This window comes from Litoreibacter sp. JB4-2 (assembly GCF_055693445.1).
Genome location: NZ_CM146334.1, coordinates 3600767 through 3713818, shown reverse-complemented (window position 1 = coordinate 3713818; position 113052 = coordinate 3600767). Strand labels below are relative to the sequence as shown.

The following is a 113052-nucleotide window of genomic DNA, read 5'->3' as shown; positions in this document are numbered from 1 at the left end:
GCCACCAACCCCGAGCGTGATGTATTGATGAAAAGCGCACGGTCTGACATTGCCGCCAAATCCGACGCCGTTATGATCCCATGCGTCCCAGGCTTCAGGCGCACATGCACACTAACGATGTCGGAACTCGCGAAAAATTCTTCTCGCGAGGCGGCAACGCGTTCACCGTCAGCCTCGGCGCGCGCGCGACCCTCCTCTGACGACCACCATTGGACCTGCATTCCCATCGCCTTGGCATAGTCCGCAACGGCCCGCGCGATCCGGCCATAACCGTAAAGCCCAAGCATGCGCCCCCGCAGCGTCCGTCCGACGCCTGATTGCCATGTGCCGCTCTTTAGGGAGGCAGCCTGTTCGGGAATGTTACGATAGCTCGCCAACATCAGGCCCAGCGTTAATTCTGCGGCAGCATAGGACGGCGATCCGGCGTGCATGTTTGAACAAAGCAGCACCTCATTGCGGGTGCAGGCTGCTACGTCGATATGCGGGTAGACGCTGCGTTGAGAGATGAGTTTCAAGTTGGGAAGCTGTTCCAGCAAAGGCGCTCCAATCTTGGTCCGCTCGCGAAACAGAACCAAGCAATCAGCCTCACGTAAGCGTGGCGCAAGCCTGACGGGGTCCGGCTCATGGTCAGTCCAGACAGTGACCTCATGCCCTTCTAGCTTGGCAAAACATGGCAAGCCACGCAGGGTGTCAAACCAGTCGTCGAGAATATGAACTTTCATGCGTCTTGTCCCCGCGATCCGGGCATGCCTACTGCCATGAACCAGCACACCCATCCTTAATTGTATACGGAGGTATACAATACAGCTGAAGCCGTCAATTCCCCTTCCAGATCCTTTGCGGAACGAAAACCTGACCGGCGGCCAGCAAGCGTGCCGTGCGTACGAGGCCAGCGGACTTGATGACCATCCCTGCCCCGGTCACCTCAAAATCCACCAACACGTCGATCTTTCCCGATGGGTGCTCCAGTACAAGCGCTGCCGGACCCTCGCCCGGTAAATCCGCCAATCCTTGCGCCACGCTCCCGGGCGTCAGAACACAAGAGGCCAAACATTGCGCGCCAGTTACGGCCATAGTCGGATGCGTGCTCCAAGGCATAAAGTAGCGCGCGGCAATCGTGCCACCGGCTTGCGCAGGCGCGACCAAGCCAAATTTGGGCGCAACCGATTTTGATACGTCACCCATTCCCATCAAAGCGCCTGCTTTAAGGCGGACCGCCTCCATCCGGGAAAAGAATGCGCTATTTGCGTCCAATTCCTCTGCACTTTCATAACCCGTCAAACCAAAGCTATCCGCACGGGCGATGACCATCGGCATGGCAACATCCATGCAAGTGACCGAAATACCGTCGATCTCATCAATCAAGTTGCCGGTCGGCAAAAAAGCCCCTGTAGCACCACCCACAGTTTCCATGAATTGTAAGGTGACTGGCGCAGCACTTCCGGGTACACCGTCGATCCGCGCCTCCCCGTCATAGCTGACCACGCCGCCCGGCGTTTGAACAAGCGCCGCAACTTTCGCACCGCTATTCACGGCGCGGATCGCAACGGGCGTTTCATCCATTTGCGCGTCAACAAGGCCCATCTCAATCGCCGCCGGACCGACACCAGACAAAATATTGCCGCAGGTCGGTTTGAAATCGACCAGCTGGTCTTCGACACTGACCTGCGCGAAGAAATAGTCGACATCCGCCCATGCATCAGTGGATTTGGACAGCATCGCCACTTTGGTCGTCACCGTCGCGCCGCCGCCGATCCCATCAATATTAAGCTTGTGGCCCGAGCCCACAATGGAGATCAAAACCTCCGCAAGTTTGTCCAGATCAGCGGGCAAATCACCACGGTTCATGTAGGGCCCGCGCGAGGTTCCCCCGCGCATGAACAGAAACGGGATCGCAGTTTGGCTCATGTCACACGCCTCGCTGTATGCGAAAACGGAGCTATACAATCAAAGCCGTTCGGATGGCCAATATGACTCAAACATTCGATCAAATAGAATTTCTGCTGTATCACGCCCATGAATATCCCGACCTGTCTTTACAGAAGACATTGGAAAACGCTTGAGGCTGAAAGGCAAGTCTTTCGGGCGGGCTAGCGCAGCTTTCTACAGCCACATGCATCAGCGGGCCGCCTTGGTTCGCTTGAGAGCCGGAGTTCCGCCGCACATTCGCAAAGCCACAGCCAAACAGCTGCTTGGCGCTGCCCAAATGGCAAAAGCATCACCAGATTGTAGCATTGCGCCAACATCGGGTTCACTTGAGGCTTGCGTTCAAACCCGCCATATAAGCCACAACGGGTTTGCTGACATGGTCGTGCCGTTCGGCCTCGTCAAAACCAAACGCTTTTCCTTTGGGAAACGGTACATATAGCACTTCACCCGGATCATGTCCTTTGCCGGATTTCCGTCGGTAAGGCGCACGCGGCGGCGGATGCCCGCATCTGCGGCTTCCATGATGCTGTCAGCAGCGAAGGGTGGCGGTAACGCATTAGGCGACTTCCATAACCCTGTGGCGCGCCTTTGGGTGCGTCACCTCGTCTGGCGCGCTTGTGGCCGCTCGCGCCTCCGGCCAATCGAGAAACAGGATCGCCGGATTTGTTATGTTTTCCTTTGCTAGACAATCACACAGATCGGCTCCCCGGCACGCCGCCACAACCTGATCATTGGCCTGTGCATTGGCAACGATGCGCACTTGAACTTGTTTGGCCAGCCCTTCTACGCGCAACGTCGCTTCGATCTCAGGCGCAGCTTTGATCCCCATATAAACCGCCACCCGCGCGCCAAGCCGCAGATGTGACAGCCAATCTGGCGCGGCCATTCCGTCGGCACCGGTGCCCGTGGTCATGACAATGCTTTGCGTCTGGCCCCTCTCGGTCAGAAAATCACCCATCGCCGCAGCCGCGCCGCTGGCAGCGGTAACGCCGGGCACAATTTCGTAGCTCAGCCCTGCCTCTTTCAGGGCCTCAACTTCCTCCGCACCACGCGCAAAAATGCCGGGATCGCCGCATTTCAAACGCACAACGCGCTTTCCCTGCCGAGCCGCGCTCACCAGAACGCTGTTGATCTTCTCCTGCGGCCAGCTGTGGCACCCCGGCGCTTTGCCGACAAACACACGTTCCGCGTCACGGCGCGCCAATTCCAGAATTTGCGGATCAACCAAGCGATCATAAAAAATGATGTCTGCCTCCTGCAACCGCTTTACGCCGCGCAAGGTGATCAGGTCACTGGACCCCGGCCCTGCCCCAACAAGCGCGACCGGCGCAGGTGCAGCCTCTTCAAATGTTCCGGTTTCAATCGCCGCTTTCAACTTCTGCGCCGCGTGCGCCTCCGCCCCTTTCGCGTGAAGCGCGCGCACGGGCCCTGCAAAGACCCAACGCCACAGATCGCGCCGGTCCCGTGGCCCAAGTCGAGCGGCCGCAAAGTCGCGCAACCGACCCGCCAATGAGGCCAGGTCGCCCAAACGTGGCTCCAACATCTCCTCGACCTTCGTCTTGATCTGGCGTCCCAGCACCGGCGCCGTACCCTCCGTCCCAATGGCCACAACAACCGGGTCGCGGTCGACAATCGACGGCGTGATTGCGTCGCACAGATCGGGCTGGTCCACAACGTTGACGACTGCGCCAGCCTCTTTGGCCAGCATATGCATTGCTGCATCCAGCCCCGGACAGCCCGTCGCAACAAACACCAATGCGGCGCCTTCAAACGAGATCGGAGAGATCGCGCCGCGGGTCCAAGCAATCTTGCCTTGCGCCTGCAATCCTTGAAGTTCTTCATCAAGCACAGGCGCTAAGACCTCGATCTGCGCTTCGGTTTTTAGGATCAAACGACATTTCTGCGCCGCCTGCTCGCCGCCGCCTGCAATCACAACGCGCCGTCCGGTCATAGTCAAAAACATGGGGAAGGTTTTCATCTGATCGCTCCTCGTCTCATTCGGCAGCCAGGGTTTGTGGCGGCATTACCAATAGACCTTTCAGTTCGGGCTTGCAGGACCCACAGCTTGTGCCCGCACCCGTACATGCGCCAAGCGCTTCAACCGTTCCCGCACCATCGGTAATCGCCTGCCGCAGCGTGTTGACCCCAACCGACATGCAGGCACAAACTATCGCGCCGGGTTCGAGTTGACCTGTGCCAGGGAACCCCGCCAAAGCGTCAAGGCCACCTGTTTCCGTACCGATCAAAGACACCGCATGCGACCGCGACAGCGCGACCGGGCTTGGGGCGGCAAAAAACAACGCTTCCAAAACGCCGTCCCGCGTTAAGGCGATGCGGGTCGTTCCAAGCTCCTGATCTTCAACGAAACACATCTCACCACAGGCGCAATTGGTAAGCCGCTTAACCAGATCAGGCCATTTCACGACATCACTTGCACCTGCCAACTCCGCCTGCCAACCCGTCTGGGTGCGCGCCACAGCGCTGTAATCCGCGACTGTTTCAATAGGCGCGGCTGAGGCCAAAAACCCATACCAACGCGCGTCAAATCGGGCCGCCTGAACATCGCCCGCTTTCAAAGCGGGTTGGCCTGACACAGGGTCCGTCCCGACATCCACAAGCCCGTTCACCCAAGACGCGCTGCTGCGCTGCCGGGTCCAATGCATGGGCGCAAACAGAGTGCCTCGCGCCACCTTCGGAGTGATCAGCGCGCGAAACAGCGCACGGGCACGGCCTGCGGAAAGCTCCACGATATCTGCCGCGTTGATCTGCAGCTGGGCCGCGTCACCAGGATGGATTTCGACGTAAGGCTCCGCCAAATGGCTACCCAAGCGCGGCGATTTGCCGGTCCGGGTCATCGTATGCCATTGGTCGCGCACCCGACCTGTGTTGAGCCGCAGTCCTTTCAAAGCATCAAGCACGGGAGCTTGGACCGGCAGCATTTTGGCTTTACCATCCGCATGAAAAAACTGGCCATCTGCAAAGAACCGCTGACCATTTTGCGGCCACTGGGTTGGAAGCAATTCGGCATAATCAACGTCGGCAAAAATACTCAAATCCAAGTCGCGACCGAATTCAGCCGCAGCCCCGGACAGTGCGACATATTCCGCAAACACCTCCGTCGGACCGGCAAAGTCAAACGCATCTGCCCAGCCCATCCGCGCCGCCACATCGCAAATAATCCGCCAATCGGGCCGCGCCTCGCCGGGGGCTGGCAAAAACGCCCGCTGCCGTGAAATGCGCCGCTCCGAATTGGTCACGGTTCCGTCTTTCTCGCCCCATCCCGTTGCTGGCAAAAGAACATCCGCCAGATCGCCGGTATCTGTGCGCGCGATTATGTCGGACACCGCGACAAAGGGCACCGCTCCGATCGCCTCGGCCACTTTGTCTGCATCCGGCAAAGACACTGCGGGGTTAGTCGACATCACCCAAAGCGCTTTGATCTTTCCTGCGGCACAGGCCTCAAACAGGTCGACCGCTTTGAGCCCCGGTGTCGTACAGATCGTCGGGCTGTCCCAGAAGTGTTGAACGGCGTCACGGTGGTGCTCGTTTTCAATATCAAGGTGATTTGCCAGCATATTGGCCAGCCCACCGACTTCACGCCCACCCATCGCATTAGGCTGCCCAGTAACGCTGAACGGCCCAGTTCCTGGCTTGCCAATCCGACCAGTTGCCAGATGGCAATTCAGGATGGCGTTCACTTTGTCAGTGCCAGACGTAGATTGGTTCACGCCCTGGCTATAGACCGTGACGACCTTCTCCGTCCCCGCCCAAAGCCGGAAAAATTCTTGCAGCTCAAGCACGCTCAGCCCAGCCTCTGTCGCGTCGGTGCCCCGCGCGGCTTGAACTGCGTCGCGGCAACCAGCGACATTGTCATGAACATAGGCAAGATCAAACGCATTGGTGTCAGCCAGATAGGTCAGCAACCCATTGAAAAGCGCTGTATCGCCGTCGGGCACAATCTGCAGATGGATGTCGGCCAGCTCTGAGGTAGCAGTGCGGCGCGGGTCAATATTAACGATGCGCATCTCCGGCCGTGCCTCTTTCGCAGCAACAATGCGCTGATGCAGCACCGGGTGGCACCAGGCCAGATTGGATCCGACCAGAACGATCAGGTCAGCCTCTTCCAAATCCTCATAGGTCCCCGGCACCGTGTCTGTGCCAAACGCACGCTTGTGCCCCGCGACCGAAGAGGCCATGCAAAGCCTAGAATTCGTGTCGATATTGGCCGAGCCGATGAAGCCCTTCATTAGCTTGTTGGCGACGTAGTAGTCTTCTGTCAGCAATTGGCCGGAGACGTAAAAGGCCACGCTATCCGGCCCATGCTCCCGGATCGCGTCCGTGAAACGGGTTGCCACCAGATCGAGCGCATCGTCCCAATCCGCGCGGCGACCGCCGATCTGCGGCGCGAGAAGACGACCATCGAGGTCGATGGTCTCGCCGAGCGCCGACCCCTTGGAACACAACCGTCCAAAATTTGCCGGATGGTCCGGGTCGCCTTTGATCGTCCCGTCAGCCGCGGCCAGAACACCGCATCCAACCCCGCAGTAAGGGCATGTGGTCCGCGTGCTCATGCGGCGCTGCGCGAAGACAGATAGGTCGCGTCGAGCAAAATCCGACCGCCTTCAACGCGGGCCGGATACGTCGCCACTTGCCCCTCATCGGGGCCTTGTACTAGCCCTGTCTCAAGCGAAATCACCCAGTTGTGCAACGGGCAAGTCACCGCCGCGCCATGCACAATGCCTTCCGACAAAGGCCCCTGCTTGTGCGGGCAGCTATTGTCCAAGGCGTACACCTCGTCAGCCGCCGTGCGGAACACCGCCACACAGCCCACGCGGGTTTTGACCACGCGCGCGCCACGCGCTGGGATGTCGTCCAAAGCGGCAATATCAATCCATTGGCTCATTCCGCTGCCTCCAAAGCCAAATTGGCAACCGGCTGGTAAGTTTCCGCCTTTTCCTCAGCGTGTTCAGCCCATGGGTCCTTCTGATAGATCGTCTGGCTTAGCTCGAACCGAGCGACCAAGGCTTTGCGGTTTTCAATGTCATCAACAACTTGCTCCTTGATCCAATCGAGCCCGACCTTGTCCATCCATTTGTAAATCCGGTCGAGGTATTTGGCGCCTTCCCGGTAAAGCTGGACAACGGCGATTGTCAGCTCCATCGCTTCCTGCTCACTTGGCACTTGCGCCAGCGGCTCGATCTCCTTCAGGTCCATCCCGGCGGCACCGCCAATCCCGATTTGAAACCCGCTATCGACGCAGACGATGCCCACATCCTTGCAGGTGGCTTCCGCGCAATTGCGCGGGCAACCGGAAACGCCCAGCTTAACTTTATGCGGAGTCCAAGACCCCCACAGCGCTTTCTCCAACCTGATCCCCAGACCGGTAGAGTCCTGGGTTCCAAACCGGCAATGATCCGTGCCGACGCAGGTTTTTACCGTGCGCAACCCCTTGGAATATGCATGGCCGGAGACCATGCCCGCCTCATTCAAATCCGCCCAGATTGCTGGCAGGTCCTCCCCCTTCACACCCAGCAGGTCGATCCGCTGCCCGCCGGTCACTTTCACCGTCGGAACATTGTATTTATCCGCCGCATCGGCAATCGCGCGCAGCTCACCCGCGTTGGTGATCCCGCCCCACATGCGCGGCACGACGCTAAACGTGCCGTCCTTCTGAATATTCGCGTGCTTGCGCTCATTGATGAATCTCGACTGCGGGTCATCCAGATAATCCAGAGGCCAATCCGCGATCAGATAGTAGTTCAAAGCAGGCCGGCATTTGGCGCAGCCATCCACCGTTTTCCAGGCCAGTTCCTGCCAGACGGCAGCCATAGATTTCAGTTCTTGTCCCTTTATCATCCGGCGCACGTCTTCGTGGGTCAGGTCGGTGCAACCGCACATGGGTTCGGCCCCCGGCAAAACAAACGCATCGCCCAACGTGCTGGCCAAGACCTGTTCGACCAACCCAGTGCAGGTCCCGCAAGACCCCGACGCCTTCGTGACCGCGCGCACCGCACCCAGATCAGTGGCCCCTCCATCAATCGCCTCGACGATCTCGCCTTTGCAAATGCCGTTGCAGCCACAAATCTCCGCCTCAGGCGGTAAGGCTGCAACGGCTGCTAACGGGTCCAGGGGGACCCTCCCTGATAGGCCGGCCCGAAGATCAGCGTCTCGCGCATCTCGGAAATGTCGGTCTTGTCGCGGATCATGCCGAAGAACCAGCCGCTATCGGCGGTGTCGCCATACATGACCGCACCGATCACTTTGTTGGCCTCGATCACCAGACGGCGGTAGACGCCACGGGCAGGGTCGCGAAAAACAATGTCCTCGCGCCCCTCCCCGTCCGCAAAGTCACCTGCACTGAAGAGGTCGCAGCCGGTGACTTTAAGCTTCGTCGACAATTCCTTTTGAACAAAGGCATCTTTTTCACCCAGTAGGGTTTTCGCAACAACCTTGGCCTGATCGTAAAGCGGCGCCACAAGGCCGAAAATCGCGCCGTTGTGCTCGACGCATTCACCCACGGCGAGGATGCTTTCATCGGACGTGATCATTTGGTCATCCACATGGATGCCTTTGCCAACGGCCAGCCCCGCCTCCTGCGCCAAGGCCACATTGGGACGGATGCCAACGGCCATGACCAGCAGGTCACACGGCAGCTCCGTCCCATCATCGAGCAGCAGCGCGCGGACCCTGCCGTCTTCGCCCAAAATCTCCTTGGAGTTGGCCTGGCACATCACTGTTATGCCCTTATCCACCAGCGCTTTACGCAGCAGATACCCCGCGGCCTCGTCCAATTGGCGTTCCATCAGATGGCCCATAATATGTACCACCGTAACGTCGACGCCCCGCGCGGCCATCCCGGCGGCAGCTTCTAGGCCCAACAGTCCACCACCAATCACGACGCACTTGGAGCCGTCACCAAGCCCCATCATCCGCTCCGTATCCTCAAGGTCGCGGTAGGCAATGACCCCTTCCAGATCATGCCCCGGCAGCGGGATCATGAACGGGTTGGAACCGGTGCCAAAGAGCAGCTTGTCGTAGCTCAGCTCATCGCCATTAGCCGCCGTCACAGTCTTGGCGGCACGGTCTACGCTTGCGATCTTCTCGCCGAACCGGCAGGTGACGCCATTTTCCTCGTACCAGGCGCTGTCGTGGATCACGATCTCCTCGTAACTCTTGTCGCCCGCCAAAACCGGCGACAGCATGATGCGGTCGTAATTGCCGCGTGGCTCGGCATTAAAGAGCGTCACCTCATAGTCGCAACCCGCTTTGAACAGCTGCTCCAACGCGCGACCCGTGGCCATTCCGGCCCCAATAACGATCAGTTTTTCTGTCATGATCTCACTCCGCCGCAATCGCTGTAGGTTTTGGCTTAGGTTTCGCCCCGTGCTCATATTCCTCAAGGAAATCAAGCACGTCCTGGCGGTACTTATAGTAGTCGGGATGCTCCAAAAGCGCCTTGCGCGTACGCGGGCGCGGCAGGTCGACATCGACGATTTTTCCGATGGTGGCTTGCGGCCCGTTCGTCATCATCACCACGCGGTCGGCCAGCAAAATTGCCTCATCCACATCATGCGTCACACAGATCGCAGTCACTTTCGTACGCGACCAAACCTCCATCAGCACTTCTTGCAGCTCCCACCGGGTCAGGCTGTCGAGCATGCCAAACGGTTCATCCAGAAGCAGCAGCTTGGGCGACAGCGCAAACGCCCGCGCAATACCCACTCGTTGCTTCATGCCGTTCGACAAATCAGCTGCTCCCTTGTCCATGCTGTCGGCAAGACCCACTCTCTCAAGGTAGTATTCGACGACATCCTGTCGTTCTGCTTGAGATGCGCGCGGGTAGACTTTATCCACCCCAATCGCGACGTTTTCCTTGGCCGAAAGCCAAGGGAACAGGTTCGGCGATTGGAACACCACCGCACGTTCCGGATCCGCGCCTTCGACGTGGCGCCCATCAAGCTTGATCGCGCCAGAAGAAATCTCGTTCAGCCCAGCCGCCATTGTTAGCACAGTCGACTTGCCGCAACCCGAATGCCCGATCAGCGAAATGAACTCGCCCTTGTTGATCTTGAGGTCGAAGTTCTCAACCACCGTCAACGGCCCCTTCGGCGTCGGATACACTTTGTCGAGCTGCGAAAAGTCCAAGAACCGGTTTTCAATCATCCCTTCCTGCGACTTGACAACCGCCGCGGGCACACCGTGGATTGGCGTCACGCTCGGCAAGATACGAGAACCCTCAACCTTCGCCTCAATCCCCACATCCATCAGGTATTTCGTGACGTCCGCGCGCAGCGTTTTGAATGTCTCGCTATTGTTCATCTCTATCCGGTCACGTGGCCGCGGAATTGAGACTTTGAACTCCTCACCCAGCGTACCATCAGGGTTCAACGCAATGATGCGGTCGGCCAGAATGATGGCCTCATCCACGTCATTGGTAATCAACACGCATGTCTTTTTGTCCGCCTCCCAAATCCGCTCAATCTCGTCGGCCAGATTGGCCCGCGTCAGTGCATCCAAAGCGCTCAAAGGTTCATCCAGCAGCAAGACCTCCGGGTCCATCGCTAGCGCGCGCGCAACATTGACCCGCTGGCGCATACCACCTGACAGCTCAGCCGGGCGTCGCGTGGTCGCATGACCCAAGCCCACCATCTTCACATAGTGATCGACCTTCTCGGCCCGCTCTGCCTTTGGCATCTTGGGAAACATCGTGTCGACGGCGAGGCCCACATTGCCGTTCACCGTCAGCCACGGCATTAGGGAATAACTCTGAAAGATCACACCGCGCTCTGGCCCCGGCCCGGTGATCGGCGCGCCCTTGAAGCTGACCGCCCCTTTGGTGGGACCCTCAAGCCCCGCCATCAGGTTGATCAACGTGGTCTTGCCGGTCCCCGAAAACCCGAGGAGCACAAGAAACTCGCCCTCCTCCACGCTCAGGTTGATATCTTTGAGGATATGCGCAGCCTCCGTGCCTTCACCGAAGGATTTGGAGACGCCTTTGAATTCAAGAACTGACATCTGAACCTACCGGTTGTTGGTGAAGGTGAACATGGATTGGATCGCGTACATCAGCCGGTCGAGCAGGAACCCGATGATGCCGATGGTAAAGACCGCAACCATGATCTTGGCCAGCGATTGGCTGGAACCATTCTGGAATTCGTCCCAGACAAATTTCCCAAGCCCCGGGTTCTGCGCCAGCATCTCAGCCGCGATCAGAACCATCCAGCCCACGCCCAGCGACAGGCGCAACCCGGTGAAAATCAGTGGCAGCGAGGACGGCAAAACCAGCTTGGTGATCTTGGTCCAGGTGTTCATCTTGAGCACCTTGGACACGCTCACCAGGTCCTTGTCGATTGAAGACACACCAAGCGCGGTGTTGATCAAAGTGGGCCAGAGCGAGCACAAAGTCACCGTAATGGCCGAATTCAAAAACGACTTCGCAAACCAGCCGTCAGACGCATAAGTGGCTGACACAATCATGGTCACAATCGGCAACCAGGCCAGCGGCGAGACGGGTTTGAAAATCTGAATGAGCGGGTTGATCGCAGCGTTGATCGTCGGGCTTAACCCCGCCCCAATCCCCAACGGGATCGCAATGATTGACGCTAGAAGAAACCCAAAGAAAACGGTCTTGATGGACGTCCAAATCTGATCGTAGTAAGTGGGCTTGCCGGTATAAATCCGCTGCTTAACCCGGTCCTCTTTGCCTTCCGCGATCAGCTTAGCGTTGCGTTCATCTTGGCGGACATAGAAGGCTGCTTCCTTTTCCTTCTCCCGTGCCGCATCGGCGTTGAGGTTCTTGGCCTGCTCCCAAACTTGGCTAGGGCCCGGTATCGCACCAAGCGATGTTTGAACAGTCGGTGCCAGCATCGACCAGGCACCCAGAAACAGGAAGATTGCAACAAGCGGCACACCCAAAAGCCGCCATATTTCAGAGACTTGCGCCTTGGGGTTGTCACCTGCAGCGGCTTTCAAGACGGGTGTCATCCAGGACAGACCCAACACTTGGAACCAGCCATCGGCCTTGTTGATGCGGGTGAAAAGGCGCTGCTTGCGGGCCTCTTTCTCAGCGCTGTCATCCAACACTTGCGGATCTATCGCGGTCATATCTGTGCTCCTGAAACGGGATGGTGGGTGGGGCGTCTTGGCCGCAGCCAAGAGCGTCGCCCCGCCAACAATTTTAGCCTTGGATGTCGTTGCCCACGACGATCTGGCCTTGCTTCAGGCCAATTGGCAGGCTCTCAAGATACGCGTTCGGCGTTTTGCCGTCATAGGCGATGCCGTCGATGATATCCTCAGCAGGCGTTGCCGCTTTGAAACCATCACTGTCCCAAGGGAAATCCGCTTCATTGGCCAAACCTTCATCAACCAGCAGGCGCGCGGCCTCCAGATAGATCGCAGGCTTATAAACCTCCGCTGCGGTGTCAAAATACCACTGATCCGGCTTGTCCTCAGCAATCTGGCCCCAGCGGCGCATCTGGGTCAGGTACCAGATCGCATCCGAATAGAACGGGTAAGTCGCGTTGTAGCGGAAGAACACGTTGAAATCGGGTGCCTCACGACGGTCGCCCTTCTCAAACTCGAAGAAGCCCGTCATCGAGTTCGCAATAACGTCGTAATCCGCGCCGACATATTCAGAACGGCTCAGGATCTCCACGGCTTCGGGGCGGTTGGCGTTGTCATTTTCATCCAACCAGATCGCCGCGCGGATCAGCGCTTTGGTCAAAGCCAGCGTGGTGTTTGGGTTTTCTTCAGCGAAGGCCGCCGTGATCCCGAACACTTTCTCCGGGTTGTTCTTCCACATGTCGTAATCAGTGATCACCGGCACGCCGATGCCTTTGAACACGGCCTGCTGGTTCCATGGCTCACCCACGGCGTAGCCAAAGATCGTGCCCGCTTCCATCGTGGCAGGCATCTGCGGCGGCGGCGTCACGGAGAGCAGAACATCTGCGCCAATCTGACCAGAAATATTCTCGGGGCTGTAATAGCCGGGCTCAAGTCCACCAGCGGCCAACCAATAGCGAATTTCATAGTTGTGCGTGGACACGGGGAACACCATGCCCATGTTAAACGGAATGCCCTGGTCGGTATAATCTTCAACAACCGGCTTCAGCGAGGCCGCCGAAATCGGGTGCTGCGGACGACCGTCGTCCATCATAGGGACATGCGGCTTCATTTCTTCCCAAATCTCGTTAGAGACGGTGATGCCGTTGCCGTTCAAATCCATCGAAAACGGTGTGATGATATGCGCCTCGGTGCCATATCCGATTGTTGCCGCCAAAGGCTGGCCTGCCAGCATATGCGCGCCGTCAAGCTGGCCGTCGATCACGCCATCCAGAAGCACTTTCCAATTGGCCTGCGCCTCAAGCGTTACGAACAGGCCTTCATCTTCAAAATACCCGTTCTCATAGGCCACGGCGAGCGGCGCCATGTCTGTCAGCTTGATAAAGCCAAATTTTAGCTCGTCTTTTTCAAGCTCCAACGATTGGGCACTCGCGACGCTCGCAAAAAGCGCGGCGCCTACCGACATTGTGCAAAACAATGGTTTCATTCAGGGTGGTCCTTTCCAATAAAAAAAGCCGCCATCCGGCACGCATCGGGAGGAGAACGTGCAGTCGGATGAGCGGCTTTGCTTTTGTCTCGAACCCCTACATCGGGGCTCTGGATGAAGCGCCATTGCTTCTTGCCCTTAGAATAGACGGGGGGTCAGGCAGGACAAGAAATCGACGGCCCCATCATCACAGATTCTTGCTGCAATGCAGCAATTGCTCAAAAAATAGTCAAAAAATCTCGCTAAAATCGAAAGTTTTGCCATCAAAAAAGGCATCCGCTTCGAGAATCATCTCACCACGGGTGGAGGACACGGCCGTCGGATGGGCTAGACTGCCTTCGACCTTCGCCGAGGCGCCAGGCATATCCGCATCCGTTTGGGCCAAAAACTTGCGATACAGGTCAGGGCGGAAGCATTGCGCCGCTTTTGCAACCACGTCGTCACGGTCCAACCTTTCCAACTTACTCAATTGCCCACCAATCCAAGCAGCTGAACTACGCCACGGAAAACTCGCGCCCGCTCCGCCAAACTGGATGAAGTTGGGCACATGCCAGGGCGTGGCCCCAAGCCGTGGCGTGATAAGCCCGCTCAACGCGGCTTCAATCGCCGCGTCCGGTAGGTTCAAATGCTCGGATCGCGCCAATATCTCGCAGGCCAGCGGGTGGTTCTTGGCCAAGCCCAACCATTCACAGGCCTCAAAAACAGCGCGCGTCAGCGCTTCCGCCTTGCTTTCATGCGCTTCAACCCAATCGCTGCGCATCCCCAAGACCTTTTCAGGTGCATGCGCCCAGATGCTGGCACCCGGCAAAATCAACTCAGCGGCACCCGAACCCACGGCAACGGTCCCCCAGGGCTCCCCCACCGCGAAAAGATCAATCTCACCGGCTTCCACCGCATCGGACATCACCGGCGGCGGGCAAGTGACAATCGTGAACAACCGCCTCTGCGACTCCGGCAGGCCAGCGATCAAATATTCAAACAGCAACCGGTGCATAGAATATGGAAAGGGGACGCCGACCCGAAGCGGCTGCGTGTTTTGAGCCAAATGCCCAAGCACGCGGCCCGGCGCCATTTCAAACCCGCCCCAATCCGCGCTTCCCATTTCATTTGCCAGAGCCGGCGAGACGCCAAACACAGTGCCATTGGCCGATATCACCAAAGGCGCAATCACATCTATCCGCGGACCACTCAGGCCCAAAGACATGGCAATCGGCATCGGCGACAGCATCTGGGCCGCATCCAGATGCCCCAAGGCCAACAAATCGCGCAGCGCCGCCCAGGATGGCTGGCGCAGCAGGTTCAGGCGGATGCCGTTCTGCTCCGCAAAACCCAGCTCATTGGCGATGATCAGTGGCGCGCTATCGACCAGCGGCACATATCCGCAATTCAAAGGCACCCCGCTCATGCCAGCAGGTCCGAGGCTGTCAACAGCGCTTGCGCCACGTCGATCACCTTGCGGTTTTGCGACATAGCCGTTTTGCGCATAAGCGCATAGGCCTCTTCCTCCGACAACCCGCGCGCGCGCATCACCATACCTTTTGCGCGATCAATCGTCTTGCGATCCTCGAGCGCTTTACGCGCGTGATCCAGCTCCCGGCGCATCTGACTGGTGACCTGAAACCTGGCAATCGCCGTTTTGAGCACCGATTTCACCCGCTCCGGCTCCGGCGCGCCGACAACATATGCGCTGAGACCGGCTGCCATGGCGGCGCGGGTCATTTCGTCATCGCTATGGTCCACAAACATCGCCACAGCGCGGTTGTCGGCCTCGGTGGCACGGCTGACCTGTTCAAGTGAATCGCGGCTTGGGTTCGCCAAATCAATCAGCACCAGATCGGGTTCCAGTGCAGCGATTTTGCGCGCCAACCCCATCTCATCGCCCAAGACGGTAACGTTTTTCCACCCTTCATCACGCAACGTATCCACGATCTGAAAGGCCAGCTCGCGATCCGCCTCAACGACGATAATTTTCAGGTCCTCAGTCACGGGTTTCGTGTGCGCCGAAACAGATGCGCAGTACGAGGCGAAACGGCCCGACTATGCCCTCACAGCCCAGCTGCTGTCTTAGTTGCTCAAAAATTACGCAGGTTTGTGCACAAGTTAGCGGTTTAGAGACAGACCAGTTAAACGGCGCCAGCTCCAATCGCGGCCAGCGCTGCGCGCGCCACGTCCAAATCTTGTTCCGGCGCGCCGGATCCTACGCCGATCCCCCCCACGCAGACCCCGTCCACAAAAATCGGCAATCCGCCCGTCAGCCGGGTCACGCTATTTTGCGTCGCTGCCGCAATCCCCGGGCCCACGGCTTCCGGGATCGCATCGCTGGGCGCGCGGATTGATGCAGCCGTGCAGGCCTTGCTAAGCGCGCTCTTCAAGCTCAGAAACTTCGCGCCTGTCATGCGTATTTCGCCCAACAACACGCCGCTCGCATCCACGATTGAGATACATTGCGGCTGCCCCATCTCTTCGGCTTTGGCCACGCCCGCTTGCAACATCGCCAGCACCGCCGCATGCGTCAAAATAACAGAAGTTTCAGTATACATGGCTTTCATCTCATCTCGCATTTTGTTATCGGTAACATAACAGGAAGCAAAGCAAAGGGGAAGCACATGTCCGGATCAGAAATTGGGGTTATTGGGCTTGGGACCATGGGCGCGATGTTGGCGCTCAATATTGCCGACAATGGCTTTAACGTCGCCGTCCACAACCGCACCGCCGCGCGCATCCCGGAGTTTTTGGAAAAGGCCGGACCGCTAGCGGATAAGATCAGCGGCCACGCAGAGCTGAGCGATTTCGTTCAAGGTCTCGCCAAGCCGCGCAACATCATTTTGATGGTACCAGCCGGGTCAGCTGTCGACGCGCAGATCGAACAACTACGCCCATTGCTTGATGACGACGACATGATCATCGACGCAGGCAATGCCAATTTCCACGAATCCCAACGCCGCGCCGACGAGGCCGCGAAGGCTGGTCACCCGTTCCTTGGCATCGGTGTCTCTGGCGGAGCAGAAGGCGCACGGTTTGGCCCCTCCATCATGGGCGGCGGCAAGAAAGAGGCTTGGGACCGGATCAGCCATATCCTTGAAGCGATCTCAGCCAAATATGACGGCCAACCCTGCGCCACTTACATGGGCGCCGGCGGGGCTGGGCATTTTGTCAAGACCGTCCACAATGGGATCGAGTATGCCGATATGCAGCTGATCGCCGAGGTCTACGGCATCATGCGCGACGGGATGGGCAAAGCGGCGGATGCATGCGGCACGGTTTTCGACACCTGGAACCAAGGCCCATTGCAAAGCTACCTGATCGAGATTTCGGGCAAGGTTGCGCACGCGACGGACCCCGATACCGGCAATGCGATGCTCGACATGATCCTCGACCGCGCGGGCCAAAAAGGCACCGGACGTTGGACGGCGATCGAGGCGCAAATGCTGGGTGCCCCCGTCCCTGTGATCGAGGCGGCCGTTGTAGCACGCAACATGTCCGCCGCGCGCGATCTGCGCTTAGAAGGCGCGGAGACCTTTGATTTGATTGACCCGAAAATTGCGCCAGACGCGCTCAGCCTTGACGATTTGGAAGGCGCTCTGATCGCTGGCAAAATCCTGTGCTACGCACAAGGATTCGAGCTGTTGAATAAGGCCAGCGCCGAATATGGCTGGGACCTGCCCATGCCCGCAATCGCCCAAGTCTGGCGCGAAGGCTGCATCATCCGCTCCGCCATGCTGAACGATATGAGCGAGGCCTTGTCAGATGCACCAGCGCGCAACCTTGCCCTTGCACCATATTTCGCAGATCTGCTGCGGGCCAATATTTCAAAATTGCGCAAGGTCGCAGTGGTGGCCTTGGGCGCCGGGCACGCCGTCCCTGCCCTTGCCGCCGCACTGACCTATTTCGATACGCTCACCAGCGCGCGCACCACGGCCAACATGCTTCAAGGACAGCGCGACTATTTCGGCGCGCACAGCTTTGAACGCATCGACAAGGACGGCGCGCATCACGGGCCATGGCTGGATCAGCACCTAAACGGGTGACACCCCGTTGACGTTGAGAAACACGGAATAAAGCGAGGTTGTTCCGGCTATAAACAGCCGGTTCAACTTCGGCCCGCCAAAACAGACATTGCCAACCAGTTCAGGAATGCGAACCTTGCCGATCAGCGTGCCATCGGCGTTCAGGCAATGCACCCCATCCCCGGCAGAGCTCCAGATACGACCGCCCCTATCCACCCGGAAGCCGTCAAACAGACCTTCAGTACAGGTCGCAAACACGTCCCCGCCCGACAGTGTGCCATCATCATTGACCATATGTTTGCGAATGTGTTTCGGCCCGCCGTCCGTGTGCGTCACGCCTGTATCGGCAATGTACAACATGCTTTCATCGGGTGAAAACGCCAGCCCGTTTGGCTTCACATAATCGTCGGCGGCAATCGTGATCTCACCAGACGGGTCAACGCGGTAAACGTGGCACGCGCCAATCTCGCTCTCAGCGCGCTCGCCCTCATAGTCCATCAAAATGCCGTAGCTTGGGTCCGTGAACCAGATCGAGCCGTCAGATTTAACCACAACGTCATTGGGGGAGTTCAGCCGCTTCCCCTCAAAATTATCGGCAATCACCGTGATGGAGCCATCATGCTCCGTGCGCGTCACACGGCGGCCAAGATGTTCGCATGACACCAACCGCCCCTGACGGTCGACCGTATGCCCGTTGGAATTGTTGGAAGGTTGTCGGAAGGTCGACACGCCGCCATCGGTGTCGTCATAGCGCAGAATGCGGTTGTTGGGGATGTCGGACCAAAGAAGGTACTGACCAGCCGCAAACCAAACGGGGCCTTCCGACCAGCGCGCGCCTGTCCAAAGCCGCTCGACCCGCGCATGGCCCACAAAGCAGGCCTCAAACTCAGGTTCAATGACCTCGAACCCGGTCCCCTCTATCACTCCGAACATGCGCGTCACCTCCTGTTTTGTCGCCACCCATTGCGTCTCCTGGGCGTCTGACCCCCAGCCGGGTTGTCCCATTTGGTTGCCGGGATGGGACATGTCATGACCCCAGATCGCCTGATACGTGTCTACCGCCATACCAGCGCGTTGCAAACGGATGAAAGCGGCAATCAGCACCGCCCACCAAACGATCAGCCACACCCACATCCAGACCGGGCCATTCGCCTTCCAAAGCCCCAACAAGATCGTCACGGCCGCTAGCGCCAAAGTGGTGTAGCCCAGCGTTTTATGAACCGTCTCGAACGCACGCCGATGCGGCGTCATGTCGTAATGCGCCCCACTCAACGACCCATCAACAGCGGGCGCGGTTGGCCCGCCCTTGCTGCCCCGGAACACGCCAAACAACACCTGCGCCACCATCAAGGCCAACACAATGTAGCCCAGCCAATTGTGAAGGCTCATGGCGGACAGATCACTCGGCAACACCAGGGCCAGCCCAGCAATCGACAGGCCAGTTACCACCGATTGCCCCATCCAATGGCTGCGCCACCAGACCTGACTGTCAAGCTCGCGCGGCCAATCCTGCCCCGGCATGATTTTGAAAAACCGGGCAATCAACACCGCTGTCGGCGCAAGAATACCCCATGCCAGCACCATGATCCGCGCATGCCAAGAGATGGCAAACCCCACCTCGTGCGCGCGCGTGGGATCAATGGGGGCCAGCAGCCAGTCCATCAGCCTTTGACCGCGCCTGCCGTCATGCCGGTGATGATCTGACGCGACGCCAGCAGCGTGAAGATGATAGGCGGAATTGCCAGCAGCATGCCGGTGGCCATGATCACGCCCCACTCGACATTGAATTCAGACATGTTGTTCACGATCAGGATCGGCACCGTTCTGGTGTCGCGATCCGACAGGGCTGAGGCCAACAGATATTCGTTCCACGCAATGCGGAAGGTGAAAATCGCAGCCGCTGCAAGACCCGGTTTAATCAACGGCAGCACCACTTTGAAAAAGACCTGAAATGGCCCTGCCCCATCAACACGCGCAGCTTCCTCAAGCGAACGTGGCACTTGCACGATGAAGCTTTGCAGAATCCAGATCACAAACGGCAGGTTCATCGCGACATAAATCAGGATGATGCCTGAATGTGTACCGGCCAGGCAAACGTCGCCTCTGCCGCCGAAAGCCTCGCGGATCGCGCCGCCAATCAGGCCGTCGCGGTCTAAGCAGAACTCATTGTTCCAAAGGCCGAAAACAGGAACCAACAGCACCGCGGGCGGCACCATGCGCACCATCAACGTCGATAGCGAAACGCTGTCACGCCCCATGAAGCGGAACCGCACCAGCGCGTAGGCGGCCATGCAGCCAAGGATCAACGTGATGACGGTCGACACCAGCGCAATGATCAGCGAGTTGATGAATGCCCCGCCGAACTTAAGCGCGCAGAAATCCATGTGGTCAGGTTCATACCACAGCACATCACACAGCGCCTTTTCGTAGTTCTGGATGGTCGGCATGAAGATCAGACCTGACGTGCCCGAAATGATGTCCACATCCAGCTTGAAGGAATTGAGGAACATCAAGATCACCGGGCCCACGGACATGAAGACCAGCAGCGCAATGACCGCTATGAAGGCTGGGCTCGCTTTTTTAGTTGCTTCAGACATCAGCTTTCCTCCTCGACCAGAGCGTTCAGTTTTGCGGCGCGCGCCTCTTGCCAGCGGTTGAAGGCGAACATGGCGACGGTCAGTAGCAGCAGCAGGATCAGCAAGTAGTTGGACATGGCGGCGGCAACGCCTAGCTCACGGAATTCCGTTGCAGTGCGCGAGATGCGCAAGGCCAGAATTTCGGTCGACAACCCGGGCCCGCCTTCAGTCATCACCAAGATCACTTCCAGCACCTTGAAGGCGTCGATCAAACGCAGCAGCGCTGTGACAATCAAAACCGGCATCATCAAAGGCAGTTTGATGTGGATGATCTGCTGCCATCCCGTCGCGCCATCAATGCGTGCGGCTTCCAGCGCGGAGCGGGGCAAAGATTGAAGCGCGGCAAGCGACAGGATGAAAATGAACGGCGTCCACTGCCAAATATCAGCGATGATCACAGAGATCAGCGCGTAGTCGCCTAGCCAGTCCACGCGCGGCAGACCCAGATCGGTCAGAAACCGGTTAAACGTGCCCACAGTCGGGTGATACATGTAACGCCACATCAGGCCCACAACGACCGGCGCAATCATCATCGGTAGAATGAACATGGTGCGCAGGATCGACATGCCGCGGATATCGCGGTCCAGAAGCAGCGCCAGCCCCACGCCCAAGGCCATCTCGATGGTCACCACGAAGAACGCAAAGCGAAGTGTCACGCCCAGGCTTTCATGGAAATTCGGATCACCCCAAAGGGTGATGTAATTCTTCAGGCCCACGAATTCTGCCTCGCCGATGGTTTGGCTCGGGTTCCAGTCGCGGAAGCTGCCCCAGATCATGTAGCCCAGCGGGTACATCAAAGCGATCAGCATGATGATCGCGGCAGGCGCAATGAACATGTAGGGGGTCAGCCGGTTCAACCGTTGCGCCGCACGGCGGCGGGCGGCCTGCTGGGCCGTACTGGATGGGAGTGCGGTCTCGCTCATGAGCTGCGCCCTTCGGTTGACAGATAGTTAGGAGTGTTCGGTCAGATGGTGGGGGCGCCGTCGTGGGCGCCCCCAAATGGCAGGGGAGGATTACTGCCAGGTGTAATAGCCGGCCTCTTCCATGACCACGCGGGTGCGCTCAGCCACGCCGTCCAACGCTTCCTGGATATCCAGATCCTCGGTCAGAACTTTGGACATTGTCGTGCCGATATCGGCGTTGATCTTACCCCAGACGGGGATGATCGGGCGCCAGTCAGGGTCAGCAAATTCCAACGCTTCGCCGAAGGTCGCCGAGAACGGATACTTCTCGTTCAGCTCAGCGTTTTGGTAGGTCGAGAACCGCGATGGGTTGCCGCCAGCAAGCGCCACCATCAGGTCGCCCTTCTTGGAGGTCAGCCACTGCATCAGCAGGAATGCTGCTTCTTTATTTTCCGCATTGGCAGGGATGCCGATGCCGAACCCACCGGTTTGGGAGCCGCGACGGACACCTTCCGGATGCATAGCGTAACCGACTTTACCAGCCACTTTCGAACGCTCTGGGTTCTCAAAGCCCGGCATAAAGGCAATCGAGTCCATGAACATCGCCGCATCGCCATTCGCAAAGGCGTTTGCGGCTTCCGCCGGACCAAAAGCCATTGCGCCTTCAGGACCGCAATCGACGATGGTTTTCAGCGCTTCTGCAGCTTGTTTACCGGCTGCGTTATTGATGATCGGGTTCCACTTGTCGTCAAAGACACGACCGCCCAGTGGGGCCAAGTGCAGCAAGAACGCATGGCTGGCTTGGTGGCCAGACGCCGCGCGCGATGCCATGCCGCCCATGCCGGGCTCGACCTCAGGGATTTTACAGGCAGCATCGAGCAGCTGGTCGTAGTTTTGCGGCGCAGGGATGCCGTGTTTCTCGAAGATGTCTTTGCGATAAGCCAGTACAGATGTCTCGGATCCAAACGGAATACCAAAAAGCGAACCCGTCGGGCCCGGCAGATACCCTTTTTGGCCGCCCGCAACGCCGATATTTTGCACATAGCCGTCAATCAGATCACCCGCGTCATAGGATGGATCGGACAATTTTGGGTTCATGAAATACTTGGCAAGGTTTTCCAGCTGGTCTGCAAAGACATAGTCAGCCTTGGAGAAAACAACGTAGGAAATCAGGTCATACTCGCCCTCATCCTGTGCCAGCTCCAACGTCTGACGCTCGCGCATTTTCAGGTATGGCAGCTGGTCAACTTCGACCTCGATGCCGGTCTCTTTGGTGAATTCCGGCAGAACCTGCATCACGGCGTTGTAATGCGGGTGGGCCGGGAAGTTCACGATTAGTGTCGTGCCAGCATAATCCGCATACGGCCCACCATGACCGTCGGCAAAAGCTGCCCCGGACATAAGCGCCACGGTCGTAAGACCAAAGGCCGTTTTCTTAAATGTATCGAACATATGTTCCTCCCTTTGAACGATTGATTTTAGTTAAAGTGCGACTTCGCTTTCGCGGTCGAATAGATGAATGCCATTGGGGTTGCTGGCGAATTTCAGGGTTTGGCCCAGCCCCACCGGGGTTTCTGAATTGACCTCAACCATCACGCGCGCGGGGCCGCAGTCACATAGCAGCACCGACTGCGCGCCGACATATTCAGAGACTTTCACGTCCAACGACAAAGACTGATCAGCCGGCGCGTCCGCGTTATAGCTCAGATCCGACGGGCGAATACCCAACGTCAAATCCCGGCTGGTATGAGACTTGGCACTCGCCGCCCGCTCCCCTTGCAGACGCAAGTCAAACCCCTGCCCGGCGATGAACACGTCACCCTGGCGTTCCTGAATTTCACCCTCAAGGAAGTTCATCGGCGGCATACCCATGAACCCCGCAACAAACTTGTTGGCCGGGCGCTTGAACAGTTCTTCGGGCGTGCCCTGTTGCTGGATGTAGCCACCGTGCATAACCACGATCCGGTCGGCGAGCGTCATCGCCTCGATCTGGTCGTGGGTGACATAGATCATGTTCTTCTCAACCCGCTGGCTCATCAATGCCAGCTCGGCCCGCATCTGGCCGCGCAGCTTGGCGTCCAGGTTCGACAGCGGCTCATCAAACAGAAAAATGCCGCTATCCTTGGCGAGCGCACGCGCCATTGCGACGCGTTGCCGTTGCCCGCCTGACAGCGCCCCTGGCTTACGGGCTAGAAACTCGGTCAGGCCCACCATGTCGGCGACTTCTTTAACCTTGGCATTAATCTCGGATTTCGGCCGCTTTGCCAAACGCAGCGCAAAGGAAATATTCTGCGCAACATTCATATGCGGGTAGAGCGCGTAATCCTGAAACACCATCGCGAGGTCGCGCTCTTTCGGCTCAAGGTGGCTAACGGGTTCGCCATCGATATAAATCTCACCGTCCGAGACGTCTTCAAGCCCTGCGATCATCCGCAAAGTTGTGGATTTGCCGCAGCCGGATGGGCCGACGAGCACAGTAAACTCATTCTCCGCCATCTCCAGCTCGATCCCATGCAGGACCTCTACATTGCCGTAGCGTTTGACCAAATTGGTGAGCTGGATGGTTGGCATAAGGGTCGTTCCATTTTTGTGTTACCGGTCACATTAACAATTGTGACCGGTAACACAAGTAAAAAGACGTTTTCTAACCTATTGAAAAATAGCGGTTTGCTATTTGGTGCTGTCTCGGAACGTTAATTCGGCACGAATATTGATGTGCTGGCGACTCGCTGCGTCCTGATCACTCAATAGCTGATCAATCAAACGCCCCGCCTCCCGTCCGATGATTCTGGGGTCGACGGAAACGGTTGAAATCGTCGGGGTCGAAAACCGTGACACCTCAAAATTGCCAAAGCCCGCAACGCCGATGTCCTCGGGCACTGATTTGCCAAACCGCGGCATCACAGACAGCACCCCAAAAGCCGGTGCATCGGACACGCAGAACACACAATCCGTGTCAGGAAATTCCGCAAAAAGGCGCTCCGCCGCATCCGCACCCGCTTCAATCGACAAGGGTGGTTTGCCGATTTTCAGAACGCGGTGGGTGGGCAGCCCGGCCTCAGCCATGGCGTCAATATACCCTTTGCGCCGCGCTGCGCCGCGCGTCCAATCATCATCCGCCTCGCCCAGAAACGTGATGTTGCGGTAGCCTTTGCCGATCAGCGCCCGCGTCATATCAGCGGCGGCTTCCCGGTTCGAAAACCCAATCATATGGCCAATCGGTTTGTCGGGCCGTTCCCAAAGTTCAATGACCGGAACATTCGCATCATCAAGCAGCTCAATCGTGCGCTCGGTATGCCCGTCATAGGACAAGACAATCGCCTCCGGCCTGCGTTTGAGCATGTCCTCAACAAGCTGCTCTTCTCGCTCTAGCGAGTAATCGGTATGGCCCAGCAATATCTGCTGGCCAAATTGCTCAAGTTCTTCGGTCAGAGCCTGAACAGTTTCCGCAAAATGGAGGTTGTTGAGCGACGGCACCAGAACCGCCACAAAGCCGGACCGCTTCGTCGTCAGGCTGCCAGCCATGTGATCGGGGACATAATTCATCTCCCGCACGACCTGCAAAATGCGCTTGCGCGTATCGCTGGAAATGGGGCTGTCTTTTTTAAGCGCTCGGCTCACAGTCATGCGTGACACACCCGCCGCACGGGCAACATCACGCATCGTAACGGGGGAGGGTTTGCTCGGTGGTCGCGACATATTTCCTAAGGTGTGCCCGGTAACATGCCGCGTCAAGCGCTTAATCTGATATGTCGGGCGCGGCCAATCAAAGCCGCGCCCAAACGGAATTTAGCGCTTCAGCGCACCAACGCCTGAGAAGCGGAACGCCTCTTTTTCCAGGCCGTCGATCTCATCCGCACTCATTTGGTCATGCGCAACCGTGATACGGCCAAGGAAGACCAACGGAAGCTCATCCGCGCGGCCTTCAAGATCGGCTTTGATCGCTTCAGCGGTCGCAGCGCCCACATCGTCGCCCATCCGCATTGGGGTCGCATCCAGCTCACCGCGACGGATCGCATCAAGCTCTAGACCCGTGCCGCCCCAGCCAGTTGAGAAAATCTCTTTCTCTTTGCCAAGCGACAGCTGCGCCTCAACCGAACCCATCGCCATAGCCGTGTTGGCATTGTGGATGATTTTGGCCTCAGGGTAGGATTGCAGGATCAAGGACGTGCCCTCAAAGCCGCCTTCTGTCTGGTACTCGCCGTAATGCTCATAAACGGTGGTCCAGTTGCCTTTCTCTTCAACGCAGGCTTTGAAATCGCCTGAGCGCTGATTGTCGGTAATCCCCGGAATCCCGCGATTCATTGCCATGGTGATGTCATTGCCAAGACGTCCCAGCATGTAGTCACACATGGTCAGCGCGCCAGCAGCCGACGAGAAATCGAACCAGGCATCAGGCTGGGTTTCGAGATACTTCAAGGGCGTGTGGAACGCCCAGACATATGTCGCAAACCCGTCATTGCTGGCCAGCTTGTCGATATTGTCGCCCTGAATGGCCAGCTCTGACGGGCCAAAGATTACGTAATCATACAGATCCGAATCTTGGGCTACTTGGTTGGCGTAGGTCGATTGCAGAGAATGCTCCACCTGACGCGACGCAAATTCGGTGGTCTCATAAGCGATGCCCAGCTGGTCCAGACGCTTGGTCAGTGCCAGATAGTTGCGCGCCCAGAAATCCGAGGTGTCCGCCGATGGGTAGATCAACGCGATTTGCACCGGGTTCTCCAACGTGCCGCTGAAAGGCACAGCGTCTGCGCCCACGACGGCCTGCAAGGCCTCCAATTTGCCGTCCGCGTTGACTTCGCCCGGCACCCAGTAATCGCGATCCGCAATGCCCGGCAATTCCTTCAGCGGTAGTGTTGCGTGGCCGTCAGCCAAAGCTGCGCCAACAAACGCTGTACTTGCCAGTATGGCAGTCGTTGCTAAAAGTCTCATTTAGGTTCCTCCCTTTGCAATGAGTGCGGAGCCTTTGGTCGGTGCCGGGGCTGCACCCCTGGCCCGACCGTCTCCGCGAAGTCGCTGGTTACCCGCTAGGATTTGGGTCACCAGCAAAGATCCCACCGATCGCCAGCAAAGCAATCAGCAGACCAATGAGCAGCGCCGAGAAGCGCAACATCTTCTGCCCGTCCGGGGTAGAGAGACCAGCAAGCCAGCCCCCTGACCCATCACGGTCTTTTTTCTGCATCCATGTATACAAAGCGACCGAGCTTACGATCACGACGCCGGAGGCGACGGATTGCCAGAAGAACTCGATCCGCAATGTGACCAACGCGTTGATCATCATCGACAGCAGCAACACACCCGCGAAAGACCCCAGCATCGAGGCCCGTCCGCCAAACAGTGACGTCCCGCCCACAACCACAGCCGCAATAACATGCAGGTTGAAGTAAGGCGCAGATGTCGCCTGGATCGCGTTCAGCTTGCCCGTCAGCATGACCCCCGCCAAAGCCGCCGCCGCACCGCAAAGCACATAGGCAAAAACCTTGTGACGCTTGACGCTGATCCCAGTCAGTTCCGCCGCTTCAGGGTTAGACCCGATGGCAATCGTGTAGCGACCGAAATAGCTGCGTGTCAGCAGCACATAGCCCATGATCATCGTTGCGATACCGATCAGCACCGGGATCGGTACGAAACCGGGAATCTGACCGCGACCAATATCTGTCAGCAAGTCAGGGAACCGCGCCAGCACCAACCCTTTGGCGATCACCAAGGCCAGCCCGCGATAGACCAGGTCCATCGCCAACGTACCGATTAGATCGGGCACGTTGAACCGCGTGATAATCAAGCCGTTGATCAGCCCCATCACCGCGCCCAGCATCACCGCAATTGGCACCGCGACATAGACGGAAAACCCGTATTGCTTGATCAAAAACGCCATGATGATAGCCGACAAGGCAGCAATTGAGCCAATCGACAGGTCAATCCCGCGCTGGGTGATGACAAACGTCATCGCCATGGCCATGGGCATGTACAAAGCCGCATCCAGCAGGATCAGGTTTAGGTTCGTCGCCCGGAAATAGCGCGCCGGTTCCGCCACGCCCATGAACAGCAAAATCGCCAGGATCATCACCATCGGGCCGATGATGGCCACATATGGCTCCAGCCTTTCGCTCATTGGTTTTGCGACAGTACTCATGCTGCTTCCTCCGCACCCACGATGAGGCCAAGGACCTCTTGCGTGCTGCTATCTGATGTTTTGACGACGCCCACACATTGGCCACGTCGTTGCACATGCACCCGGTCCGAAACTTCGAACACGTCATCGAGCGAGTGGCTGATCAAGATCACCGCAAGCCCCTGTGCTTTCAATGTTTGAATAAGTTTAAGCGTCCGCGCTGTTTCCTGCGGACCCAGTGCTGCGGTCGGCTCATCCATCACCAACACGCGCAGCCCTTCGCTATAAACTGCCCGCGCAATGGCCACGGCCTGACGCTGCCCGCCCGACAGGCTTTCAGTCGATGCATCCAGCGATCTCAGCTTCACGCCCAGGCGTTCCATCAAAACACGTTCCGTCTCGGCACGCATTTTCTTGTTGTCGAGAATGTCGAAGCCCAAGACCTTCTTGGTCAGCTCATTGCCCAGAAACATGTTGGCAGCCGGATCCAAATGGTCGGCGAGCGCCAAGGTTTGGTAAACGGCGTCGATGCCCGCATCAATCGCCTCCGCGTGGCTTGCGAACTCGATCTTTTCGCCGTCGAGATAAATCTGGCCTTCCGTGGGCTGGTAGACCCCGGTCAGCACCTTGATCAAAGTTGATTTGCCCGCGCCATTGTCGCCAACAATCGCCAGCACCTCGCCCGCATAGGCGGTCAGGTCGACATCTTGTAGGGCTGTCACGCCTCCAAAGCGTTTGCTGATGCCTGTCATTTGCACAAGTGGTGTTGTCATCTGTTCCTCCCCAAAAGGCACCGCGGCAGATAAGGCCGAAGCACCAAATGTAATTTATTCCTTAATGCGGTAGGCCTTGTGGCAGGCCGCACAGTCCTCAAGCAGAGGCTGGTATGCAGCTTTCAAACCGTCGAGATCGGTAGGCAACGCTTTGACAGCCAGTGCCGCACCGGCGCTAAAATCGGCGCGCTTGGCGTTGAAGTCTTCAAGGTTGCTCCAGATATCAGGATTGGCCCCTTTTGAGGTTGATCCTTCCGGGAACACGTCGCCCTCAAAGGCAAGTGCCGCCGCAAAGGTCATACGCAAAGCCAGCTCCGCGATCTTTGGATCGAAATCAGTCTGCCCTTTAAGCATCGGCACCAAAGTTGCCGCACCAACACGGACCTGATCCATGGCAGCCTTCCTTGTCTCAACCGGATCAGCAACCCCAGAGGACGTCGCGGCCAGCATCAGCCCACAAAAAACGATCGTGGTTCTCAGCATATCATGCTTCCTTTTTTGTTGGTGGGGGCACCCCTGCCTCATCCAGCAAGGGCACCCCGCTGGGAGAACTATTTGCCCCAGATATCCGCGTAAGCGTCGCGGTAAGGAATGTCGGGATCAAATGCGTTGCTGTCGCCAAGTTTCTCAAGACCTTCCGACGTGACCAGCGCGGGCGATGTGATGTAGCCCGAACAGGCCTCGCCCTGAATGGCGCGGTTCAGCTCATCAACCAGCTGCCAGCCTTGCAGGTTCAAAGGCTCCGCCACGGTGATCGCCTGATACCCGCTTGAACGGATACGCTGAAACGCAGCCTCCGACCCATCGCCAGCAGACCCGGCCTGCGGGCCTTTGTCAGGTGAAAGACCAGCGGCGGCCAGCGACGGCCCCATGAAATCGAAATACAGGTCGTTGATTGCCAAAGCATGGGTCCAGCTGTCACCGTATTTCTGCAACAGCGACGTGGTCAGCGGCCCCATCCGGGTGGATGTGTCAGCAATCGGGGTGTCGACATATTCCAGCACCTTGCCGCCAGCAGCCTCAACCGTCTCTTTCAGGCGGTCGGCCTTGTCGATGGCAATTTGGTAAGTGCTGTCGGTGAAGATCACGACGCCGATATCCTTGCCGCCATCATCAATCGCCCATTCGGCAGCAACCTCAGACACGGTCATTGCATCGGTGGACACATTCGCGAAAATGCCGCCCGGCGCGTCGCAGCCGATCTTCGGCCCGGAATGCCAGGCCACCATCGGAATGTCAGCTGCAACCACGCCTTCAAGCGCCGCCTGCTGTTCTACCGCGTCAAAGCCGTTGATGATGATACCATCAGCTTTCAAAGCCAAAGCCTGACCAATCGCCGCCGTGCGCCCCTGGATCGAGCCCGCGCCGTCCAATACGCGCACGTCCCAGCCGATTTTGGCAGCGGCTTCTTCAACACCGGTGGTGACACCTAGGATGCCGCCATTTTTCAGATCACCCGCCACCACAACGATGGATTTTCCATCTGCGGCCGAAGGCCCGCTGGTGGGGCCGTCCCAATCCGCCGCCATTGCAGGCAGCCCGGCCATCATGGTCGTGGCCATCAGGCCCGCGATAAATGTTCTCTTTTGCATAGTATCCTCCCTTTGCAATCTTCTAATTCAGCGCTTGTCTGCACCTTTTTTGCGCTGTGCGTATCCTGCGATGCCGATGGCAATCAGCAGGGTTACCCCGTTGAAAAGCGGCTCGACCCAGAAGGAGCCGCCAAATTGTTGAATGCCTGAAATGCCGACCGCCAGAATGGCCACACCGACCACGGTGCCCCAAACATTGACCCGGCCCGGTTTAATGGTGGTGGAGCCTAGGAATGCGCCAACAAGCGCAGGCAGCAAGAACTCCAGCCCAACCGACGCCTGGCCGATCCGTAGTTTTGAAGCCAGCAGAACCCCGGCCAAAGCCGTCATCGTGCCAGACGCCACGAAAGCGCCGATCACATATTTGCGCGTCGGAATACCATTGAGCTGCGCCGCTTTCTGGTTCGCGCCAATCGCGTAAAGGTAGCGGCCCATCGGCGTGTATTCGAGCACGATCCACATCACCACAGTGATCACCAGTAGGTAATACGCCGTGATCGGCAGCCCAAACACGAACGTCGTGTTCAGCGCATAAAACCCGTCCGGCAAAAGGCCAACCATTTGGCGCCCGCCCGTGTGCCACAGCGCAAGCGCATAAAGCACTGTGCCTGTGCCAAGCGTGGCGATGAAGCTGTCGATCTTGGCAACCTCGACCAGCAATCCGTTCAGGAACCCGGCAGCCGCGCCCAAAACCAACACCACTGCAACGGCCATTGGCCACGGCAGGTCCAGCATGGTCTGCAAGCTGATCGCCAAAATGTGCCAAAGCACGATGCCGTAGCCCACCGTCAGGTCAATGCGACCCGCCGCCATCGGGATCATCGCCCCCAAAGACAGCAGCGCAATGATTGCCTTGTCGGAGATGATGGAACGCAGGTTCAGCATCGTCGGGAACGTGTTCGGCAGCAGCACCGAGAACAGTCCGATCAGGAACACCGTCAAAATCACCAACCCATAGACAGGCAGGAAACGCATAACTTTCTTGCCCACGGTCAGGCCCTTAAGTTCGGCCTTTGTCGGCTCTAGTGCGCCGGATTCAAGCGACTGCATTTGCACCGCCCCCTTGTGTTTTGATATTCCCGGCAGAGGCCGATTGGATCAGGTTTTCAGTAGTCAGCCGCGTGCCGCTCAGCTCATCAACGATGGCGCCTTGGCTAAAGACGACGGCCCGGTGGCAAATAGTGGCGATCTCCTCAAAGTCTGTCGACATGATCAGGATCGCAACACCGTCGGCCAAAGCGCGGTTCAGCAACGCGTAGATCTCGGATTTCGCACCAACGTCGACGCCAGCGGTCGGGTCCTCGCAGATCAGCAGCTTGCGCTTGGTGGCCAGCCAACGGCCAATGACAACCTTTTGCTGATTGCCCCCTGACAAGGCCTCAATCGCAAGGCTCGGATCATTTGGCGACAGGCCCAGCTCCGCCCCGATGATGGCCGCTTGGTCGGCCTCGGTCTTCGGTGACAGCAGGCTAAACAGCTTCCGTCCAATCCCATCGGGGTTGAGAAACGTGTTCTCGCGGATCGACAGGCTCATCGCGACGGATTCCTCAGTTCGGTCTTTCGCGACCAAACCAACGCCCGAATGCAGCGCGCGTTGCGGCGAAGACAGATCAGGCGTTGCCCCGTTCAGAACGACCTCGCCGCTGAAAGACTGTAGCCCGAACAAAGCGCGCGAAATGGCTTCATGCCCGGCGCCGCGCAGCCCCACCAGCCCCAGCACCTCGTTCTTCTGCAAGTCCAGATCCAGAGATTGCATCCCGGCGACTTCAAACTTGCGCAGCGACAAAACCGGGGCGCCCGTCTCACCTGGCGCTTTCACAGTCTCGCGCGTTTTGCGCCCGACGATTTTCTGCACCAGCTCTTCCGGCGTTGTGTGGTCAATGCTGCGCACACCCACCATCGCGCCGTCGCGCAACACGGCAACCCGGTCGGCAATCTGAAAAATCTCATCCAGCCGGTGCGAAACGTAAATCATCCCCACGCCCTTTTCGCGCAGTGGGCGGATCGCGGCAAACAGACGTTCCACCTCGTCGGCAGGCAAAGACGCTGTCGGCTCATCCAAGACCAGAAATTCGCTATCCACAGCAAGCGCGCGGGCAATTGCCACAAGCGATTTTTCAGTGCGCGTCAAATCCTCAACCCGCGCCGTCGGGTCAAAATCGCAATCGACTTTCTTCAAAGCCTCAAGCGCAAAATGTTCAACCTCGCGCCATTTGATCATTCCGTTCTTGCGTGAAAATCCCAAGGCCAAGCCAATGTTCTCGGCAACCGTCATCCATTCGATCAGCCCAAGGTCCTGGTGGATGAACGCCACTTTCTGGCGCTCCCCGAAACCTGCCGGCCGATGCTGATACGGCTCGCCATCGATCAGGACGCGGCCCGCATCGGCGGTGTGAATTCCGCCAAGTACTTTGATGAGTGTCGACTTGCCTGCACCGTTCTCGCCCAGCAGCGCGACGATCTCGCCGCGGCCCACAGACAAGGACACATCTTTCAGCGCATACGTACCGCCAAAATGCTTGTCGATGCTGTCAAAGAACAAACCTGATTGCAGGTTTGGCATGGCAAATCCTCCCTTGCTACGCGGCCCAACCTCTCCATTGAGTTACCCGTAACGTTACGCTAGCATCCATTCAGAAACCGCATCCTGTCAAGGCTTAAGTTACCCGTAACGTAAAATGTCCAAAAACGCTGATAAATCTATAAAAAACAACAAGGTAAGCCTGTCTCAGGTGGCCCGCGCCGCAGGGGTTTCGAAAATGACTGCCAGCCGTGTTTTGCGCGATGAGGGCGGGTATTCGGAACAGACCCGCGCAAAAGTCATGGCGCAGGTCGACGCGCTTGGCTACTTACCGAATCGCTTGGCCACGGTTTTTGCCGGCGACCAGTCCTCAACTTTCATCGGAGTGTCCATTCCGGACCTCGGAAATGAGGTTTTCGCACAGGTCCTGGAGGGCATTGATCGCAAGCTTGGGACCTTCGGATACCAGTCCGTTTTGGGCCTCACGCAGCACACCTTGCAAGAGGAAGAGAACTGGATTCGCACCGTCCTTTCATGGCAGCCAGCGGGCCTCATTCTGACCGGGCGTTACCACACGCCACGCGCAACCGAGATGCTTCGAAATGCCGGAATTCCAATCGTTGAGATTTGGGATCTGAACTCCGGCCCGCTCGATATGAGCGTCGGGATCAACCACTTTGACAGCGGCTTCGACATGGGGCGCTACCTCGCCTCACTGGGCTATGAAACGGTCGGCTATGTCGGTACGTCGCATGACACCGCCAATGCCGCAACCGAGCGTTTGAACGGCTTTTGCAAGGCGGTTGAGGGCGCAGGCGGCGCCGTCGTCAAACAGCTTTGCCTGCATGACACGGCCACGTATTACCCGGGTTTTTACGGCACCGAACAGCTTCTCGCCGCCGCCGGTCAGGTCGAATGCATCTACTACCAAAACGACGCCATGGCCTTTGGTGGCCTACAATATTGCGCGGCAAAAGGCCTGTCAGTCCCTGATGATATCGGCATTGCGGGATGGGGCGATCTGCCGATTGCGTCCGTGATGAACCATCGCCTGACCTCTTGCCACGTGCCGCATTTGAAGCTGGGCCAAAAGGCGGCGGAAATGATGATGGCGCGCCTGACAGATGAACCCGCGCCGTCTTGCACCGATATCGGGTTCCGGCTCATCCCCGGCTCTACGGTGCGAAACGCCGGGACCTAGCTGGTCTCCCCCGGCATCAACTTGGACCCCACATCGATGCGGGCCGGCGTAAGCGCCTCGCCTTCAAAAATCTGATCCAGAACGCCGACGACCTGCTGGCCAATCGCGTCGGCTTGCACATTCACCGTGGTGATCCGAGGGTTGGAAATCTGGGCAACCTCAAAATTGCCGAACCCCGTTACTGCAATATCGCCCGGCACCGACAGCCCCATGCGCTGCACCGCGCTTAGGCAGCCAAAGGCAACAGGGTCCGACACGCAAACCAGCGCATCAAAGGCCAGAATATCGCGCCCCAGCGCCTCAATCGCGGCATTGCCGTGCCGCATCGACACGGGCGCGGGCCCCGCATCAATCATCGCAACCTCACGCAAGCCGTGCTGTCGCGCGGCATCTACAACGCCCGCTCGGCGCACCGCACCACGCATGTCAGCGCCCACGGATGCGCCCACAAAAGCCAATTTGCGCCGTCCCGTGGCCACCAAATGGTTCACGATATGCGCCATCGCATCTGCGTTTGAAAACCCCACGACATGACCCAACGGATCGCTCGGCAGGTCCCACATCTCAATCACCGGCAGCCCGCGACCCCGAATAAGGGCGCGCGTTTCATCGCTATGATGCCCGCCCGTCAGAACCAACGCCTCCGGATTGCGCGCCAGAAGTTGTCCAACCAGCTCTTCTTCCCGGTCCACGCGGTAATTGGTGCTGCCCAACAGGATTTGGATCCCCGCCGCCCCAAGACCGTTGCTCAATGCGCGAAATGTCTCTGCAAAATTGGCGTTGTTGACGGAGGGCAGCGTGACCGCCACAAACCCGCTTTTTTGTGTCCGAAACGCCTGCGCCGTGCTGTCATAGACATAGCCCAGCTCACTGGCCACTTTGCGAATATGCGCGCGCGTCTTGGTGTTGACCGTCTCGTCATCACGCAGGGCGCGGCTGACGGTCATAGGCGATTTGCCAACCGCCTTTGCCACATCTCGCATGGTGACGCGTTCGACCATCGCTTAGGCCAGAAACTCGTGGCGTTGGGTGACGTGGTGATGGATACGCCCGTCAAAAAATGCGTCCACGATTTCGCCCGTCACCTCTTTGGATTGAAACCGGAACGGGCTCTCCAAAGCGCTTTCCATCGCTGCTTCATCTGCGTAGCTAATCGCAAGGATCAGCGGGAATTCAGGTGCGCCCTCGTCGCGATCATCCGAAAACATCACCCGCACATCCGTGTTGCCCGGAAACTGCCGCCACAAGGGCACCAAACGTTCCAAAACAGCCGCGCGAAACGCATCTACCTGACCGGGTTTTACCGATCCTTCAAACAATGCAAACCGTGTAATCATGGGGCTATCTCCTCTTTCGCGCCATTGAAAAATTCCATCACCGCCGCCTGATCTTCGCCACCAAGACCCGCGGCCGTCAGCATGCGGTGAATTTCGGCGCACAGCCCGGTCATCGGCATCGACGTCCCCGTCTGACGCGCCAGATCATTCACGGCGTTCAGGTCCTTGACCATATTGTCGATCCGACCGGTGCGGCGGTAATCCTTCGTCGCAAAGCGCGGCAGGTATTCTTGCAAAAGCGCACTGTCAGCCCGCCCGCCTTTCAAAGCTTGCGGAATTTTTTCGGCATCAACACCGGCATCCAGCGCCAGTTGCGTGGCCTCTGCCACGGCCAAAAAGCCCAACCCACAAAGCACCTGATTGATCAGTTTGGTGGTCTGACCTGCCCCCGATGGGCCCATATGGGTGTAATTCGATGCCACATGTTTCAGCGCCAGATGCGCCCGTTCAACATCAGCCGCCTCGCCACCCGCCATCAAGGTCAGCTCGCCTATCAGCGCCTTGGGCGCACCGCCAGACAGCGGGCTGTCGACCCATGCAAGCCCGCGTTCCTTGGCCATATCTGCAAATTTGCGCGTCGCATCCGGCTCAATCGACGACATATCAATGATGATCGTGCCCGGCTTCGCGCCTTCGACAATCCCGTCTTTGCCAAACGCCGCAAGACCGACAATGCGCGACGCGTTGAGGCTGGTGATCACGAAATCGGCGTCTTGCGCGGCCTCCGCCGCCGTGCTCGCGGCGACACCGCCCTTCGCCACCAATTCCGCAACGCGTGCCTCGTCGAGGTCAAAAACGGCTAAGCTGTTCCCGGTTTCCAACAACCGCGTGCCAATGGCGCCACCCATGGCGCCTGCGCCGATCAGGGCAATCTTCTCGCTCATATCAAAGTCCTTTTGACGTATGTCTCCGACTGCGCCACCACGGCGTCAAACGGGACCGAAATGTCGATCTTTCCGCCCCATTCGTCGCGCTCCAATTGCTCCAGAGCGGCGAATTGGCTGTCCAAAAGCGCCGGCGGCATGAAGTGCCCGGCCCGTCGCGCAACGCGGCGCGCCAGCACATCCTTCGGTGCCGCCAGATGCATGAAATGCACAGGCTCGGGCACCTCGCCCCGTATCCAGTCGCGGTATTTCTTCTTCAACGCGGAGCAGCCAATCACAATTGGCCCGCTATGCTTGGCCAAGAGCCGGCCCACATCCGCAAGCCATGGCGCGCGGTCGTCATCATTTAACGCCTGACCGCTGGCCATTTTGTCGATATTGCACCGCGGGTGCAGGTCGTCCCCATCAACAAAATCCATGCCGCATGTGACCGACAGCGCCGTCCCGACCGACGACTTGCCGCAGCCCGACACGCCCATAAGCACATAGCACCGCATCTAAAGCGACGCCGTAATGCCGCCATCCACATAGAGCGTATGGCCATTCACAAAACTGGATGCAGGCGAAGACAGGAAGATCGCCGCTCCGACAAGTTCCTCCACATTGCCCCAACGGCCCGCAGGAGTCCGCTTTTCAAGCCATGTGGTAAATTCCGGATCCGCGACCAGCGCGGCATTCAAAGGCGTGTCGAAATACCCCGGCGCAATCGCGTTGCATTGCAAGCCATGCTTGGCCCAGTCGGTCGCCATCCCCTTGGTCAAGTTCCCAACCGCGCCCTTGGTCGCCGTGTAAGGCGCGATACCCGGGCGCGCCAAAGCGGTCTGAACGCTGGCGATGTTAATGATCTTGCCCGCGCCGCGCCCAATCATATGGCGCGCCACGGCTTGGCCGACATGAAAGACCGACGCGATATTGGTCTGCAACAGCCGCTCAAACGCGTCCGCCGGGAAATTCTCCAACTCAGTTCGGTGCTGCATGCCCGCGTTGTTGACCAGGATATCAATCGCGCCGCTCGCGCCTTCAAATCCGTCAACTGCAGCGCGCACCGCCTCATGATCGGTCGCATCAAATGCCAGGGCATGAACGGTTGCGCCCCGCCCCCGCAGCGTCTCGGCAGCCGCCTCCAGCTTAGTCGCATCACGCCCGTTCAAAACGATCTCTGCGCCAGCCTCAGCCAGCCCTTGCGCCAAAGCAAACCCAATCCCCTGCGAGGAGCCGGTGATAAGGGCGCGCCGCCCCGTCAAATCGAATAAGTTGGACATAAGTTCCTCCCAGATGTCTCGCAGGGCGTTGACGTCCCCGCTTTGTTACCGATAACATGATACCGATAACATCACCTGTCAACAAGAGAATCGCGATGCCCAAACCAATTGTTCTGCAAGTCGGCCCCTACCCGGACTGGGATCAGGAACCACTAGATGCCGCCTTCGACGTAAAACGGCTTTTTGAGGCGTCGAACCAGGCCGAATTCCTCGCTGAACACGGGCCAAACATCCGCGCGATCGCCACGCGCGGCGAACTGGGCGCGGACGCAACCATGCTCAAAGCCTGCCCCGCGGTCGAGCTCGTCTCTGTCTACGGCGTGGGCTATGACGCGGTTGACCTGAACACCTGCAAAGCCCGCAACATCCAAGTGACAAACACCCCCGATGTGTTGACCCAAGACGTCGCCGATCTGGGCGTGGCCATGATGCTCTGCCAATCTCGCGGCATGGTCGGCGCCGAAGCCTGGGTGCGCGACGGATCATGGGCCGCAAAAGGCCTCTACCCGCTCAAACGCCGCGTGTTTGGCCGCAAAGCAGGCATTCTGGGCCTCGGCCGCATCGGATTCGAAGTCGGCAAACGGCTCGCGGGCTTCGACATGGACATCGCCTATTGTGACACCGGCCCCAAGGATTACGCGCCCGACTGGACCTATTGCGACACGCCCGAAAAACTGGCTGAACATGCCGATTTCCTCTTCGTCACGCTCGCAGCCTCCGCCGAGACGCACCATATCGTCGGCAAAGACGTGATCGAGGCCGTGGGCCCCGACGGCATGATCATCAATATCTCCCGTGCCTCCAACATCGACGAGGACGCCCTGATCGAAGCGCTCAAAACCGGCAAAATCGGCGCCGCCGCCCTAGATGTGTTCGAGGAAGAGCCCAAGCTCGACCCCCGCTTTCTGGAACTGGACAATGTGCTGGTCCAACCCCACCATGCCTCCGGCACAATTGAGACGCGTCAGGCCATGGGCAAGCTGGTGCGCGACAACCTCACCGCTCATTTCGCAGGCGACGCCCTGCTGACCCCAGTTCTGTGAAAGGTCACACATGAAAGTCATCGTTGCTCATGCCGCCAAGGACCTAAGGGTCGAAACCCGCGACATGCCCACCCCCGGCCCCGGCCAGGTCTTGGTCAAAATGGCTGCTGGCGGAATATGCGGGTCCGATCTGCACTACTACAATCATGGCGGTTTCGGCCCGATTCAATTGAAAGAACCGATGATCCTCGGCCATGAGGTCGCAGGTCATATCGAGGCGCTCGGCGAGGGCGTCACGGGCTTGAAAACTGGCGCCTTGGTCGCCATCTCCCCCTCTCGCCCCTGCGGCACCTGCAAATATTGCCTTGAGGGGCGGCAAAACCACTGTCTGAATATGCGCTTTTACGGCTCTGCAATGCCCTTCCCGCACATTCAGGGCGCTTTCCGCGAATATATCGTGGCCGACGCCGCGCAATGCGCCGATGCAGGCGCGCTCACCGCGGGGGAGGCAGCGATGGCCGAACCCCTCGCCGTCGTGCTGCACGCCGCGCGTCAAGCGGGCGATTTGATGGGAAAACGCGTGTTGATAACGGGCTGCGGCCCCATCGGCCTTTTGGCTGTGCTCGTCGCCCGCGCAGCAGGCGCGGTCGAAATCGTGGCAACAGACATCTCAGATTTCACACTGACCAAGGCGCAACATGTCGGCGCGGATCGCGGCATCAACGTCGCGTCTGAAGCCGATGCTTTGGACAGCTACAGCGCCGATAAAGGCCATTTCGATGTGCTCTTTGAATGCTCCGGCGTGGCGCAGGCCTTGGCCGCCGCGATCCCCGCAATGCGCCCCGGTGCGACCGTCATGCAGTTGGGCCTTGGCGGTGACATGACCCTGCCGGTGCAGGCCATGACGGCGAAGGAGCTGGCCTTCAAAGGCTCTTTCCGCTTCCATTCGGAATTCTTCACAGCCGTTGAAATGATGCGCACCGGGCGGCTCGACGTGACGCCGCTGATCACCCACAAAATAGGCATCGATGACGCGAAAGACGCGTTTGAGCTGGCCTCCGACCGGTCGCAGGCCATCAAGGTGAATATCACGTTCTAGCCGGTCTCGCCCTGCGCTCTCAGATACCGCTCCGCCGTCTTGCCCGCATCGTCAATATGCGTCTCGACGGCGGCGCGCGCCGCGACCGGATCACGGCTAAGCACGGCGTCGTGGATGGCCCGCATATGCGCAATGCCGGGCTGGTCACGGTCCCGCGCGGCCAGTGTCAGCGCGCGCAATCGGCTGATCCGACCGTTTAGCCGCTGCACGACCTCCCAGGCCACATCATGCCCTGCTTCCAGAAAAATCAGGGCGTAAAACTGAGTTGTCGCCTGCAAAAGATCTCGCCCAGACCGTGTCATCCATGCAGGCCTCAAGCGCGCTCAATGCCGCGCTGAGCTTTGGTGCAAACCCATCATCTTGCCCAGCCGCAACCGCTGCCGCGGCGGACCCCTCAAGCTGCCTGCGAATGTCATAAATCTGGCGCGCCTGATCCCAGCTTAGCGTCGCCACAATCGGCCCCCGGTTGGGCAGAATCTCTACCAGTCCCTCGGCTTCTAGGTACCGGATCGTCTCCCGAATTACCGTGCGGCTGACCCCAAGCTGGTCGCACAGAGGCCGCTCCACCAGCCGCTCGCCCGGCGCGAAATGGCCGTCAATGATCGCCTCCCGCATCCGGTCCTGCACGATATCGCGCAGCGTTTGCGGTACTTTTTCAATCTTTTGCAGGCTGTTTTTCGCGGGCTCCATTGGGCAACGCGTATCAGGCGATACGGGCGATCTCAACAATTATTGACATATGGTATAATGGTATACCATAAATCTCTCAACATAATCTAACTCAGGTTGCCCACAATGCCCGCCGAAATCCGCAAGACTCTGCTCCATGTCGAAAACACGCTGATCGAAGGCGGCAAAGCGGCAGAAACCCCGCTGACCCTGATCGCCGCCATGGCTGTGATCAAGAACCCTTGGGCGGGTCGCGGATTTGTCGATGACCTCAGCCCCGAGATCCGCGCATGCGGTCCGCAACTGGGCGCATTACTGACCGAGATGATCCTCGATGCCGCTGGCGGCGGCGACAAAGTCGAAGGCTACGGAAAATCCGCCATCGTTGGGCTGAACGGCGAGGTCGAACACGCCTCCGCCCTCATCCACACGCTGCATTTCGGCAACCATTACCGCAACGCGGTCGGCGCAAAATCCTATCTGTCATTTTGCAACACGCGCGGCCCCGCCAACGCGCCCTTGATGATCCCGCTGATGGACAAGCATGACGGCGGACGGCGCTCGCATTATCTGACCATCCAAACAGCGGTGCCTGATGCGCCCAATAGCGACGAAATTTTGATCGCGCTGGGCGCATCCATCGGCGGGCGCCCGCATCACCGCATCGGCGACCGCTATCAAGACCTCAAGGAGCTGGGCCATGACGTTGACAACCCTGCCTCTGTCTAAGGGCGGCCCAACGCTCGCCTACCGCGCGCACGGCAAAGGCGCGCCCTTGGTGCTGCTGCATGGTGTCGGCATGCAATCCGCCGCCTGGCAACCGCAAATCGACGCGCTCTGCGCTCAGTACCGCGTGATCGCGCTCGATCTGCCCGGCCACGGTGACAGCAGCCCGCTGTCCCGCGACAGTCAGCTCCCCGATTTCGTCGCATGGACCCGCGCTGCGCTAGAGGCGCTTAACCTTGGCCCGGTCAACCTCGCAGGCCACTCAATGGGCGCGCTGATCGCCGGTGGCCTCGCCGCCACCCATCCCGAAATGGTGCACCGCGTGGCGCTGCTCAACGGTGTCTACAAACGCGACCCCGCCGCCCGTGCCGCCGTCATAGCCCGTGCCGCAGAAATCGCGGACGGTCGTTTCGATCTGGAAACGCCCCTCGCCCGCTGGTTCAGCGACGCGGCCCCCGATCGCGCTGCCACAACGCAGGTCGCGGCCTGGCTGCAAGATGTCAGCCCCGGCGGCTACGCGACCGCCTATGCCGCCTTCGCGTCGGGCGACGCCACCTATGCCGACCAGTTGTCAAACATCCGCTGCCCGTTTCTGGCGCTCACCGCCGATGGGGACGCAAATTCCACCCCCGCAATGTCGCAGGCCATGGCCGCACAAGTGCCCGGCGGCACAGCTGTCACGATCCAAGGCGCGCGCCACATGGTCAACCTGACCGATCCCGATGCGGTCAACGCGCATCTAATGGATTGGCTCAAACTCCCAATCACGGAGGCCGCCCTACCATGACCCCGCTGGACCCGCGCGCGCTGCGCACCGCCTTCGGCAGCTTCATGACCGGCGTCACTGTGGTCACAGCGACAGACCCGAAGGGCGCGCCGCTGGGTTTCACGGCCAACTCCTTCACATCGGTCTCGCTCGACCCGCCCTTGGTGCTGGTTTGCCTTGCCAAAACATCGCAGAACTACTGGCCGCTCATCTCCGCCAAGGGGTTCGCGGTCAATGTGCTCAGCGAGGCGCAGACCGAGATTTCCAACACTTTCGCACGCCCGGTCGATGACCGTTTCGCGCAGGTCACATGGCAGCCCGGCCCGCATGGTGCGCCCGTATTAGATGACGTCTCCGCGTGGTTTGACTGCGCCATGCACAAAACCGTGGAAGCGGGCGATCACGTGATTCTTTTCGGTGAGGTCAAAGCCTTCGACAGCACCACCATGCCGGGTCTCGGCTACGCACGCGGGGCTTATATCACACCCTCAACCACGGCGCAGGCTGTGTCGCAAAACACCGACCTCATCGTCTCCGCTTTGATAGAACGCGACGGGCATGTGCTTTTGTGCGACGACGGCAATGGCGGGCTGGCCCTGCCCGAACGCGCTGTCACAAAAACGGGGGCAACAGCCACTGTCCAGGGGTTGATCGCGGAACTCGGGGTGAACGCGGCGCCCGGTTTCATCTATTCGGTCTTTGAAGACACGCACAGGCAACGCCAGCACATCGCGTTCCTCTGCAAAGCGGAGGCAGGCAAGCCCAAGCAAGGCACCTTCGTCCCGCTCAGCGGATCCGCATTGGATGATGTCTCCGATCCGGCAATACTCACCATGCTCGAACGGTTCGCCGCTGAATCCCAAATCGGCACGTTCGGCATCTACTACGGCACCCAAAACAGCGGCGAAATCCGCTCGATGGTCTGAAAGGGGACAGCAGCATGCGTTTTTCACTATTCGTGCATATGGAGCGGACCTCCCCGGATCAGGACCAGTCGCAGCTCTATGACGACTTCGTAGCACTCGCCAAAATGGCTGACACGGGCGGCATGCACGCCGTCTGGACCGGGGAACATCACGGGATGGATTTCACCATCGCCCCCAACCCGTTCCTCAATCTGGTCGATCTGGCCCGCCAGACCAAGAACGTGCGCCTGGGCACTGGCACAATCGTCGCGCCCTTCTGGCACCCGATCAAGCTGGCGGGGGAAGCGGCGATGACCGACATGATCACCGGCGGGCGGCTTGATCTGGGCGTCGCACGCGGGGCGTATAATTACGAATATGAACGCATGCTGCCCGGCATGGATGCATGGGACGCGGGTCAGCGGATGCGCGAACTTGTTCCCGCCTTGCAAGGCCTTTGGGCAGGCGATTACGCGCAGGACGGCACCTATCATTCTTTCCCCGCCAGCACCTCTTCGCCCAAGCCCGTGCAGGCCGGTGGCCCGCCCATCTGGGTTGCTGCCCGCGACCCCAACAGCCACGAGTTTGCAGTCGCAAATGGCTGTCAGGTGCAGGTCACGCCACTCTGGCAGGGGGACGCGGAAATCACCAAGTTGATGGACACATTCAACGCAGCTTGCGCTAAATTTCCCGACGTGCCGCGCCCTGAGATCATGCTATTGAACCACACCTATATCGCGGCTGATGCCGACGACGCGCAAATCGCCGCCGAAGAAATTAACCGCTTCTACTGCTATTTCGGCGCTTGGTTCAAAAACGAACGCGATGTGTCCCAAGGCCTGATCGCCCCGCTCTCCGAAGAAGAAATCGCCGCGCATCCCTTCTATTCGCCAGAGGCCATGCTGCGTGACAACGTCATCGCAACCGCGGATGATGCGATCACCCGGATCAAAACCTATGAGGCGATGGGATATGATGAATATGCGTTCTGGATCGACAGCGGTATGAGCTTTGAGCGCAAGCAAGCCTCGCTATCCCGTTTCATCAAAGATGTCATGCCCGCCTTTGCCTGAAGGACCAGTAATGCAGCAATTTCAGCACTATATCGGCGGAAGCTTCCATGATGGCAGCGCCCAGTTCGAAAGCCGTGACCCGGCCACAGGTCAGGCGTGGGCCCTGATGCCGGAGGCGCGCGCATATGACGTCAACGCCGCCGTCGACGCAGCCGAGGCCGCGTTCAACTCCCCCGACTGGGCGCTTATGACGCCTTCGGCCCGCGCGAAATTGCTGCACCGATTGGCGGATTTGATCGCCGAGAACGCCCAAACGTTGGCACAGTTGGAAACCCGCGACACCGGCAAAATCATCCGCGAAACCTCTGCCCAGATCGCCTATGTCGCTGAATACTATCGTTACTACGCGGGCCTCGCCGACAAGATCGAAGGCGCGCATCTGCCCATCGACAAACCCGATATGGAGGTCTGGTTGCGCCGCGAACCCGTGGGCGTTGTCGTGGCTATTGTCCCCTGGAATTCGCAGCTGTTCCTCTCCGCCGTCAAGATCGGCCCGGCGCTTGCGGCAGGGTGCACAGTGGTCCTGAAAGCATCTGAAGAAGCGCCCGCGCCAATGCTCGAATTTGCGCGCATCTTCGATCAAGCGGGCTTCCCGCCCGGTGTTTTGAACGTCATCACAGGTTTCGGCCCTGACTGCGGCGCGGTGCTGACGAGCCATCCGAAAATTGCCCATGTGGCCTTCACCGGTGGCCCGGACACTGCGCGCCACATCGTGCGTAACTCCGCCGAAAACCTCGCCTCCACCTCGCTGGAACTGGGCGGAAAATCCCCCTTCATCGTGTTTGACGACGCCGATATCGACAGCGCCGTTAACGCGCAAATCTCCGGCATTTTTGCGGCTACCGGGCAAAGCTGCGTGGCGGGCTCCCGCCTCGTGATCTCCAACAAGATCAAGGACGAATTTCTCGCCCGCCTGATCGACAAAGCCGAAGCCGTCATCATTGGCGACCCGGCCGACATGGCGACGGAGGTCGGACCCCTGTGCACCCAAGCGCAAATCGACACCGCGCAAACCCTGATCAAAGCCTCACTCGACGCGGGCGCAAAACTGCTGACCGGCGGCACCGCCTTGGAACGCGACGGGCATTATTTCCCGCCGACAATACTCGATTGCAGCGCCGCGCCTGACGCGCCCTGCCTCACCCAAGAATTCTTTGGCCCCGTACTGTCGGTCACCGGTTTCGACACCGAAGCCGAGGCCGTCGAGATCGCCAATAGCACCGCCTACGGGCTTGCCTCCGGCGTCTTCACCCGCGATCTCACGCGCGCGCACCGCATGATTCGGGCCATTCGCGCGGGCATCGTTTGGGTCAACACCTACCGCGCCGTCAGCCCGATTGTGCCCTTTGGCGGGCACGGGCTGTCAGGCCATGGGCGCGAAGGCGGCCTTGCGGCTGCGCTCGACTATACAAAGGTCAAAGCCGTCTGGCTGCGCACCAGCGACGACCCGACCCCCGACCCGTTCGTGATGCGATAGCGGCGCTTTATTCCCTGCCATTTTACCTATAAAATGTCGGTCATATGCCAAAATCAGAAGGCGCATCATGACCGAAACCCCTGCCCCCAAACGCCGCATCGTCTCCTCCCGCCACCTCGCCGAGGGTGAAAACTGGGAAGCTTCCGAGGTCGAATACGGCATGATCATCGCCTATAACGCGTTTTCGCGCTGGATGACCCGCTGCATGTCAGCGGCAGGCAACACCGATCTGACGCCGCTCGAAATCCTGGTTCTGCACAACGCCAATCACCGTGGACGCGACAAGCGCCTGACCGATATCTGCTTCCTGCTGAATATCGAGGACACGCATACCGTCAACTATGCGCTGCGCAAGCTGTTGAAAACAGGGCTTATCTCTTCCGAAAAGCGTGGCAAGGAGGTGTTCTACCGTGCCTCCCCCGACGGCGAAGCGCTCTGCGAAGCCTACCGCGACATCCGCGAGCGCTGCTTTCTGGACGGTCTGTCCCATCTTGACATGTCAGGCGACGAAATGCGCGCCATGGCCGCCAGCCTGCGCGCGCTGTCGGGCCAATATGATCAGGCAAGCCGCGCGGCGACATCGCTCTAGCTTCACACATAAAACGTTGACAATTTGTCAGCGTTATACAAATAACAGGTGCACCAAGAGTCGAAGGAGAGCACCGTGGCAACCAGCGCAAACACCAAATGGCAATTCTGGGTCGACCGCGGCGGCACCTTCACCGACATCGTCGCGCGCAGCCCTGATGGCGCGCTGCACACCCATAAATTGCTTTCCGAAAACCCCGAAATCTACCCCGACGCTGCGGTCCATGGCATTAAGTCGCTGCTTGGCGTTCAGGGCGCAGACCCCGTTCCGAACGGTCAAATCGCCGCTGTCAAAATGGGCACCACCGTCGCCACCAACGCGCTTCTCGAACGCAAAGGCGAACGCACGCTCCTGATGATCACTAAGGGTTTCAAGGACTTACTGCGCATCGGCTATCAAAACCGCCCCAATCTGTTCGACCTGCATATCAAACTGCCCGAACTTCTCTATGATGAGGCGATTGAGGTCGAGGAACGCGTCGCCGCCGACGGCCAGATCATCACGCCGCTCAACGCGGATCAGGCCAAAGCCGCTTTGCAAACGGCCTATGACACCGGCTACCGCTCCGTCGCAATCGCGCTGATGCATGGCTACCGTTTCACCGATCATGAACGCACCCTTGGCCAGATCGCCACCGACATCGGGTTCGAGCAGGTCACGCTCAGCCATGCCGCCAGCCCGCTGATCAAGCTTGTCTCGCGCGGCGACACCGCCGTCGTTGACGCCTATCTGTCCCCGATCCTGCGCCGCTATGTCAGCCAGGTCGCGGACGCGCTGAACGCCGCAGACGGCGGCTGCGACAGCTTGATGTTCATGCAATCAAATGGCGGGCTCACCGATGCGCGGCTCTTTCAGGGCAAAGACGCGATCCTGTCCGGCCCGGCGGGCGGCGTTGTCGGCATGGTCCGCACCGCCGCCGAACATGGGTTCGACCAGCTCATCGGCTTCGACATGGGCGGCACGTCGACCGATGTGTGCCACTACGCCGGCCAATACGAGCGCTCGTTCGAGACAGAAGTCGCAGGCGTGCGCATGCGCGCGCCGATGATGTCGATCCACACGGTCGCGGCGGGCGGCGGGTCAATCCTGTCCTACCGCGATGGTCGCATGCAGGTCGGCCCCGAAAGCGCCGGGGCCAATCCCGGCCCTGCCGCCTACAGACGCGGCGGCCCGCTTACCGTGACCGACTGCAACGTGCTTTTGGGCAAGCTGCAGCCGTCGCAATTCCCGTCCGTTTTTGGCCCGAATGCCGATCAACCGCTCGACGCGCAGGTCGTGACGCAGAAATTCGAAGCCCTCGCCGCAGAAATCGGCACAGACAAATCCGTCGAAGATATTGCCGAAGGATTCCTGCGCATCGCCGTCGAAAACATGGCGAATGCAATCAAGAAAATCAGCGTCCAGCGCGGCTATGACGTGACCAAATATGCGATGAATTGCTTTGGCGGCGCGGGCGGGCAGCATGCTTGCCTCGTGGCGGACACTTTGGGGATGGAACGCATTTTCATCCACCCCTTTGCGGGTGTGCTGTCAGCGTTCGGGATGGGCATCGCCGATATCCGCGCGCTGCATGAGCATCAATTCGCAGCCCCCATTGATGCAATTGCGGACGCCGAAGCCGCCCTCGCGCCACTGATCCAAAAAGCCCGGGATGAGGTCGCAGCCCAAGGCATTGACCCCCGGAAAATCCAGATCGCGCAGACCGCACATATCCGCACCGACGGCGCCCATCAGACGCTTGAAGTCCCCTTCGGCACACCGACGGAGATGACCAAAGCGTTCGAGCAAGCCCACCAGCAACGTTTCGGTTTCGTGCCCACCTACGCGGGCCTCATTATTGATCTTCTGACGGTGGAGGCTATTGGCGCCACCGGCGAAAGCGTCAGCCAACCCACCCCACAACCCGTTGATAAAGCGCCTCAAACCGCCCGAATGTTTGCCCAAGGCAGCTGGCAGGACGTCCCCTTGATCGACCGCGCCACCCTTGCGCTGGGGGATAAAATCACCGGTCCTGCCATCCTGACTGAACCTACCGGGACCAACATCATTGAAGACGGCTGGCAGGCCGAATGCGTCTCCGGCGGCAATCTGGTTTTGACCCGCATCGTGCCCCTGGCGCGGCAAGAGGCTATCGGCACCACCGTCGATCCCGTCATGTTGGAGGTCTTTAACAACCTCTTCATGTCGATCGCCGAACAGATGGGCGCGACGCTCGCCAACACGGCCTATTCCGTCAATATCAAGGAGCGGCTGGATTTCTCCTGCGCGATTTTCGATGCCGCCGGTGATCTGGTCGCAAACGCACCGCATGTGCCGGTGCATCTGGGCTCCATGTCCGAAAGCGTGCGCACGATCCTGGCACAGAACGCAGGGCAGATCCGGCCCGGCGACGTGTTCATGATGAACAACCCCTATAATGGTGGCACGCATCTGCCCGATGTCACCGTCATCACGCCCGTTTTCAACGACGCAGGCACCGACATTCTCTACACCGTCGCCTCGCGCGGGCATCACGCCGATATCGGCGGCACGACCCCCGGCTCGGCCCCGCCCGACAGCCAGGAAATCGCGCAAGAAGGTGTGCTGATCGACAATTTTCTGCTGGTCAAACAAGGCGCGCTGCAAGATCAAGCCGCCCGCACGCTGCTGGCCTCTGGCCCCTACCCGTGCCGCAATATCGATCAGAACATGGCCGATCTCGCCGCCCAAATCGCGGCCAATGCGACCGGCGTGCAAGAGCTGACCAAGATCACCCGTCAGTTCGGCCTGAACACCATCCACGCCTATATGGGCCACGTCCAAGACAATGCCGAAGAAAGCGTGCGCCGCGTCCTCGACGTGCTGCACGACTGCGCCTTCACCTACCCGCTCGACAGCGGCGCGCAGATCAAAGTCGCGATCACGCTGGACAAAAAAGCGCGGGAGGCCACGCTCGATTTCACCGGCACCTCACCGCAGGATCCCTTCAACTACAACGCGCCGCTGTCGATCTGCCGTGCGGTGGTGCTCTATGTGTTCCGCACATTGGTCGGTACCAATATCCCCATGAACGAGGGCTGCATGAAGCCGCTCAAACTGATCGTCCCCGAAGGCTCCATGATCAACCCGCACGCCCCCGCCGCCGTCATTTCCGGCAACACGGAGGTCAGTCAGGCCATTGCCGACACGCTCTACGGCGCCCTTGGGGTGATCGCGGGCAGCCAGGGCACGATGAACAATTTCGTCTATGGCAACGACACGTTCCAGAACTATGAAACCATCTGCGGCGGCACCGGCGCGGGCGACGGGTTCAATGGCGCAAGCGCGGTCCACAGCCACATGACCAACACCCGCATGACCGACCCGGAAGTTCTGGAAACCCGTTTCCCCGTCCGAGTGGAGGAGTTCTCAATCCGCCGCGGTTCAGGCGGCGCAGGCGCTTTCCAAGGCGGCGACGGCATCACCCGCAAGCTCAGGTTCTTAGAGCCAATGACAGCCACCGTCCTGACCTCCCACCGGGAAGTCCCCCGCATGGCGCGGCAGGCGGGCATCCCGGAAAAACCGGTCACAACGCGGTTGAACGCGCGGATGGCACTGTCGAAAATCTCAAAGGCAATGACGCCACTCAGATGCAGGCGGGCGACATATTCGTCCTGCATTCCCCCGGTGGCGGCGGCTACGGAAAACCCTAGCCCGCCATCAACGCCAGCACCTCGTCGCGCTTCGGCATCGACGGGGCCGCGCCCGCCCGCGTCACCGACAAACCGGCCACGGCGCAGGCGTATCGCGCCGCGTCCTCGGGTCCCATGCCGTCCGCCAAACAGGCCGCAAACCCGCCGTTAAACGCGTCACCCGCGCCGGTGGTCTCAACAACTTTGCCCGCAGATACGGCGGGCACCAACCCGTGCCCGTCAAGAAAGGCCCCCTGCGCGCCCATGGTAATGATAGGCCGCCGCACGCCGAGCGCTTTCAACGCCGCGCAGGCCCGCGACGCGTCGGCCACGTCATGCACAGCAACGCCCGACAGCATCTCCGCTTCGGTCTCATTGGGCGTCACGTAATCGCACAAAGCCAACATCTCCCGCGGCAATTCCGCCGCAGGCGCAGGGTTCAAAATTGTCGTCACACCCGCCGCCCGCGCAATCTCCAATCCGCGAATGGCCGCCGCCATCGGCTGCTCAAGCTGAGTCATAAATACATCAGCATTTTCAATGGCTTCACGCGCGATATTCAAGTCATCTGGCGACAAATCTCCAGCCGCGCCGGGTGCTATGATGATCGCATTGTCCCCGCTCTGCTCATCGATGAAAATATGCGCGGCACCCGTGTAGCTGCCCGCATCTTTCACCACCTGTGCTTGGATTCCGTCACCCGCCCAAAGCGCCTCCGCCATCCCGGCGAACCCGTCATCGCCCAGCCGGGTGATCATGGTCACTTCCGCCCCCATCCGCGCTGCAGCGACCGCTTGGTTCGACCCTTTCCCGCCCGGGTTCATCGCAAAGGAATTGCCCAAAAGCGTCTCGCCCATCACAGGCATACGGTCCGCCCGAAACGCCAAATCGGCGACGAACACACCCAAAACCGCTATCTTGCCCATAGCTACGCTCCCTCCGGCTGCCAGCCTGCATAAAGTGGATGGGTTTGGGCCACCGGGCAAGCCTCCGGTACCCCGCCATTGCGCGCCGACGCATAGGCCGCCGTGATCAGTTCCAGCGACCGCCGGCCATCCGCCAATCGCACCGCATCATTGGCCTCACCGGCAATCGCCCGTGCCACCTGCTGCAAATACCCCGCGAACCCAGCAAACCCATCAGGTACACCCGCAATCACGCGATCAACCTCCGCCTGATCAACCGCGTCGCGGGCTTGAAACACCCAGTCCTGATCCATCGGTGCATAGGGTTTTGCCCCGCTCGTCGCGGTCAACTTCTCAAAAATCAACCGCATCCGCGTTGTGTCATCCGCCCCGCCCAAAGTGACAGAGCTGGTCGCAAGCGCGCCGTCGGCCATAACAAAGCTCAGCGCCGCGCAATCTTCCGTCTCGATCGGGTTCACGCGCGTCGCAAGCTGCGCGCCCACCTGCGCGACCTCCCCGAAAAACAGGCATAAAAGATCATGCGCGTGGATCGCGTGGCCGACAATCGCACCGCCGCATTCGCCTGCCCATGTCCCGCGCCACGGCACGGCGTAATACTCCGCACGCCGGGCCCAATGCGTTTCCAAGCTGGCCATATGTGGCGCACCAACCAACCCAGCTGCACGTAAGGCCTGAAACTGCGCCATGGCGCGTCCAAAACGGTATTGAAACACCGGAAACACCGTCCCGGTCGAACGCGCCTCCGCCGCCGCCAACAGATCCAAATCCGCCAATGACGTCGCCAAAGGCTTTTCACAAATCACATGTTTTCCCGCATCCAGTGCTTTCAGGCTCATCGGCACATGCAAATGCGGCGGAAGGCAGATATCAATCACATCAACCGACGGGTCGGCGATTACAGCATCCGCATCCGCGCTCACGGGGGTACTGCCTGCAATCTGCGCGGCGCGTTCAGTATCCAGATCGCAGATGACAGCCACGTCAAACAGATCCGGCAAGGCGCGGTAGCCTGCCAAATGCTCCGCCCCGATCCCGGCACCTAAAATCGCAACCCGGATCATGCCTCCGCCATGCGCTGCGCTTCGATGGCCAGCTCCATCACTTTGAACGCATGCGCCTGCGGCATCGCCGTCTCTGTTCGGTCACGAATATCAGCCGCCAGCCGCGCAAAGTAAGGCAGCCCCGCATCGGCGCAATCCATCCGTTCGCACCGGTCCCCAGTGACCAAAAACAGGTGATCCGTGCCAGCAGCGCCGCCGACATCGACATATTTGCGCAGCTCAATCGTCCCTTCGGTGCCCAGCAGCATCAAGCGCCCATCGCCCCAACTTGGCAGCGCATCCGGCGTGAACCAATCGACACGGATATAGCCCAAGCCCTGTTCGCTTTCCAACGCGATCTGGCCAAAATCCTGCAACTCAGGGCGCTGTGGGTTTCCAAAATTTCCAATATTGGACAATGTGATACGCGCCTCAGTTGATCCAGTGAAGTACAGAAACTGGTCAATCTGATGCGACGCAATATCCGTCAAAATCCCCCCGAACCTGTCGCGTTCAAAGAACCAATCAGGCCGCGTATTCAGGTTCAGCCGATGCGGCCCAATCCCGATCGTTTGGATCACACGCCCAATCGCACCCTCGGCCACCAGTTCTGCGGCACGTGTCACCGCAGGCACCTCAAACCGCTCGGAAAAATCAATGGACCAAATGCGCCCGGTCTCAGCCACGCAAGCTTTGATCGCGGACAGCTGCGCGGCGTCCGTGCAGCCCGGTTTATCGACCATCACATCCTTGCCCGCTTGCATCGCCCGGATCGCCAAATCGGCACGATCCGCCGGGATGGCCGAGATCAGGATCAGGTCCAGATCGCCCCCAATCACATCTTCGGCCTGCGCACATCGCGGCAGATCGGGGAACCGTTTCGTGAAGCCGTCCAGCGTCTCAGGCGTGCCCTCGGTCCACCAACAGACCAGGTCACAACCCAGCTTCTCCATCTCCGCAGCCATCCCGTAGATATGGCGATGATCAATGCCCAAAATGCCGATGCGAATGGGTTTAGACATGCGTCACCTCCACCAATTTCTGTTCCCGGGAAGAGCGTACAATCGCCTCAATCAGCGCATGCACGCGCAAGGCCTCCCGCCCCGTGACGCGCGGCGCACGACCCTCAGTCAGGCCGCGCGCAAAATCGTCAATGACCGCCATATGCCAGTCATGCGTGAACGCCATCGGGTCCGCGCCGCCGCCAGTCGCTGCCGCCTCGCCAAACTGCTCTTCGCGCCCGTCGCGCCATGTCACACGCACAACCCCTTCGCCCAACACGGCGCTCGCCTGTTCGCAATGCAAAGTGATCCGCTCTGACCCACCGGGGAAGCTGGCCGTGCTGGCCTGTAACGACCCCACCGCGCCGCTTTCAAATTCCAGCCCGGCAGAGACGAAATCCTCCGCCTCCATCCGATGTGTTTGAGAGGTCCGCGCAAAGGCCTGCACCGCCCGAACCGGCCCGGTATAGGTCAGCGCCAGATCCAGCGTATGGATCGCCTGATTGATCAAAACCCCGCCCCCGTCGCGCGCATAGGTCCCACGCCCGGGCACATCGTAATAAGCCTGATCGCGCCACCACGGCACCGTGATGTCCACCGTCTGGATTGCGCCAAACTGCGGCAACATCTGCGCCAAAGTCTCGGACGCCGCGCGCATTCGGTGCTGAAACACGATGCCCAACGGCACCCGCCCTTCGCAGGCCTCAACCACGCGCAAGGCTCCCGCCAGGTCCCGCTCCACCGGCTTTTCCATCAAGATCGGCTTGCCCGCCTGCGCCAGCATTTCAACGATCTCCAACCGCGCGTCGGGCGGCGTCAGCAGCAAGACGAAATCAACCTCCGGATCCGCCGCCACCTCGGCCACATCGCCGTAGGCCCGCACGCCCCAAGACTGTGCAAACACCGCCGCGCTGCGCCGCGCGCAAACGCCCGCAAGCGCCACCAACGCGCTGTCGCGGCAGGCCATGGCGTGGGTTTCGGCCACCATTCCCGTGCCAATCATTGCAACTTTCATGAACCTCTCCCTTGGGTGTCATCCTACCGCGCCAACCGCCAAGGAAAAGGCCGAATTGCACTGGCTTGGCGCGTTTTCGGCAACTAAGGTCTTCTTATGACACAGCTGCATCTTCCCGCCCGCGCCACCGAGATTTACGAGCCGATTCAATCCCTTCCGATCATCTCCCCGCACGGCCATTGCGACCCGTCTTGGTTCGCTCAGGACGCGGCCTTTGCCAATCCGGCAGCGCTTATCATCACGCCCGATCACTACGTATTTCGGATGCTGTATTCGCAGGGCGTGTCCCTGGCGGATCTGGGCGTGGGCCAGCCCGACGGGCAAACCGATCCGCGCCGCGTGTTCCAGCGCTTCGCCGATCACTGGCACTTGTTTCTGGGCACGCCGTCACGGCTCTGGATCACCCATATGCTGCGCGACGGCTTCGGCATCACGGACCCGCTGACGCCGCAAAACGCCCTGCATATCTACGATCAGATCGACGCCGCGCTGAAAACCCCGGCCTTCCGCCCCCGCGCCCTGTTCGAGCGTATGAACATCGCGCTGCTCGCCACCACCGATGCCGCCACCGATCCGCTCAAGCATCATGCGGCGATCAAATCCAGCGGCTGGGGTAGCCGGGTCATCCCCACCTTCCGCCCCGACGCGGTGCTCGATCCCGCCGATCCGCGCTTCGCGTCAGAGCTGCAAAACCTCGCACAAGCCAGCGACACGGACGTCACCACATTCGCGGGCTATCTGGACGCGCTGCGCAACCGCCGCGCCTTCTTCCGCAGCCTCGGCGCGACCGCGACAGATCACGCGATTGAACAGCTCACAACCGATCTATGCGCCCCCAGCTTCGCGGCGGAGCTGTACGACAAGGCGCAAAAAGGCGATCTCGACGAATATGATGCCGCCCTGTTCCATGGGCACATGCTGACCGAGATGGCCCAAATGTCCTGCGACGATGGCATGGTCATGCAGCTGCACGCAGGCAGCCGCCGCAACACCAACCCGGCTATCTTTGACACATATGGCCGCGATATGGGCGCCGATATCCCCGTCACGACCGATTGGGTGCGCGGGCTTGAAGGGCTACTCAACCGGTGCGGCAACACGCCCGGTTTCACCCTCATCGCCTTCACGCTGGACGAGACGACCTATGCGCGAGAGCTGGCCCCAATGGCCGGGCACTGGCCCTGCCTCAAGATCGGCCCGCCGTGGTGGTTTCACGACAGCGCCGCCGGTATCGCGCGGTATTTCGATCAAGTGGTCGAGACCGCCGGCTACCAAAACCTCGCAGGGTTCAACGACGACACCCGCGCTTTCATGTCGATCCCGGCGCGCCACGACCTATGGCGGCGCAGCGTGGCGATCCATCTGGCCGAACAAGTGGACCGTGGGCATTTCGGCCCGCAAGACGCCGCCACCCTCGCCCGTCAGCTCAGCTGTGATCTGGCCCGCGACAGCTACAAGCTCGCGCTATGACGCGCCGTATATTGCACTTGGGCTTAGGCAATTTTCATCGCGCCCATCAGGCGTGGTACACGCAAAAGGCGGGCGGTTGGACCATCACCGGCGTGTCAATGCGCAGCCCCGATATGCGCGATCAACTGGCGCCACAAGGTTTCGACTATGGCCTCGCCATCCGTGATGCGGGCGGCGAACATCTCGAAAAAATCACTGTCATCGACGACATCCTTTTTGCAAAGGACCAGCGCGCGCAGGTGCTTCAAGCGATCAAAACCGCTGACATGATCACGCTCACAATCACGGAAAAAGGCTATTGTCTGGGCCCCGACAACCGACTTGATCTCAGCCACCCCGACATAAAGGCCGACCTTGCGGGCTCGCTCACATCCGCGATCGGCACGCTGGCCCATGGTCTGACGATGCGCGAGGCGCCGGTCACCGTGATGTCGTGCGACAATCTCAGCGAAAACGGTCATGTTTTGAAACGCGCGCTCAAAGATTTCGCGAAGGCTGCAGGACTGAAACTGCCCGAAGCTCTCGCCTTTCCTTGCACCATGGTCGACCGGATCACGCCCGCAACCACGCAAGCGCTGTCAGATCACATGCGCGCAAACGGGCTGCCCGAAGCCGCCCCGGTTGAAACCGAAAGCTTCTCCGAATGGGTGATCGAGGATCACTTCGCAGGCCCCCGCCCTGCATGGGAAAACGCAGGCGCGCAGATCGTCAAAGACGCCGCCCCGTTTGAACTGCGCAAGCTGCGCCTGCTCAATGGTGCGCATTCCGCGCTCGCATATGCGGGCATTTTGGCAGGCCATGACTACGTCCATCAGGCGATTGCGGACCCTGACCTCAAATCCCTCGCACAAGGTATTTTCGCGGAAGCCGGTGTCACTTTGCCAGGCGGGCTAGAGTACGAAACCTACGCCGCCGCCTTGCTAGACCGCTTTGCCAACCCCGCGCTGAACCACCGGCTGCGCCAAATCGCAATGGACGGCACGATGAAGCTGCCGGTTCGGCTGCTCAGCACCATCGACGCACGTGACGGTGACGCGCCGATGTGCAGGCGTGCCGTGGCCGCATGGATGGATTTTGCTATCGCAGAGACTTGGGCGGGCAGAGCCTTGGACGATCCCAAAGCCGCCGAGATCAGGGCCGCCTGCGCGGGCGATACGCCCAACGCGACCCTCGCAAAGCTGATCGGTTATGACGCCTGACGCCGACGTTCCCGCGCCCAGATCAACATCCCCGATCCGATGATGATCGCAGCACCCAGCAAGGTGTAGAAATCGGGGACATGACCCCAGATCAGGTAGCTGGAAATGCTCAGGAAAATCAGGAAGGAATAGGCGTAAGGCATCAGCGTGTTGGCAGCAGCAAACCGGTGCGCGCGGGTCAAAAGCTCATGGCCCGCCCAGCCCCAAACGCCCAGCAAAACCATCACCGTCCAATCGAATGCGGTCGCCGGGTTCGTCCACTGCCAAATTGCAAATGGCAACAACGCCGCCGTGCCAATCGCCCCCATGTAAAACTGCATCGTCTCGGCGGCCACGACGCCCGAAAGCTTGCGCGTGATGATCGAATAAAGCGCAAGCGCGACAGCGTTATGCAGTGACAACAACATCGCCCAGTGAAACTCCGCCCCGAAGGGCCGCATCACGACCAACACGCCAATAAAGCCCATGCATATGCCGAAAATGCGCCACGGCCCGGCGCGTTCGCCCAGCAAAGGCCATGCCAACAAGCACACCAAAATGGGCGAAGTGAACATGATCGCCGCCGTCACCGTCAGCGGAAGGTAAAGAAGCGCCACAAAATTCAGCGCGGTAGAGGCCGTCAGCAAATAGGCCCGAAACAGCACCCAGCCGACATGCGTGGTCTTGAACCGTTCCAGATCCGCGCCACCCCGCAGGATCAGCGCCGTCGAGATAAAGAAATGCGCAAAATAGCGCATGAAGGCCAGTTGCAACGCGGGCAACCCCGCCAGCACCAGCCACTTCACCGATGTGTCGATGAACGAGAAAAAGAGCCAGGCCGCCAGCATCATCGCGATGCCCAATTGCGCCCGATCCTCGGTCGCTGGAATGGCGACCCGGCTCATTCCAAGTGCTTTGTGTTCAAATAATTAAAGGCGGCATCAAAACACACGTTCGAGCGTCTGCGAGAGGCAGTGTGTTTTGATCCGAGCTTACACAAAGCGCGGCCTAGCCTTCGAACTGCTCTTTGTAGAAATCGACCATCTGGCTGACCATGTCGTCGCCCCGGCCGTCCTCATGCGCGGCGTTCAAGGCCTGCAAGGTCGATTGCGACATGATGCTGTCCACGCCCGCGTCATCCGCCATCTGCGCGTAGTAGCCCACATCCTTGGCCGCGTTCTTGATCGCAAAGGCCAGCTGTGCGGGGTCGCCGTCGACGCCGTAGCCTTTGACGAAATCCATCATCCCCGAATGCAGCGGCCCCGCCGACATCACGTCGTAAAGCGCCTTGCGGTCCACGCCCTGCACATCCGCCATCGCGAAAGCTTCCGCCATCGCATTGGCCACGGTCATCCCGAAGAAGTTGTTCAACAGCTTTATAGTGTGCCCCGAACCCGACGCCCCCAGATGGAATACGTTTTCGCCCAAATCGTCCAATACCGGCTTGGCCTTGTCGAACCCGGCCTTGTCGCCCGCGCACATGATGTTCAAAAGCCCGTCCACCGCATGGGCGGGGGTGCGCCCCAACGGCCCGTCCAGGTAGGCGCCGCCCGCCGCCGCGACCTCCTCGGCCAGCGCGCGGGTTGAGCCCGGCAATGACGTGCCAAAATCGATCACAACCGCGCCCGGCTGCAAACCAGCGATCACGCCGTCGGCGCCGCGCATCCGGCCTTCGACCTGCTGCGATGTCCCCATGCACAGCATCACAAACTCGCTCGCCGCTGCCAGCTCTTTCGCGGACCCGGCCTCAGCCGCGCCGCGCGCCACCGCTTTGTCCACATGGGTCCGGTCCCGGTTCGCCAGCACGCATAGCTCATGCCCCTGATCTTGCAGCCGGCCAACCATGGCGCCGCCCATCAGCCCCAGCCCAATAAATCCAATCTTGCTCATGCCGTCTCTCCGATCTCTTCCAGTATCAAGGCGGCCCCGCGGCGGCCCAATTCGTCACTACATTTCGCGCCCGCGCCGTTGCCGCCCGTACACACGGACACGCGGTCCGTCAGGTGGCGGATTTCGGGCAATCTGTCATGGGTCCAGCTGGTCACGCAGGCATCCATGGTCACGGATTTGATCGCCAGCGTCGGCATCAACTCCCGTACCATCTCCTCCAGCCGGTCGCGCACCGACGCGGTCCCGCCCGAGCGGAACCACGCCCCCACCGCAGCAGGCCCATCCAGTCGCACATCCGCCGGGTCGCCGCCCAGCTTGACGTATATCTTGCCATCCGGGTAGCGGATCGGCGGCAGCAAATACGGGTCTTCCGGGGCCTGCCACACCAACGACGGCATGCGCGCCAGCCGGGCGGCTTCCGCCTCATCAATCTCAAACAGGGCAACGGTGCGGGCATAGACATCCAGCTGCGGCGCGCGGCCCAAAACGGCGTCGGTCCAGCCGCCAGCGGCCACCAAAACGCGGTCAAAATCCAACTGGTTGCCGCCCGCATGAACGCGCCCGCCGTCTAGTCCCTCAACTTCCGCAACAAGCCGCTTGGTGCCATGCGCCTTGGCCGCCGCCTGTTGTGCGTCAACCAATCTGCGCGGGGACACATGCCCGGCTCCGCGCCGTTCATAGACCCCTGAAAACCCGTCGGGAAATTCGAAATAGGGGAAAGTCTCGCGCAGCCCATCGGCCCCCAAAGCATGGCTCTCAAAACCGCAGGCCAGCGCGGCGGCGTCCACCGCGCCCATCCACGCATCGCCACCGGCCATCAGCGCGCCGACCTCCGTGAAAAACGATATACCGCTTTCCGCCTTGATCTCCGGGTAGCGCGCAATCGAGGCCCGGCTTACTTCAACCCAAAACGGCTTGGAGGCGTTGTGCCGCGTGATCCGCCCCTCGTCGTAATGCGATCCATGCGCGCCATGATGGGTGCGCTTATCGGCAGGCTCCCCCGGCCCGATCAATGTCACATCCACGCCCGCTTTGGCCAAATGGCGTGCGGCGGCCGATCCCATCAATCCGGCCCCAAGAACGGCAACCCTCACTCAACGACTCCAAAACTGCGGTTTCTTAACTGCTTCTGGACTTCGTATATCGTGAACTCCTCCGTGGGCAAGGGCGCCGGGATGCGCGCACCCAAAGACTGCACGCGCGGGCTGAGACCGGGTGTGCCGCACAGCATCCGCGTGTTGTAATCCGCGATCCCGTTCCATTTGGTCATAGACCCCATGATCGGGAAAGCATCCGCCGCCATCATCTCATAAAACAGCAACCGCCGGTCGCGGTCCGAGACATTCAAGCCAGACCCGTGCACGATCCGCCCGTGATGGATCGAAATGCTGCCCGCAGGCCCGGTCAGCGGCACCGCGTCTTTCATGTCATAGCCGCAGGCTTTCAGATCCATAGCACCCGCGAAGACACCGTCGACATGATGGTCATTTATGGGATGTTTGTGGGACCCCGGGAATACCATCAAAGGCCCGTTTTCTTCCGCCATATCATCCAAGATGACCGCAATCGCCAGCACATCATCATTGGTATGCGGATAAAAGGCGAAATCCTGATGCCATTCCACCGCTGCGCCGTAGCCCGCCTCTTTCATGTTCAGCTTGCTGGTATGCAGCCGCAAATCCGGCCCGATCAGGTCGCGCGCGGGCGCCAGCACCAGATCGGAACACATCAGGTCGCGCATCACCTGATTATGCGTATGCGGCAGTTTGATACGCCGAATGCGCGGGGCGTCTGGGGTGTGGCTGTCCTCCAGATCGATCTGGTCTGTGCTCTCGGTCAGCCCGCGCGCAACCTCCTGAAATTTGGCGATCTCTGCGCGGATATCGTCCAGTACAGTTTCGGGAATACGCCCCGGCAAAACCAGATAGCCATTCTCATCATAGAAGGCCTTTTGATCAGGCGTCAGTGTTTCAAGTGCCATCTCATTCACTCCCCATGAGGGCTCCGGAGGGTGGGCGGGCCGATGCCACAGGCGAGGTCCCCCGTCCGCCCATAACCGGCGCAACACATGCTTCAATCTCCAATGTCGCCGCCAGACTTTTTCGCCCCTCAACCGCATCAACCACCGGGTCCGCGCCAGCGCAGACATCACGAAAATGCAAAAGCTGGTCGACCAATGGCACATTCTTTGCCACCTCAACCTGCCGCGCCACCGGTGCTTGCGACCAATCCGCAGCCCCCGACCAGACCGTCAAGGACGGAAAGCTCACAGCGCCTTTGGTCCCGACAATCTGCAGATAGTCCTGTCCTGTCGTGGCAATATTGGGGTTCTCACCCGTCCCCGCTTCAAACCCAAACGGGCTGGGCGTTGTATCCGCAAAGGCAATCGTGGCGACCATGCCGCCACCAAACTCCAGGATCGCTGCGCCACTTTCGACGCGGTCTGCCCCGCGTTGCGCATTGCTGCCCCGCCCTTGCACGCTGATCACATCGCCAAACAGGAAGCGTAGCAAATCCACCTCATGCACCAGATTGATCATCACCGGCGATCCATCCGCGCCGCTGCGCCAATTCCCGTCGAAATAAGCATCAGGCTTGCGCATCGCCCAAATCATCGACGCCGCAACCGGCGTCCCAATTGCACCGGAGGCAATCAACTCCCTAAGCGTTGTAACCGCCGCATGATGACGCCGATGATGGCCCACCAGCACCCGCACACCAGCTTTCTCAGCGACCGAGGCGATCCGCTCTGCTGCCTCCAGCGAATGCGCCACCGGCTTTTCGATCAGCATATGCCAGCCACGCGCCGCCGCGGCCTCAGCGTGAAGCCCATGCAAATGCGACGGCGTCGCAATCACGATCCCGTCGGCCTCAACATTAACATCCTCAATCGACGCAAATTGCGGCACATCTGCTTGCCGGATCGCGGGATCAATCACGCCGACAACCTCAATCTCCGGCAGCGCCAAGGCATGGTCCAAATGCCGCGCCCCGATCAGACCGATGCCAGCGATCAAAAGCCTCACATCACCGCCCCGATCTGCCAGGGCACAAATTCATAGTCACCCAAGCCCTGCGCCTCCGATTTCGACACCTCGCCCGACGCCACCGCCAGGATCAGATCGTAAATCTCGCGGCCTTTTTCTTCCAACGTGACGCCGCCTGTCAGCATGTCGCCCGCATTCACGTCCATATCGTCGGTCATGCGCGCGTACATCTCGGAATTCGTGGCCACCTTGATGGTCGGCGCAGGTTTCGACCCAAAGGCCGACCCGCGCCCGGTCGTGAACACCACCACTTGGCACCCGCCCGCGATCTGCCCCGTCACCGACGCAGGGTCGTAACCGGGGCTGTCCATAAACGTGAACCCCTTCGCCGTCACCGGCTCCGCATACTTATATACGCCCGTCAGGGGGCTGGTCCCCCCTTTCGCCGCCGCCCCCAACGACTTCTCCAAAATCGTCGTCAACCCGCCCTTCTTGTTGCCGGGCGACGGGTTGTTATCCATCGAGCCGCGATTGCGTTCGGTGTAATCCTTCCACCAGTCAATCAGCCCAATCAGCCGCTCCCCAACCGCCGGCGAGACCGCGCGCCGCGTCAGCAAATGCTCGGCCCCATAAATCTCCGGCGTTTCCGCCAAGACCCCCGTGCCGCCTTGTGCGGCCAGCAAATCGCACGCATATCCCAAAGCCGGGTTTGCCGTCACGCCCGACCACGCGTCAGACCCGCCGCATTGCAGCGCGACCTTCAGCTCCGACACCGGGCACGGCTCGCGCACCGCCTCATTGGCCAAAGGCAGCATCGCCTCAACCTTCGCGATCCCCATCTCAATCGTGCGCGCAAGCCCGGCCACGCCCTGAATGTTCATCACCTGAAAGGTCGGTGAGAGTTTCAGCCCGTACGCCTCCACCAGCCAGTCAATCTGGTTCATCTCGCAGCCCAGGCCCACCATCAAAACGCCCGCGTGGTTGGGGTGCTTGGCGTAGCCCCACATCACGCGCTGCAGGGCCTCAAACCCGTCGCCGCTATCGGCCATGCCGCAGCCGGTGCCATGCACAAAGGCGCAGACCCCGTCGACATTGGGGTAATCGGCCAACCGCTCAGGGGTGAAATGATCCGCAATCCGCCGCGCCGCCGTGGCGGAGCAATTCACCGAAGTCACAATCGCGATGTAATTGCGCGTGCCCACTCCGCCAGTCTCGCGCCGATACCCCATGAACGTGTCGCCTGACGCCGCCGCAACCGGTCGCATGTCGGTGCCAAACTCGTAGTCCTGATCGGTCGGCACGAAGTCGCAATTGTGCACATGCACATGCTCCCCCGGCGCAATATGGTCCGAGGCCACGCCAATCATCTGCGCATATTTGCGGATCTGGTCGCCCTTGGGGATGGCACGAATGGCGACCTTGTGGCCCGACGGGATCAGCCCGACGGTGCGTTCGCCATCCGCCACCTCAACACCCGCCTGCAAAGCGCGCTTCGCCGTCACCACATTGTCGTCCGGGTCCAGCCTGATGTAGTCCTTCATCGCCTCTCCCCGCAGTTACGGCAGCAAAAGCGCGATGATCGGCGGCCAGATCAGCAGCACGGACAGCGCGCAAATCTGGATGGCGATGAACGGCAGGAACCCTTTGAAGATATCCGTCAGGGAGATATGCGGCGGCGCCACAGATTTCAGGTAGAACGCAGCCGGGCCAAAGGGCGGCGACAGGAAGCTCACCTGCATGTTCATACAGAACACCACGCCGAACCAGATCGCCACATGTTTGGGCTCAAGCTGGCCAAAGAAGCCAATGTCTTCAATCGGCAGGCGCAGCACAATCGGCAGGAACACCGGGATGATCAGCAGCACGATGCCGACCCAATCCATGAACGCGCCCATGAACAGCAGGATCACCATCATCACAAGGATGATCCCCATCGGCGGCACGTCCAGCCCGACAACCAGATCGGCCACAAAGACCGGCCCACCTGCGATGGTATAGGCCCCCGCAAGCGCAGCCGCCCCGATGGTCACCCAGATGATGGTCCCCGTCGATTTCAGCGTCCGCATCAGCGAATCCCACAACAGATCCCAGGACGCCTCGCCGCGCAAGGCGGCCATGACCAACACGGCCAATGCGCCCATGCCAGCGGCCTCGGTAATGCCGGTGATCCCCATGTAGATGGAGCCCAGAACAACACCGATGATGATGATCGGCGGAACCAAGCCTTTGCCCATGTCCCAGCCCTTTTTCGTCCGGGCAGTGCCGAAGACAAAGAAGATCAGCGCAAGCGCAACAACAACAGTGCCCACGAACCACGGCAGGTAATCCATCGTGCCATAGCGGATCGGGTCACCCGTTTGGGCCGCATTCTGGCCTGAGAGTTCAAAGAACAGCACGCGGGCGGCAAAGAAGCTCCAGGCACCCGCCACAACGACCGACAGGAAAGCGCCAAACAGCATCCATTTCTCTTTGCCCTCCGGCTCGCCCGGGATCGGTTCCGGCAGCGGCGCATCCTCTGGCCGCATATTCGCGCGGATCAGGATGTAGATGATGAAGAAGGACGCCAGCATGAAACCCGGCAAGAAAGACGCGGTGAACAGCGCTTTGATCGACGTCTCCGTGATCAGCCCGTAGATGATCAACACAATCGAGGGCGGGATCATCGTGCCCAAAGACCCAGACGCACAGATCGTCCCGATAGCAAGGTTCTGATTATAGCCCAGCCGCAACATCTGCGGAAGCGCGATCAGGCCCAGCAAAACGACTTCGCCGCCGATGATGCCAGACATGGCGGCCATGATCACCGCCATGATGGAGGTCACAACGGCAATGCCGCCGCGTGTGCGATTCAACCAGACATTCAGCGACGAATACATATCCTTCGCAATGCCGGAGCGTTCGAGCAGCGCCGCCATGAAGATAAACAGCGGGATCGATATGAGGACATAGTCCGTTAAGAGCCCGTATATCTTTTGCGATAAGATATTGAGCGGTCCAGACCCGGGTCGTCCCGTCAAAATGCCGTCGCCAAAGGTCCAGGGGGCCCACAAAAGCTCTGGCTCAAACTTCATGACAAGCACAAGCACCGCCAGGATCGCAGAGGCAAAGCCCAGCGGCATGCCTATGGCGAGCAGCACCAGAAGGCCCAGTAGAAGGACCAGTGAAATTGTTCCGATATCCATTTTAGTCTGCTCCCACGGCCTTTTTCAGGCGCTCAATCTCGTCTTCGTCAATGTCGTCGGCCGCGGAGTGCACGACTGGTTCATCGTTCCAATCGGAAATCAGGTTGATCACCGATTGCACGGCGCACAAGCTGACAACGATCAGAACGGTGGGTTTGATAGTTGCGGGCAGCGGCGGGTTGAAGGCCGATCCATAAAGCTCCCAACGACCAAACTTGGCCAGCGCTTCGCCGTAGCCGCCATAGACCAGAAAGAAAGCAAAGGTGACGATCAACCCGGTAGAGATCACGTCGCAAATATGCTGCAACCAGCGCGGGAACATGTCGTAGATTAGGAAGATGCGGATGTGGCTGCGCTGCTGCATGGCGTAAAGCCCGGCGCACAGGAAGATGAAGCCCGCAAGCCACAGCGACAGCTCATTCGCCCAGAGTGTGCCCGCATTGAGAATGTAGCGCACAAACACTTCGTACAGCATCACGCAGCACAAAACGACGACCAGCATCATGGTGACCCGACCGACAAAAACCGCCAAACGATCCAGCGGCTTCCAGCTTTCAAATTCCATCGGTGCGCGGCGCACAGTGCGCACGCCCAAAACGATGAAGACGGGAATGAGCAAAAGGGCAACCAGATCGACGATATCGATATGAGACCCCATGATAGCAGGCAGGTTCGGCGTCAAGTCAACGCGGGTAAAATGCGCCGCCAGCTGATCGGCATGCCCACCCCAATCAAGGATGAAAGCCGGCATCTGCCAGATCACCCAGCCGGTGCAAAAGACCAGTGCCATCGGCACCAGCCATTCGACAAGCGTGCCGTTTCGTTCGTTTTCCATGAACCCTCTCCCCGTGCGGACCCGGTGCGGATGGCGCTCCCAGACGCGTCCGCTGTCCCTCTTTGCTTTTTGATTTATTCGGGCCCCGTAAGGCCTAAGTGAGAGGGGCGAGCGCAGATAGCCCCGCCCCTCCTGCTTAGGCTTTACTTGGCCAGACCCAGCTGACGCAGGTAAGACAGGTGCGCCTCAACCAGAGCTTCCGCTTCTGGTGTGTCAGCGAACTCAGGCCATGTGGCTTGTGCCGCATCGCGGAACTTCTGCAGCTCTTCTGGTGCCCACTGAGACAGGGTCACGCCTTGCTCGCGCAGTTGCGCCGCAGCCTCAGCGTTCTTCTTCTCAAAGGTCAGCGCAGTGCGCAGCGCCAAAGCTTCCATGGCCACTTTCATGATGCGCTGATGCGCCTCTGGCATGGCGTCGAAGACTTCCTTGTTACACGCCAGGTGGTCCGACGGCATCGAGTGGAAGCCAGGGAAGTTGGCGTATTTAACGATGTCATAGAGACCCAGACCAACGTTGTTGGCCAGACCAGACGCGTCAGCACCGTCAATGATGCCTGTTTCAAGCGCTGTAAAGATCTCGGTGAAATCCATCACAATCGGGTTCGCGCCCAGCTTTTCGAAGATCTTGGTTTCCATGCCGGGGGCGAACGGAATTTCCAATCCTTGAAGTCGGCCACTTTTTCGATTGGCTTGGACGAGGCGAAGGACTCCTGCCCGTACACCCACCAGCCGATCAGCTCCATGCCGTATTTGTTGTACAGAGGCGCCGCAGCTTCACGCCCGCCGCCGAAATACAGCCAGCTCAGCTGTTGGTAAGGCGTGTCGTAGCCGCCCATGATGTCGCCCACAAACTGGAACGCGGAGTTCTTACCGGTCTGGTAGCCGCCGCCGGTCATGTCGCAGTCCAGAATGCCTGTGGCAGCCGCGTCAAAGGTCTCAACCGATTTCACAACGGAGGACGAGTAGAACATCTCTACTTCGATGCCGCCGCCGGACATGGTCTGAATGTCTTCCATGTATTGCGCGGCCAGCTTGCCCGAAACAGTCTCAGGCGCGTAGTGCGTTTGGATGCGCAATTTGCTGACGGCATGTCCGTCGGCCAAAGCGCCGGTGGCCAACACGGCCGATGCTGCAACAGCTGCTGCAGCGGTTTTAACGAAACTCATTGGTTTCCTCCCATTTGATACGTAAGGCGCCTCGTTTTCTCGACTTTCGGACGCCGCGTGGAGTGAGCCTAACGGGCGAATCTGCACCCGACAAGAAAAAACCTGATTTTTAATAATTTTGAAATTTTCTGGTAATCCCTGAATTCGACGTTATGCTGCAATTTAACCAATAGCCACTTGAGACCACCTAACCGCTTATGCTCAAAACGAAATTCTCTACGCCGCAGATCTATGATGATCTGCATATGCAGCTCGTGACCGCGCAGATCGCGCAAGGCGAAAAACTGAAATCCGAACACCTGCGCGAGGAATATCACTGCTCCGCAAACACCATTCGTGAGGTGCTGTTTCGCCTCGCCTCCGCCGGGCTTGTCATCTTCGAGGATCAGCGCGGCTTTCGCGCCCGTCCCATTGATCCTGAACGGCTGCACTACCTCACCAAGTTCCGCATCATGCTCGAACAGGAAGGCGCAACAGCCTCCATCGAAAAGGGCGAACTCGGCTGGGAAGCCCAGCTTTCAGCTGCCCACCACAAGCTGGCGCACATCGAAAGCAGCGTCGCAGATGGCGGGTTGGAGGGCACCAACCTGCGCCTCTGGTCGCTGGCGGAGCTCGAATTTCACGACACGCTGCTATCTGCTTGTGATAGCCCCTTTCTGCGCTCAAGCTATAGGCGGACCTATGACCAGTTCCGCCAGCAAAAAATCATGCAGCCCAAATATGGCTATCACGTCGAAAACGCGCCAGAGCATAAGGCCATTATCGCGGCAGCGCTTGCCCGCGATGCACCCGCCTGCTGCCAGGCGATCTACGATCACATGAAACGCAACCTGCGTGACGGAGGGAAAAGTGGCGAATTAGATCCCTCAAACGCATGACGCTGTCGCTTTTGGCGGCACGCGGGCAAATTTCCGCCCGATTTGCGAGGCAACCTTACGTCAAGGCCGTTGTTCCTGACGCCAAATACTGCGCTGATTGAAGGACGCACGACCTATTTGACACATACGGATTTAAAGCGATGACGTGGCTTTCAAAGCTGTCAGACTATTTTCAAACGGTCGGTTGGACCAAACTGCTCTGGTGCTTGCCAACACTGATCTTGGTCATTGCCTTCGACATTGCGTTTCACAACCAGGTCGATCTGCCCGCGCCCTTCTTCATCGTTCTGGTCAGTGTCGTCATTGCCAGCACTTATGGTGGTATTCTGACCGGGCTCATTACCGGGATTATTGCGTCAAGCTTTCTGCTGCACGCCCATCTCTACCAATTTGGCCCGGCTGAGCTGACCGGTGGCCTCACCCGTGTCGCAATCGGCAGCGCTTTGTTTTTGTTTGTCGGGCTCAGACTGGGGTTTTCCAAAGACAAGAACGATGCAAACCAGCGCGCGTTTCTCAGCACGAATGATCAGCTCAACAGCTCTCTCCTTCAGGAAAAGCAAGAAAAAATAGAGCAAATCGTCAAAGTCGCAGAAAGCGAAGAACGGTTGCGCATGGCTGTGCGGATTTCCGGGATTGGCCACTACAGATGGGACTATGAAACGGGCGATTGCATCTATTGTTCGCGCCAGCATGCCGCCCATTTCGGGATCACCCCGGATGAGTTTTACGAGCTCAACAAAGGCAACGCCCCCTATACCGGAAATATTCACCCCGATGACAAAGCCGCTTTCGTTGAAGCTGTCGCCCGCATTGATGGTGGTGAGGCGATTTTGTTCGAGTACCGCGCCGTGCACCCTGATGGGGCTGTGCGGTTTGTCCGTCAAATCACGGAACCCGTTTTTGATGCCAACGGCGCTCAGATTGCTGTGGTCGGCAGCAGTATCGATCTGACCGATCTGCGCGAGGCAGAGGCCCGCTTACGGCAATCCCAACGCATAGAGGCAATCGGCACGCTGACCGGCGGCGTTGCACATGATTTCAACAACATTCTCGCGATCATTCTGGGCAACCTGGAATTGACCCTCGAATGCGATGATGCCGAAACCCGGCATGAATATCTGCATCAGGCAATTGCCGCCACCAACCGCGGCGCGGGTCTGACGCGCAATCTGCTCAGCTTTGCGCGCCGCGCGCATTTGGTACCATCCCGTTTGAACCTGAACGAGACCGTGCAGCAAACTGTCACTTGGGGCGCGCGCGTATTGCCCGACTCGATCATCGTAGAAAGCGTATTGCAACCAGACCTTTGGGACAGTGAACTTGACCCAACCTCGCTAGAGAATGCCATCGTCAACATCTTGCTCAACGCGCGTGATGCCATGCCGAATGGCGGTACGATCACAATCGAGACCCAAAACGAACAGTTTTCAGAACAACACGTCACAGCACGGGGCGAAACGATTGCCCCGGGTCACTATGTGCGTCTTGCCATCAGCGACACCGGAACCGGGATCGAAGCGGACGCGCTGGACAAGATTTTTGAACCCTTCCACACCACCAAAGCCGTTGGCGAAGGCTCAGGGCTCGGCCTGTCGATGGTTCAAGGCTTCATCAAACAATCCGGCGGCGCTTTGCAGGTGTCGTCTCAGCCCGGCAAAGGGACACGGTTTGAGCTGTATTTCAAAGCCTTCATGCATCCGGCCGTGACCGCCGATCCGGCCAAACCGCAGATCGCCGCACCGGGCAAACCGGGTGCAACGATCCTGCTTGCTGAAGATGAGACCGCCGTCGCCCGCGTCATCGAACAAACACTCAAAGACCTGGGCTACACCGTCATTTCTGCCAATAGCGGTGACGCCGCATTGGAGATCTATGAAGGCGACGATACGATTGATCTGTTGCTGACAGATGTTGTGATGCCCGGCAAATTGCAGGGCCCAGCCCTTGCCAAGGCGATCCGTGCCATTGATCCGGATATCCCATGCATTTTCATGTCGGGCTACGCCGCAGATGCCACCATCAGCGGCAACGGCAACGGCAACGGCAACGGCAGGGCCTCGTCCGATATCCGTCTTATGAAACCCGTCAGCCGCGCCGATTTGCGCGATGCCGTGGCAGAAGCGCTGTCGCCCGCTCTGGCACAGAACGCACACGCAAAGACTGCTTTGGACCGCGTGTAATCACACGCCGAAAACCTTTCCAGCTGGTTAATAAATTTTGAAAGCTGCTTGTTTTCAGACGCTTACAAGATTCCCCGCATGCGGGGATCACTGTTTGGGCAGGTCATCCTCGATATAAATCTCAATAATGTCCCTGAAACTCTGCTCCGCTTTGAAGCCCAGCTCGATCGCCCGGGCGGGTTCGAAATCTCTCGGCCAGCCCTCAACAATTTTCATGATATCCGCGTTCGGTTCCGATTTAATCCGCGCCACCACATCATTGCCCGTGATCTCCCGCAGCGCCTCAATCTGCTCCGCCACCGTACAGCTCACCCCCGGCAGGTTCAAAGCCCGCCGCCCGTTCAATAGCTCGGTATCCAACCCTGCCGCATGCGTCAGAAAACCCGCCGCCGCCCGCGGGCTCGCATGCCAGTGCCGCACCGTATCAGGGACCGGCAAGATCGCCTCCATCCCATTCAACGGCTCCCGGATGATCCCCGAAAAGAACGAAGACGCCGCCAGGTTCGCCTTCCCTGGCCGCACGCAGATCGTCGGCAACCGGATCGACAGCCCGTCAATGAACCCCTTGCGCGAGAAATCCGCGATCATCGTCTCACAAATAGACTTCTGCGCCCCATAACTTGTCTGCGGCGCCGACAGGAACTCGTCCGAAATCTTCTCCGGATACGGCCCCCCAAACACCGCGATGGACGAAGTGAACACAAAGCGCGGCCGGTAGCTCGGATCTGCCCCCTGCTCCGCCCGCAACGCCTCCAACAGACGCCAAGTCGGCAGCATATTCACCTGCCACCCTAGATCGAAATTCGTTTCAGCCTCCCCCGACACGATGGAGGCCAGGTGAAAGATCACGTCAAACTTTTGAGCGGCCAAGCTTTCAACAACGCCGACTTCGGCCAGATTTCCCGTGCTCTGAACTGCGACCGGCGCGCCCTGCTCGGGAAACCCGATATCATGCGCCGTAATTTCGCAAGCGGCGCCCCCCAGCCCCTCCTCCAGCAACCGATGCGCCAGCTTTTGGCCAACCATCCCGCCGCCGCCAATCATCAAAACGCGGGTCATTGGGCTTCTCCATTCTGCGCGAGCAGCTCTAGAAACAGCCCCGAATGGTCCAAGTCAGCGCCATCCATCTCTTGCACAAAATGATCGAACCGATCCCGCACCATCTGCGCCACCGGCAGGCTCAGACCCAGGCCGCCGCTTTCATGCAGCAAATTATCGAGATCTTTGAGCTGAAATTTCGACAGCCCCCCTGGTACAAAATTTCGCTCCGTCATCCGCGCGCCATGCTGCTGTAAGATCGTGCTATCCGCAAAGCCGCCTTTCAAAGCATTCCGCACCGCCGCCGGGTCCGCGCCGCCTTTCTCAAGCAACAGCATCGCCTCGGCCACGGCGGCAATCGTCACCGCAACAATCCCCTGATTGGCAAGCTTCGACAATTGCCCCGACCCTGACGGGCCCACATGAACCGGCCGGCCCATTGCGCCCAAAACGCTTTCCATCTGATCAAAAGTGGCAGCTTCGCCGCCTACCATAATGGCCAAGCTCGCCGCTTCCGCGCCCTTGGTGCCACCAGAGACGGGCGCATCCAGATGCCCGAAACCAAGCCCAGATAAATGCGCCGCTTGCGCGCGCGCCTCCTCCGGCTTGGCTGATGACATGTCGATCCAAACGGTTCCCTCGGACATCGCGCCGGTCACGCTTGCGTCTTCGACCAAGCCACCCACAGCAATGCCGTCGCTCAACATCGAAACAACGACATCCACACCTGCGACGACCGCCGCGGGGCTGCCACACACCACAGCGCCCGCCTCCGCCAAAGGTTCCGCCTTGGCAATCGAGCGATTCCAGACCTGAACGCTATGACCCGCCTTCAACAGATTGCGCGTCATTGGGGCCCCCATGAGCCCCGTGCCCAGAAGGGCGATTTTTGCTTTGGCCATGGTTTTCTCCCCTGCGTGTTTGCGGTAACGATAGAACAGGGTTGCCCGGTTTAAAAGCATTGCCGATGCACGAATTTGCCCTTAGGTCTTCAGACAATGCGCTGCGGAGATCGGCAGAATGCTGAAAGCGCGTTTGGGAGAAAACGTAAACAATGGATAGACTTAGCGGAAAGCGCGCATTGGTGACAGCCGCCGGCCAAGGCATCGGCCGCGCATCTGCACTTGCCATGGCGGAGGAAGGTGCCAGTGTTTTTGCCACCGATGTAAATGAAGCCGCCCTCGCTGAGTTGTCTCACCCCAATATTACGACGCTCGTGCTGAATGTGCGCAACGAAGCCTCGGTCAAAGCAGGCGCCGAACAGGCCCAGCCAGACATTTTGTTCAACTGCGCGGGCTTCGTGCATCATGGCTCAATCCTAGACGCGACCGATGATGATTGGGACATGGCCTTTGACCTGAATGTCCGCTCAATGTTTCGCACAATGCAGGCCTGTCTGCCCGGGATGCGGGAGCGCGGCGCGGGCTCAATCATCAACATGTCGTCGGCCCTGTCATCGATCATTGGCGCACCGAACCGGTTCATCTACGGGACAACCAAAGCCGCCGTCATCGGCATGACGAAGTCAGTGGCGATTGAATATATCAAAGAGGGCATTCGCTGTAATTGTATCTGCCCCGGCACTGTTGAAAGCCCCAGCTGGCACGACCGCGTGAAAGCGCTGGGCGAAGAAATGGGAAGCTATGAGGCCGCGATGGAAGCCTTCGTTGCCCGCCAGCCGATGGGCCGGGTGGCAACAGCGGAAGAAATCGCAGCATTGGTCGTCTACCTTGCAAGCGATGAAAGCGCCTTTACGACCGGACAACCCCACGTGATTGACGGCGGGTGGTCTGGCTGAGGACAGAATTTGAGTATTTGGGCCAGAACGAAGCCCGCAGAGCGGTCCTGAAAACGGGCAGCGTTAACCTTAATATCGGATGAAATGGCAAATGGCTGAGAAACCCAAACTGAGATCGCAAGCGTGGTTCAACAACCCCGACAATCAGGAAATGACCGCGCTTTATCTGGAGCGTTACCTCAATTACGGCCTGACGCGCGAAGAGTTGCAATCGGGCAAGCCGATCATCGCAATCGCGCAAACCGGCAGCGATTTAAGCCCATGCAACCGCCATCACATTGAACTGTCCAAACGCGTACGTGACGGCGTGATTGCAGCGGGCGGCACGGTGATCGAAGTTCCGGTGCATCCCATTCAGGAAACCGGCAAACGTCCGACTGCCATGTTGGACCGCAACCTTGCTTATCTGTCATTGGTCGAGACGCTTTTCAGCTACCCGCTTGATGGCGTCGTGCTGAATATCGGCTGCGACAAGACCACGCCTGCGCTATTGATGGCCGCCGCTACCGTTAACATTCCGGCAATCGCCCTATCCGTCGGGCCGATGCTGAATGGGTGGTACAATGGGGAGCGCACGGGCTCTGGCACCATCGTCTGGAAGGCGCGCGAACTGCACGCCGCGGGCGAGATTGATGATGATGGTTTCATGGATTTGGTGGCGTCTTCGACACCCTCGGTCGGCTATTGCAACACCATGGGCACGGCCTCCACGATGAATTCGCTGGCCGAAGCTTTGGGCATGCAAATGCCCGGTTCTGCTGCCATCCCAGCGCCTTACCGCGAACGCGGTCAGATCAGCTACCATACGGGCAAACGTATCGTTGAAATGGTGCATGAAGATATGCGCCCTTCCGACATCATGACCCGCGAAGCCTTTGAAAACACGGTTGTTATCAACTCGGCCATTGGCGGCTCGACCAATGCGCCAATCCATCTGAATGGCATTGCCAAGCATTTGGGGATGGAGCTTACAAATGACGATTGGCAGCGTTTGGGCCATAAAGTTCCGCTGCTTGTCAATCTGCAGCCAGCGGGCAAATATTTGGGCGAGGACTATCACCGCGCAGGCGGAGTGCCGGCGGTTATCGGCGAGCTGATCAATGCGGATTTGCTGCCGCATCCGGACGTGATGACTGCCAATGGCAAAACGATGCGGGAGAACTGTGGTGATCTGCTGACGGGCAACCCGGATGTGATCTATTCGGCCACCGATCCAATGCTGAAAGATGCGGGTTTCATTAACCTCAAGGGCAATCTGTTTGATTCCGCGATCATGAAAACCAGCGTGATTTCCAAGGAATTCCGCGACCGCTACTTATCAAACCCGGACGACCCGGAAGCCTTTGAAGGCCGCGCTATTGTCTTTGATGGGCCCGAAGATTTCCATAAGCGCATTGACGACAAGAGCCTTGAGATCGACGCGCATTGCATTTTGATGATGCGCGGGGCGGGCCCGAAAGGATATCCCGGCGGGGCCGAGGTGGTGAATATGCGCCCGCCATCTTACCTGATCAAACAGGGTATTCTGGCATTGCCTTGCGTGGGCGACGGGCGGCAATCGGGAACATCCGGCAGCCCATCAATTCTGAACGCATCGCCTGAGGCTGCTGATGGTGGCGGGTTGGCTCTGGTGCAAACCGGTGACCGCGTGCGGATTGACCTGAGAAAATGCACCGCAGATATGTTGGTGGACGACGCGACCTTGAAAGCGCGCGCAGAAAAATTGGTAAACGGATCAATCGAAGTGCCCGACAGCCAAACCCCATGGCAAGAGATTTTCCGCCAGCTTGTGCGCCCTTTCAGCGAGGGTATGACACTGGACGGGGCCGCCAAATACCAAGACATTTCACGCCGCTACATGCCGCGCGACAATCACTAGGAGAGTTTTATGAAATTGGTTCGTTACGGCGAGGCTGGATCTGAAAAGCCCGGCATGATCGATGCAGACGGTACATTGCGCGACCTCAGCGCGCATGTTGCCGATATCAACGGGGACACCCTTGCGAACAGTTTGGACGCATTGAAAACGCTGGACCCCAATGCCCTGCCTGTGGTGGATGGCGATCCGCGCATGGGGCCCTGCGTAGGCAATATCGGCAAGTTCATGTGCATCGGGTTGAACTATTCGGACCATGCGAAAGAAATGGATCTGGCTTTCCCTGATCACCCGATCCTGTTCATGAAAGCCAACTCTGCCATCGTGGGCCCGAATGACGATGTGATCCTGCCGCGCGGCTCCGAGCATTCGGATTGGGAGGTCGAGCTGGGCGTCATTATCGGCAAACCCTGCAAATACGTATCAGAGGAGGACGCGCTTGATTATGTCGCGGGCTATTGCGTGGTCAACGACGTCTCAGAGCGCAACTTTCAAAACAACCTGACCGGTCAATGGACCAAGGGCAAAAGCTGCGACACGTTCGGGCCCACCGGCCCGTGGTTGGTTACTGCTGACGAGGTGCCGGACCCGCAAAACCTGTCCATGTCACTCGACGTGAATGGCAAGCGGATGCAGACCGGCACCACGGCAACGATGATCTTCAACGTGCGCCAGATTATTTCGCATCTGTCGCAGCTGATGACGTTGGAGCCGGGCGACGTGATTTCGACCGGCACGCCGCCCGGCGTCGGCGCGGGCATGAAACCGGCACCGGTTTTCTTGAAAAAAGGCGATGTAATGGAGCTGAAGATTGAAGGCCTCGGCACACAACGCCAAAACGTAGGGATGGACGCATGAGCAAGCCTGGACTTTTGATGATTGGCGGCGCGACTGACGTGATGATTGAGCGGATGGAAGCGGAGTTTACGCTACACAAGCTCTCCGAGATTGCTGATTTCGACAGTTGGGCCAGCGAGCATGGCGCCAGCATCGAAGCGCTTGCCACCAATGGCCATGACGGGGTTCCCACCCATATCATGGCGGCCTGCCCCAATCTGAAAGTGGCCTCTGCCTATGGCGTCGGATATGACGCGATTGATACTGACGCATGCGTCGCACGCGGCATCAAGGTCAGCCACACGCCAAACGTGTTGAACGCGGAGGTTGCCAATACCACGCTGATGCTGCTGCTGGCGGGGTATCGTAACTTTTTGTGGGAAGAAAACCATGCCCGCTCCGGCAACTGGGAAACTCAGGGCAACGCACCGCTGTCGCGCAGCCCAGACGACCGCACAATTGGCATCCTTGGCATGGGCCGGATCGGACAAGAGATCGCCGAGCGGCTACAAATCTTCAACCCGACGATCCTGTACCATACGCGCACCGAAAAAGATCTGCCCTACGAATATTGCAGCGATCTGACCGATATGGCGACGCGGTCAGATGTGCTGATTTGCATCACGCCGGGCGGGCCTTCGACAGAAAAAATCGTCAACAAAGAAGTGCTTGAGGCGCTTGGTCCCGAAGGGATGGTGATCAACGTGTCGCGCGGCTCTGTGATTGATGAGGCCGCTTTGATCGATGCGTTGCAATCGGGCAAACTGGGCAAGGCAGGGCTGGATGTGTTCGAGAAAGAGCCGCATATCCCCGACGCCCTAAAGGCATTGGAAAACGTCATCCTGCTACCGCATGTGGGCTCTGCTACGCATGAAACCCGCGCGGCGATGGGCAAGCTGACGGTCGACAATTTGCTGCAGTGGAAAGCAGACGGCACGGTCCTGACGCCCGTGCCGGAATGCGCACATTTGTGAGCCTTTCGACCTGCCGTTCTAAGGCAGGTCGTTCAGCAACATCGGGTATAACAGGTTTTCAGCACCCGGCCCCGAGCCAAGGTAATCCACCCAAAGATCCGTTGCTTCATTGTAGCGGCGATAGCGTTCGATCTTGTCATAAAGCTCATTGGTCATGTCGAGCTGTTCAGACGTGCTCATCTTGATCCAATCATCTTCGGTGACGCTCATGATGCGCGATTTGTAGGGCAGCCCATCGAGGTATTCGTCTATCGACACCGCCTGCGCGAGGCTCAGATCAGCCCGTCGCGAAACCTTGTCAGGATCGCGGCTCGCATCTGATGCAGCGCCCAGCACTTGCGCAAAGAACTCGGTCGGGTCGAGGATGTTTTCCTCTTGCTGTTCAATGATGATCTTCAAAGCCTGATCCAAATCGCTGAGCTGGTCTTTCGCCAAGAGCAGCCGGATCGACAAGGGTTTCAACCCATTGCGCTCAAAATCGCGGTCCGCGACCCAAGCTTCAAACACGTCAGGCGCCTTGGTCCCTTTTTCACGGCCAAGATAGCGTAGCTGCATCGTACGCCCGGCCTGCTGAACCGCACGCGAGAAGTCAGATCGCGCCTCATCATCGCCGCGCACGCGGGAGAAATCGGCATTCGCGCCATCCTTGCGGAAGCGTATGACCTGATCGGCAATCAGCTGCGCAAAGTCCTGCGCCACCTTCGTATATTCATTCAGGTCGCCCTGGTCGACGCCGTAATATAGCGGCGCCTGGTTGGGTTCTGCCGTCAGTTCGCGGTAGGCACGTTCTGCGCTGTCATGATCCTTGCGCCCGCGCACGGTGCGCAAATGCATGGCGGCGATTGAGCCTTCCAGCCGTTCCTTTACCAATCCGTTCAACCCAGTCGCCGACATCTTGGTTTTTGACAACGGGTCAACAGGCAAGCGCGGGCCAGCATCTGTGACCAAAACGATCAGACGGTAGCCATAGTCTGACCAGTTGAAAGCGTTGATCGCATGTTCGATGCCCGCAAAACTGTCCTCCCGGAAGTTTTTCGACGGCGTTTGCGCTTCTTCCATCCGGTCGATGCCCTCCAGAAACGCGCCCGCGGCGGAGCCTTCCTGCAAAGTTACAAAGGTCTGCGTGTCATAGCCAAGCCCGGGTGCGGCATCCAAGTTGTCGCGATAGCCGACCAGCCCGAAGGACACCACATCCGCCATGCCAGCTTGCGCCACATCATTGTAGATGCCTTCCAAGACGGACCGCGTCGCGCGGATGTAGTCGCCCATCGAAATCGTTGTATCGACCACGAAGACTACGCCTGCCTTGAAGTTCTCGGGGTTGCCGGATGGTGCTGGCGGGGCGGCGGCACCGCTATCCGCACGTGCGACAGCAACCTTCAAAAGGTTCACATCAGGGCCGCTTTCCATCGTCGCCTCTTCCGCCTCAATGATTGGCATCACGTAGAGGTTGCGTTTCAGGTCCACGGTTTCGCGCGGCCCGAGCGCCAGAATGGTTGCCGAGCTTGTCTCGTTCCTTTCGGCGTCCTCTGCCGCCTCGCGCAGTGCAACCGCGCCTGGGGCGGAATTCTCGGATTCAACCAGCTCATAGACATCATCGATATCGTCAAAAAACAGCACGCGGCCCACGTTTTCAGAGGCTTCGAATGTCACGACGATATTCTGGTTCCAGTCCACAGTCGCGGCGGTGGGCAGCCAAAACTTGTTGTTTCCTTGATCATCGGCGCCAACCTGGATCCAGTCGCCATCACGTTTGTAGACATAAAGCGTTTGCAGCGGAGAGACGTTTTCAACCTCCGCCCCGTCAGGACCGTCGCGTCCGGGCACCTTGTCACGCACCAACACGCGTTGAAACAGCGTCGACTTGCCGTCGATCAGCTCAGGTCGGTCCTGCGCGACGACCGTGCCGGGCAACCACAAGGCGGCGGAAAGAAGGGCTATTGGTAAAAACTTCATCTTTAATCTCCCAAACGGGCAACTGCGTTCTGGGCGTCAGCAGAGCCCAGATCAGCCGCTTTTTGATAGGTCCGTCGTGCAGCGTTTTTATTAGCTTGCGGAAAAGGGCTGCGCGCCGGGTCATAGGTTTCGGGGTCATACATACGCGCTACTTCAATGAGCGCGCGGATACGAGTTTCCGTTTCAGCTTCAGCGTCGCCACCTAGTTTCATCAAAGCACCAAGGGCCACTTCAAGGTTCTCGCGACCGCCCTGGTCGACCAAGGCTATGGCCTCGTTGACGGGATCATCCTTGGTCAACAAAGCCTTGCTGTCTTCTGTGGTGTTTACGCTCGAACCGCTGTCGGTCCCGTTTTTCATCGTATAAAACACCCCACCGCCAATCAGCGCCAAGCCAACGACGCCCGCCGCGATCAACATCGGGGTTTTGGAGCCACCACCGGTGGAGCCCTCACCGCCCCCAGTCGGTCCCTGTGGCGTTGTCACGCCGCCATCCGGCGCATCGAGCGCGCGGGTGATTGCAGCGCCCAGGTCCTTCACGCGGTCCTTCGGGTCTGCCTTCAACATGCTTTCCAGCAGCAGTTTCAAAGGCGCGGAAATATCCGCCCCGGCCAGCGAAAGGTCTTCGCGTCGCGCCTCAATTGCGCCGATGCCCTTGCCCGCGCCCGGCACGTTCAACCCGGCCACCTGCATCAGGACCAGCCCCAAGGCATAGACATCCGTGGCAGAGGTGGCTTTGGCCCCAAACAGGCCCAGCTGCTCAGGCGCCATGTAGCTGAACTTGCCCGCCACGCTGTCGCCAAGAATGGACTTTTCGGTCCCGGCCGTGTCGGAGGCCAACCCGAAATCAATCAGCTTCGCCTTCAGAATATCCTCGGCGGGCACCAAAATATTGTCAGGCGCAATATCGCGATGCACGATGTTGAGCTTGTGAATGGCGTCCAGACCACCGGCCAGCCGCTTTGCCAGCTTCAACACGTCTTTGCTATCAAGACGCGCACCCCGTTTAAGGTAATCCGCCAAGGGCCTACCAGAGACGTACTCCATCACCAAAAACAGCCGGCCTTCCGCGTCTTGCAATGTCGTCTCATACCGAATGACCGCGTCGCTTTGCACAGTGCGCAATAGAGAGCTTTCGCGCTTGAACAGGCTCACTGCGCGTTCATCTTTGGCAAAAGACGGGATCATCACCTTGATGGCCACGTCATGGTCCGTCGTCATGTTATGGCCTTTGAACGTGGCCCCCATGCCGCCCTCACCCAACAGCTTTTCAACCTTGTAGGTGTCCTGGATCACGTCGCCGGGTTTGATCCCGAACACCCCGTTTGCGTCACTCATTGCAGCCCCTCCATTACATCAAGTGCGATAGCTTCAAAATCCTGCCGCACCATTCCCTCTTCCACAAATCCAACCGCCTCGCGCACTGACATATGGTTGCGCAGCGTGACCAAACAGGCCGCACGACGCTTGCCACGTTCATTGACCTTTTCGGCGATAAAGCTGGCCTGCTTGCGTAACAGATCGAGCGAGTAGTCCTTCGCCAAACCTTCCAAAAGGTTGCGATATTCCAGCAATTCTGCCGCGATCTTTTCTTCTGACCGCCTCAGACCCGCCTGCGCTTCGCGCAAAATTTCTGTCGCCTCAGCCTCGTCATCACGAGCGCCTGACGCGCGCGAGTCTTCGATGATTTCGTTCAACGCCTGAATGTCATCGAGCAGTAGCAGCGCATCGATATATTCCTGCACCGCCTGATCGCAGACCAGCACCCCAAAATTGACGATCTGCCTGATCGACTGATCACGCTGTGTGTTGCGCCCGTCGCGCGCCCGTTTAATCGTGTCGCGGATCACGGCAAGGCTGGCTTTGGTCTGCTCATTCGGCGCATCTTTTTCCAAGGCCTTGATCACGTCCAACACATCCTGCTCCGCCACCTGCGCGGCAAGCCGCGAATCCAGCGCGGCGATTTCATCAAGGGCAGCCGTCAAATCCGCCGCCTGATCCGAGGAGGTGATTGACAGCCCGGCAATGGCCAGGCGCGCGCCGGTGTAACGGTCGCGCGTCACATCACCCGCGCGAAGATCAAACGGCGAGACCTCGTACCGCGTTGCCGAATTCATCGACCCCAACGGCGTGCGCGCATCGCCGCCACGTTTGACAAAGCCGCCCGCCTGCCCGTGCAAGCGCCCGTGGCGCACCAGCGAAAACGGCGTGCCCACGATTTCAGAGGCATTGCCCAGCATGTCATGCAAGCCCAGCGGGTTCGGCTTCAACGTACCAATCGCCTGCAACTTGCCGCCAGCGCTTTCGGTGCCGCCATGCGCCACATATTCAGATGTCTCGGTGCCCGGCTCCAGCGGTGGTATCGGTTGACGGAACTCCGCAGGCTCAACCGACAACCCGCCGCGCGCCGCGAATTCCCATTCGCCTTCGGTCGGTAGTCGCAGATAGGCCTTGGTCTCATCCGCGCTGGGCAGGCTGTCAGCGGCTTCCTTCATCAGCCAAAGCGTGTAGCCCTGTGCGAAGCTCTCAAATTCCAGTTTGGAGATATCGACCACCGGCTTGAACGCGCGTTTGCGCGGGGTTTTGTCCGGGCAGCCCTCTGCGATCACGCCATATTGCGCCTCAGCCAATTCATATTTGGCCATGTAGAAATGCGCTTTCGCGCGGCCCGACCCGTCATCGGAAAACGCCCCGGACACATAAGACTGCCGCAACCCATTCAAATAGGGCTGGTTGTCGCCTTCCTCCCCCAAAAGAACCGGCACATCGCCGATGGCCCCGTCCGAATTGGGCGTCTCGACCTTGCGAAACGCCATAGCGCCGCCGCAGGGCATCGGCAGGATCAGGTCGCCCTCCAAGGGGTTGGGGTTGTAGTAGCTTTCTTTCCAGGTGATTTCGGCCTGCGCCGGAGCGCCAATAGCAACACATAAGAAACTTAAAGCAAATGACGCCCTACGCATGACGCAACACCTCTTCTGTACCAATTCGATTAATCGCCATGACGGCCCAAGCCGAGGCCGTCAAAGCCGTTACAAATCCTAAAATGAGCGTGCCGATCACATCCCGAACCCCGAGCCGCGCCACCATTTGCTGTGGCGCATTGGCGAAAGCGGAATTGATCGTCACAAGTATGATCCCAACGATAAAGAAGGTGACACAGATGCCAAGCCCCACGAGTATCAGGGACTGAAAAATCGGGATCGACTTACGGGCTCGATCCCCCAGCCCTAGAAGATCAAGGAAGCTGAAAGACACCCGCTGCCGCTCCACCACGCCGCGCAGATTGGCCGCCATAGCCGCCCAGAACCCAGCCGCCGCGATAAGCGCCACGGCGGCATACAGAATATCAAGGTTCTTACGAAACAGCAGCAACACGGTCGCGTTTTCCGCCCGTGGCCGGACCTGCGCCCCCGCATCGCTGAGGGCGTCCTCAACCGCGCGCAGATCGTCCAAGCGGCGCGCATAGGCACGGAAACTGGCATAGCTGTTTTGGGTCCCTGCCCCTTCGCGCCACGTCTCAGGCGTCAGCGATTTGTCGTCCCGGAACCGTTCAACCGCCAACAGATCGGGCAGCGAGATGAACATCGCGTTCCGACTATAGAGCCGCTCTGGCACGATACCCGTCACGACCAACTCAGCGATCGCGTTTTGCTGATCGCCGTCAATTTTGCGCCCGATGATCATTTCAGCAGTTTCGCCAACTGCAAGTTCCAGCTCCGCCGCCAATGTCTCAGACAGCGCCGCCTCACCCTTGCTTATCACAAGCCCGTCCAACAACGGGTCGCCCTCCGCAGTTGGGATCAGCGGCACCGCGCGCTCCAGATTGCGTTTTGGCCGGTTGCGCACCGAATTGGCCACTGTGTTGATGGAACGCGTCGCGGGCACAATGAAATCGACATCGCCCCGCGCGCGCATGGCGTCAAAAAATGCCCCGTCATAGGCGCCCGCGCCGACGGCCAAAAGCTCCCGGTTGGACGGGTCATCGACCAGCCGGTCGATCATCGTACCGATGAAGCCATTTTTCAAAGCAAGTACGACCAGCAAAGGGGCCAAAACGCCCACAAGCGCTGCGATGAAACAAAGCGAGCCACGCCAGTCATGCCGCAATTCCTTGATCGCCAGTCGAAGCGACAAATGGCTCATGCCGCAATCTCCGACGCGTAGGCATCTGAGAACCGCGAATAAAGCACACCGTCGCGATCTTCGGTCCTATGGCCGACCCGGCGCGCGCCAGCAAAAGCGCCCCGCGCCGCCTGATGGCTGGCAAGGATAACGGCGCTATTCGCATCTTGCGCCAATACCTCAATCAGCCGCTCGACCTGCGCGACATTGACCGGATCAAGCGCGGAGACCGGCTCATCAAGCAGCAACAAATCAGGCTGCCCCAGAAGCGCGCGCGCAATTGTGACCCGCTGCCTTTGGCCGACGGAAACCTCCGTCGGCATACGGTCTGTGAGTTCTACCAAGCCCAAGGCACCCACCAAATGCGCGCGCCAATCCGCGTCGGGCACCTCCCCCGAAATCGTCATGGGCAGGTCGATATTCTCCGCAAGGCTCAAATACGGGATCAATACATTGGTCTGCAGGACAAACCCCAAATGCCCCGGCCCGCTGAACATGCGCCGTTCCATCTGCGGCGTAATATCCTGCCCCGACAGGCGATGCACACTGGCTTGCGTCATACGCTCAGCCGGCAACGCGCCCGCGATCAACCCAAGCGCCGTGCTTTTGCCCGCGCCACTGATCGCATCCAACACAACCACTTCGCCAGCGTCCATGTCCAGCGCATCGACCACAACGACCAGCTCGTCACCCAGCCTGATCCCGATGTCGCGGATATGAACAACGGCAGCGGCACTCACGGCTTGGCGAGCCTTAGCGCAACGTTCCCAAGGTTGATCTTGGCGCGCGTGTTGATCTGCTCGGGCGCATTGGCAGACAAACGTTTACCTTCGACCTCAACCCCGTTGGTGGAGCCCAAATCCTCAATAACCAAACGCCGGCCGTCCAGCGTGATCCGCGCGTGTTCACGGCTGATTTTGGGACTGTCGATGGTGATATCAGCCGATGACGTTCGCCCGATTGTGGCCCCCGCTTTCAGCTGGCCGGGCGACAGCTTGAACGCCTTTTGCGTGCCATCGGGCAATTTGGCCGCCACTTTCAACGCGACGGAGGCCACAGGCGTGGAGACCACATTCGGGCCATCGGCAGGTGCAACCACGGAGCCAGATTTCCCGTTGCCCGCAAAGGCCACGATACCGCCAATACCGCCGACGACTGCAAGCGCCCCGAGTGCCCAGCCCCAGATCGGCATGCCAAACATCGTGCTGTTACCGCTGCCCGCAACCTCTTGCGCCGGTGGCGGTGTCGGGGTCGGTTTGGCGTCAGGATCGCAGGTCTTGCTAACGGAACTGAAGGGCACGCCCGCGTTGGTCAAAAAGCTCGTCAGCGCCTTCGCGGAAGATGAGAAAAACACAGAATTCGCGTCCCGCAACCCGGCGGTGTTCACCCCAACCACATTGCCGCAATAGTCAAACAGCGGCCCGCCCGAATTGCCCGGGTTGATGAAGGACGTGTGCTGGACAAGCTCCATCGTCTGGGTGGAGCGGCTCCATTTGCCGACATAAACCTTGCTGACGGTTCCTTCCGTCAGGGTTGTCTCAAACATCTCAGGGCTCGACTGATCGGCTTGCAGCGCCGCAGAAGCGCCCGGAAAGCCAAGCGCAAAAACTTGATCGCCCTTCTCAAGTGTCTTGGTTCCAATCGCCACGATTGGCGGCTTGTAAGACTTTCCATCGACATCCAGACGCACGACGGCCAGGTCGAATTCAGCTGAGCGCGACACGATCTTGAAATTGTACTTCTCGACCCGCCCATTGACGTTGAAGCCGATATACCCACGCTTCGCGCCATCGACGACATGGTTGTTGGTCACAAGAAACAGATCGCCAGTGCCCGGGTCCCGCCCAATTATGAACCCTGAGCCGGACCCGCTATCAAGCACAACACGCCCCACGGACGGGTCAACCTTGCGGATGGCCTCTTTCGACGGGCTGGCCACAAGGGATCCCGGCGCGGCCAAACATATCAATGCGGCCATCAGGCCCAATATTTTGCGCATCATCCTTGTTGTCCCATCCATCCTAAAAACGCCGTTGCCGCCGCGAGCAAAAAGACGATGCTAAGCATCTTCAAAATCCCCCGCTTGCGCTCGGTCTCACTTTGGTCTTCCGTTTTGTTCTGCTCCGGTGCGCCTGCAAGCGCGGCCTGCCGTGGCTCTGAAAACCCTGTCAGCCGGCTGGCTACGGCTGCGCGCCATGTCTCAGCGCGGCCAAATTCAGCGTGGTTTTTCAGGTCATTCGAGCTTGGCCCTTCGGTGTCCGTAAATATTCGGCAATAGGCGAGCGCATCGGCAGGCCTGTCCTCCGGCAGAAGGGCACAGCCATAGTCAATCATCTCAAACAAGCGCTCGGAATACCCGGCTTTCGCCCCGCTCGCCTGAATGGCCTCTGCCACGGGCATATAGGTGTCGTGACCCGTTTCGAGAAAGGATTTCAGCCGCGATTGCGCGTCGGGCGGCGCACGGCGGCTTACCATTTCATACAGCATCACCGATAGCGAATAGAGGTCGCTCCACGGCCCCTCCCGCAGCTTGCTGCCGGGCGGTAACTGGTCGACTGGGAACAGCTCAATCGGGGCGTATTTACGGGTAAACATCGCCGGATCATTGGTGCGCTTGCCATAGGGCCGCGCCGCGCCAAAGTCGATCAAAACGGGCTCGCCATTGCGCCGGATCATCACGTTCGCAGGCTTCACATCCCGGTGGATTAGACGCTTGTGGTGCACCGCCGACAGGGCTGCCGTGATGGAACGCACAAACCCTTCGATAAGCGGCTCCGGCACGTGACCATGGCGCTGCAAAATCCGCGGCAGCATCCGGTCAACCGGGTCGCCCTCGATATATTCCATCAGGCAATAGGCAGTGTTGAGCTTCTCAAACGCGCCGCGCACGCGCACAAGGCCAGGTTGACGTGGCAGGGTCTTCAGGATGTTGGCCTCGTTCAGAAACGCATGCATGCCAAGATCGAACAGATCGCGGTCATCTGGGTTCGGGATCACTTTGGCATCGGGGCCGCGCGTCGCGAATTCGGATGGGAAATATTCTTTGACCGCGTAGCGCTTTGGCGGCTGGCCCATTTGCGCCGTGTAGGTGATGCCGAACCCACCCTTTCCAAGGCGTTTCCCAAGCACAAGGCCGCTGGCCAATGGGAACCCTTCTGGTAAGGCGATCTCCATCCCGCGCGCCCCTAATCTATGTCCACGCCAGGCGTCTGGGTGTCAGGGGTTGGCGTGGCGGGCGGGACCGGGTCCACGATCTCCGGGGCTTGGTCAATCGGTGTTGCGGGCGTTGGGGTTGGCTGCGGCTCCGTTTCACTCGGTGTCGGGGTTTCCTCGGTCGGTGGTGGCGCCGGTGGTGTGTCATCATCGGTATCAGGCTCAGCCTCTGGTCCAGTTTCTGGCTCCGATGGCGAGGGCTCCGATATAGGGCGCTGATCCGGGTATGGGCTGGTTTCAATCGGATTGGGCCGCAGCGGGATCGGTTCCGGCGCAACCTCCTCTGGCGTGGTTTCGTCCTCCGTCACAGTATCGGGCGCCGGATCGTCTTCGGTGATGAGACCGTTTTGCTCCCCAATGGTGCGAATTCCGTCCTCAACCGGCTCCGATTGCACAATCAGGGGCGCTTCCGGCTCCGAGCGGCCAAACATCAAAAAGCCCAGAACGCCAAGCAAAACAACCGCTGCGGCAACCGCGCCGAACAAGACTTTCGGGTTCGAAAATCCGCGCGCGTCAGACCCATTCGTCAGGCGCCACAGGCTGTCTTGCGGCGCGCGCAACGCGGTGTCGCCGTCTTGCCGATAAACGATAATGGTCGTGTTGTCCTGGGTCGGTTTGCCCGCGTTTTGCACCGCATCCAGAAGGGCCTGAACCTGCGCTTCTGGCCCGCCGCGCTTGGCCTCTTCCAGCACCGTCGCGACCTGACTTTGCGGCAGCGTGTCAAGCCCGTCTGAGGCCAAGACCAGCGTATCCCCCGCATCGAGCTGCATGGTGTTGAGGTCAATAAGTGAGATATCCTCACCCGTTACCGCGGAGCGCAGAGCGTTCTTGCGCGGATGGCTATCCGCCTCTTCCTGCGTCAATCGCCCGGCTGCGACCTGTTCCAGAAGTTCGCCGTAGATCGAATGGTCAGCGTTCACCTTCTTCAATTGCCGCGCGCGGTAAAGGTACAGGTTGCTATCGCCAATGCTGGCCCAAACCACCCGGTCATGCAGCTTCAACGCACACAGCAGCGTCGCGCCCATGCCGCGCAATTCGGGCTGCTGATCAATACGCTGCCGTAGCGCATCATTGGCGGTGAACGCGCTGTCTTTCAAACGCTCGCGCGGGCGCGGCGACTTTGATCCAGAGATGAAATGCGTCTCAAACGCGTCCAGGGCGAGGTTTGAGGCGATCTCGCCACCCACATGACCGCCCATGCCGTCAGCGACCATCATCAGCACATCGCCGTGAGGGTCCTGCTCGCTTTGAAATACTATTTTATACGCGTCTTCCTGGTTATCACGCTGCCCAACACTGGCACCGCCGGCAATATTTTTCATCAAGCTGCGCCGTCACCTGCCACGTCAGCCCAATCAAAGCTTTCCGAGCAAAACGCCACAAAACGCAAATGGGTCGTCTTGGTAATCTCAACCGTCGCACCGTTTTCCAATGGCAGGGTGTTTGCCACCATCTGCCCGTCAACCTTGGTGATGTTTTTGCCCGACCCATGCGCGATGAAAAACTTGCGCGTGTCATCGTCGTAAATGATCCGCGTGTGATCCGTCGACGAGATCGAGGTATCGCCGAAACCCAGCGTCACGCGCTCGCTGGCGCCCCGCCCGACGGAGTTCATGCCTGCGCCAAGCGCCACAGCCTGCCCCAGACCGGGTCCTTTGATGACCACCAACCAACCCACGACCGGGTCGATCTGAACATCGCCGCTGTCAAATGCGGACCCGCGCGAGATTGTCGTTTTATCGGCCGAGGCGTTCGGCACCACGCGCGTCGCCTCATCAGAAGGCCGGGGCGCGTCCGTATCGGCTACAGTTTTTTCAATCGTTTCCGTGAATTCGACCGCGCCGCCTTTGTCGCTGTCAAAGCCGTCTTCGTCGTCGAAAATCCATTTCGTCTTGTCGTTGCTCATGTCAAATTCCTTCGCTTGTAAGCCTTATCGGCTGTGTCTGTGGTCTGCTCAGGCCAGCACCAGCTTGGTCGGAACCTCGCCGAAGGACACCATGTCCCCTGCGCGCACGGGTTGGGTCCCGGTGATCCGGGCATCGTTGATAAAAGTACCGTTCAGGCTGTCCATATCAGTGACAGAAAAGCCGCCATCCCGGTTGCGATGCAGCTCTGCATGCACGCGGCTTATACTGTCATGTGCGATCACAACGCTGTTTGAGCTGCCACGCCCAATCGAGGTGCGCGCCCCGATCACGGGATGCTTACGCCCGCCATTTTCCTCAATGAGATACGCAATCGCGCGTGCCTTCGCAGGAACCATTTTCGTGCTGGCGTCAGGGTCGAGGCCAACTGCGGTCACTTCAGCTGCGCCGCCGTCATCGATCTCAATCGGTTCAAATTCCTCGGGTTCTTCTTTCTTGCCGCGTGACAGCAGGAAGAACAGCAAGGCCAGTAACAAAATGCCCAAAATCGCGGCGGCGGTGTACACCCAAATCGGGTCAAACCCGAACAGCTTTCCTTCATTTGGGTCAACCGGTTCGGGCTCAGGCTCCGGCCCTGCTTCCGGTACGAATTGCACCCGGACCTCTTCGCTTTTCTCACCGGTGCCGCCGGGAAGCGGCTCTTTCAAGGTCACAAAAATCGTAGCCTCTTTCGCCTCTCCTTTGGGCAAAATCAGACCAGACCCGCGACGTGCAGAACGCAACTGCTCCCCAAACTCGGTCGCCTGTTCGGTGGCTTCGGCTTGACGGCGCACGCGCACCATTACGGTTTCACCCTGGGTCGCGGAAGTGATGCTTTCCAGATAGTCCTCAGCTTCCGCTGTCCGTCCAACACCGATGGCGCGCCATTCAACGCCAAGGGCGGAAATCGGAATTCCTGCTTCAACCGCCGCAGCGCTGATTTCCGCAGCTCCGTCGAACCCTTCCTCGTCACCATCGGTGATCAGAATGATGTTCTTCATCAAGAAATCGTCGCGCTCATTCAGTACCGCAATCGCGTCCAAAACACTGGCGCGGATGCGGGTATTGTCACCACTGAGCTCTAGTTCATCAATAATACGCGATAGCTCCGCGCGGTCGGTGGTGAAATCGGTTAATTGCTGAATGCCGTCGCTAAACGCATAGATCGCGATTTTTTCGCCGCGCGGCAGGCTGGTGATGAATTCAGACAGAACAGCGCGTTCTTGCGCGAAGGTGCCACGGCGGGCGCCGCCCTGCCCGGGCGTCGTGTCGATCAGCACAAGCGAGCCCGACAATGTAATGTCATCGGGAAATTCGGGGCTGCCCGGGCGCACAAAGGTAAACTCTGCGGAACCCTGCGTTTGCAAATCCGCCCGCGTCATCAGCGGCGGCAATTGCACAAGGCAGCTGTCTTCAGGCGCAGGCGCCCCGGGGTCGCAATCAAGAATAGCGATACCCTCTGCCGGGTAGCGGCTCGGGGCATCCTCTTGCGCAAAAACCGGTGACGCGGCCCCGACGGTCAACAGCCCGGCAATGCCCAAAACCCGACGCCACGCACGACGCCGCTCTGCTAGATTGCGTAGTATCCCCATCCCTCCGGCTCCGCTTAGCTCGAAAGTGCGCGAATAGAGGACCGAATCCGGCTCAGCTCTTTGCGCACAACGCTCGGGTTGGCACCCGCACGGGCATCGGCGTCAACTGCGCGCAGCTGTTGGTCGAGCTGGTTGGCCCGAGCCAATTTTGCCTGATCGCCGCCTACTTTGGCGCGGATCGACGACAGCTCACCGCGTGCAGATGCGATCTCGGACCGCAAGGACGCAATCGTTGCGCTATTGGCGCTCTTTTGCGAATTCAACGAGTTGATCGAACTTTGGCGCGCATTGTTGGAGCGCGCGATCCGGGCTGCCTCAGCCTCATTCGCCGCGAGCTGGCGGTCATACGTGCCGTCATTGATGTTGCGGATATTGTCGAACAAATCCGCTTCCAACGGGTTGGTCGATCCGTTGCACGCCGCCAAAACCGACAAAGCGCTGAGACTAATAACTGAAGACAGGCGTTTCATAGAAATAGTTCCCTCATTTGAATTGAAACGACGCAGGCGGCCCCTGTCCATCAGGGCCGCCGCGTCAAATTAGGTCGGGCTTTTAGCTCGAAACCAAACGCACAGATTTGCGCAACCGTGTCAGACGGTTCTTGGTGCTACTGGCGGCGCGCTTGGTTTGTGTCAGAGGCTTTTTGCCCTGCTTTTCAAGCTTTACCAGTTCAACCTGCGACTTCGTCACGTTGTTTTCAGCCTTGACCAAGCCGTCACGGATATTCTTCCGGTTCGACTGGATCGCGTTAACACGTGCATTGTATTCGGACGCCGAAATCTGCTTCGCGTTCACCTGACGGCGCAGCGACGAAATCTCTGCGTTCTGGCTACGCACAACACTGCGCAAGTTGGCTTCAATGCCGCCTAAACGCTTGTTAATACCAGATAATTTGGCAATCGTTTCACGCTGTTTTACCAAATCCTGGTTCACCTTCGCGGCTTTGCGACCGACATTATTGCCGGCAACACCTCCAGCAACACCGCCCACGGCAGCACCGGCCAAACAATCGCCCCCGTCGCCACCAAGAATAAGCGCAAGACCACAGCCCGCCAAAGCACCAGCCGCCGCGCCCTGCACGGTATTTTTGGTGATAATGCTTCTGGTTTGTTGGCTCAGGCTACGCACATCTTGTTCAAGTTTGCGCTCTTGGGCGGTCTTCTTTCCACCGCCGCCGCCGCTCGCTAAGGAAAGTGTTTCCTCGGTACAAGCCGCTAGACCCATCGACATAATCGCGAAAAGTCCAATTATCAGTTTACGCACTCTAAAATTCCCCCACAAAAAAAGTCACCGTCAGAATGGTGCACATCCGTTTTGTTAACTCAAGGTAAATTTCGAAAAAAAATGAATGGATACCGATTCTTAGGTGCACACTCATTAATCTCTTGACCGACTGCGCTTCCCGATTTTAACCTCTCTCGGCGTTACGGAAGTTTTGTTATTTTATTGCCGATACGGGTCGTGGGGGCCGTTTGTTATGGCTCCAAAAACCAAACCGTCCTTCAAAGTTGCGATCGAAAAGCCCAGCTGGATTCGAGATGCCGACACCGTTCAATGGATCGGACTCACCTCCAGCGTGGTGTCTTTGGCGACCGCGGCAATCGGTATTTTGCAATTTGTCAGCACAGCTTTTGGCGTGGGTGGCAGCAGTTCGAATAACAGCAGCTTCATAGATACTTTGCAGTATCAAACCGAATGGCCCTTCCAACTTCTTGTTTATCTTATCTTTTGCATCATCTTTGGCCTCGGGCTGGGATTTCTTCTGTCCCGGTCCACAGAAAGTGAAGAACCCGGCGTGCAATTGATCAGCATCGGGGGGGCGGTTGTTTGGGGGGTGTTGGTTGTGGCGACGGCCAAGCGTTTGACGCACCCGGGCACCTCTGAAGTGACGCGGGCGGCGGCGGAGATGCAGGTGCATGCGTTTTCCATGATCGGACTGGCGGTGACGTTTTACCTGATCATCTTCCAGTTCCGAAACAGCGGGCCGACCTCGGATGTCGATATCTTGGAACGCCGTTCAACCGCCATACTGTCCTACGCGGCAACCGCGTTGGTGATGATGCTCTTGGTTGCGGGGACCATGTGATGAGCGCAAATTCAGGCCCACTTTCAAGTACTTGCGCAGCGAAACTGCTTTTGGCAGCGGCGGCGCTCGACATGGGGTTGGTGGTTTTGATCACCAAATTCGTCGCTAGCCTGTCGCCATCACAGCAGGTGGGCGCGAAAATTTTTGGCTCCATGTTCAATTCTCGGAGCGAAGTTGAGGCCGCAACGACGCTGCTATGGTTCCTGCCCTGCCTGCTGATTTACTGGCTTCTGGTCGAACTTCTGTTCGGTGGGGCGAGCCTTGGGCGGCTGGCTATGCAGCTGAAACCAATGGATAATTCGGGGAAGCCACTGTCCTTCGGGCAGCGGTTGAAACGCACGATCTGGAAGCTGGGCACCTGCGGTCTGAGCGGCTGCCACCCGGCGCAACCGGCGCTCTATGACAAGAAGGCCAGCGTCACCTGGTATTCCCCGATTGCCCCGCGCGCAGCACGGCCGATGCAGGATTGGCAGCTGAAAATTCGGTCGGGCAACAACGCCGGACGAACACCGATGGCGCTGGGCAGTTACCCAAATTTTTCAAGCTCCCGCAAAGGCTTAGTCAAGATTGGGCGGGAGCCCAGCAAGGCCGATTTGGTGCTGGCGGGCGACGGTTCCGTGTCCGGCGCGCATGCAGCACTTGAAGCACGGGATGGTGTGTTGTCGCTGATCGATATGGGGTCGAGCAATGGCACATTTATCGGCTCAAAACGCTTGCAGCCGAACAAGCGCTATTCGCTCAAAGGCGTCAATTCGTTCAAGCTGGGCGGCGTCACGATTGAACTGCAGCGCTGAGCTCACTGCCGGGCAGCGCGCGCTGCGTTAAGCTGTTTTGTACAAAACGGGGTCATTTTCAAACTCCCGTGCCCCAATTTGTACAGAAAAACCATGCGTCAAACCTTAACGACTCCTAAACTCCAGCGGGTCTCTACCAGTCAGGCCCGCGACCGGCTGTTGGCGATCATCCACTTTGTCCAGGACCCGCGCAACAGCAGCGTCATCACCCGCCACGGGCAACGCGTCGCGGCGATCACCTCTATGGCGGAATGGAAGCGGCTTTGGAAATTGGAGGATTTTGAAGCGATCACCGAACGCGGCATGCGCCCGTCAACATTCCACACCGGCTATAGCGGTTTCACGGCCAAGGCGCAGGAAGCGGCAGAGCACATTCTGCAACTGCAAGTCGACCGCAAAATGGAACGCGAGGTCTTGCGCAGCCGAGGCCTCGCCCCAATCCCGGGCGGCGAATTGGAAGAGGTTTTGGCAGTTGTCGACACCCCGGCTGTTAACGAAGAGGTTAACACAGACGTTAACAAAAAGAGGTGGTGGCGGTTTTGGTGACGGGAACTGCGCTACCTTTAGTTTGGCTATGCCAAGGATCAAAACGATGGCAAAATGCATATGGTAGGAGCCCATCATTGGCCGCTTTGAGCCCAAATTGCTAAATTTCTGCTGTGCAACTAATGTCTGCTTTGTGGACTCATTCCGCCAACACATCTCCAAACTGAATTGAGATCCTTAAAACCTAAAGGGCAACAAACAATGACAGGTGTGAATCCGGTATCAATAATTGAAGCATACTTTGACTTGGAATTGTCCAACAAGAGTCTTCCATATTTTGAAGGCGTCTCCGAAGAGAAGTGGATAGATTTCGCAAAGCACTACTATGCTCAGATGAAGCGCCGCTTCCAGTTCCCAAAAGAGGCAACCGGCCACAGAGTTCTGTTCGAACGACGTAGCATTCAAAGCCTTGGGTTGTCATCATACCCTGATTGGTACCGGCAAAACCCGATAATCGGTGCACGCGGAAACACTGAGGGAAGAACCAGATTGAGTTCCGGTGAGTTGCGGACACTGTTGGGCCCGTTGTCAAAACACCTCTTGGTCTGCGATCAAGTATTCATCGATGATGCATTTCTTTGGAATTTCGACACCTTAGCCGAAGTGATGCCACGTCGAGGATGGCAAAAGTAACCTTACTACGCAGATTTTGTTGATCGGTTTGTACATCAGATCATGATCTGGATGCAGGTTTTTTCGGAGCTGAAACCTTTGATTGTCACCGGTGCTTTGGTTTTTGCTCCATATTTCTGCCGCCCGTCGATGGGTAACAGTAGTCCATACTCGAATGAGGCTTTCAAAGACATCCTTTCTCAACTGAATATCCCACATGATCCGAGGTTTACTCATCCTTCGGCAGCGTCACCGGTCACTGTGACGGATTTGAGTGTTCCGCCACCAGATGAAGATGTTCTCCCAGCTGAGAACCATCCGGATTACACCGAAGCATTAAGGCTGTGGCTGGACGCGAGTGTATCCCGTTTAGGGTGCATGACTCCTGATGTTCAGACTTGGCAGTGGACTCAACAAATCTCGTTCCAAACAGAACCTTTGGCGAACATTTCGACAAATCTAATGTCTCTGGATGTGGTGCCCTTGAAGGCCGGAAACACGTTGAATGTATTGGAAATTGCCAACGCCAGAAAGTCAGAAGCAGTTTTTCAGGAAGTAAAGAAAGCAATCTTAGGCTGTGCCGATTGTCTTTCCAAAAACTTGAGCGACACAGCAAGTGATGACGCCACAAATAAACTTGCTCGAGAATACTTGGCGGATAGTCTCAATCAGACATCGAGTTACAAATTAGTCAGGCTGATGGATGAAAGCTACTTCGGAGCAGGGGTGTATGCCTGCGCCATAAGCGCGGCACTAATGTCGTCAAATCCGTGGTTAGGAGTTGCGGTGCCGGCAGCACTAACGCCAAGGCTATTTTTCGTTTCAGAACAAAAGATTGGTCTCCAAAGTCGAGCTTGGGCAAAGATTAATGCTCTTCCGTAGTCCGTTTTGCCAAGGTTTGGGTATCCCAACTCGTTGCTGACCGGACATTGAACTCCGCACTGCGAAAGTCAGCTTCGTCCCGCAGAGCAAACATGCCCCAAGGCTTATTCAATCAGACGCAGCTATCTCGACCGCGTGGGAGAGAATTAATCCCTTGACCAATTCTCGGGCTTCGGTGCTGAGGCCACGTTCGTCGAGGCTGGTTAGTTCTTCGAGGACCATGCCGACGCCGTCGTCATAACCTGCATTATACGCCTCTTCCTCTCCTCTCGACAGGCGTCTTGAACGAATATCTCCTGACTTCTTCCAAAACATCGAACAGCACTCCTAACAATGCGTGATGACCCTACCTTCCCAATGACATCATGCAAATGTCTGGTTTGAGCCCAATCTGTGAATTTGGTTTTCCCGCTGCGAGCGCTCGCAGCGAAAAAATTGTTGTTAGTGCTCAATCTACAACGCTGCGCGGCAGCAACGAAAGTCGCCATTCGTTCGTCGCCAGCGGCTTGGACGTTATTCGTGAAGGTAAGGTCCACTCAAGGCTCTCAACTGCCGAAGCACATGCAGCACCGACGTAGTCGGTCGGCTCCCGAAAACTACCCTTGCCAAGGACGATACAATTCCACTGCCAACGCGGTGCTGGTGATTGGGTTTGGAGGGAGGATCGGAGGGCAAATCATGTCAAGAGTCCAACTTCCCGCAACAACCCCGAAACGCAGAGCCTGGAACAAGGGGCGGATCATCGGTCAAAAACGGCCTTTGCTGCCCAAACAGGTCTGGGCAATCCGGGCAAGGCTCGAACTCGCGGGTTATCTGCGCGATCTGGTTTTGTTGAACGTCGCCATCGATAGCAAGCTTCGCGGCTGTGATCTCGTCAAATTAGCCGTGTTTGACCTGGCAAAAGATGATCGTGTGCGAGAACGCGTTTCGGTGATCCAGAGCAAGACAAAGCGCCCAGTTCAATTTGAGCTGACGGAAAACACGCGTGAAACTGTGCCGGCGTGGGTTAAATCACCCGAGATGTTTGCTTGCCGCTTCATGTTCCCGAGCCGGTTCCATGGCAGGCCGCACATCTCCACCCGCCAGTATGGTCGGCTTGTCCGCGATTGGGTGACTGCGATTGGTCTTGAACCAAGTGGTTATGGCACGCATTCACTTCGTCGTACCAGGGCCGAAGAGATTTACCGCAAGACAGGAAACCTCCGCGCGGTGCAACTGCTGCTTGGTCACACGAAGGTCGACAGTACAGTGCGCTAATTTGGCGTCGAACTCGAAGATGCCCTGAGTATCGCTGAATGCATCGACCTCTAAGCGATGTCGGCGAACGGTGTCTGCCGTTCGTCGATACAGAAGAGAACTAAGACCACGCAGCGGCAAAACCGAAGTGCGAGCCCAACCGATGAATTCATTTATTTCGCTCCATGCGTATGCGACGAGATAAACGTGGCTTTCTTGAGAGCTCTCATCCTGTTCCGCAGTGTGTGATGCGGCAGTTCGGGCAGTTATTAGCAATAGACGAACGTCTCATTCACAGGTCGTGGAGAAGTTGCCGCCAATTTTTGATAAGCGCATGCTAGCTTTCCTCGCTCAACGCGGAAAGATCAACTGATGCCGAAACCGTATTCCGTGGCCCAAATCTGATCCATCATGAAATCGATGAAAAGATGTGCCAGCCCATCTTTCGGGCTATTGGCGGGATAGATTGCGTAGACGTCGATCGGGCGCAGCTTCACCTCCGGCAGCAAGTGGACCAGACGGCCAGCGCGGAAATCATTTGCCACAAGCGGATAGGTTTCGATCATGAAGCCTAGTCCTTCATCGACAAATTTTCGGGCCACCGTGAGATTGAAGCACGTGGCCGCTGTCCTCGGTGTGCGTTCCGGGGCTGTTCCATCTGCCAAGGTTGCCAAAGCTGACCAAGGCACTGGCAGGCTTTGAAGCCAATCCCAGTCGGCCAAGTCATCTATCGATTGCGGCATGGGTCTGCCCTGCACGTACGACGGTGCCGCGAAGACGCTGAAATGGACATTACCCAACTTGCGCGCCTTATAGCTGCTGTCGTCAAGGTTGCCAGCGCGCCCCCTGATCGCGACGTCAATGTTCGATCCTTCCAAAGGGATCGCACGGTCTTCAAGCTGAATAGACAGATGCACATCAGGATAGGATTGAGCAAACCGCGTGAAGGTCTCGACATAAGGACTGTGCGAAAACGGGGTCGATGCGGCGATTGTCAGCGTGCCCGTTGGTTGCGATGCCCGTCGTTGAACCGCCGCAAGCCCATCGATTGCCGCGGACGTCATACGCTGACTGGCTGCCAAGAGCGCCACGCCTGCGTCAGTCAACGACATGCGACGGGTCGAGCGATACAGCAAGGGCGTGCCAAGGTCTTCTTCAAGCTTAGAGATATGGTGGCTGATCACGGATGGAGAGAGGTTCAGCTTTCTCGCGGCCTGTCGAAACGACCCAAGCTCGGCCACCGTTTGAAAGATCGCCATGGTTCTGAGTTGGTCAATCATTGTTCGATCTTATGAAATTATAAAGCGCATTATACATGTATACCCAGACAACCGCAGACGTGCCACCCTTCAGGCGTTCCGGCAGTTGGCCGGAAATCCAGATGTTTGAAAGGACACATCATGACACTGCTCGTTTCTATAACCCGCGTCTCCCACATCCCGGTGGGCGCTGAACTCGAAGAATTTCACGCCGCCCACGCAAGCCTTTTTGGTGAGGCCGTCGGCAAGATGACGTTTCTGCGCGACCCGCAAGATGCCAGTCAGGTTGCTGTCGTTGGGGAGGTCCATGACCTTGAAAAAATGCGCGTGATCAGCCGGACGCCGGAAGGTGATGCCATGATGCGCAAATACGGTTTCATTGAGCAGCTGAGCTATTTCCTGGAGGACGCTTAAGCCATGTGGATCTCGATGGGGAAAACGTTCGACCCGAAAAAACGCAAGCTCAGAAGATGCAGGGTCAGCGAATGAGCGGTTTGACCTGAAGCTGCAGGAATTCGTCATCGCGCAGCAGCACTTTTGCCTGTTCGCAGCCTGAAGGATTGCGGTCTTGCAAGACGCAAAAATCCGCGCGATGCGTCACGCCATATGTATCGCGCGCAAGGGTTAGGATTGATCCCGCTACGCGATGCCTTCAACGCCAACGAGACGCGCTGAACTGCATGCATCTCTGACGGCCTTCAAGCCTTGGTAAGTCTCGCCGTTGTAGAAGTCTTCCCAATGCGACAGCGAGGGGAATTCGAGCAGGACAATCCGGCGCGGCTCCCAATCGCCTTCATAGACTTTGTGGTCGCCCCCACGTGCAAGGTATTTAGCCCCTGCTTTTTCTAATGCCGGTTTTACGCCAAGCATAAACGCTTGGTATTGATCCATGTCGTGAATTTCGACGTCGAAAATGACATATGCTGTCATGGGTTACCCTTTTTGAATACTTGTCCGGAATGAGTCTTGCTTTTTCTAGCCTGACAGCGGAATGGCCACCTCAGAGAATTGGCGCGTTATCTCATCCTGATGCGTGGAATAGGCCTCGATCACGAGTTCGCGCAGCCAAGTGTTCGCCGGATCGGAATTATTGCGGGCGGACCATGCAAAACTGTGCGGAAAGTTGGTTGGGGCAGCGACCGGTTCCAACACCTCCAGATCGTACTGTTTCCAGTTTTCTTCCATCGCGGCGCTCGGCTGTGTCGCGATGAAATCCGTCGCAGCAAGCATTGGGCCGAGCAATGGGAAGTCCTGAACCTTGCCGCCCACTGTTCTGGGTCGGTCGCGTTGCTTGTGCTCTGTTTCAATCGGCTTGATGCCGTGTTGATCCTCGACGGCGACCTGAAGATAACGGTACTTTTCTGAGGTCTTCGCGCTCCAGTTTTTCGCTGCTGGATGCCCTTTTCGCACGAAGCTGAAAAAGGTGAACGGCGCCAAACCGACCACTTCGATTCCGTCGCCCAGATGGGCCGGGCCGCCAACCTGCATGAGGTCGATCAAGCCATCCGCCAGGTCGGTTCGATTGATCGGCTTGATACGCACCCAATCTATCATCACGTTCGGCGCTTCCTTGAGGATCGCAGCGGTTGTGCGGGCCATAAACGCGGGCGACGCATGCAAGGCGATCCGAAAGAGCCTGTTGCTGATCGTCGGGTCAAACGTGTCTTGTGGCTTCAAGGCGCGGCGCAAACCCTGCAGGACCGGTCCCAAATCCTCGGCGAGGCGCATGGCCTTTTCGGTTGGCTGCATCTTGCCGCCCACGCGCACAAAGAGAGGGTCGTCCAATTGCGTGCGCAGGCGCCCAAGCGCATGGCTGACTGCCGAAGGCGTTACATTCAGTATTTCCGCTGCTGTAGCGACGCTGCCGCCTGCCATCAATGCCTCAAAGGTAGAGAGCAGATTAAGGTCAATCTTGTGTAACTGAATTTCGCTCATGTCGGTCTGAAATCGTTTCGCTGGACTGATGTGACCCTGCAGTGAATACTCAACCCATGTCCAACGAAATGCACTGCGCGAACCTGAGGGCCTTCGGCAAGTGATTGAATTTCAGATACTTTCTGAATGTGTGACTTTTTTCGCCCCGGCACCTGCACAATTTGCGGGCAATGAATTGAGAAACTGAATTGAATTTCCGGTGGAGGCCGATCCACAGCGCACGCGTTTCGCGCTGACAGGAAAGGATTGCCGCCACCAGAGTGAAAAAATGGAGACGAAACGATGACAGTTACAGAAACAACCAAAACAGAGACCCGCGTATTGAGCGGTGACGCAAATGGCCAGATCTGGGGCGCGCGCGCCGCTGACTGGGCCTTGATCCAGGAACCACAGTGCGCGGCGGGTTACCATGCCGTGCTCGACAAGGGCTCTGTCGGGTCCACGACACGCCTGCTTGACGCGGGTTGCGGGGCGGGCATGGCGATGCAGCTCGCGGCGGACCTGGGTGCTGACGTTGCCGGGATCGATGCATCCGCCGGGCTGCTGGAGGTTGCCCGCGATCGTTTACCAAGCGCGCGTTTTGAGCATGGTGATCTCGAGATACTGCCTTTTGAGGATGACAGCTTTGACGTCGTCACAGGCTTCAACGCTTTCCAGTTCGCGGCCGATCCCGTGGCGGCGTTGAAGGAAGCACGCCGCGTGACAAAGCCCGGCGGCAAGGTATTTGTCATGACTTGGGGTGAACCCGGAAGCATGGAAGTCACGGCGTTTATCGCCGCCTTGAAACCGCTGCTGCCGCCGATGCCCGCAAACGCGTCGGGCCCCTTCGCCTTGTCTGAGCCCGGCAAGTTGGAAGAGCTTGCATCAAGCGCTGGCCTGACCCCGCGCGAGGTGTTCGACGTGGACAGCCCATGGACCTACCCCGACCTTGCAACGGCGCTGAAGGGTCTTGGGTCGTCAGGTGTTGCCTTCAAGGCCGCCGAGACGAGCGGTCAGGCGGCACTGGATGCAGCACATGAAGCGGCGATCGCCCCATTTGCCCAGCCTGAGGGCGGCTACCGCATCGGCGCAACCTTCCGTGTGCTTATGGCCGAGGCCTGATTTTAATGTGTGACGGCCTTCACGGTCTTGGATCGTCGTTTGCAACGACCGTGAAGGACGGCGTTTGTGTTTGTATGAAAGCTTACCTTAGGGTAGCCTTTGTACATAATTCATCGTCCAACATTTTTGATTTTTGCTTTCGTACTGGAGACAGCAATGCCCCAGATCCTTCAAATAGCCGCTATTGCGGTCGCAACACTCGGCACTGGCGCAGCAACAATGTCGGTGATGAACAAAGACATTCCTGATCTGCAGATACCAGAGGGCGCGTGGAACTCGTCTGGCGCATTGGATGGTCGGGCTTTCACAGTTCTCGGCACAGATGTTGAAAGCGGCGCGGTTCTCGAGGACGAACTGATATTCCGCAACGGAACCTTCCAGTCCACCGATTGCCAAGAATACTGTGATTTCGGCTGGTCCGACTATCAGACGAAAGACGTCGATGGCGTGATCCATTTCACCGCCACCACTCTTTGCCCGGACGCACCGCACACGGTAGTCTGGTACGGCCAAGTCGAGGGCGACACGATCACGCTCGATGTGACATGGACCACCCGTCGTTGGTACTGGACAAACCAGATGATGATCGAAGGCTCGGGTACTGCCACAAATTTCGACGCCGCGACTGCCGTAACGGGCTGAGATCGACAAGATGCGCACGTCAAGCCCCTCGATGGGCGGTATCATCCTGCGCATAGTGATCCTGATCGCGGTGATCGTGCTGGCCACGTGGGGCGCACATGAGGTGCGCGATGCCCTCAACCTGCAGATCAGGCCTGATAACGAGCAGCAAGTTCACCGCATGATCATGTTTGGCGCGGTTGCCTATATCGGGCTTCTTGCGCTGCCGTTTGTGCCGGGGGCAGAGATCGGTATTGCCATGCTTGCCGCCTTTGGCCCTGCCATTGCCCCGCTGATTTATGTTTGCACGGTGGCGTCGATGATCCTCGCCTACACTGCGGGGCGCTTTTTGCCCGTCTGGGTCTTGCAACGGTTCTTGTCCACCTTGCGGATGCACCGGGCCGCTGATCTTGTTGCCCGTGCTGCGCCGCTGTCGGGCGAGGACCGCGTGGCGATGCTGCTGGATGGACGATCAGCGCGGGCAATGCAGATGGCAGTCCGCTATCGCTATGTTGCGCTGGCATTGGCGGTGAATACGCCCGGCAACTCTATCATCGGTGGTGGTGGCGGCATCATGTTGATGGCCGGGTTGAGCGGGATTTTCTCTCCGCTGGCGACGGTTGCGACGATTGCGCTTGCTGTCTCTCCGGTGCCGCTGGCTGTGGCGTTTTTCGGATTGCGTTTCTGATGGGGGGCGTTGTGATTTGTTTGGGCGCCCGCGCAAACTGCCCAGAAAAGACACGAAATCCAAGATAATCGGGTAACGAAGGAAATCCTATGCTGCGTCACATCGTTCTTGTCTCATTCAAGCCAGAAGCCACCGAGCCGCAGCTTGCCGCTTGGCGCGCCGCCGTGACGAACCTATGCGAGACCAGTGACGAGGTGCTTTCCTTTACCCTCGGTACGAACGTGGGCAGTGGCCCGAACCACCATGATGCCGCCCTCGTCGCTGACTTCGCGGATATGGACGCGTTCCGCCGCTATGTGTCCAGCGATGGCCACAAGGCCTATGTCGAAGACCACGCGAAACATGTGACGGCCAAACTTGCGGCAATCCAGCATGAGATCTAGGCGCATCCCGTAGATGGCCGAGCCGAACTGGAGCGATTTTCGCATCATCCTCGCGCTGGCCAAGGGTGGGTCGGTGACAGGGGCTGCAAAGCTGCTTGGCGTTGACGCCTCGACAGTCAGTCGCCGCCTTGCCGCAGCCGAAGACGTCTTTGGCGCAACGTTGATCGTCCGGGGCGGCAACACATTCGAATTCACCGCTGAAGGGCGCGCCGTCTTGGAGACCGCCGCGGCGATGGATGCCAAGATCAGTGCGACAACCTCTTCTGTTCGGTCAATGCGCCAGAAACCCGAAGGGACTGTGCGCATTGCCTGTGTCCAGACGGCGGTACATGTGTTGCGCCCGCTGGCCGAACAGATTTCTCAAGACCATCCCGGATTGCGGGTTGATCTGATGGCCTCGATTTCCAGCGTCGACCTTGCAAAAGGTGAGGCGGACATCGCCGTCAGAACCATCGCGCCAAAGGATCCGGGATTGGTGATCGCCCATTCCTTTACCTGGGGCAGCTGCCTTTATGCATCCAAGGACTATCTCGCAAAGCATGGCCGTCCCGACACGCCTGAAGGGCTGCGCAATCATCAGCTTGTCAGAACCGGTACGCAACTGCTCGGCACCCCCGCCTTTGGTTGGATCGAGCAATTCGCAGACCCCGATGCGCCAGCGATGCGGGTGGAAAACTCTGACTCCGCCCGGATCATCATTGAACAGGATGGCGGTATCGGCGCGTTATTCTGTGTCGCAGGTGATAGCTCTGCGACACTGGAGCGTGTGTTTCCCGAACCGTTTGATCAGATGGATTCATGGGTGCTCTATCACGAATCCGCACGCGGCTCGGCGAAGGTACGGGTGGTTCTGGATGCCTTGATCCCGTTCTTACACGAACGACAGTCGATCCTATCGGGGATCTAACCGCCATTATCTGCCTGTAAGTCTGTTTGTGTGACTGGCGCATCGAGGTCTGACCAGAACCGCGGGTCGGTGTGGTGCAATGTGATCACCGGGTCTGAGATAACCCCGCCTGCTTGCATCGCGTTGCGGACAGCGGGATCGTTTACAAAGGCCAAAGCAGCGTCTGCATCGGTCCATTCAAAGATGGCCATGACGGCTATCGGCGGTCCGGGCTTTGTCAGGATTTCAAACTGCAGCTCGCCTGCGCTTTGTCTGGTGGACAGGCCACTGTCGAACACCTCGCGCCATGGGGCGTAGGCAGCGACGTCATGTTGGACGATCATCCAGACGGTGTCGGGTCGGTCTTGTGCGGCCGCCGGGAGGGCGATGGCGCAGGCCAACGCTGCCGCGAGTTGAAAGCGTGTCATTTGAAATGGTCCTTTGAGAATTGGTGCGCCGTCAAAGGCTCAGGCGGCGCGGTTTTGGGGGCAATTAATCAGCGGGCTCTTCTTCGAAGTTGTCCCAGAACTCATCCCGCCCATTGCTTCGTGGAAAGGGCGCGTCAGGGCCCGGGACCTGAAGGAAGTCACATAACGGCTCCCACCCATCCGACGGTGTGAACACCAACAGCCGGTCGGCGGGCACCAATTCACGCACAAGGCGGTTGTTGCGCCGGTAGGCGGCCAGCGCGATCTCTTTGTCGGGCATGCCCCCAAAGGTATCGTCGATATAGAACGGCGTGAGCTTTACAAAGATATCCTTGATATGCTGCGGCATGTTTTGGGTCAGGCGTTCGTGGTTGGCCCAGACCTTCAGCACCGTCTTGCTGAAACTCGCCCACCAGTCGTCTTCCGGGCGTTCGGTGTGCAGCACTTTGGCATCTGGAAAGGCCTGGATGGTCTGTTGCCAGACCCGACCACCGGGGAAATCGACCTGCGATGTGTATCCTTCGAAAACCGCATCCCATTGGGTGGGTTCACAGCGTGCGACCTCTGCCCATTTTTCCACTTGGGTCGGGTTTGCGAATAACTCCATCATGTGATGGCAAGGGCCAAATCCAAGGGCCTCAAGGGCCGTTTTGGTGGATAGGGTGCCTGTGCGGCTCATGCCGGTTCCGATAACTTTGAGGGACATTTTGTTTCTTCCTTGATGCTATTCAGGTGCTATCAGTAGGCCGCAGGCGGTCGGCCGGTGACGGGCCATAGGACCGTTACCGCGCGTTGCTGTTGGCTTTCCATTTCAGCGATGATCCGAACCTACTGGAAGCCGCGCCTGGAAGCGCCAGAGAAGATCGCAAAGACCGATTGCAAAAATGCCTGCGGCCCTTGCGCCAGCGCAACCTGCGTTCAATCCCCCGATGGTTCTCCACCAAAATGCGCCCAGAACTCATCGCGGGCATGGCTCCGTGGGAAGGCCCCTGCAGGTACATCCACCTCAAGGAAACGGCACAGTGGATCCCAGCCGTCCGTTGGCGAGAAAACAAGCAACCGGTCTGCCGCGATCATGTCGCGGACCTTTTCGTTATTGCGACGATAGGCCTTGATTGCGCTGTCCTTGTCCGTGCCGCCGATCAAGTCTTGAACGACGATCTTGTCCATCGTCTCGAAAATTGGGGCCAAGTGCGGCGGCAGTTCCAGCCGCGTCCGGAATTCCCAGAATTTGTTGATCGTACCGGAATAACTTGCCCACCAGTCCTCTTCGGGGCGCTCATTATGCAGGACCTTGGCATCTGGAAAGGCAATTGACAGTTCGTGCCAGACAGTGGCCCCAGGGAAATCGACCTGGGCATCGTATCCCGCAAAGGCTTCGGCCCAATCGACCTCTTTGCCTTCCGCATAGGCCGTCCAATAAGCCGGCTGATCGGGATGTCTCATCACCTCGGTCATGTGATGGCAAGGGCCAAAACCCAGCTGTTCTAACGCAATTTTGGTGGACATGGTTCCGGTGCGGCCAAAGCCTGATCCGATGACTTTCAAAGACATAACGTGTTCCTTTTTGTGAGCAAATTAAAAGACATACCTGTCCCGGTCGCAGGACAGCGCCCAGCGGTCAGTCGTTCGGGTGTGATGAAGGTTTCGGTGCCGTTGCTCTTTTTTTTGCGGTTTCGATGACAAACGTATTCACTCAAACCCAGCGAAAACCTAACGAAACGATTTCAGCGGTCATGAAGGAAATTCAGCTACACCGGATCGACCTGAATTTGCCGGTCGTATTTGAAGCGCTTATGCTTGAGGGCAGCGTCGCGGGTGCCGCGTCGAAGCTGAACAAGACGCCATCGGCGGTCAGTCACGCGCTGGCACGGTTGCGCGAACAGGTGGGTGATCCGTTGATGGTCAAAGTCGGCGGACGGATGCAGTCCAGCCCGTTTGCCCTGCAACTGATCGAAGATGTGCGCCCCATTCTGATGAGCATCAAAAGGGTGCTCAAACTGCCTGAGCCGTTTGATCCCGCCTCGAGCGCCCGCGTATTCCGGGTGGCTTGTCCGCTCACAGCAAAATTCCAAACACGCGTCTTGGCTGCCATTCACAAGACCGCACCGGGCACGCGGATCGAATGGCTGTCAGCGCCAAGGGAGGTGCATGCGGCGGTCTCCGAGGGTCTGATTGACCTCGCCCATACGGGCGGAGAGCGGCATTTGCCCGATGGGTTCGAGGAGGCCGAATTGCCGCCAATGGAATTTGTTAGTTTCGTCCGCGATACACATCCCTGTATCGACAATTGGGGCCCGGACGCATGGATGCGTTATCCGCACGTAAAGGTCGCAATCGGCGATGAGGTCCGCAGCCCGGTGGAAGAAGTGGACAAAGCAAGTGGTGCGGAGCGCCATATCGGTGCTCTCATTGCTGAATTTGCAGGCGTCGCGCCGCTGATATCCAGCAGCGACTATATCGCTACATTACCGCCAGAGATCATGGCGTGGGACATGGAGCTATATGGGCTTCAACCGCTGCCTCCCATTGGCCAGACACCGAAACTGCGCGCGCGATTTCATTGGTCCGCACGTACTGCGAACGATCCGGCTTGTGTGTGGCTTCGCGAGCTTGTCATGGAGGCCTATCGCGAGGCCCATTCTGAGGCGGCAGCGTTGGTGGCCGCGCGCCTGGGACAGGAGACAGCATCATGACGCCCCTTCACCGGCTCGATCTCAATCTGCTTGTGACTTTTCAGGCGCTGATGGACGAGGGCTCGGTCGCGAAAGCTGCAGACCGGCTGAACAAGACGCCCTCTGCAGTGAGCCACGCGCTTGCTCGTCTTCGCGAACAGGTGGGTGATCCGCTGATGGTCAAGGTCGGGGGCAAGATGCAGCCATCGCCCTTTGCTGAGGCATTAATTGAAGACGTCCGACCCATCCTGCGTAGTATCCAACGTGTGGTGACCCCCCCAGACCCCTTTGATCCGGCCACCAGCACCCGCACCTTCCGGATCGCCGTACCCGCGATCACAGCGCTGATCGCAGAGGTCTTTGCGCGGATCAATGAGGCCGCGCCCGGCGTGGCATTGGAATGGGTGAATTTGGGCCCACATCTCTACGATGCTGTCACGAATGAAGAGATCGACCTCGCATTGCTTGGCGCGGACAAACCCTTGCCAGAAGGGCTGATGGAACAGAAAATGCCGACCCTGCAACGCCTTACCTATATGCGGGCAAGGCATCCGGCGGCGGAGACTTGGAATAAACAAGCTTGGCTTGATTGGCCCCACGTCATGGTTGGGATGTCAAACGCAGCGCGCCAAACCGTAGAGGATCGCGTGGCGCGCGATGGCATGGAGCGCCGGATCGGAGCGCATTTGCCTGAATTCTCGGGCGTCGCACCGCTTCTGGCGCGCACGAATATGCTCGGCACAACGGTGCCTTTGTTCATGGCTGACGATATGAAGACCTACGGGTTGATCGCCAAGCGCCCACCGGTCGATCTGCCGGACATCACCTTTCGCTTCTTCTGGAGCGCGCGCCTGTCGCAGGACCCTGGCGGCAAATGGCTTCGGTCAATCGTGATCGACGCCTATAATTATATCAACAAAAAAACTTTAGACGCTCTGGGGGCCGACGCTTTCAAAGGAGTAGACAGGTGACCCATGGCAAACCCTAACTGGAGCCATTTCCGCGTCGTTCTCGCCTTAAAGAACGCTGGCTCGATAACCGAAGCTGCGCGCCTTCTGGGCGTGGATGGATCGACGGTGAGCCGCCGGTTGGCCAGTGCCGAGCAGGCCTTCGGGACACCTCTCGTCATACGGGGCGGTGGTGAATTTAATTTCACTCCCGAAGGCTTGGTGATCGCCGACGCAGCGAAGCAGATGGATGCGGTTGTCCATGACGCCCAGATCAATGTAAGCGCGATGCGCCAGCAGCCGACCGGCACTGTTAAGATCGCTTGCGTCCCCACCGCGGCCCACATCCTTCGGCCTTTGGTTCACCAAATTTCGGAGGCATTTGAGGGATTGTACGTTGATCTTATCAGTTCGATTTCTGCCTTCGACCTCGCGAAAGGCGAGGCAGATATTGCCGTACGCACCCGCGAACCCAAGGATCCGGCGCTCGTCGTCGCCTATTCGTTTACCTGGGGACGTGCCTTCTATGGATCAAAGACTTACTTTGAAACCGATGGACGCCCAAACACCCCCGACGACTTGCGCGACCACACACTTGTACGGATCGGAACTGGAAATTCGCCTTCAAAAGCTTCGGCTTTGATTGATAGCTTAGACAATCCTGAGCGTCCCAGCATTCGGGTGGAAAACACAGATTCTGCTCAAATGATGATCGAGCAAGGTGCTGGCATCGGCTCGCTGTTCTGTGCCCTCGCGGATACGAACCCCAACATCGAACGGGTCTTTCCCGATCCATTCGATCAAGTTGATTCCTGGGTCATCTATCACGAGTCTGCGCGTGGCTCTCAGCGCGTGCGGATCGTCTTGGACGCCTTGGTTGGGTATCTCAAAGATAACCGCGCCGTACTGACCGGTTGGCGTGAACGCGACCAACAATAACGATATACCAGACGAGGTGATTGCCTGTGCGCAAATCTCCATTTCACAGGAATTGAATGACCGTTTTGGCGCTGTGAGCCGCAATGCAGTTGTATTCTTACCGCAAGAGCAAACAAATGCCGCATAAGCAATAGCCGCAACTGCACAAGTCCGGTTTGTCCGCAAACGTTTCATTCGCAAGCCGGACCCGTGGCTGCCCGCGGGGTGACGTTGCGACGTTTGTTTGTTAGCAGTTTATGGAGGCCAAACACATCTTCCCTACGAACGATGCGCACTGATAGCAAAAGCTTCAGCCCGTCCGGGCGAGCGTTCTGAGCGCTTCTCGAACCATTGGCGAAACGCTCAGAACCTAGCTCGGCGCGCTTCGCTTTTGATTCCGAGCGGGCACGCCGACGTTTGCCCGCTTTATCTAGATGAGCCCCGCCGTCTTCGCCCGCAACCTGACCAGCGCCAGCACCGCATCTATCGTCGGCGTGGGTTTCCCGATCAAATGACCAAGCTCTGACACGGAGCCCACCAGTGCCTCGATCTCCATCGGGCGGCCAGCGTCGAGGTCTTGCCACATGCTCGTGCGGTGCGCGCCGACGGAGGCGCCGCCATCAATCCGGCGGTCGACGTCGATGGCGAATTTGACGCCCAGGCTTTCTGCGATCTCCTGCGCCTCGACCATCATGTTGCGCGCCAAAGCGCGGGTGCCTTCGTCGGTGCAAAGCTCCTCCAGCGTCGCGTGGGTGAGCGCGGAGATCGGATTGAAACTGAGGTTTCCCCAGAGCTTGACCCACAGATCGTCGCGGATGCGCGGGCGCACCGGGGCCTTGAGACCGGCGGCGATCATCAGCTTGGACAACGCTTGCGCGCGTTCGGTTTTCTCGCCGGAGGGTTCGCCCAGCAGGAAGCGGTTGCCTTCGATATGGCGGACGACGCCGGGCTGGACGACCTCGGCGGCCGGGTAGACGACGCAGCCCAGCACACTGTCGGGGCCGAACGTGTTCCATTGCGCGTCGCCCGGATCGACGGAGGCAAGGCGCGTGCCTTCATAAGGCCCATCGAGCTTGTGGAAATACCACCAGGGCAGCCCGTTCACGGCAGAGACCACGGTGGTGTTTGGCCCGATCAGCGGCGCGATTTTGTCCACGACGGGCGGCACGGAATGGGCCTTGAGCGTGACGAAGACATAGTCCTGCGGGCCCAGAAACGTGGCATCGTCAGAGGCGATGACGTCGACATTGATGTAGCCGTCGCCCTCCATCAGCGTGAGGCCGTTGTCCTGCATCGCCTCCAGATGCGGGCCGCGCGCGATCATCGAGACCTCCGCGTCGGTTTGGGCGAGCTTTGCCCCAAGATAGCCGCCGATGGCGCCTGCGCCGAAGATGCAGATTTTCATGACGTGAGCCCCAGCTTTTCGGCCATGCCGATGCGTTGCATTTTGCCGGTCGCGCCTTTGGGGATTTCATCAAGGATGACGATGTGGCGCGGGATTTTGAACTCGGCGACGCGGGTTTTGGCGAAATCCTTGAGCGCCGAAGCGTCGAGCGCGCTGCCATCGGTGAGCTTGACGGCGGCGCCTACTTCTTCGCCCAGCTTGGGATGGGGCACGGCGAAGGCCACGACCTGAGCGACCTCGGGGTGGTCCATCAGCATCTCATCGATCTCCAGCGGGCTGATCTTTTCGCCGCCGCGATTGATGATTTCTTTCAGCCGCCCGGTGAGACGCAGGTAGCCTTGGTCGTCCAGCGCGCCTTGGTCACCCGTGCGGAACCAGCGCTCGCCACCCACCTCGAAGAAGTTGTCGGCATTGGCCTTGTCGTTGTTTTCATAGCCCGGCGTGACATTGGGGCCGGAGATGACAATCTCGCCCGTGCCTTGGATCAGCTCAGGATCAGTCTCAGACGCGATTGCCACTTTGGGGCCCGCCGCGATGCCGACGGAGCCGGGGATTTGGCGGCCCGGCGGCAGCGGGTTGGAGGCCATTTGATGCGCGGCCTCGGTCATGCCGTAGCCTTCGATGACGGGGGCGTTAAAGGTTTCCTCCAGCTTGGCGAAGACCTGCGGTGGCAGGGAGGCAGACGAGGATCGCAGGAAACGCAGCGGATGCGCGGCGATGACGTCAGCATTGCGCGGCGCGCGCGACAGGATCGCTTGGTGCATGGTCGGTACGGCGGTGTACCATGTGGGCGCGGCCTGCCCCATTTGGGCGAAGAATTTCAGCGCGTCAAAACCCGGCGCGCACCAGACCGAGCCGCCAGACGCCAGCGTGGCCGACACAGCTGCGATAAGCCCGTGGATGTGAAAGAGCGGCATGACATTAATGCAGCGATCTTGCGCGGTCAGGCTCAGCGAGGCCTCGATATTGCGTGCGGAGGCCGCGACGTTGCTGTGCAGAAGCTGCACGATCTTGGGGCGCGACGTGGTGCCGGACGTGTGCAAAATCAGCGCGACATCATCGGCACCGGGCGGCGTGGTGTCGGCGCTGCCCAACGCGTCGCCTTCAAGCGTCAGATCGAACGCGCCTGCCGGGTGCGCGTCGCCAACGGAAAGGCGAATAATGGCGATGCCCAGACCTTGCGCAGCCGCCAAGGCAGGGCCGTCATAGCCTTCCATCACGATCAGCGCGCGGGCTTTCAGATCATCAAGGTAGAAGGCGTATTCGTCTTGCTTGTAGGACGGGTTCAGCGGCGCGGTGGTGGCGGTTTGGGCAACGCACACAAAGGCGGAGGCCATCTCCGGCCCGTTGGGCAGCACGATGGCCACGCGGTCGCCGCGCCCGATGCCAAAGCCGTGCAGAGCCTCCGCCACGCTGGCGGCTTGCGCGCGCAGCCCCGCATAATTGAGCCAGTCACGGTCCGGCGCGCCGATGGCGGGTGCTGCGTCAGGATGGGCGGCGATGAGGGCGGCGTAAGTGGTCATAGAAACGTCCTTGGATCGATCTTTGCGCCTTCTTAAACCGTCTCATCGCTGGCGTCGATTGGCGCGATCAAATCTGGCCCGGAGGCACGGTTCGAATTGACCTTTGGATCGACGCGGAACACCTCGAAATGGTCCTCCGGCGCATGGCTGAGCAGTTTGACCGCGCCTTTGCCCGCCTCCCCCAGCCAGAGGGCGTAATCCTGCGGCTGCAAGGTCACCGGCTCGCGGTGATGAATGGCCTGCATCCCCGGCCCTGCGCCGGTTGTGACGATGGCGCAGGCAGTATGCGCCTCCCCGCCCTGTTCCCAGTTCTGCCAGACACCTGCGAAGACAATCGGGGCGCCATCGACGCGGCGAATGTACCAGGGCAGCCGGTTTTCGTCGGCGTCCTTGGTCCATTCGTAAAACCCCGTGGCCGGGATCAAGCAGCGGCGTTCGCGCACGGCTTGGCGGAACGCAGGTTTTTCGGCAATCGTCTCGCCGCGCGCATTGATCAAAAGCGGACCACCACTGGGCTTTTTGTACCAATGCGGGATGAACCCCCACCGCATCGAGGTAACGTGCCGAATGCCGTCCTGGCTGGTGATCGCATGGACTTGGTTCGTGGGGCAAATGTTGTAATTGGGCAGGTTCGGCAAATCATTGGCAAGCTGCGCGTCAAAGACTTGCGCCATCGCCTCCTTCGGCACGAGATTTGCGAAACGACCGCACATAGATCACAAACTGGCCGACTTGTGGTGGCGAAGGCAAGCATGAACACGTGGCGGCCGCTGCGCACTTTTTTGGTAAAAGCATTGCAGCCCGGGTCGCGCCAGTGATGAAGAAATTTCACCGCGATTCACGCAGATTTTCCTTGACACAAAAACTAGCGCGAATCGGTGTATTTGTTTATGTATCAGTTATCTGGCGAAGGTTTTTTTCTTTCTTGCTGGGGTAATTAGTGGGGAAATATTTGATGACAAAGACTAAAATAATGAGGGGCGTTACGCTCGGCGCAGCGCTTATGTTGGGAACCGCAGCAAGCGCAACTTCCGTGCCACCATGTGGGTTTGGGTCCGGCTTGGCCTGTCAGGCAGACCTCGGTTCGATCTACTATCCGTCGAATACCGGCGGGGGCGACCCTGAGAACGTGGTAGAGCTAGCAGTCGCGGCTGCACTGGGACAACTGTCTATTGACCTGAAGCTGCTCGGCAAAAGCGATGGGGGATATGGTGCAGCTGTTTCTGGCCTCGGCGGAACCTGGACCACGCCTGATGCGGTCGACTACATCACAGTCAAAGCAGCCAATAGCTACATCGTTTTTGACGCGGGTGGCCTGATGACGGGTAGTTGGAGCACCATGGGCATTCTCAACAACGGCGGCAAACAACCGAACGTGTCACACATCTCCTATTGGAGTGGTGGCGGCGTGCCAATGACGCCTGTGCCTCTTCCAGCAGCTGGCTTGATGTTGCTGGCAGGGTTGGGCGGGTTCGCCTTCATGCGCCGAAAGCCGTAACCTTTTAGTCAACGCAAAAAACGCTACATAAAAGGACGGCTTCGGCCGTCCTTTTTCTCGCAACAAATTGACGTCGACGCGTTTAGCACCTGCGCACGGCTGTCCAACGCTCCGCGCGCCAACCCTAGCTTTTACCGCCACAGGTTAAATGCAAACGGAAAAAGCCCCACCGAAGCGGGGCTTTTCCAGCGCAATTTAGGCGCTTATTTCTGCGTGATACGGCCTTCAATGGCGATTGCGTTATCGCCGTTCTCCGCCATGAACTCTGCAACGACATCGGCCAGGTCTGGCCCGTAGTCGTAGGCGTTGTCTGCATCCTTGAACATTTTGTAGCCGTCACCGCCCTGGCGGACGTAGTTGTTGGACACCACGCCATAGGTCTTGGCCGGATCAATCGGTGTGAACGCGCCGTTTTCCATCACCATGACCTCTTGCACGCGGCCCTCCAAAGGCGCCACGGAAGCGTCCCAGGTGAATTTCAGACCGGCCACGGCGGGGAAGCGGCCTTTCACTTCCTCGACCTGGCTCACGCCATTTTCCAGCGCGTCGATGATGTCCTGACCCGAAACCTCGAATGTGGACAGCGTGTTCTGGAAGGGCAGCACGGTCAGCACCTCACCCATCGTGACCTCACCCGCATCGATGGAGGCGCGCACGCCGCCTGCGTTCTGGATCGCGATTTGCACGCCCTGATCCTTGACCCGGTCCAGCATGGCGTCGGCCACCAGATTGCCCATCGCGCATTCCTGCACGCGGCAGACGTCGCGGCTGCCCTCGATTGGCGCGGCGGAGCTTGCCACGACGCGGGTTTTCATCTCGTCAATCGGGCCTGCCAGCTCCGCCACGCGAGCGGTGATGGCGGCGTCTTCCGCGACAGAGGCATCAAGCAGGATCGTGTCACCCTCGACGTTGGTCACGGTGCCCGCATCATCGAAAGTCAGCTTCAAGTGGCCCACATATTTCGAATAGGCATAGGCCTGCGCGACGGGAGTGTTTCCGGCCATTTGCGGATAGGCCAATGCGCCTTCTTCCGTGTTGGACATCTTGGTGTGCGAATGCCCGCCAACCACCGCGTCCAGCCCGTCAACAGCCGCCGCGATTTCCATGTCGCGTGGCAGGCCGACATGGGTCAGCGCAATGATCTTGTTGACGCCCTCGCCGGTCAGCGTGTCGACATCGGCTTGCAGGCTTTCGACCTCGTCGGTGAAAACCACCGCGTCAGAGGGGGAGGAGGTTTCAACCGTATCAACCGCAAGCGCGGAGACAATGCCGATTTTCTGGCCGCCGACCTCAAGCACCACATGATTGTCGATCTTTCCCGCCAGAACGTTGGACTGGCTGACATCGATATTGCCCGAAATCACGGGGAAGCTGACCCCATCGGCCAGCTTGGCCAGACCTTCGTCGCCATCGTCAAATTCGTGGTTGCCGACGGCCATGGCATCAAAACCGATCTGGTTCATAAACTCGATTTCCACGTCGCCCTTATAGGTCGTGTACATCAGCGAGCCCTGGTACTGGTCGCCCGCATCCAGAACGATGACGTTTTCGCCTGCCAGCTCTTCACGCAGCTCGGCGATTTTGGTGGCCACTCGGGCAACACCGCCGAAACATTCGCCAGCCGCGTTATCTTCGGCGCCGCAGGTGGAATCGTATTTGCTGACCGGCTCAATCCGGCTGTGCAGGTCGTTGATATGGATGACGTGTAGCGTGTAGTCGGCCGCGGCGATCCCCGTGGACAGGGCCAGAACGGCGGCAGATGTGAATAGCGTGCGCATGAATGCGTCCCCCGATGTTGAAATTCAATGTCGATAGCTTGGCCCTAGGCTGGCCCAGAGTCAAAGGTCTGATTGCTTGACGCTGGGGCCGGTGCGCGGCATGGATTGGGAATGCTGATCTATAAAATCATGACCGCCGCCCAATGGGCAGAATTTGAGCAAACTGGCGTCTTTAAAGGCGCTTCGATTGATCTGACGGATGGCTACATCCATTTCTCTACGGCCACACAGGCGCGCGAAACCGCCGCCAAGCATTTCGCCGGGCAAACGGATTTGCATCTGGTCTGGGCCGACGGCGACGCATTGGGCGACGCTCTGAAATGGGAGGTTTCGCGCGGCGGTGCCGAATTCCCGCATCTTTACCGCGACTGGCAGCTGTCCGAAGTCGCAGGCGACGCCCCCCTGCCCTTGAACGGTGGCGCCCATGCATTCCCGACTAGCATCGCATGAACGTTCTGGAACGCATCGGCCTGCCGCTTCTTCGGAAGTTTCCGGCGGAAACGGCCCACACGCTTGCGATCAACGCGCTGAATATGGGCCTTGTCGGCGGGCATGGACCGGTGACATCCCCCCGATTGCGCTGCGAGCTGGCAGGCATGGAGCTACCAAACCCAATCGGGCTGGCCGCAGGATTTGACAAAAACGCCGAGGTGATCGCGCCATTGGCCAAGACCGGTTTTGGCTTTCTGGAGGTCGGCGCCGCCACCCCGCGCGCCCAACCCGGCAACCCAAAACCGCGCCTTTTTCGTCTGTCGGAAGACCAAGCCGCCATCAACCGCTTTGGCTTCAACAATGACGGGATGGAGGCGATCACCGAACGTCTGGACGCAGCGCGCGCGAACATTCCCGTGGGCCTGAACCTTGGGGCCAACAAAGACAGCAGCGACAAGGCGGCGGATTTTGGCACCGTTCTGGCGCGCGCCGGGGCCTCAGTAGATTTCGCGACGGTCAACGTGTCGTCGCCCAACACCGAAAAGCTGCGCGACCTGCAGGGCAAGGCGGTGCTGTTCGACCTGTTGGACCGCGTGATGGCGGTGCGCGACCAGCATGCGCGCGGTACGCAAATCTTCCTCAAGATCGCGCCGGATCTGACACAAGACGAGCTGGCGGAAATCGCTGATGTCGCCCTGCACACACGCATTGACGGGATC

At 58.8% G+C, this 113052-nt stretch carries 104 protein-coding genes and 5 pseudogenes (2 of these 109 only partly in view); 37 read left to right on the top strand and 72 right to left on the bottom strand.

Annotation, left to right across the window (positions count from 1 at the left end; all coding sequences use genetic code 11):
• The 13 genes and pseudogenes from ACZ1G7_RS18575 to ACZ1G7_RS18515 all read right to left on the bottom strand — a co-directional run.
• On the bottom strand, positions 1-722 hold the 5' portion of the coding sequence (locus ACZ1G7_RS18575; protein WP_472660862.1) for a D-2-hydroxyacid dehydrogenase family protein. Its footprint begins 253 nt before the window's first position; only the first 722 of its 975 coding nucleotides appear in the window; its start codon is at positions 720-722; its stop codon lies off the left edge, out of view.
• Positions 723-816: 94 nt separating this feature from the next.
• Positions 817-1908: a 4-oxalomesaconate tautomerase gene (locus tag ACZ1G7_RS18570; protein WP_472660861.1), complete on the bottom strand. Its 1092-nt coding sequence runs from the start codon at positions 1906-1908 to the stop codon at positions 817-819.
• A gap of 408 nt (positions 1909-2316) precedes the next feature.
• A pseudogene (locus ACZ1G7_RS18565) lies at positions 2317-2508 on the bottom strand (succinate--CoA ligase subunit alpha); the annotation flags it as partial.
• Positions 2486-3907: a siroheme synthase CysG gene (cysG, locus tag ACZ1G7_RS18560; RefSeq protein WP_472660860.1), complete on the bottom strand. Its 1422-nt coding sequence runs from the start codon at positions 3905-3907 to the stop codon at positions 2486-2488. The pseudogene ACZ1G7_RS18565 and the gene cysG, both read right to left, overlap by 23 nt.
• 16 nt (positions 3908-3923) lie before the next feature.
• A complete protein-coding gene (locus tag ACZ1G7_RS18555; protein ID WP_472660859.1) occupies positions 3924-6500 on the bottom strand; it encodes a nitrate reductase in 2577 nt (858 codons plus the stop codon).
• Positions 6497-6832 (bottom strand): nitrite reductase small subunit NirD, encoded by a 336-nt coding sequence (nirD, locus tag ACZ1G7_RS18550; RefSeq protein ID WP_472660858.1) that lies wholly within the window; start codon positions 6830-6832, stop codon positions 6497-6499. Before nirD ends, ACZ1G7_RS18555 begins: the two co-directional genes overlap by 4 nt.
• Positions 6829-9263 (bottom strand): annotated as a pseudogene (nirB, locus tag ACZ1G7_RS18545) (nitrite reductase large subunit NirB). The gene nirD and the pseudogene nirB overlap by 4 nt, the downstream one beginning before the upstream one ends.
• 4 nt (positions 9264-9267) lie before the next feature.
• The gene (locus ACZ1G7_RS18540) at positions 9268-10944 is read right to left on the bottom strand and encodes an ABC transporter ATP-binding protein (RefSeq protein ID WP_472660857.1); all 1677 of its coding nucleotides are present in this window, start codon (positions 10942-10944) and stop codon (positions 9268-9270) included.
• Positions 10945-10950: 6 nt separating this feature from the next.
• Complete coding sequence (locus ACZ1G7_RS18535) at positions 10951-12033, bottom strand: ABC transporter permease (protein WP_472660856.1); 1083 nt, start codon at positions 12031-12033, stop codon at positions 10951-10953.
• Between the two features lie 73 nt (positions 12034-12106).
• Positions 12107-13477, bottom strand: coding sequence for a CmpA/NrtA family ABC transporter substrate-binding protein (locus tag ACZ1G7_RS18530; protein ID WP_472660855.1), 1371 nt, complete (start codon positions 13475-13477; stop codon positions 12107-12109).
• A gap of 229 nt (positions 13478-13706) precedes the next feature.
• Positions 13707-14882: a CmpA/NrtA family ABC transporter substrate-binding protein gene (locus ACZ1G7_RS18525; RefSeq protein WP_472660854.1), complete on the bottom strand. Its 1176-nt coding sequence runs from the start codon at positions 14880-14882 to the stop codon at positions 13707-13709.
• Positions 14879-15463 carry an ANTAR domain-containing response regulator gene (locus tag ACZ1G7_RS18520; protein WP_472660853.1) on the bottom strand — a complete coding sequence of 195 codons (585 nt, stop codon included), beginning with the start codon at positions 15461-15463 and terminating at the stop codon, positions 14879-14881. Before ACZ1G7_RS18520 ends, ACZ1G7_RS18525 begins: the two co-directional genes overlap by 4 nt.
• 137 nt (positions 15464-15600) lie before the next feature.
• Positions 15601-16017, bottom strand: coding sequence for a GlcG/HbpS family heme-binding protein (locus tag ACZ1G7_RS18515; RefSeq protein ID WP_472660852.1), 417 nt, complete (start codon positions 16015-16017; stop codon positions 15601-15603).
• A 66-nt stretch (positions 16018-16083) separates the two neighbouring features.
• Here ACZ1G7_RS18515 and gndA point away from each other — a divergent pair, with 66 nt between their 5' ends.
• The gene (gene gndA, locus ACZ1G7_RS18510; protein WP_472660851.1) at positions 16084-17505 is read left to right on the top strand and encodes an NADP-dependent phosphogluconate dehydrogenase; all 1422 of its coding nucleotides are present in this window, start codon (positions 16084-16086) and stop codon (positions 17503-17505) included.
• Here the strand turns inward: gndA and ACZ1G7_RS18505 are convergent.
• From ACZ1G7_RS18505 to ACZ1G7_RS18440, 14 genes and pseudogenes are all read right to left on the bottom strand, one after another.
• Positions 17494-18417 carry an SMP-30/gluconolactonase/LRE family protein gene (locus tag ACZ1G7_RS18505; protein ID WP_472663761.1) on the bottom strand — a complete coding sequence of 308 codons (924 nt, stop codon included), beginning with the start codon at positions 18415-18417 and terminating at the stop codon, positions 17494-17496. The genes gndA and ACZ1G7_RS18505 overlap by 12 nt on opposite strands.
• 444 nt (positions 18418-18861) lie before the next feature.
• Positions 18862-19068, bottom strand: a pseudogene (locus ACZ1G7_RS18500) (hypothetical protein); the annotation flags it as partial.
• Positions 19069-19145: 77 nt separating this feature from the next.
• Complete coding sequence (locus ACZ1G7_RS18495; RefSeq protein ID WP_472660850.1) at positions 19146-20081, bottom strand: carbohydrate ABC transporter permease; 936 nt, start codon at positions 20079-20081, stop codon at positions 19146-19148.
• A complete protein-coding gene (locus ACZ1G7_RS18490; RefSeq protein ID WP_472660849.1) occupies positions 20081-21043 on the bottom strand; it encodes a carbohydrate ABC transporter permease in 963 nt (320 codons plus the stop codon). Before ACZ1G7_RS18490 ends, ACZ1G7_RS18495 begins: the two co-directional genes overlap by 1 nt.
• A 90-nt stretch (positions 21044-21133) precedes the next feature.
• Complete coding sequence (locus ACZ1G7_RS18485) at positions 21134-22474, bottom strand: extracellular solute-binding protein (protein WP_472660848.1); 1341 nt, start codon at positions 22472-22474, stop codon at positions 21134-21136.
• Positions 22475-22504: 30 nt separating this feature from the next.
• Positions 22505-23593 carry an ABC transporter ATP-binding protein gene (locus ACZ1G7_RS18480; protein WP_472660847.1) on the bottom strand — a complete coding sequence of 363 codons (1089 nt, stop codon included), beginning with the start codon at positions 23591-23593 and terminating at the stop codon, positions 22505-22507.
• A 99-nt stretch (positions 23594-23692) separates the two neighbouring features.
• Entirely contained in the window at positions 23693-24721 is a 1029-nt protein-coding gene (locus ACZ1G7_RS18475) for a LacI family DNA-binding transcriptional regulator (protein ID WP_472660846.1), read from the bottom strand.
• Positions 24722-24811: 90 nt separating this feature from the next.
• Positions 24812-25957, bottom strand: coding sequence for a substrate-binding domain-containing protein (locus ACZ1G7_RS18470; RefSeq protein ID WP_472660845.1), 1146 nt, complete (start codon positions 25955-25957; stop codon positions 24812-24814).
• An 88-nt stretch (positions 25958-26045) separates the two neighbouring features.
• On the bottom strand, positions 26046-27158 hold the full coding sequence (locus ACZ1G7_RS18465) for an ABC transporter permease (RefSeq protein WP_472660844.1): 1113 nt from the start codon (positions 27156-27158) through the stop codon (positions 26046-26048).
• The gene (locus ACZ1G7_RS18460) at positions 27155-27910 is read right to left on the bottom strand and encodes an ATP-binding cassette domain-containing protein (RefSeq protein WP_472660843.1); all 756 of its coding nucleotides are present in this window, start codon (positions 27908-27910) and stop codon (positions 27155-27157) included. Before ACZ1G7_RS18460 ends, ACZ1G7_RS18465 begins: the two co-directional genes overlap by 4 nt.
• Before the next feature lie 54 nt (positions 27911-27964).
• Positions 27965-28393, bottom strand: a complete 429-nt coding sequence (locus ACZ1G7_RS18455) for a c-type cytochrome (RefSeq protein ID WP_472660842.1) — start codon at positions 28391-28393, stop codon at positions 27965-27967.
• 68 nt (positions 28394-28461) lie between these two features.
• Positions 28462-29502: a substrate-binding domain-containing protein gene (locus tag ACZ1G7_RS18450; protein WP_472660841.1), complete on the bottom strand. Its 1041-nt coding sequence runs from the start codon at positions 29500-29502 to the stop codon at positions 28462-28464.
• Between the two features lie 27 nt (positions 29503-29529).
• Complete coding sequence (locus tag ACZ1G7_RS18445; RefSeq protein ID WP_472660840.1) at positions 29530-30552, bottom strand: ABC transporter permease; 1023 nt, start codon at positions 30550-30552, stop codon at positions 29530-29532.
• The gene (locus ACZ1G7_RS18440) at positions 30539-32065 is read right to left on the bottom strand and encodes a sugar ABC transporter ATP-binding protein (protein ID WP_472660839.1); all 1527 of its coding nucleotides are present in this window, start codon (positions 32063-32065) and stop codon (positions 30539-30541) included. Before ACZ1G7_RS18440 ends, ACZ1G7_RS18445 begins: the two co-directional genes overlap by 14 nt.
• 196 nt (positions 32066-32261) lie before the next feature.
• Between ACZ1G7_RS18440 and ACZ1G7_RS18435 the strand changes: the two genes are divergently transcribed.
• Entirely contained in the window at positions 32262-33224 is a 963-nt protein-coding gene (locus ACZ1G7_RS18435; protein WP_472660838.1) for a LacI family DNA-binding transcriptional regulator, read from the top strand.
• Here the strand turns inward: ACZ1G7_RS18435 and ACZ1G7_RS18430 are convergent.
• From ACZ1G7_RS18430 to ACZ1G7_RS18410, 5 genes are read right to left on the bottom strand one after another with little or no spacing between them, the layout of a single operon-like run.
• Positions 33221-34225, bottom strand: a complete 1005-nt coding sequence (locus ACZ1G7_RS18430) for a substrate-binding domain-containing protein (protein ID WP_472660837.1) — start codon at positions 34223-34225, stop codon at positions 33221-33223. The genes ACZ1G7_RS18435 and ACZ1G7_RS18430 overlap by 4 nt on opposite strands.
• A gap of 3 nt (positions 34226-34228) precedes the next feature.
• Entirely contained in the window at positions 34229-34561 is a 333-nt protein-coding gene (locus tag ACZ1G7_RS18425) for an antibiotic biosynthesis monooxygenase (protein WP_472660836.1), read from the bottom strand.
• A complete protein-coding gene (locus tag ACZ1G7_RS18420; protein WP_472660835.1) occupies positions 34558-35445 on the bottom strand; it encodes an NAD(P)-dependent oxidoreductase in 888 nt (295 codons plus the stop codon). The genes ACZ1G7_RS18425 and ACZ1G7_RS18420 overlap by 4 nt, the downstream gene beginning before the upstream one ends.
• Entirely contained in the window at positions 35442-35942 is a 501-nt protein-coding gene (locus tag ACZ1G7_RS18415; RefSeq protein WP_472660834.1) for a gluconokinase, read from the bottom strand. Before ACZ1G7_RS18415 ends, ACZ1G7_RS18420 begins: the two co-directional genes overlap by 4 nt.
• Positions 35943-36707 (bottom strand): SDR family oxidoreductase, encoded by a 765-nt coding sequence (locus ACZ1G7_RS18410; RefSeq protein WP_472660833.1) that lies wholly within the window; start codon positions 36705-36707, stop codon positions 35943-35945.
• Between the two features lie 95 nt (positions 36708-36802).
• Between ACZ1G7_RS18410 and ACZ1G7_RS18405 the strand changes: the two genes are divergently transcribed.
• Positions 36803-37750 (top strand): 2-hydroxyacid dehydrogenase, encoded by a 948-nt coding sequence (locus tag ACZ1G7_RS18405; RefSeq protein ID WP_472660832.1) that lies wholly within the window; start codon positions 36803-36805, stop codon positions 37748-37750.
• Positions 37751-37760: 10 nt separating this feature from the next.
• Positions 37761-38789 (top strand): L-idonate 5-dehydrogenase, encoded by a 1029-nt coding sequence (locus ACZ1G7_RS18400; protein WP_472660831.1) that lies wholly within the window; start codon positions 37761-37763, stop codon positions 38787-38789.
• On the opposite strand, the gene ACZ1G7_RS18395 is transcribed toward ACZ1G7_RS18400, so the two are convergent.
• Positions 38786-39091 (bottom strand): FCD domain-containing protein, encoded by a 306-nt coding sequence (locus ACZ1G7_RS18395; protein WP_472660830.1) that lies wholly within the window; start codon positions 39089-39091, stop codon positions 38786-38788. The genes ACZ1G7_RS18400 and ACZ1G7_RS18395 overlap by 4 nt on opposite strands.
• Positions 39015-39479, bottom strand: a complete 465-nt coding sequence (locus ACZ1G7_RS18390; RefSeq protein WP_472660829.1) for a GntR family transcriptional regulator — start codon at positions 39477-39479, stop codon at positions 39015-39017. Before ACZ1G7_RS18390 ends, ACZ1G7_RS18395 begins: the two co-directional genes overlap by 77 nt.
• Before the next feature lie 105 nt (positions 39480-39584).
• On the opposite strand from ACZ1G7_RS18390, the gene ACZ1G7_RS18385 reads away from it, so the two are divergent.
• The 7 genes and pseudogenes from ACZ1G7_RS18385 (at position 39585) to ACZ1G7_RS18355 (ending at position 48665) form a co-directional block, all read left to right on the top strand.
• On the top strand, positions 39585-40187 hold the full coding sequence (locus ACZ1G7_RS18385) for an amino acid synthesis family protein (protein ID WP_472660828.1): 603 nt from the start codon (positions 39585-39587) through the stop codon (positions 40185-40187).
• A complete protein-coding gene (locus tag ACZ1G7_RS18380; protein WP_472660827.1) occupies positions 40159-40971 on the top strand; it encodes an alpha/beta fold hydrolase in 813 nt (270 codons plus the stop codon). Before ACZ1G7_RS18385 ends, ACZ1G7_RS18380 begins: the two co-directional genes overlap by 29 nt.
• On the top strand, positions 40968-41876 hold the full coding sequence (locus ACZ1G7_RS18375) for a flavin reductase family protein (protein ID WP_472660826.1): 909 nt from the start codon (positions 40968-40970) through the stop codon (positions 41874-41876). Before ACZ1G7_RS18380 ends, ACZ1G7_RS18375 begins: the two co-directional genes overlap by 4 nt.
• A gap of 14 nt (positions 41877-41890) precedes the next feature.
• On the top strand, positions 41891-42928 hold the full coding sequence (locus ACZ1G7_RS18370; protein ID WP_472660825.1) for an LLM class flavin-dependent oxidoreductase: 1038 nt from the start codon (positions 41891-41893) through the stop codon (positions 42926-42928).
• A 10-nt stretch (positions 42929-42938) separates the two neighbouring features.
• A complete protein-coding gene (locus ACZ1G7_RS18365; RefSeq protein WP_472660824.1) occupies positions 42939-44405 on the top strand; it encodes an aldehyde dehydrogenase in 1467 nt (488 codons plus the stop codon).
• 67 nt (positions 44406-44472) lie between these two features.
• Positions 44473-44994: a winged helix DNA-binding protein gene (locus tag ACZ1G7_RS18360; RefSeq protein WP_472660823.1), complete on the top strand. Its 522-nt coding sequence runs from the start codon at positions 44473-44475 to the stop codon at positions 44992-44994.
• A gap of 48 nt (positions 44995-45042) precedes the next feature.
• Positions 45043-48665, top strand: a pseudogene (locus ACZ1G7_RS18355) (hydantoinase B/oxoprolinase family protein).
• Here the strand turns inward: ACZ1G7_RS18355 and rbsK are convergent.
• From rbsK to ACZ1G7_RS18335, 4 genes are read right to left on the bottom strand one after another with little or no spacing between them, the layout of a single operon-like run.
• Positions 48662-49570, bottom strand: a complete 909-nt coding sequence (rbsK, locus tag ACZ1G7_RS18350; protein ID WP_472660822.1) for a ribokinase — start codon at positions 49568-49570, stop codon at positions 48662-48664. The pseudogene ACZ1G7_RS18355 and the gene rbsK sit on opposite strands and share 4 nt — an antisense overlap.
• A 2-nt stretch (positions 49571-49572) precedes the next feature.
• Complete coding sequence (locus tag ACZ1G7_RS18345; RefSeq protein ID WP_472660821.1) at positions 49573-50631, bottom strand: Gfo/Idh/MocA family protein; 1059 nt, start codon at positions 50629-50631, stop codon at positions 49573-49575.
• Positions 50628-51632, bottom strand: a complete 1005-nt coding sequence (locus ACZ1G7_RS18340; RefSeq protein WP_472660820.1) for a Gfo/Idh/MocA family protein — start codon at positions 51630-51632, stop codon at positions 50628-50630. The genes ACZ1G7_RS18345 and ACZ1G7_RS18340 overlap by 4 nt, the downstream gene beginning before the upstream one ends.
• Positions 51625-52626 (bottom strand): Gfo/Idh/MocA family protein, encoded by a 1002-nt coding sequence (locus tag ACZ1G7_RS18335; RefSeq protein WP_472660819.1) that lies wholly within the window; start codon positions 52624-52626, stop codon positions 51625-51627. Before ACZ1G7_RS18335 ends, ACZ1G7_RS18340 begins: the two co-directional genes overlap by 8 nt.
• 96 nt (positions 52627-52722) lie before the next feature.
• On the opposite strand from ACZ1G7_RS18335, the gene uxaC reads away from it, so the two are divergent.
• Together uxaC and ACZ1G7_RS18325 are read left to right on the top strand one after the other, a co-directional pair.
• Positions 52723-54096: a glucuronate isomerase gene (uxaC, locus tag ACZ1G7_RS18330; RefSeq protein WP_472660818.1), complete on the top strand. Its 1374-nt coding sequence runs from the start codon at positions 52723-52725 to the stop codon at positions 54094-54096.
• Complete coding sequence (locus tag ACZ1G7_RS18325; RefSeq protein WP_472660817.1) at positions 54093-55295, top strand: mannitol dehydrogenase family protein; 1203 nt, start codon at positions 54093-54095, stop codon at positions 55293-55295. Before uxaC ends, ACZ1G7_RS18325 begins: the two co-directional genes overlap by 4 nt.
• Here the strand turns inward: ACZ1G7_RS18325 and ACZ1G7_RS18320 are convergent.
• The 9 genes and pseudogenes from ACZ1G7_RS18320 to ACZ1G7_RS18280 all read right to left on the bottom strand — a co-directional run bounded on the left by ACZ1G7_RS18320 (position 55283) and on the right by ACZ1G7_RS18280 (position 65165).
• Positions 55283-56179: a DMT family transporter gene (locus ACZ1G7_RS18320; protein WP_472660816.1), complete on the bottom strand. Its 897-nt coding sequence runs from the start codon at positions 56177-56179 to the stop codon at positions 55283-55285. The genes ACZ1G7_RS18325 and ACZ1G7_RS18320 overlap by 13 nt on opposite strands.
• A 103-nt stretch (positions 56180-56282) precedes the next feature.
• Entirely contained in the window at positions 56283-57164 is an 882-nt protein-coding gene (locus tag ACZ1G7_RS18315) for an NAD(P)-dependent oxidoreductase (protein WP_472660815.1), read from the bottom strand.
• Positions 57161-58258 (bottom strand): NAD(P)/FAD-dependent oxidoreductase, encoded by a 1098-nt coding sequence (locus ACZ1G7_RS18310; RefSeq protein WP_472660814.1) that lies wholly within the window; start codon positions 58256-58258, stop codon positions 57161-57163. The genes ACZ1G7_RS18315 and ACZ1G7_RS18310 overlap by 4 nt, the downstream gene beginning before the upstream one ends.
• Positions 58255-59145 carry a phytanoyl-CoA dioxygenase family protein gene (locus ACZ1G7_RS18305; RefSeq protein WP_472660813.1) on the bottom strand — a complete coding sequence of 297 codons (891 nt, stop codon included), beginning with the start codon at positions 59143-59145 and terminating at the stop codon, positions 58255-58257. The genes ACZ1G7_RS18310 and ACZ1G7_RS18305 overlap by 4 nt, the downstream gene beginning before the upstream one ends.
• Before the next feature lies 1 nt (position 59146).
• Complete coding sequence (locus ACZ1G7_RS18300) at positions 59147-60190, bottom strand: Gfo/Idh/MocA family protein (protein WP_472660812.1); 1044 nt, start codon at positions 60188-60190, stop codon at positions 59147-59149.
• Complete coding sequence (locus ACZ1G7_RS18295; RefSeq protein WP_472660810.1) at positions 60187-61692, bottom strand: UxaA family hydrolase; 1506 nt, start codon at positions 61690-61692, stop codon at positions 60187-60189. Before ACZ1G7_RS18295 ends, ACZ1G7_RS18300 begins: the two co-directional genes overlap by 4 nt.
• 15 nt (positions 61693-61707) lie before the next feature.
• Positions 61708-63333 (bottom strand): TRAP transporter large permease, encoded by a 1626-nt coding sequence (locus ACZ1G7_RS18290; RefSeq protein WP_472660809.1) that lies wholly within the window; start codon positions 63331-63333, stop codon positions 61708-61710.
• 1 nt (position 63334) lies between these two features.
• On the bottom strand, positions 63335-64168 hold the full coding sequence (locus tag ACZ1G7_RS18285) for a TRAP transporter small permease subunit (RefSeq protein WP_472660808.1): 834 nt from the start codon (positions 64166-64168) through the stop codon (positions 63335-63337).
• Between the two features lie 143 nt (positions 64169-64311).
• A pseudogene (locus ACZ1G7_RS18280) lies at positions 64312-65165 on the bottom strand (TRAP transporter substrate-binding protein).
• Positions 65166-65530: 365 nt separating this feature from the next.
• Here ACZ1G7_RS18280 and ACZ1G7_RS18275 point away from each other — a divergent pair.
• Together ACZ1G7_RS18275 and ACZ1G7_RS18270 are read left to right on the top strand one after the other, a co-directional pair.
• The gene (locus tag ACZ1G7_RS18275) at positions 65531-66211 is read left to right on the top strand and encodes a GntR family transcriptional regulator (RefSeq protein WP_472660807.1); all 681 of its coding nucleotides are present in this window, start codon (positions 65531-65533) and stop codon (positions 66209-66211) included.
• 140 nt (positions 66212-66351) lie between these two features.
• Positions 66352-68391 (top strand): ATP-binding protein, encoded by a 2040-nt coding sequence (locus tag ACZ1G7_RS18270; RefSeq protein WP_472660806.1) that lies wholly within the window; start codon positions 66352-66354, stop codon positions 68389-68391.
• 87 nt (positions 68392-68478) lie between these two features.
• Here the strand turns inward: ACZ1G7_RS18270 and denD are convergent, their stop codons facing one another.
• On the bottom strand, positions 68479-69450 hold the full coding sequence (denD, locus tag ACZ1G7_RS18265; RefSeq protein WP_472660805.1) for a D-erythronate dehydrogenase: 972 nt from the start codon (positions 69448-69450) through the stop codon (positions 68479-68481).
• Positions 69447-70331, bottom strand: a complete 885-nt coding sequence (locus tag ACZ1G7_RS18260; protein ID WP_472660804.1) for an NAD(P)-dependent oxidoreductase — start codon at positions 70329-70331, stop codon at positions 69447-69449. The genes denD and ACZ1G7_RS18260 overlap by 4 nt, the downstream gene beginning before the upstream one ends.
• 152 nt (positions 70332-70483) lie before the next feature.
• On the opposite strand from ACZ1G7_RS18260, the gene ACZ1G7_RS18255 reads away from it, so the two are divergent.
• The 4 genes from ACZ1G7_RS18255 (at position 70484) to ACZ1G7_RS18240 (ending at position 74914) form a co-directional block, all read left to right on the top strand.
• Positions 70484-71227, top strand: coding sequence for an SDR family oxidoreductase (locus ACZ1G7_RS18255; RefSeq protein ID WP_472660803.1), 744 nt, complete (start codon positions 70484-70486; stop codon positions 71225-71227).
• 91 nt (positions 71228-71318) lie between these two features.
• A complete protein-coding gene (locus ACZ1G7_RS18250; RefSeq protein ID WP_472660802.1) occupies positions 71319-73106 on the top strand; it encodes an IlvD/Edd family dehydratase in 1788 nt (595 codons plus the stop codon).
• A gap of 9 nt (positions 73107-73115) precedes the next feature.
• Positions 73116-73961 (top strand): fumarylacetoacetate hydrolase family protein, encoded by an 846-nt coding sequence (locus ACZ1G7_RS18245; protein WP_472660801.1) that lies wholly within the window; start codon positions 73116-73118, stop codon positions 73959-73961.
• Positions 73958-74914 carry a 2-hydroxyacid dehydrogenase gene (locus tag ACZ1G7_RS18240; protein WP_472660800.1) on the top strand — a complete coding sequence of 319 codons (957 nt, stop codon included), beginning with the start codon at positions 73958-73960 and terminating at the stop codon, positions 74912-74914. Before ACZ1G7_RS18245 ends, ACZ1G7_RS18240 begins: the two co-directional genes overlap by 4 nt.
• A gap of 18 nt (positions 74915-74932) precedes the next feature.
• Here ACZ1G7_RS18240 and ACZ1G7_RS18235 read toward each other — a convergent pair whose 3' ends face one another.
• The 12 genes from ACZ1G7_RS18235 to ACZ1G7_RS18180 form a co-directional block, all read right to left on the bottom strand.
• On the bottom strand, positions 74933-76870 hold the full coding sequence (locus ACZ1G7_RS18235; protein ID WP_472660799.1) for a vWA domain-containing protein: 1938 nt from the start codon (positions 76868-76870) through the stop codon (positions 74933-74935).
• Positions 76871-76872: 2 nt separating this feature from the next.
• On the bottom strand, positions 76873-78207 hold the full coding sequence (locus ACZ1G7_RS18230; RefSeq protein WP_472660798.1) for a serine/threonine-protein kinase: 1335 nt from the start codon (positions 78205-78207) through the stop codon (positions 76873-76875).
• Entirely contained in the window at positions 78204-79829 is a 1626-nt protein-coding gene (locus ACZ1G7_RS18225; RefSeq protein WP_472660797.1) for an SUMF1/EgtB/PvdO family nonheme iron enzyme, read from the bottom strand. The genes ACZ1G7_RS18230 and ACZ1G7_RS18225 overlap by 4 nt, the downstream gene beginning before the upstream one ends.
• A complete protein-coding gene (locus ACZ1G7_RS18220; RefSeq protein ID WP_472660796.1) occupies positions 79822-81012 on the bottom strand; it encodes an ABC transporter permease family protein in 1191 nt (396 codons plus the stop codon). Before ACZ1G7_RS18220 ends, ACZ1G7_RS18225 begins: the two co-directional genes overlap by 8 nt.
• Positions 81009-81731 carry an ATP-binding cassette domain-containing protein gene (locus ACZ1G7_RS18215; RefSeq protein WP_472660795.1) on the bottom strand — a complete coding sequence of 241 codons (723 nt, stop codon included), beginning with the start codon at positions 81729-81731 and terminating at the stop codon, positions 81009-81011. The genes ACZ1G7_RS18220 and ACZ1G7_RS18215 overlap by 4 nt, the downstream gene beginning before the upstream one ends.
• Positions 81728-82993 carry a trypsin-like peptidase domain-containing protein gene (locus ACZ1G7_RS18210; protein ID WP_472660794.1) on the bottom strand — a complete coding sequence of 422 codons (1266 nt, stop codon included), beginning with the start codon at positions 82991-82993 and terminating at the stop codon, positions 81728-81730. Before ACZ1G7_RS18210 ends, ACZ1G7_RS18215 begins: the two co-directional genes overlap by 4 nt.
• Positions 82990-84165, bottom strand: coding sequence for a serine/threonine protein kinase (locus ACZ1G7_RS18205; protein WP_472660793.1), 1176 nt, complete (start codon positions 84163-84165; stop codon positions 82990-82992). Before ACZ1G7_RS18205 ends, ACZ1G7_RS18210 begins: the two co-directional genes overlap by 4 nt.
• 11 nt (positions 84166-84176) lie before the next feature.
• The gene (locus ACZ1G7_RS18200) at positions 84177-85526 is read right to left on the bottom strand and encodes a PP2C family protein-serine/threonine phosphatase (protein WP_472660792.1); all 1350 of its coding nucleotides are present in this window, start codon (positions 85524-85526) and stop codon (positions 84177-84179) included.
• The gene (locus ACZ1G7_RS18195) at positions 85526-86110 is read right to left on the bottom strand and encodes an FHA domain-containing protein (protein WP_472660791.1); all 585 of its coding nucleotides are present in this window, start codon (positions 86108-86110) and stop codon (positions 85526-85528) included. The genes ACZ1G7_RS18200 and ACZ1G7_RS18195 overlap by 1 nt, the downstream gene beginning before the upstream one ends.
• A 48-nt stretch (positions 86111-86158) precedes the next feature.
• The gene (locus tag ACZ1G7_RS18190; protein WP_472660790.1) at positions 86159-87700 is read right to left on the bottom strand and encodes an FHA domain-containing protein; all 1542 of its coding nucleotides are present in this window, start codon (positions 87698-87700) and stop codon (positions 86159-86161) included.
• 14 nt (positions 87701-87714) lie between these two features.
• Complete coding sequence (locus ACZ1G7_RS18185) at positions 87715-88170, bottom strand: hypothetical protein (RefSeq protein WP_472660789.1); 456 nt, start codon at positions 88168-88170, stop codon at positions 87715-87717.
• A gap of 82 nt (positions 88171-88252) precedes the next feature.
• Complete coding sequence (locus tag ACZ1G7_RS18180) at positions 88253-88981, bottom strand: hypothetical protein (RefSeq protein WP_472660788.1); 729 nt, start codon at positions 88979-88981, stop codon at positions 88253-88255.
• 196 nt (positions 88982-89177) lie between these two features.
• Here ACZ1G7_RS18180 and ACZ1G7_RS18175 point away from each other — a divergent pair, with 196 nt between their 5' ends.
• The 5 genes from ACZ1G7_RS18175 to ACZ1G7_RS18155 all read left to right on the top strand — a co-directional run bounded on the left by ACZ1G7_RS18175 (position 89178) and on the right by ACZ1G7_RS18155 (position 92620).
• On the top strand, positions 89178-89786 hold the full coding sequence (locus ACZ1G7_RS18175; RefSeq protein ID WP_472660787.1) for a hypothetical protein: 609 nt from the start codon (positions 89178-89180) through the stop codon (positions 89784-89786).
• Positions 89786-90580 (top strand): FHA domain-containing protein, encoded by a 795-nt coding sequence (locus ACZ1G7_RS18170; protein WP_472660786.1) that lies wholly within the window; start codon positions 89786-89788, stop codon positions 90578-90580. Before ACZ1G7_RS18175 ends, ACZ1G7_RS18170 begins: the two co-directional genes overlap by 1 nt.
• Positions 90581-90673: 93 nt before the next feature.
• Positions 90674-91126 carry a type II toxin-antitoxin system prevent-host-death family antitoxin gene (locus tag ACZ1G7_RS18165; protein ID WP_472660785.1) on the top strand — a complete coding sequence of 151 codons (453 nt, stop codon included), beginning with the start codon at positions 90674-90676 and terminating at the stop codon, positions 91124-91126.
• A 201-nt stretch (positions 91127-91327) separates the two neighbouring features.
• A complete protein-coding gene (locus tag ACZ1G7_RS18160; RefSeq protein ID WP_472660784.1) occupies positions 91328-91759 on the top strand; it encodes a hypothetical protein in 432 nt (143 codons plus the stop codon).
• Between the two features lie 42 nt (positions 91760-91801).
• Positions 91802-92620, top strand: coding sequence for a hypothetical protein (locus ACZ1G7_RS18155; RefSeq protein WP_472660783.1), 819 nt, complete (start codon positions 91802-91804; stop codon positions 92618-92620).
• 108 nt (positions 92621-92728) lie between these two features.
• On the opposite strand, the gene ACZ1G7_RS18150 is transcribed toward ACZ1G7_RS18155, so the two are convergent.
• Positions 92729-92935, bottom strand: a complete 207-nt coding sequence (locus ACZ1G7_RS18150) for a hypothetical protein (protein WP_472660782.1) — start codon at positions 92933-92935, stop codon at positions 92729-92731.
• A 363-nt stretch (positions 92936-93298) separates the two neighbouring features.
• On the opposite strand from ACZ1G7_RS18150, the gene ACZ1G7_RS18145 reads away from it, so the two are divergent.
• Entirely contained in the window at positions 93299-93877 is a 579-nt protein-coding gene (locus tag ACZ1G7_RS18145) for a tyrosine-type recombinase/integrase (RefSeq protein ID WP_472663760.1), read from the top strand.
• Positions 93878-94221: 344 nt separating this feature from the next.
• Here the strand turns inward: ACZ1G7_RS18145 and ACZ1G7_RS18140 are convergent, their stop codons facing one another.
• Complete coding sequence (locus ACZ1G7_RS18140; protein ID WP_472660781.1) at positions 94222-95136, bottom strand: LysR family transcriptional regulator; 915 nt, start codon at positions 95134-95136, stop codon at positions 94222-94224.
• 120 nt (positions 95137-95256) lie between these two features.
• Between ACZ1G7_RS18140 and ACZ1G7_RS18135 the strand changes: the two genes are divergently transcribed.
• Entirely contained in the window at positions 95257-95529 is a 273-nt protein-coding gene (locus ACZ1G7_RS18135) for a hypothetical protein (protein ID WP_472660780.1), read from the top strand.
• Between the two features lie 225 nt (positions 95530-95754).
• Here the strand turns inward: ACZ1G7_RS18135 and ACZ1G7_RS18130 are convergent, their stop codons facing one another.
• Both ACZ1G7_RS18130 and ACZ1G7_RS18125 read right to left on the bottom strand, forming a co-directional pair.
• Positions 95755-96045: a DUF1330 domain-containing protein gene (locus tag ACZ1G7_RS18130; RefSeq protein WP_472660779.1), complete on the bottom strand. Its 291-nt coding sequence runs from the start codon at positions 96043-96045 to the stop codon at positions 95755-95757.
• A gap of 45 nt (positions 96046-96090) precedes the next feature.
• Positions 96091-97050, bottom strand: a complete 960-nt coding sequence (locus ACZ1G7_RS18125; RefSeq protein ID WP_472660778.1) for a LysR family transcriptional regulator — start codon at positions 97048-97050, stop codon at positions 96091-96093.
• Positions 97051-97332: 282 nt separating this feature from the next.
• On the opposite strand from ACZ1G7_RS18125, the gene ACZ1G7_RS18120 reads away from it, so the two are divergent.
• The 5 genes from ACZ1G7_RS18120 (at position 97333) to ACZ1G7_RS18100 (ending at position 100750) form a co-directional block, all read left to right on the top strand.
• Positions 97333-98151 (top strand): class I SAM-dependent methyltransferase, encoded by an 819-nt coding sequence (locus ACZ1G7_RS18120; RefSeq protein WP_472660777.1) that lies wholly within the window; start codon positions 97333-97335, stop codon positions 98149-98151.
• A gap of 156 nt (positions 98152-98307) precedes the next feature.
• Positions 98308-98793 carry a hypothetical protein gene (locus ACZ1G7_RS18115; protein WP_472660776.1) on the top strand — a complete coding sequence of 162 codons (486 nt, stop codon included), beginning with the start codon at positions 98308-98310 and terminating at the stop codon, positions 98791-98793.
• A 10-nt stretch (positions 98794-98803) separates the two neighbouring features.
• Positions 98804-99460 carry a hypothetical protein gene (locus ACZ1G7_RS18110; RefSeq protein WP_472660775.1) on the top strand — a complete coding sequence of 219 codons (657 nt, stop codon included), beginning with the start codon at positions 98804-98806 and terminating at the stop codon, positions 99458-99460.
• A gap of 89 nt (positions 99461-99549) precedes the next feature.
• Positions 99550-99843: a Dabb family protein gene (locus ACZ1G7_RS18105; RefSeq protein ID WP_472660774.1), complete on the top strand. Its 294-nt coding sequence runs from the start codon at positions 99550-99552 to the stop codon at positions 99841-99843.
• Between the two features lie 13 nt (positions 99844-99856).
• Entirely contained in the window at positions 99857-100750 is an 894-nt protein-coding gene (locus ACZ1G7_RS18100) for a LysR family transcriptional regulator (RefSeq protein WP_472660773.1), read from the top strand.
• On the opposite strand, the gene ACZ1G7_RS18095 is transcribed toward ACZ1G7_RS18100, so the two are convergent.
• The 3 genes from ACZ1G7_RS18095 to ACZ1G7_RS18085 form a co-directional block, all read right to left on the bottom strand.
• A complete protein-coding gene (locus tag ACZ1G7_RS18095) occupies positions 100747-101157 on the bottom strand; it encodes a hypothetical protein (RefSeq protein WP_472660772.1) in 411 nt (136 codons plus the stop codon). The genes ACZ1G7_RS18100 and ACZ1G7_RS18095 overlap by 4 nt on opposite strands.
• Positions 101158-101221: 64 nt before the next feature.
• On the bottom strand, positions 101222-101863 hold the full coding sequence (locus tag ACZ1G7_RS18090) for a sulfotransferase family protein (RefSeq protein WP_472660771.1): 642 nt from the start codon (positions 101861-101863) through the stop codon (positions 101222-101224).
• 212 nt (positions 101864-102075) lie between these two features.
• Positions 102076-102711: a sulfotransferase family protein gene (locus ACZ1G7_RS18085; protein ID WP_472660770.1), complete on the bottom strand. Its 636-nt coding sequence runs from the start codon at positions 102709-102711 to the stop codon at positions 102076-102078.
• Positions 102712-102893: 182 nt separating this feature from the next.
• Between ACZ1G7_RS18085 and ACZ1G7_RS18080 the strand changes: the two genes are divergently transcribed.
• From ACZ1G7_RS18080 to ACZ1G7_RS18070, 3 genes are read left to right on the top strand one after another with little or no spacing between them, the layout of a single operon-like run.
• Positions 102894-103853: a LysR family transcriptional regulator gene (locus ACZ1G7_RS18080; protein WP_472660769.1), complete on the top strand. Its 960-nt coding sequence runs from the start codon at positions 102894-102896 to the stop codon at positions 103851-103853.
• Complete coding sequence (locus ACZ1G7_RS18075; protein WP_472660768.1) at positions 103850-104803, top strand: LysR family transcriptional regulator; 954 nt, start codon at positions 103850-103852, stop codon at positions 104801-104803. Before ACZ1G7_RS18080 ends, ACZ1G7_RS18075 begins: the two co-directional genes overlap by 4 nt.
• 3 nt (positions 104804-104806) lie before the next feature.
• Complete coding sequence (locus tag ACZ1G7_RS18070; protein WP_472660767.1) at positions 104807-105718, top strand: LysR family transcriptional regulator; 912 nt, start codon at positions 104807-104809, stop codon at positions 105716-105718.
• Positions 105719-106127: 409 nt separating this feature from the next.
• Here the strand turns inward: ACZ1G7_RS18070 and ACZ1G7_RS18065 are convergent, their stop codons facing one another.
• The 3 genes from ACZ1G7_RS18065 to ACZ1G7_RS18055 are packed head-to-tail and all read right to left on the bottom strand — an operon-like array spanning position 106128 to position 109338.
• Positions 106128-107102 carry a 2-dehydropantoate 2-reductase gene (locus tag ACZ1G7_RS18065; RefSeq protein WP_472660766.1) on the bottom strand — a complete coding sequence of 325 codons (975 nt, stop codon included), beginning with the start codon at positions 107100-107102 and terminating at the stop codon, positions 106128-106130.
• A complete protein-coding gene (locus tag ACZ1G7_RS18060; protein ID WP_472660765.1) occupies positions 107099-108625 on the bottom strand; it encodes an acyl--CoA ligase in 1527 nt (508 codons plus the stop codon). The genes ACZ1G7_RS18065 and ACZ1G7_RS18060 overlap by 4 nt, the downstream gene beginning before the upstream one ends.
• 32 nt (positions 108626-108657) lie before the next feature.
• On the bottom strand, positions 108658-109338 hold the full coding sequence (locus tag ACZ1G7_RS18055) for an SOS response-associated peptidase (protein WP_472660764.1): 681 nt from the start codon (positions 109336-109338) through the stop codon (positions 108658-108660).
• Positions 109339-109598: 260 nt separating this feature from the next.
• Here ACZ1G7_RS18055 and ACZ1G7_RS18050 point away from each other — a divergent pair, with 260 nt between their 5' ends.
• Complete coding sequence (locus ACZ1G7_RS18050; protein WP_472660763.1) at positions 109599-110123, top strand: VPLPA-CTERM sorting domain-containing protein; 525 nt, start codon at positions 109599-109601, stop codon at positions 110121-110123.
• A gap of 203 nt (positions 110124-110326) precedes the next feature.
• Here the strand turns inward: ACZ1G7_RS18050 and ACZ1G7_RS18045 are convergent, their stop codons facing one another.
• Entirely contained in the window at positions 110327-111901 is a 1575-nt protein-coding gene (locus ACZ1G7_RS18045) for a bifunctional metallophosphatase/5'-nucleotidase (protein ID WP_472660762.1), read from the bottom strand.
• A gap of 111 nt (positions 111902-112012) precedes the next feature.
• On the opposite strand from ACZ1G7_RS18045, the gene ACZ1G7_RS18040 reads away from it, so the two are divergent.
• On the top strand, positions 112013-112351 hold the full coding sequence (locus ACZ1G7_RS18040; RefSeq protein WP_472660761.1) for a DUF952 domain-containing protein: 339 nt from the start codon (positions 112013-112015) through the stop codon (positions 112349-112351).
• Positions 112348-113052: the 5' portion of a quinone-dependent dihydroorotate dehydrogenase gene (locus ACZ1G7_RS18035; RefSeq protein WP_472660760.1), read on the top strand. The gene runs 354 nt beyond the window's last position; only the first 705 of its 1059 coding nucleotides appear in the window; it begins with the start codon at positions 112348-112350; its stop codon lies off the right edge, out of view. Before ACZ1G7_RS18040 ends, ACZ1G7_RS18035 begins: the two co-directional genes overlap by 4 nt.

What these genes read in the sequence shown, in the direction of transcription:
- ACZ1G7_RS18570 (WP_472660861.1), bottom strand. Translation starts at nt 1,908, where the DNA reads ATGAGCCAAACTGCGATCCCGTTTCTGTTCATGCGCGGGGGAACCTCG.
- cysG (WP_472660860.1), bottom strand. Translation starts at nt 3,907, where the DNA reads ATGAAAACCTTCCCCATGTTTTTGACTATGACCGGACGGCGCGTTGTG.
- ACZ1G7_RS18555 (WP_472660859.1), bottom strand. Translation starts at nt 6,500, where the DNA reads ATGAGCACGCGGACCACATGCCCTTACTGCGGGGTTGGATGCGGTGTT.
- nirD (WP_472660858.1), bottom strand. Translation starts at nt 6,832, where the DNA reads ATGAGCCAATGGATTGATATTGCCGCTTTGGACGACATCCCAGCGCGT.
- ACZ1G7_RS18540 (WP_472660857.1), bottom strand. Translation starts at nt 10,944, where the DNA reads ATGTCAGTTCTTGAATTCAAAGGCGTCTCCAAATCCTTCGGTGAAGGC.
- ACZ1G7_RS18535 (WP_472660856.1), bottom strand. Translation starts at nt 12,033, where the DNA reads ATGACCGCGATAGATCCGCAAGTGTTGGATGACAGCGCTGAGAAAGAG.
- ACZ1G7_RS18530 (WP_472660855.1), bottom strand. Translation starts at nt 13,477, where the DNA reads ATGAAACCATTGTTTTGCACAATGTCGGTAGGCGCCGCGCTTTTTGCG.
- ACZ1G7_RS18525 (WP_472660854.1), bottom strand. Translation starts at nt 14,882, where the DNA reads ATGAGCGGGGTGCCTTTGAATTGCGGATATGTGCCGCTGGTCGATAGC.
- ACZ1G7_RS18515 (WP_472660852.1), bottom strand. Translation starts at nt 16,017, where the DNA reads ATGTATACTGAAACTTCTGTTATTTTGACGCATGCGGCGGTGCTGGCG.
- gndA (WP_472660851.1), top strand. Translation starts at nt 16,084, where the DNA reads ATGTCCGGATCAGAAATTGGGGTTATTGGGCTTGGGACCATGGGCGCG.
- ACZ1G7_RS18505 (WP_472663761.1), bottom strand. Translation starts at nt 18,417, where the DNA reads ATGTTCGGAGTGATAGAGGGGACCGGGTTCGAGGTCATTGAACCTGAG.
- ACZ1G7_RS18495 (WP_472660850.1), bottom strand. Translation starts at nt 20,081, where the DNA reads ATGTCTGAAGCAACTAAAAAAGCGAGCCCAGCCTTCATAGCGGTCATT.
- ACZ1G7_RS18490 (WP_472660849.1), bottom strand. Translation starts at nt 21,043, where the DNA reads ATGAGCGAGACCGCACTCCCATCCAGTACGGCCCAGCAGGCCGCCCGC.
- ACZ1G7_RS18485 (WP_472660848.1), bottom strand. Translation starts at nt 22,474, where the DNA reads ATGTTCGATACATTTAAGAAAACGGCCTTTGGTCTTACGACCGTGGCG.
- ACZ1G7_RS18480 (WP_472660847.1), bottom strand. Translation starts at nt 23,593, where the DNA reads ATGCCAACCATCCAGCTCACCAATTTGGTCAAACGCTACGGCAATGTA.
- ACZ1G7_RS18475 (WP_472660846.1), bottom strand. Translation starts at nt 24,721, where the DNA reads ATGTCGCGACCACCGAGCAAACCCTCCCCCGTTACGATGCGTGATGTT.
- ACZ1G7_RS18470 (WP_472660845.1), bottom strand. Translation starts at nt 25,957, where the DNA reads ATGAGACTTTTAGCAACGACTGCCATACTGGCAAGTACAGCGTTTGTT.
- ACZ1G7_RS18465 (WP_472660844.1), bottom strand. Translation starts at nt 27,158, where the DNA reads ATGAGTACTGTCGCAAAACCAATGAGCGAAAGGCTGGAGCCATATGTG.
- ACZ1G7_RS18460 (WP_472660843.1), bottom strand. Translation starts at nt 27,910, where the DNA reads ATGACAACACCACTTGTGCAAATGACAGGCATCAGCAAACGCTTTGGA.
- ACZ1G7_RS18455 (WP_472660842.1), bottom strand. Translation starts at nt 28,393, where the DNA reads ATGCTGAGAACCACGATCGTTTTTTGTGGGCTGATGCTGGCCGCGACG.
- ACZ1G7_RS18450 (WP_472660841.1), bottom strand. Translation starts at nt 29,502, where the DNA reads ATGCAAAAGAGAACATTTATCGCGGGCCTGATGGCCACGACCATGATG.
- ACZ1G7_RS18445 (WP_472660840.1), bottom strand. Translation starts at nt 30,552, where the DNA reads ATGCAGTCGCTTGAATCCGGCGCACTAGAGCCGACAAAGGCCGAACTT.
- ACZ1G7_RS18440 (WP_472660839.1), bottom strand. Translation starts at nt 32,065, where the DNA reads ATGCCAAACCTGCAATCAGGTTTGTTCTTTGACAGCATCGACAAGCAT.
- ACZ1G7_RS18435 (WP_472660838.1), top strand. Translation starts at nt 32,262, where the DNA reads ATGACTGCCAGCCGTGTTTTGCGCGATGAGGGCGGGTATTCGGAACAG.
- ACZ1G7_RS18430 (WP_472660837.1), bottom strand. Translation starts at nt 34,225, where the DNA reads ATGGTCGAACGCGTCACCATGCGAGATGTGGCAAAGGCGGTTGGCAAA.
- ACZ1G7_RS18425 (WP_472660836.1), bottom strand. Translation starts at nt 34,561, where the DNA reads ATGATTACACGGTTTGCATTGTTTGAAGGATCGGTAAAACCCGGTCAG.
- ACZ1G7_RS18420 (WP_472660835.1), bottom strand. Translation starts at nt 35,445, where the DNA reads ATGAGCGAGAAGATTGCCCTGATCGGCGCAGGCGCCATGGGTGGCGCC.
- ACZ1G7_RS18415 (WP_472660834.1), bottom strand. Translation starts at nt 35,942, where the DNA reads ATGCGGTGCTATGTGCTTATGGGCGTGTCGGGCTGCGGCAAGTCGTCG.
- ACZ1G7_RS18410 (WP_472660833.1), bottom strand. Translation starts at nt 36,707, where the DNA reads ATGTCCAACTTATTCGATTTGACGGGGCGGCGCGCCCTTATCACCGGC.
- ACZ1G7_RS18405 (WP_472660832.1), top strand. Translation starts at nt 36,803, where the DNA reads ATGCCCAAACCAATTGTTCTGCAAGTCGGCCCCTACCCGGACTGGGAT.
- ACZ1G7_RS18400 (WP_472660831.1), top strand. Translation starts at nt 37,761, where the DNA reads ATGAAAGTCATCGTTGCTCATGCCGCCAAGGACCTAAGGGTCGAAACC.
- ACZ1G7_RS18395 (WP_472660830.1), bottom strand. Translation starts at nt 39,091, where the DNA reads ATGACACGGTCTGGGCGAGATCTTTTGCAGGCGACAACTCAGTTTTAC.
- ACZ1G7_RS18390 (WP_472660829.1), bottom strand. Translation starts at nt 39,479, where the DNA reads ATGGAGCCCGCGAAAAACAGCCTGCAAAAGATTGAAAAAGTACCGCAA.
- ACZ1G7_RS18385 (WP_472660828.1), top strand. Translation starts at nt 39,585, where the DNA reads ATGCCCGCCGAAATCCGCAAGACTCTGCTCCATGTCGAAAACACGCTG.
- ACZ1G7_RS18380 (WP_472660827.1), top strand. Translation starts at nt 40,159, where the DNA reads ATGACGTTGACAACCCTGCCTCTGTCTAAGGGCGGCCCAACGCTCGCC.
- ACZ1G7_RS18375 (WP_472660826.1), top strand. Translation starts at nt 40,968, where the DNA reads ATGACCCCGCTGGACCCGCGCGCGCTGCGCACCGCCTTCGGCAGCTTC.
- ACZ1G7_RS18370 (WP_472660825.1), top strand. Translation starts at nt 41,891, where the DNA reads ATGCGTTTTTCACTATTCGTGCATATGGAGCGGACCTCCCCGGATCAG.
- ACZ1G7_RS18365 (WP_472660824.1), top strand. Translation starts at nt 42,939, where the DNA reads ATGCAGCAATTTCAGCACTATATCGGCGGAAGCTTCCATGATGGCAGC.
- ACZ1G7_RS18360 (WP_472660823.1), top strand. Translation starts at nt 44,473, where the DNA reads ATGACCGAAACCCCTGCCCCCAAACGCCGCATCGTCTCCTCCCGCCAC.
- rbsK (WP_472660822.1), bottom strand. Translation starts at nt 49,570, where the DNA reads ATGGGCAAGATAGCGGTTTTGGGTGTGTTCGTCGCCGATTTGGCGTTT.
- ACZ1G7_RS18345 (WP_472660821.1), bottom strand. Translation starts at nt 50,631, where the DNA reads ATGATCCGGGTTGCGATTTTAGGTGCCGGGATCGGGGCGGAGCATTTG.
- ACZ1G7_RS18340 (WP_472660820.1), bottom strand. Translation starts at nt 51,632, where the DNA reads ATGTCTAAACCCATTCGCATCGGCATTTTGGGCATTGATCATCGCCAT.
- ACZ1G7_RS18335 (WP_472660819.1), bottom strand. Translation starts at nt 52,626, where the DNA reads ATGAAAGTTGCAATGATTGGCACGGGAATGGTGGCCGAAACCCACGCC.
- uxaC (WP_472660818.1), top strand. Translation starts at nt 52,723, where the DNA reads ATGACACAGCTGCATCTTCCCGCCCGCGCCACCGAGATTTACGAGCCG.
- ACZ1G7_RS18325 (WP_472660817.1), top strand. Translation starts at nt 54,093, where the DNA reads ATGACGCGCCGTATATTGCACTTGGGCTTAGGCAATTTTCATCGCGCC.
- ACZ1G7_RS18320 (WP_472660816.1), bottom strand. Translation starts at nt 56,179, where the DNA reads ATGAGCCGGGTCGCCATTCCAGCGACCGAGGATCGGGCGCAATTGGGC.
- ACZ1G7_RS18315 (WP_472660815.1), bottom strand. Translation starts at nt 57,164, where the DNA reads ATGAGCAAGATTGGATTTATTGGGCTGGGGCTGATGGGCGGCGCCATG.
- ACZ1G7_RS18305 (WP_472660813.1), bottom strand. Translation starts at nt 59,145, where the DNA reads ATGGCACTTGAAACACTGACGCCTGATCAAAAGGCCTTCTATGATGAG.
- ACZ1G7_RS18295 (WP_472660810.1), bottom strand. Translation starts at nt 61,692, where the DNA reads ATGAAGGACTACATCAGGCTGGACCCGGACGACAATGTGGTGACGGCG.
- ACZ1G7_RS18290 (WP_472660809.1), bottom strand. Translation starts at nt 63,333, where the DNA reads ATGGATATCGGAACAATTTCACTGGTCCTTCTACTGGGCCTTCTGGTG.
- ACZ1G7_RS18285 (WP_472660808.1), bottom strand. Translation starts at nt 64,168, where the DNA reads ATGGAAAACGAACGAAACGGCACGCTTGTCGAATGGCTGGTGCCGATG.
- ACZ1G7_RS18275 (WP_472660807.1), top strand. Translation starts at nt 65,531, where the DNA reads ATGCTCAAAACGAAATTCTCTACGCCGCAGATCTATGATGATCTGCAT.
- ACZ1G7_RS18270 (WP_472660806.1), top strand. Translation starts at nt 66,352, where the DNA reads ATGACGTGGCTTTCAAAGCTGTCAGACTATTTTCAAACGGTCGGTTGG.
- denD (WP_472660805.1), bottom strand. Translation starts at nt 69,450, where the DNA reads ATGACCCGCGTTTTGATGATTGGCGGCGGCGGGATGGTTGGCCAAAAG.
- ACZ1G7_RS18260 (WP_472660804.1), bottom strand. Translation starts at nt 70,331, where the DNA reads ATGGCCAAAGCAAAAATCGCCCTTCTGGGCACGGGGCTCATGGGGGCC.
- ACZ1G7_RS18255 (WP_472660803.1), top strand. Translation starts at nt 70,484, where the DNA reads ATGGATAGACTTAGCGGAAAGCGCGCATTGGTGACAGCCGCCGGCCAA.
- ACZ1G7_RS18250 (WP_472660802.1), top strand. Translation starts at nt 71,319, where the DNA reads ATGGCTGAGAAACCCAAACTGAGATCGCAAGCGTGGTTCAACAACCCC.
- ACZ1G7_RS18245 (WP_472660801.1), top strand. Translation starts at nt 73,116, where the DNA reads ATGAAATTGGTTCGTTACGGCGAGGCTGGATCTGAAAAGCCCGGCATG.
- ACZ1G7_RS18240 (WP_472660800.1), top strand. Translation starts at nt 73,958, where the DNA reads ATGAGCAAGCCTGGACTTTTGATGATTGGCGGCGCGACTGACGTGATG.
- ACZ1G7_RS18235 (WP_472660799.1), bottom strand. Translation starts at nt 76,870, where the DNA reads ATGAAGTTTTTACCAATAGCCCTTCTTTCCGCCGCCTTGTGGTTGCCC.
- ACZ1G7_RS18230 (WP_472660798.1), bottom strand. Translation starts at nt 78,207, where the DNA reads ATGAGTGACGCAAACGGGGTGTTCGGGATCAAACCCGGCGACGTGATC.
- ACZ1G7_RS18225 (WP_472660797.1), bottom strand. Translation starts at nt 79,829, where the DNA reads ATGCGTAGGGCGTCATTTGCTTTAAGTTTCTTATGTGTTGCTATTGGC.
- ACZ1G7_RS18220 (WP_472660796.1), bottom strand. Translation starts at nt 81,012, where the DNA reads ATGAGCCATTTGTCGCTTCGACTGGCGATCAAGGAATTGCGGCATGAC.
- ACZ1G7_RS18210 (WP_472660794.1), bottom strand. Translation starts at nt 82,993, where the DNA reads ATGATGCGCAAAATATTGGGCCTGATGGCCGCATTGATATGTTTGGCC.
- ACZ1G7_RS18205 (WP_472660793.1), bottom strand. Translation starts at nt 84,165, where the DNA reads ATGGAGATCGCCTTACCAGAAGGGTTCCCATTGGCCAGCGGCCTTGTG.
- ACZ1G7_RS18200 (WP_472660792.1), bottom strand. Translation starts at nt 85,526, where the DNA reads ATGAAAAATATTGCCGGCGGTGCCAGTGTTGGGCAGCGTGATAACCAG.
- ACZ1G7_RS18195 (WP_472660791.1), bottom strand. Translation starts at nt 86,110, where the DNA reads ATGAGCAACGACAAGACGAAATGGATTTTCGACGACGAAGACGGCTTT.
- ACZ1G7_RS18190 (WP_472660790.1), bottom strand. Translation starts at nt 87,700, where the DNA reads ATGGGGATACTACGCAATCTAGCAGAGCGGCGTCGTGCGTGGCGTCGG.
- ACZ1G7_RS18185 (WP_472660789.1), bottom strand. Translation starts at nt 88,170, where the DNA reads ATGAAACGCCTGTCTTCAGTTATTAGTCTCAGCGCTTTGTCGGTTTTG.
- ACZ1G7_RS18175 (WP_472660787.1), top strand. Translation starts at nt 89,178, where the DNA reads ATGGCTCCAAAAACCAAACCGTCCTTCAAAGTTGCGATCGAAAAGCCC.
- ACZ1G7_RS18170 (WP_472660786.1), top strand. Translation starts at nt 89,786, where the DNA reads ATGAGCGCAAATTCAGGCCCACTTTCAAGTACTTGCGCAGCGAAACTG.
- ACZ1G7_RS18165 (WP_472660785.1), top strand. Translation starts at nt 90,674, where the DNA reads ATGCGTCAAACCTTAACGACTCCTAAACTCCAGCGGGTCTCTACCAGT.
- ACZ1G7_RS18160 (WP_472660784.1), top strand. Translation starts at nt 91,328, where the DNA reads ATGACAGGTGTGAATCCGGTATCAATAATTGAAGCATACTTTGACTTG.
- ACZ1G7_RS18155 (WP_472660783.1), top strand. Translation starts at nt 91,802, where the DNA reads ATGATCTGGATGCAGGTTTTTTCGGAGCTGAAACCTTTGATTGTCACC.
- ACZ1G7_RS18150 (WP_472660782.1), bottom strand. Translation starts at nt 92,935, where the DNA reads ATGTTTTGGAAGAAGTCAGGAGATATTCGTTCAAGACGCCTGTCGAGA.
- ACZ1G7_RS18145 (WP_472663760.1), top strand. Translation starts at nt 93,299, where the DNA reads ATGTCAAGAGTCCAACTTCCCGCAACAACCCCGAAACGCAGAGCCTGG.
- ACZ1G7_RS18140 (WP_472660781.1), bottom strand. Translation starts at nt 95,136, where the DNA reads ATGATTGACCAACTCAGAACCATGGCGATCTTTCAAACGGTGGCCGAG.
- ACZ1G7_RS18135 (WP_472660780.1), top strand. Translation starts at nt 95,257, where the DNA reads ATGACACTGCTCGTTTCTATAACCCGCGTCTCCCACATCCCGGTGGGC.
- ACZ1G7_RS18130 (WP_472660779.1), bottom strand. Translation starts at nt 96,045, where the DNA reads ATGACAGCATATGTCATTTTCGACGTCGAAATTCACGACATGGATCAA.
- ACZ1G7_RS18125 (WP_472660778.1), bottom strand. Translation starts at nt 97,050, where the DNA reads ATGAGCGAAATTCAGTTACACAAGATTGACCTTAATCTGCTCTCTACC.
- ACZ1G7_RS18120 (WP_472660777.1), top strand. Translation starts at nt 97,333, where the DNA reads ATGACAGTTACAGAAACAACCAAAACAGAGACCCGCGTATTGAGCGGT.
- ACZ1G7_RS18115 (WP_472660776.1), top strand. Translation starts at nt 98,308, where the DNA reads ATGCCCCAGATCCTTCAAATAGCCGCTATTGCGGTCGCAACACTCGGC.
- ACZ1G7_RS18110 (WP_472660775.1), top strand. Translation starts at nt 98,804, where the DNA reads ATGCGCACGTCAAGCCCCTCGATGGGCGGTATCATCCTGCGCATAGTG.
- ACZ1G7_RS18105 (WP_472660774.1), top strand. Translation starts at nt 99,550, where the DNA reads ATGCTGCGTCACATCGTTCTTGTCTCATTCAAGCCAGAAGCCACCGAG.
- ACZ1G7_RS18100 (WP_472660773.1), top strand. Translation starts at nt 99,857, where the DNA reads ATGGCCGAGCCGAACTGGAGCGATTTTCGCATCATCCTCGCGCTGGCC.
- ACZ1G7_RS18095 (WP_472660772.1), bottom strand. Translation starts at nt 101,157, where the DNA reads ATGACACGCTTTCAACTCGCGGCAGCGTTGGCCTGCGCCATCGCCCTC.
- ACZ1G7_RS18090 (WP_472660771.1), bottom strand. Translation starts at nt 101,863, where the DNA reads ATGTCCCTCAAAGTTATCGGAACCGGCATGAGCCGCACAGGCACCCTA.
- ACZ1G7_RS18085 (WP_472660770.1), bottom strand. Translation starts at nt 102,711, where the DNA reads ATGTCTTTGAAAGTCATCGGATCAGGCTTTGGCCGCACCGGAACCATG.
- ACZ1G7_RS18080 (WP_472660769.1), top strand. Translation starts at nt 102,894, where the DNA reads ATGAAGGAAATTCAGCTACACCGGATCGACCTGAATTTGCCGGTCGTA.
- ACZ1G7_RS18075 (WP_472660768.1), top strand. Translation starts at nt 103,850, where the DNA reads ATGACGCCCCTTCACCGGCTCGATCTCAATCTGCTTGTGACTTTTCAG.
- ACZ1G7_RS18070 (WP_472660767.1), top strand. Translation starts at nt 104,807, where the DNA reads ATGGCAAACCCTAACTGGAGCCATTTCCGCGTCGTTCTCGCCTTAAAG.
- ACZ1G7_RS18065 (WP_472660766.1), bottom strand. Translation starts at nt 107,102, where the DNA reads ATGAAAATCTGCATCTTCGGCGCAGGCGCCATCGGCGGCTATCTTGGG.
- ACZ1G7_RS18060 (WP_472660765.1), bottom strand. Translation starts at nt 108,625, where the DNA reads ATGACCACTTACGCCGCCCTCATCGCCGCCCATCCTGACGCAGCACCC.
- ACZ1G7_RS18055 (WP_472660764.1), bottom strand. Translation starts at nt 109,338, where the DNA reads ATGTGCGGTCGTTTCGCAAATCTCGTGCCGAAGGAGGCGATGGCGCAA.
- ACZ1G7_RS18050 (WP_472660763.1), top strand. Translation starts at nt 109,599, where the DNA reads ATGAGGGGCGTTACGCTCGGCGCAGCGCTTATGTTGGGAACCGCAGCA.
- ACZ1G7_RS18045 (WP_472660762.1), bottom strand. Translation starts at nt 111,901, where the DNA reads ATGCGCACGCTATTCACATCTGCCGCCGTTCTGGCCCTGTCCACGGGG.
- ACZ1G7_RS18040 (WP_472660761.1), top strand. Translation starts at nt 112,013, where the DNA reads ATGCTGATCTATAAAATCATGACCGCCGCCCAATGGGCAGAATTTGAG.